The sequence below is a fragment of the Erythrobacter sp. NAP1 genome (genome assembly GCF_000152865.1).
Lineage (GTDB): Bacteria > Pseudomonadota > Alphaproteobacteria > Sphingomonadales > Sphingomonadaceae > Erythrobacter.
This window is the reverse complement of sequence record NZ_CH672390.1, coordinates 1,738,646-1,852,082: the sequence shown is the minus strand read 5'-3', so window position 1 is coordinate 1,852,082 and position 113,437 is coordinate 1,738,646. Positions and strand designations below refer to the sequence as shown.

The window sequence follows — 113,437 nt, the reverse complement described above, 5'->3', positions numbered from 1 at the left end:
GTCTTCGAATGTGCTGATCGCGTCGCTGCTTTCGAGCGTGAGCGACACTTCATCAAGCCCGCCGAGAAGGCAGTGCTTGCGAAATGGATCGATCTCGAAGGTGAAGCGGTCCTGAAACGGTGTCGTGACGGTCTGGTTTTCAAGGTCAACGGTGATCTCATGGCCATCCCTTGCCACTTCCATCAGCCGGTCGATCACTTCCTGCGGCAGGACGACGGGCAGGATGCCGTTCTTCACCGCATTGCCTGAGAAGATGTCCGAATAGCTCGGTGCGATCACCGCGCGAATGCCGAGGTCGAGGATTGCCCATGCGGCGTGTTCCCGGCTCGATCCGCAGCCGAAATTGTCGCCCGCGATCAGGATTGGTGCACCTTTGTAGGCAGGGTCATCGAAGACATTGTCTTCGCTTGCGCGAATGCTCTCAAAAGCGCCTTCGCCAAGCCCTTCGCGGCTGATCGTCTTCAGCCACTTTGCCGGGATGATTATGTCGGTGTCGACATTCTTTGCGCCGAAGGGAATGGCGCGGCCTTCGACCTGAGAGATGGGATCCACTTGCCCGTCCCTTTAGTCGGTTTCGGGCGGCTCGCCCGAGGGGATTGTCTTGGAAGGCTCTACGGGCTTCTTCGCCTTCGAGCGCTTTCCTGCATAGAGGAGAGCTGCGGCGATAGCTGCAGAACCGATGGCACCGGCAGCGGCGATAGCGGCTTTGGAAGTCTTGGTCATTGGTGTCTCATGCTGAGGGGTGAGGGGAAAGGCAAGGGGCAGTTGAGTAGGTAGGCAGTTCTGTCGTCAGGCGATCAGCACGTCTTGTCCGATCACGCCTCGTTCGCGCCGCTCGCTTGGCTCTGATACTCCATCCCAGCCCAGGCCGTCCATGAAGCGGGCTTCGATACCTGCTAACTCGGCTGGGTGGAACAGTCGCATATTCGCGCCCATCCGGTCCACTTGCGAGGCCTCGCTGGCAATCCAGTGGGTCGTCGCGCCGCAATGGCTGCATGAATGAAGCTCGACTATCGGATTGTCGATGTCTTCGCGTTGAAAGCAGACCGTCTCGCCTGTCACACGAAGCGCTCCGCGTGAGAAGTAGCTCCACGCCGCTCCGCTTTTCCGGCACAGGCTGCAGTCGCAAAATGTGATCGAGGTTGGGCGCTCGGGCAACGCTACCTCCACCCTGCCGCATAAGCAGGTCGCCTTCATTCGGTCAGTTCCCTCACGTCCGTAAGCTTGCCGGCGACGGCGGCCGCAGCGGCCATTGCAGGCGAAACGAGGTGCGTGCGAGCGCCGGGGCCCTGGCGGCCTACGAAGTTGCGATTGCTGGTCGAGGCGCAGCGCTCGCCTGCGGGCACCTTGTCGGGGTTCATGCCGAGGCAGGCCGAGCAGCCCGGCTCGCGCCATTCGAAACCTGCATCGGTGAAGATACGATCGAGCCCTTCCTCCTCCGCCTGGCGCTTCACAAGGCCCGATCCGGGCACGACGATCGCCCAGCGCACGTTGTCGGCCTTCTTGCGGCCCTTCAGAACCTTTGCCGCGTCGCGCAGGTCTTCGATGCGGCTATTGGTGCAGCTGCCGATGAAGACGTTTTCGATCGCGATCTCCGTCATCGGCGTGCCGGGGGTGAGGCCCATGTAATCGAGGCTCTTGGCCGCCGCGGCTTGCTTGGATGGATCAGCGAAGCTGTCAGGTGATGGGACTGTGCCAGTGATTGGGAGCACGTCTTCAGGGCTTGTGCCCCATGTGACGGTTGGCGCGACATCGGCGGCGTCGATCGTAACCGATTTGTCGAACTGGGCGCCCTCGTCGGTGCGAAGCGTGTTCCAGTATGCGACCGCATGATCCCAGGCGGCGCCCTTGGGCGACATCGGGCGACCCTTGAGGTAGCGGAACACGGTTTCATCGGGCGCGATCAATCCGGCGCGCGCGCCCGCTTCGATGCTCATGTTGCACACGGTCAGACGCTGTTCGACGCTCATCTCTTCAAAGACACGGCCACGATATTCGATCACGTGGCCTGTGCCACCGGCTGCACCGATCACGCCGATGATGTGCAGGATCAGGTCCTTGGCGGTCACACCGGGGCCCAGTTCGCCGTCGACACGCACCTCCATCGACTTGGAGCGCTGGAGCAGCAGCGTTTGCGTCGCGAGCACATGCTCGACCTCGCTCGTCCCGATCCCGAAGGCCAACGCGCCGAGGCCGCCATGGCTCGCCGTGTGCGAATCGCCGCATACGATCGTGGTGCCGGGGAGCGAGAAGCCCTGTTCCGGGCCGACGACGTGGACGATCCCCTGCTCGGCATCGGCATCGCCGATATAACGGATGCCGAAATCGGGAGCGTTGCGTTCAAGCGCTGCGAGTTGCGCTGCGCTCTGCGGGTCCTCGATTGGCACCTTGCTGCCTGCCGCATCGCGCCGCGCCGTCGTCGGCAGATTGTGATCGGGCACAGCAAGGGTGAGTTCGGGCCGACGAACTGAGCGCCCTGCAAGCCGCAGTGCCTCGAAAGCTTGCGGGCTGGTTACTTCGTGCACGAGATGGCGGTCGATATAGATGATCGCGGTCCCGTCATCGCGGGTCTCGACCACATGGTCGTCCCAGATCTTGTCGTAGAGAGTGCGCGGTTTGCTGGCCATTGGAAGGGGTCTTTCAGGTCTTTCGAGCCATGCGTTAGCGTCGGGCTGAGGCTTGAAGCAAGCCGCACTCTGCTTTCGATGCGATTTCGGTGCAGTTTGTCATGGCAATGCAGGGCTTCTTACGCTAACTGACATTCATGTCAGCAATGCCCTTCCGCTTCCCCATCACTGTCACCCCCGAAGACATCGACTTCATGGGGCACGTCAACAATGCGCGTTACCTCAACTGGGTGCAGGATGCGGTGCTGGCGCATTGGCGCGGTCTTGCGCCGGCAGAGGAGGTCGCGTCCAAGGCGTGGGTCGCCCTCAAGCACGAGATTACCTATCGCAAGCCCGCTTTCCTCGAAGACGATGTGATCGCGCAAACCGTGCTCGAACGATTCAACGGGGCGCGCGCATTTTACCACACCGTCATCCGCCGCGGCGAGGATGTGCTGGCCGAAGTGCAATCGAGCTGGTGCTGCATTGATGCCGAAACGCTGCGTCCCGCGCGCATCGGAGAGCATCTGCGCGAGTTCTTCTTCCCGGAAGACTGAGCGTCTACAAGCGATTGTACAGGCAGCCATGCGTCCCCTATACGCAACCCGATGGCCGCCCCTAGCGTATCTACCAACATGAGCGAGCAACGCTTCACCTTGCCTTATCGCAGCGCGCAGGGGCTGATCGGCCTTGCCCTTGCCGCGCTGATCGCTGGCGGGTGGCTGGGTATCCATGCCTACGCGATGTTCGTGTTTGAGCTTTCATGGTCGAACCTGCCCTTCGCGATCCTCATGGCGGCGGTGCAGTGCTGGCTTTCCGTTGGCGTCTTCATCGTCTGCCACGATGCGATGCATGGCAGCCTGCTGCCGGGCAAGGGGAGAGTGAACGCTGCGATCGCGACGGTGCTTCTGTTCCTCTATGCGGGCTTTGCCTGGCGCACCTTGCGCGACGCGCATCATACGCATCACCGGCTCGCCGGGCACAAGGGTGATCCCGATTTCGACGAGGACAACCCGTCGAGTTTCGCGCGCTGGTACTGGACCTTCTTCAAGCGCTATTTCGGTTGGCAGTCGCTGATCTTCGTGCACACCGTGGTCGGCATCTACTGGCTGGTGCTGGGCATCCCGATGGTGCAGATCGTGCTGCTTTACGGAGCGCCTGCGCTGCTTTCCTCGCTCCAGCTGTTCTACTTCGGCACCTACCGCCCCCATCATCACGCCGATGCCAAGCCGTTTGCCGACAAGCACAATGCGCGCACCGATGGCTTTTCGACGCTCACGAGCCTTTTGACCTGCTTTCATTTCGGCTATCATCTCGAGCATCACCACCGGCCCGACGTGCCATGGTGGGCGCTGCCCGCCGCGCGCCGCGCGAGGGTGGTTGAACAGTCGTATGAAGCAGGAACCGTGAGGAAGGAGATCGCAGCATGAGTTGGCCCGCAGCCATCGCCGTCACGCTTGGCGCGCTGATCTTCATGGAGTTCTTTGCGTGGTATGCGCACAAGTACATCATGCACGGCTGGGGCTGGGGCTGGCACCGCGACCATCACGAGCCGCACGACAACAAGCTTGAAAAGAACGACCTGTTCGCGGTCGTCTTCGGCACGATCAACGCAGGCATGTACATCTTCGGCGCGCTCTATTGGGACGCGCTGTGGTGGGCGGCCTTGGGCGTCAACCTCTACGGCGTGATCTACGCGCTCGTTCATGATGGCCTCGTCCATCAGCGTTTTGGTCGGTACGTGCCCAAGAACGCCTATGCCAAGCGGCTGGTGCAGGCTCACCGTCTTCACCACGCCACCATCGGCAAGGAGGGCGGGGTGAGCTTCGGCTTCGTGCTCGCGCGCGATCCGGCCAAGCTCAAGGCCGAGCTTAAGCGCCAGTCGCAAAGCGGCGAGGCTATCGTCCGCGAGAGTGCCGGGGCCTGATCGGCCTGACCGGCGCGGATGGGCGGCAACCACAACCTCTCCGGCGAGTGGGACGGCACCTTCGCTTATCCCGATGTCCCCGAAGCGGGGCCTGTCACGCCCTTCCTTGCTCGCCTCAGCGAAGCGGGCGGCGTGCTGAGCGGCAGCGTGATCGAACCGCACGAGTTCGCCGAAGGCACTGCTGAGGCGACGATCAGCGGCACCCGCATCGGCAAGGCGGTCCACTTCGCAAAGACCTATCACGGCGCTGGCTGGGAGTACCGCCAGACCGTGCTCTATTACGGCACGCTCAACGATGACGGGACGCGCATTGCGGGCGAGTGGCGCATCGACCACTGGCGCGGACCCTTCGAGATGACCCGCGATCCCCCTCCGGCTGTCGAAGTCAGCGTCAGCGAGGAAGCCGAGGCGGGCGTTTAGATCTGACCTGCTGGCCCGTGTTGGAACGCGCAAAGGGGTGTTTGGGAAAAACGCAGCTACCTTGTTGAGCTTCGCAAATGTGCGCAAATTCAATGGTTTGAATGAGGCGTTCGCGCCATTTCCCATGTAGGATGTGTGACCTTTCGATTTGCCTCGGCATCATGCCAAAGTTGATCGAAGATAAAGGTCATCCCTCGTGTAGGAAAATACTGAAGCGCAATCCGGTGTCGGCCCCTTCACCGAGTGGGCCGAGCGCCTATTCTGCGCGCGTCACGATCCAGCCGCCGATGATCACCAGCACCGCAACCGACGCCCAGACCCACGGTTGGCCAAGCGTAAAGCCCGTGAATGCGACCCCGGCGCTCATGGCTGCTACAGAAGCGACCTTGGCCTTGCGCGAGATCGCCCGGCGTTCGCGCCAGTCGCGGATTTGCGGCCCCCAGCGCGGATCGGCGAGAATGCGTCGCTCCCATTCCGGATTGCTGCGCGCAAAGCAGAACGCGGCCAGCAGCAGGAACGGCACAGTCGGCATAAGCGGCAGAACCGCTCCAATCGCGCCAAGCGCAACGCAAATGATCCCGGAGACGAGGTAAAGCCAGCGCACCGGATCAGCCGCCCGGTCCGCTTTGACGCAAATCCATTCCCAGCACCGGCAACATACGTCCGGATACCGAGCCCGATGGCTCCTCCCCGACCGGCTCAAATCCAATGCTGCGGTAAAACGGGACGGCATCAGGATCGGCAGTCACGACCATTCTGGCTGCCCCTTTGCGCTCTGCGGCATCGCGTGCCCAGGCGAAGAGCGCCTTGCCGAGACCTGTTCCGATCAGGCGCGGTTCCACGAAGAGTTTCTCAAGCTCGCTCTGAGCTCCGTCGATCCGAAGTTGCGCAAGCCCGATGATGGCGGTTCCATCCTCTAGGACGACGACCTCGCTCGTCGAAAGATCATTGCAGGTCAGCGTCAGTTCCGCCCGGCATGCCTCGATGAAAGCAGCGTCGTATCCCCAATGCGCCTTTGACCGCAGGCAAAGCGCGCTCGCTTGCTCCAGCTCCTCCGCATGCAGCGGGCGGAGCAGGGGGTCAGGCATCGGCCAGACGCGCCGCATGCTCCTTGACGAGCGCGATCATGTTGGGGACGCCCTGTGTCCGATTGGATGACAGCTGGTTCTTGAGATCGAAGGGATCGAGCGCGGCGGTCACATCCATCTCGGCCACTTCGCGCGCGGGCTTGTCCTGCACGGCGGCGATGACGAGCGCGACGATGCCCTTGGTGATTGCTGCATTGCTGTCTGCAAGGAAGTGGAGGGCGCCATCGCCTGCCGTCTCGGTGGGATAGACCCACACCGCGGCCGAACAACCGCGCACGAGGGTCGCATCGGTTTTCAGCGCGTCGGGCATGTCCTCAAGTTCACGCCCCAGCTCGATCAGCAGGCGGTAGCGTTCATCGCCTTCGAGGAATTCGTATTCTTCCTGGATATCGTCAAGACTTCGCATGGGGGCGCATTTAGGATGCGCGGCTGCGAAGCGAAAGGGGCGCAGACGGGTAAGCCGCGAATTAGCGCCTTTAAAGCTCAACTCCGCTGGCAATCGCTTCGAGCTTCTTGATCCGCTCTTTCATGTCGGCAAGCTCGATCCGGGCTGCACCGACGCTGGCGCCGCCTTCGATTTCGGCTGCGGGATCGGGGCGGGCGGTGCCGCGTTCGATCTCCTCGCGCTTCAGTTGAAGCCAGCCCTGCCACGCTCGCAAGAGCGCAAAGGCGACCACGGTAATGCCAACAAGGCAGGTTGCGGCGATAACGAGTACGGGGTCCATCATCATTGGCTCTGCTCCTCCTTGGACGGGAGTGGGGTTGAAGCTACCGATCCCTCGCCAGGGCTTCTGAGAGCTTCGATTTCAGCGGCGATGCGCGCACGTTCGCGGGCATCCATCGTGTTGTTGTCGGTTGCGATGCGTTCGAGCACGTGAAGGCGCTCGCGCAATTGTTCCATTTCGCGCCGGGTCTCTTCGATCTCGGCGCGGCTTGGGCGATCGTCCTCGTCATGGGCGCGCGGCGTCCACGTTTCGTTGCCTTCGGCATCGGTCGTGATGCCGTGGCGCGCCTTGGCCATCTGGACGATCCCCCAGACGACGATGGCGATAACAGCGACGATGGCCCAAGAACTCATTACTGGTTTCCTCCAAGCTTCGGTTTGGCAGCCGGTTCACGCAGCGCCTCGATTTCTTCGGCAAGGTCGATCGAGCGGTCGGTCGCGATGCGTTCAAGCACGCGGACGCGTTCTTCGAGGTTCATTCCTTCGGACCTGTCGATGACCTTGCGGTTCTTGCTCGTCCGGCGCCAGCGCATGGCGAAGTAGACCGCTGCGCCCGTGACACCGGCCACGACTGCCGACATCTGCATGGCATCGAACATCAAGGCGGTGTCAGGGCCAAACATCAGCCGTTCTCCAACTGGCGGCGCGATTTCACATCGTCGCGCAGGGCTTCGATCTCATCCGACAGCAGCGAACCGCGATCGGTTGCGAGGCGTTCGAGCACCTTGAGGCGGTCTTCGATCATCTCGGTGCGTTCGGCGATCTGGCTCACCGTTTCGCTGGACTTCGATCCGATCAGCGAATGTTCGCGTGCCCATTTCTTGTGGGCGTAGACCTTGGCAACGATCGCGTTGATGCTGATGCCGGTGATCGCGACCACGACAGTGATGAAACTGAAGATGAGGACGAGATCCATATCCATTATGCGTTCCCTTCATCCTTGCGGTCTTCGAGGCGGCGATCCTTCAATTGGTCGATCTCGCTCGACAGGTGATAGCCGCTGTCGGTGACGATGCGTTCCACGTTTGCGAGCCGGTCCTTGACCGAGCCCAGTTCCGCGCGAAGCTCTGCGTTTTCCTGGGTGAGCAGGGTCACGCGCTGCTTGGCTTCGTGGTCGGTTTTCGGGTGGAGAGCCTGTCCCCACGAACCGTCGAGCGGGTAGCCGTTCTGGATGCGCAGCTTGGTCGTGTAGATCCAGCCGAGCACGCCTGCTCCTCCCACGGCGAGAGCGCCGCCGATGATCCACGGTAGGTTCGGAATGATGACTGCAGCAGCGTCGGGGCTCATTGCTGTTTTTCCTTCTGGCCAAAGTTCAGGGGAGTGCCGCTGTCACTGCCGGCAGGTTTGTCGCGCAGCGCCTCGATCTCTTCGGAGAGCGTATAGCCGCGGTCGGTGACGATCTTTTCGAGCACGATCATGCGGTCCTGCATGGCGTCGAGCTTGTTGTTGAGCTCGCGGTTTTCCGCCTTGAGCTTCTCATTCTCGCCGCTCGTGTCGCGCTTGGAGGTCTTGCCGCCCCACTCGTCTTCGAGGTCGTAGCCGTGCTTGGCGCGGATCCAGTTGTTGATCAGCCATCCGCCCATGCTGACAGCGATGATGGCGATGACGAAAGAGGGGCCGCCCCAATCCATTATGCGGTTTCCTTGTTGCTGATGTTGAGGGGGACACCGGCGTCGCTGTCCTCGACCGAGCGCGTGTCACGCAGTGCCTCGATCTGGGTCGCGATGTCGTAGCCGCGGTCGGTGACGATGCGTTCGAGCACCTGGACCCGGTCTTCGAGCTTCTGGACCTGCGCGGCGTATTGCGCGGCTTTCTCAGCCGTCGCGTCGGCGGTCGCGTCCATCTTGAGCTCTGCCATCTTTTGCTGATGCTTTGCCCAGATCGCGATGACCGGGATCGATACCCCAATGATCGGAATGAGAAGTGCGAGTTGACCCGGATCCATGACTTAATTGCCCCTTCGTGTGTTGATGCGCCTCAGCGCAGTTTTTCAATCTCGTCGGCCGTTCTGCGGGCCGGGTCGACGGCGATCTGTTCGAGCACCGCGATCCGGTCCTGCATCAGGCTGACGGTTTCCTTCAGCTCGATGTTCTCGTGTGTGAGGGCCGCTGACCTGCTCTGATTGCCAGACTTGATCCGCGCCATTTCGCGGCGGTGGCTCAGGAACATGCTGGTCAGTCCCAACACACCGGAGAACGCCAGGATCACGAGCATTGCGTTCAGGAATACTTCGCCGATTGGCATGACCCTATCTCCCCTCCGAACGCTGGATCAGCGCAGTTGTTCGATCTCGGCCGTCAGGCGCGGGTTGTTGCTGACATAGTAGGTTTCAACGTCAGCAAGCCGGCGGTCGATGTCCCGGAAGCGGGAGCGGATTTCGCGCGCCGTGCGCTTCGGGCTCTGGCGGACACGCTGCCAGTACTGCTGTTCCTGGTTGTCGCGGTACAGGTGCGGCGGCTTCTTCTGGAGGAGCGCGCCAGCAATGAAGTAGGCGATCAGCGGCCAGCCGAGCGTGACGGTGAGAACCACCATGCCAAGGCGCAGCCAGAAGGCGTCGATCCCGGTGTAGTCCGCAATGCCGGAGCACACTCCCATCAGCTTTGCATTGTGCTTGTCTCGGTAAAGCGAGGTGCGGGGGCTATTCATTGGCTGGCTCCTTTCTTTTCGGCCATCAGCTGTTCGAGTTCGCGCAGCTGCTGGTTGTCGGTTTCCTGGTCGGCCTGAAGGCGCTTGACCGGGTTGAATGATGGGTCATCGGAAGCGACCAGACGCTCCACCGTATCCATGCGCTCGTCGAGGCGCTTGGCGAGGTTGTAGAGCTCTTCGAGCAGCACCTCGTCGTCAGTGGTGATCGTGGCTGCCGTCTTCCACTTGGTCACATAGTGGAGGATCAGCCACGGCAGGCCGATGAAAAGCATCGGGATGATGATAAATTCGGGGTCCACGGTTCAATTCCCTGTCGTGTTTCTAATCGTTGTTCAGTCGTCTTTTTCAGGCTTGCCGAGCGCTTTTTTCATCTCTGCAAGCTCGTCGTCGATCGCATCGGCACCTTCGAGCGCGGCGATCTCGTCAGAGAGCGACGGCGGCTGGTCCTGACCGATCTGGATCGCGTCGGCGCGCCCTTCGGCATAGTCGACGCGGCGTTCAAGCTGGTCGAAGCGGGCAAGCGCCTCGTCCGTGCGTTCGGTGCTCATCAGCGTGCGCAGTTTCACGCGGTTCTCCGCGCTTTCGAGACGCGCCGCGATGGCGGTCTGGCGGCTGCGAGCTTCGCGCAGGCGATGCTGCAGCTTCTGAATGTCGTCTTCGTAAGCGCGCAGCGCGTCGTCGAGTACGGCGATCTCGGCGCGCAGCTGGTCTGCCATACCGGTCGCTTTCTTCTTCTCGACGAGAGCAGCGCGCGCCAGGTCTTCTCGGTCCTTCGAAAGCGCGAGCTGCGCTTTCTCGCCCCAGTCTGCCTGGAGCTTGTCGAGCTTGACGACGTGACGGTGCATTTCTTTCTGGTCTGCAATCGTGCGCGCCGCGCTTGCCCGGACTTCCACCAGCGTTTCTTCCATCTCGAGGATGATCATGCGGATCATCTTCTGCGGGTCGTCCGCCTTGTCGAGCATGTCGTTGAAGTTCGCGGCAATGATGTCACGAGTGCGGCTGAAAATGCCCATAAAGGCTACTCCATCTAGGAACGGGTTAGTGCTCTGGCGCGAGTCGTCGTCACGATCGCCTGAGCCATGAGTTTGCGTCGGGGTGGGGCTGCGACGCAAGGCCTCGATTTCTTCGTCGAGACGCGAGAGCTTTGAGGGGTGGGCCGAAGCGCTGCCGTTGGAGCGAACGCGCATCGGGGTAAGCGCGTCGCTGAGATCGGCATTCGCGACTGGAGACTTGCGCTCCGGCCCGAAAGGATCACCACCTGGAATATCGTCTCGCTTGCTCACAATCAGCCTCAAGCGAGCTCGACCAGCATGGTGCTGTTGCCGCTGGGCTGTGCAATGTGAGCATCTTCCAGACCCAGGTTCATCTGGCTGGTCAGAGCGATCATCGCGACCATTGCAGCGACGCTGGCGAGCGAGGCGTGGCCAAGCTTGCTGCGGAAGAATGAGGCGTTGTACATTGTGGGTCTCCAAGAACGTGTCTGCGTTTGCCCCCATGTCTGCAACCAGCGTGCCAAACTTGGAAACCGGCGGAAATCCTTGGCTTTTTGATGACTCCAGCATGAATGGCATGGTCCCTATTGCCAAACATTAGGATTTTTCACTATAGGTTGGTGCAAGGAGGGATCATGGAGCGCGAAAACCAGTTTATCGGCCAGTCCGGCGCCTTTCTCGACGCGGTCGAGCGCGCCTCGCGTGCTGCGCCCATGAGCCGACCCGTGCTCGTTATCGGCGAACGCGGCACCGGCAAGGAATTGATCGCCGAACGTCTCCACCGTCTTTCGACCCGTTGGGACGAACCGCTCGTCACCATGAACTGCGCGGCGCTTCCCGAAAGCCTGATCGAGGCCGAATTGTTCGGTCACGAGGCGGGCGCTTTTACGGGCGCTACCAAAGCGCGCGCGGGAAGGTTTGAGGAAGCCGATAAGGGCACTCTGTTTCTCGACGAACTGGGCACCTTGTCGATGGGCGCGCAAGAACGCCTTCTCAGGGCCGTCGAATATGGCGAAGTGACCCGCATCGGTTCCTCGCGCCCGGTCCGCGTCGATGTGCGCATTGTCGCTGCAACCAATGACGACCTGCCCAATCTTGCCGAAACCGGGGAGTTTCGTGCCGACCTGCTTGACCGACTGAGTTTCGAAGTCATCACGCTTCCTCCCCTGCGCGTGCGCGAAGGGGATGTGGGCGTTCTGGCCGAGTATTTTGCACGGCGAATGGCTGCCGAACTCGACTGGCATGGTTGGCCCGGCTTTGCGCCGCACGTGATGAACCAGCTCGAAGAATATGGCTGGCCCGGAAATGTGCGCGAATTGCGCAATGTGGTCGAACGTTCAGTCTATCGCTGGGATGATCCCGACACGCCGATCGCGCATGTTCAGTTCGACCCGTTTGACAGCCCCTGGAAACCGGCAACGCCGAGCCACCGCCGCTCCAATGCTCCAGTTCCCGCTGCGCCGTCTTCCGCGCCCGCCGCCAACGACTTTGCGACGCAGGCTCCGTGTTTCGACGAGATCGAGGATCTGCGCGCTGCGGTCGATGCGCATGAGCGAGCCATCGTCGAACATGCCCTTGGCAAGCATCGCTGGAACCAGCGCCAGACCGCAAAGGCGCTTGGCCTCAGCTATGACCAGCTGCGCCACTGCATCAAGAAGCATGCCCTGATGGAAGAGGCCGACTGACCTGTTTCGCGTAAACATGCGCCAATCGGCACGTCTCTAGGGCAACCAATCCTTAAGCGCGGGCCTCTACGTCTGCTTTGTGATGCGAAAAAGCACCCTCCTGCAAAGTGTGTCGTCCGGGATTCGTTCCTATGGTCAGAGCATCATCCTGACCGCAATCTTCGCGACTGCGGTCTGGAATCTGGGCCCGATGTTGCTTCACGACCTGATGGATCCAGAGATGCGGGAGATCGTCGAGTTGCGCGAAGAGGCGGGAGAACGCGCCATCGCTGGCTACGAGGCGGCTTCCCAGCGCAGCGAGCACGCGTCTCAGCTGGCCGATGAAGGCTGGGGCGACGAGGTTGCCGATGATGCGTGGGGCGATGATGCCCGACAGCAACCTCCGGCTAATGGCCTAAGGGAAACACCCTAGGTAGGCTTCAAGAACGGCTTTGCCATAAGGCCTTAGCAATGCTTGGCCATGAACCGGCCATCTGCTCTTTTACGTAAAGCCTATGCTCCTGACGATCCGATCCAGGTTGGCAGGCGCGGCGCTCCGCGACTGCGACTGGCGATCCCTGCAAAACTTGTCTCGCGCTACGACACGCGCCGGTGCATTCTGGTGGATCTTTCCCTCACCGGGGCGAAGGTCAGTCTCCAAGATCCGCTCGCCAAGGGAGAAGACGCTCTGCTGCAAGTTGGCACGCTCGAGCCGTTTGGCGAGGTGGTGCGATGCCAAAAGGGAGTCCATGGCGGGACAGTCGGTCTTTCATTCGATCCTCCTCTCAGAGAGGCCGATGTGCTGGGCGTGCGCGCCTTTGCTGAACGGTACGAAGAAGACGAGGTGCGCGCACTCAGAGCAGAGGTGAGGCGCTGGGTCACAGGAGTTTGATAAACCCACGCGGCAAAAAACATTATGCGTGTGGCGCGGGGCTTGCCAAAGCCGGATCGGACGCCTAACTGATCACCAATCCCGACATCGTCGAAACTTTGAAGGGGCTGGCGCCGCAAGGGGCCGGCACCAACGGCCCATGCCATTTCGATGATGTCACAATTGAAGAGTAACACGCCGCCGCATGACCGACATTGCACGTCTTACAGACCTGATCGAACCTGAAGCCGAGGCTTTGGGTTTCGAACTGGTGCGCGTGAAGATGATGCCTTCGGAAGCGGGCGATGGCGGCGAGGCATTGCAGATCATGGCGGAAGACCCCGCCACCGGTCAGCTGGTGATCGAACAATGCGCCGAGCTCTCGCGCCGCGTCTCCGACATGATCGACGCGCGCGAGGAAGCAGGCGAAGTTCTGATCGAAGGCGCGTATCACCTCGAAGTGTCGTCGCCCGGCATCGACCGCCCGCTAACCCGTGAAAAGGACTTCGCGAACTGGGCCGGTCACGAAGCGCGGATCGTCATGACCAAGGGCTTCGATGGGCAGCGCGTCTATAAAGGCGAGCTTGGCGGCGTCGAAAATGGTATGGTGACCATCACTGATGCCAAGGCGGGTGAGGCAAAACTCCCGCAAGACCAGATTCACAGCGCAAAGCTTGAGCTTACCGACAAGCTTATCGCTGCAACCAAACCCATCGACACCACTGGTGCCGAAGACATTGTAGAAGACCAAGAAGAAAAGGCAGACGACTGATGGCCAGTGCCATTTCCGCCAACAAGGCAGAACTGCTCGCGATTGCAAACTCCGTTGCTAGCGAGAAGATGATCGACAAGACCATCGTCATCGAGGCGATGGAAGAAGCGATCCAGAAATCGGCTCGCAACCGCTACGGCGCCGAGAACGACATTCGCGCAAAGCTCGATCCCAACACCGGTGACCTGACACTGTGGCGCGTGGTCGAGGTGGTCGAAGAGGTCGAGGACTACTTCAAGCAGGTCGACCTCAAGCAGGCTCAGAAGCTTCAGGACGGCGCGAGCGTCGGCGACTTTATCGTCGATCCGCTGCCCCCGGTCGACCTTGGCCGTATCGACGCGCAATCGGCAAAGCAGGTGATCTTCCAGAAGGTCCGCGATGCAGAGCGTGAGCGCCAGTTCGAAGAGTTCAAGGACCGCGCAGGCGAAATCATCACCGGCGTGATCAAGTCGGTCGAGTTCGGTCATGTGATCGTGAACCTTGGCCGCGCAGAAGGCGTCATCCGCCGCGACCAGCAAATCCCGCGTGAAGCCGCCCGTGTCGGTGAGCGTGTCCGCGCTCTCATCACCAAGGTGGAGCGTAACAATCGCGGGCCCCAGATCTTCCTGTCGCGCGCCGCGCCTGATTTCATGCGCAAGCTGTTCGCTCAGGAAGTACCGGAAATTTACGACGGCATCATCGAGATCAAGGCCGCTGCCCGCGATCCGGGTTCGCGCGCCAAGATCGGCGTCATCAGCCACGATTCCAGCATCGACCCGGTCGGCGCTTGCGTCGGTATGAAGGGTAGCCGCGTTCAGGCTGTCGTTCAGGAGCTTCAGGGCGAAAAGATCGACATCATTCCGTGGTCGGAAGACACCGCGACCTTCGTCGTGAACGCGCTTCAGCCGGCAACGGTTGCCCGCGTGGTCCTCGACGAAGAAGATGGCCGCATCGAAGTGGTCGTCCCGGATGACCAGCTGTCGCTCGCCATCGGTCGCCGCGGCCAGAACGTGCGTCTCGCCAGTCAGCTGACCGGTCACCAGATCGACATCATGACCGAGGAAGAAGCTTCGGAGAAGCGCTCCAAGGAATTCGCAGAACGCTCCAAGATGTTCGAGGAAGAGCTCGACGTCGACGAAACGCTTTCGCAGCTGCTCGTGGCCGAAGGCTTCGCGATGCTGGAAGAGGTCGCCTACGTCGAAATGGCCGAACTCGCGGCAATCGAAGGCTTTGACGAAGAGCTCGCCGAAGAGCTTCAGAGCCGCGCGATCGAAGCGCTCGAACGTCAGGAAGAAGCGCATCGCACCGCCCGCCGTGAACTTGGCGTTGAAGATGCGATTGCCGAACTGCCCCACCTCAACGAAGCGATGCTTGTCACGCTCGGCAAGGCGGGTCTCAAAACGCTCGACGATGTGGCCGATCTTGCCACCGACGAACTGATCGCGAAGAAGCGCGAAGCACCGCGCCGTCGGAACAACACCGACGGTCCGCCGATGCGTCGCCCGCAGCGCGAGCAGGACAAGGGCGGTGTGCTTGGTGAGTATGGGCTCACCGAAGAGCAGGGCAACGAGATCATCATGGCTGCCCGCGCACACTGGTTTGAAGACGAGGAGCCAGCTAGCGCTCCCGCTGAGGAGGCCGCCGATGCGGACTCCACCCAATGAGCGCGTAAACCCCGACATCGCTGAAGAAACAGCTCCCGGAAACGCTTCCGGGAGCGAACGGCGCTGCGTCCTTTCTGGCGAGGTGCATCCTCGCGAGGAATTGATCCGGCTTGCCGTTGCGCCTGATGGATCCGTCCATCCCGACCCTGCGGGTAAGGCCCCGGGCCGCGGGGCGTGGATCACGCCTGATCGCGCTGCGCTTGAAAGCGCGATGGCGGATGGCCATCTCAAGCGGGCGCTGATGCGCGCATTCAAGGGTGGACCAGCCAATGACGATGGAAAGCGCGTAACCCTTTCCTACAGCGACGATTTGCCGCACAGGATCGAGTCCGCGCTGATCAAGGTCCTTGCCGACAGGCTGGGTCTTGAACTGCGCGGTGGAAACATCGTGCTTGGGTCTGCGAAGATCGAAGAACATGCCCGCACGGGCCGCATCGCGCTGTTGCTGCACGCCAGCGACAGCAGCGAGGACGGGCGCAAGAAGCTCGACCAGGCATGGCGCGTGGGGATGGAAAAGCAGGGATCGGGTGAGCGCGGGACAGTCTTGCCACTGGACCGCGATGCTCTGTCTGTGGCATTGGGCCGCGAAAATGTCGTCCATCTGGGCGTTTCGGGCCCGCGCGGTGTCCGGTCGAAAGGACCGAGCGCGGCAGACCGGGTAGGGCAGGCGGCCATGCGCCTGTCTCGTTTTATGGGGAGCGACCCTCCCGATTAGCGGCCCTTGATGATGCAGATATGCGCGCCGGGATCTGCCCAGCGCGGCGACAGAAGAATTTTTGAAGGACGAACGAGCTAGAATGAGCGACGAAGAAAAAAAACCTGCACGTAAACCGCTGGGCCTGAAAAGGGCGGTCGATGCTGGCGAGGTCAAGCAGACCTTCAGCCATGGCCGTACCAACAAGGTGGCGGTGGAAGTGAAGCGCCGCCGCAAGCTCGTGAAACCGGGCGAAGCGCCTGCGCCTGAGCCGACACCTGCACCGGAGCCGGCGCCAGAACCTGCGCCCGAACCGGTCGCCAAGAAAGAGCCGCCCAAGAAGGCCGCTCCCAAGAAGCCTGCACCGGCTGCGGAAACCCCGCAGGAGCGTGTCGCTCGCCTTCAGCGCGAAGCCGAGGAAGACCGCCTGAAGCTCGCCGAAGAAGCGCGCAAGCGTGACGAGCAGAAGGCAAAGCAGGCTGCCGAGGAAGAAAAGAAGCGCCAGGAAGACAACAAGAAGGCCGAGGAAGAAGCCGAAAAGCGCGCCAAGGAAGAAGCTGAAGCCGCCAAGCAGGCCGAAGCCGAACCTGAGGCTGCACCGGCCAAGGAAGAAGCGCCTGCCGCCAAGGGCAGCCCGACGCCTGCTGCGCGCAAGTTCACGCCTGTCGCCCGGCCCGAGCCCAAGCGCCCGGCCAAGAAGAAGGAAGACAAGCGCGCCGCCAAGGACACCGGCGGCGGCGGCAAGGACAAGCGCCGCTCTGGCAAGCTGACCGTCACCAAGGCTCTGAACGAGGACGAAGGCCGCCGTGCACGCAGCCTCGCCGCATTGAAGCGTGCGCGCGAGAAAGAGCGCCGCATGCAAGGCGGCGGCTCCTCCAAGCCGCGTGAAAAGCAGGTCCGCGACGTGATCGTGCCTGAAGCCATCACGGTTGGCGAACTTGCCAAGCGTATGGGTGAGAAGGGCGCCGACCTCGTGAAGGAGCTGTTCAACCTCGACATGATGGTCACGGTCAACCAGACCATCGACCAGGACACCGCAGAGCTGCTGGTCGAACAGTTCGGCCACAACATCGAGAAGGTCTCTGAAGCTGACGTCGATATCGACACCGAAGAGGACGTCGATCCGGAAGAAACGCTCAAAGCCCGTCCTCCGGTCGTCACGATCATGGGCCATGTCGATCACGGCAAGACTTCGCTGCTCGACGCTCTGCGCGGCACCGATGTGACCAAGGGCGAGGCCGGTGGCATCACCCAGCATATCGGCAGCTACCAGATCACGACGAAGGACAAGCAGAAGATCACCTTCCTCGACACGCCGGGCCACGCCGCGTTCACCGAGATGCGCCAGCGCGGCGCTAACGTGACCGATATCGTGGTGCTGGTTGTCGCGGCGGATGACGGCATCATGCCGCAGACGATCGAGGCGATTAATCACACCAAGGCAGCCGGTGTCCCGATGATCGTTGCGATCAACAAGATGGACAAGCCCGAGGCCGATCCCAACAACATCCGCAGCCGCCTGCTCGAGCACGAAGTGATCGTCGAGGCGATGTCGGGTGACGTGCAGGACGTGGAAATCTCCGCCAAGGAGAAGACCGGCCTTGATGAACTGCTCGAGAAGATCGCGCTTCAGGCCGAACTGCTCGAACTCAAGGCGCGTCCGGATCGCGATGCCGATGCAACCGTGATCGAGGCACAGCTCGACAAGGGCCGTGGTCCTGTCGCAACGGTGCTGATCACGCGCGGCACTCTCAAGCGCGGCGACACTTTCGTCGTCGGCACCGAGAGCGGCCGTGTGCGCGCAATCGTCAACGACCAGGGCAAGCAGATCAAGGAAGCTGGTCCGTCGATGCCGGTCGAGGTCCTCGGCCTTGGCGGCGTGCCTTCGGCTGGTGACCAGTTGACCGTTGTCGAGAACGAACAGCGTGCCCGCGAAGTTGCTGAATATCGTCAGGAAAAGGCGACCGAGAAGCGCACCGCGCTTGCTCCGACCAGCTTCGACACGATGTTCAACAACCTTCAGTCGAACGTCATCGAATGGCCTGTGCTGGTGAAAGCCGACGTGCAGGGTTCGGTCGAGGCGATCGTCAACGCGCTGCACAACATCTCGACCGACGACATCAAGGCACGCGTGCTGCATGCAGGCGTTGGCGCCATCACCGAAAGCGACGTGACGCTCGCGGCGGCTTCGAACGCGCCGATCATCGGCTTCGGCGTTCGCCCGAACGCAAAGGCTCGCGAGCTGGTGAAGCGCGACGGTGTGCGCATGATGTATTACGATGTGATCTATCACCTCACCGAAGACGTCGCGAAGGAAATGGCCGGCGAGCTTGGTCCCGAGCGGATCGAAACCGTGGTGGGCCGTGCTGCGGTCAAGCAGGTCTTCAAGTCCGGCAAGAAGGACAAGGCAGCAGGTCTGCTGGTCGAGGAAGGCGTCATCCGCAAGGGTCTGTTCGCCCGTCTCACCCGCGAGGATGTCATCGTTTCGGCGACCACCATCGCCTCGCTGCGGCGCTTCAAGGACGACGTCGACGAAGTGCGCGCTGGCCTCGAATGCGGTGTGGTTCTGGAAGACACGAACGACATCCAGCCGGGCGACCAGCTCGAGGTGTTCGAAGTCGAAGAGCGCGAACGGACACTGGAAGTCGGGTAACGACGGCCCGGCTGCGTCATGGATTGGCGACACCAGATCGAGGAGGGGGCCGAAGGGTCCCCTCACTCCAACCTTCTCGGCTCGCGGTTCGTTTCCTTCGACGAGGAGACAGCGACCGCGACCATGCATTTCACCGTCAAACGCGAGATGACCACCTGGCGCGGCGGCGTTCAGGGCGGTCTTGTTGCGGGCTATCTCGACGATGTGATGGGCTATGCCTATGTCGCGGCGACCGGCGGCGAGATGGCGCCGCTCAATCTCGACATTTCGATGAGCCTCATCCGGCTGATCCCTGATGGCGCGACCATCATCGGCAAGGGCCGGGTGGTCAAGGCCGGGCGGCGCGTCGTCTTCCTCGAAGGCGAACTCCTGGGCGAGGACGGGACAGTCTACGCCCGCTCCACCTCTACCGCGATCCCGACGCCGCGCCCGTCTCCGACCGAAACGGGCATGGGCTGATGGCAGCCAGCGGGCAACGCTATCTGGCGCTTCTTGGAAGCATCAATATTGGCGGCAACCGCATCAAGATGGCTGACCTTAGGACGGCTTTGGAGGATGCTGGGTTCAAGGATGTCGCGACAGTCGCCGCCAGTGGCAACGTGATCCTGACAGACGAGCGCGATCCCGCCATGCTCGAAGTGCAGCTGGAAAGCCTCGTTCAGGATCGCTTCGGCTTCAAGTCCTGCGCGATGGTGCGAACCGTCGATGAAGTGCGCTACGCAATCGAGGAAAACCCGTTTCACGGGACCGGCCCAGAACATGGCTCGGACAAGATGGTGCACTCGATCTTCCTCAGCGAGCAGCCCGAGCAAAATGCGGTCGACGCGCTGATTGCCGATCATGCCAGCAAAGGAAGCGAGCGGCTTGCTCTCGGCGACCGGGTGCTGTTTCTCGATTACATCTACGGCGTTGGCGTGTCGGATCTGTCGAACAAGGTGCTCGAGCGCCGCCTCAAGTGCAAAGGCACCGCGCGCAACATGAACTCGCTGAAGAACATCCTATCGAAGATGGGCTGAGCGCAAGCGCGCTCTGCTTACGCAAACAAAAACGGGCGGGCGATGGCATTCCATCACCCGCCCGCTTAACGCCCGTCCGAGCGTTATCTCTTAGTTCGGCGAACCCACAGCCGGAGCAGCGGTATTGACCTTGCCAGCCTTGGCGGCAGGCACGCGGTTTTCATTCGCATTGCGATCGTTGTCGGCGCGGCGTTCGGTCATGCGAGCTTCGGCGCGCTTGTCGTCGGCCTTTTCAAGGTTCTGTTCGTGGCGCTCAAAGGTACCGGGGGTGGCAATGCGCTGTGCTGAAGCCATCGTGGGGGCGACGAGTGCAGCAGCAACGAGTATCGAAGTCAGCTTTTTCACGGGGACATCCTCATCTGGTTTCATTAGTAACTAGGGGACTTTGTATCTATGCAATTGCGACTTAATGTCAAGTAAAGCCGCTGAGCCCATTTGCTGATGAATTGGCAAATCGGTCGCGAGACTGTACGGCGGCGCGCAAACGAAGGTTACAACCATGGCCAAACGACAAGATTTCACCGCAGAACAGCAATCAGTCCGCGTCCTCAAAGTGGGCGAGCGGGTGCGTCACATCCTGTCCGAACTGCTCGCGCGGCAGGAAGTGCATGACGAGGTGGTAAGCGCCTCGAACATCGCGGTCACCGAAGTGCGCATGACGCCAGATCTGCGCCACGCGACTGCTTATGTGAAACCGCTTCTGGCCGCTGGCCCCAAGATCAGCGATGCCGATGTGGTCCACGCGCTGCGGCAGAATACCGCGTTTCTCCAGCGCGAGGTTGCAAAGCGGCTCGGGCTCAAATTCGCGCCCAAGCTCAAGTTCCGCAGCGATGAAAGCTTTGCTGAGGCGGACCGGATCGAAGCGCTGTTGCGCGATCCGAAGGTGGCGCGTGATCTCGACGAAACGGGTGAGGAAGACGCCGAATAGGCGCTTACATCCCGCGCGGCACCATCCGCGCATCCAGCTTGATATCGACCTTGTTGCCAACGATCAGCTGGTAACTGCGCATCCCGTATTCGCGCCGGTCGATCTCCATGTCTCCGGTGAAGCGAACTGCTTGGCTGCTCGCAATGCTGGGGTCGCTGGCGAAGGTTACTTCGAGCGTTTCGGTGTTGGTGACGCCGCGAGCGGTCAGCTCTCCGGTCACTTTGCCTTTTGTCGGTGAGGTGAGATTGAGCGACGTGCCGACGAAACGGATTGTCGGATAACGCTCGACCCAGAAGAACTTTTCTCCGCGTAGCCTGCGCAGTGTGGTTTCGTCAGGCGCCTCAAGCGCGCGCGCGTCGAAGGTTACGTCGATGACCGCACGCTCGGGCGCGCCGGGCACGATGCGGACATTGCCCGACATCTGCGGGAAGCGGGCGGTCTTGCTCGAAAGGCCGAAGAAGGGAACGCGCGCCGACACCTGGCTTGCCGTTGCATCGAGGCGATAATTGAGGGTCGATTGCGCCGCCGCTGTCGTCGGGCCCGACTGCGCGACGATTGCCGTCGGCGCGGCCAAAGCCATTGCGCTGGCGAGGATCAGGCGAAGGACGGTCATGGCATTGCTCTCCTTACACCTTACTACGCCCGAGGGCCGTGTTAGGTTTCACCCTTCACCCGGCGCCTGGGCCTGTCTGGCGCGTATCTCAGCCCGTCGGCAGGACGTAGCCAACCGGCGCGTCCGGACCGAGCGGGATACCGAGATAGAACCATAGCACGATCAGCAGCGTGCCCGAAACGAGCAGCCAGATCGAATAGGGCAGCATCATCGCGGTAAGGCTGCCGAGACCGAAGCTTGGCTGCCAACGCTGCGCAAAGACGAGGATCAGCGGAAAGTACACCATCAGCGGCGTGATGATGTTGGTCGCGCTGTCGCCGACACGGTACGCTGCGGTCGCGCCTTCCGGGCTGATGCCGAGGAGCATGAGCATCGGCACGAGGATCGGCGCAAGCAGCGCCCACTTGGCGCTCGCCGAGCCCACGAACAGGTTCAGAAGGCCCGCGAACAGAACCATCAGGCCCAGAACCAGCGGCAGGGGCAGTCCGGTCGACTGGATCGCAGCTGCGCCGTGGACTGCCGAAATCAGGCCAAGGTTCGACCAGCCGAACATCGCAACGAAGTGAGCGGCTGCAAAAGCGAGGACGAGGTAGTAGCCCATGTCCTTCATCGATTCCGACATCATGCCGACGAGGTCGCGGTGATCCTTGATCGTGCCAGTCGCGCGGCCATAGGCCCAGCCGGTTGCGAGAAAGAGAACGAAGAACGCCGCCACCAGCGACTGGTAGAACGGGCGAAGCACCGAGTGGATTGAGCAGTCCGCTGCCGGGATGCCGTCGCAAGCGGCTTCGTTCATCAGCGGCGTGCCGGGCGCAAAGACCATCACTGCCCACAGTGCGACGACAGCAAGCGCAGCGAGACCCGCTGCGCGCAGGCCCTTGCTCACGGTGGACGGATCACCCTGGCTGAGCTCCTCTTCCTCGCTTGCACCGGCCTGAGCGCCGCCCTTCCACGGGCCGAGTTTTGGCTCGATAATCTTGTCGGTGACATACCAGATGATGGGGAGGAAGATCAGCGTCATCGCGCTGATGAAGTACCAGTTGCCTGCAAGGTTGGCGGTCCAGCTGGGGTCAAGCGCGCTTGCGCCAACGGCCTCTTCAGTGATGCCGAACAAGAGCGCATCGAGCTGACCCGGCGATACGTTGGCCGAGAAGCCGCCTGAAACGCCCGCAAATGCTGCCGCGATACCCGCCATCGGATGGCGACCGGCTGCGGCAAACAGGATCCCTGCAAGCGGGATCAGCACCACGTAGCCAGCGTCAGCCGCGTGGTTGCCGATCATCGCGACCAGCGCGACGACGGGGGTGAGGAGCTTCTTGGGAGCGCTCTTGACCGCGCTCGCCATGCCGGCGGCGAAGAAGCCCGACCGCTCGGCAACCCCTGCGCCGAGCATCACCACCAGCACATATCCTAGCGGGTGGAAGTGTGTGAAAGTCTTGGGCATTTCGACCCAGAGTTTCTGGATGTTCTCGGCGGAAAGCAGGCTGACGGCTGCGATCACCTGCGGCTGTCCGGTTGCCTCGTCAATCGTGGTCGGATGGAGCGCCGAAACGCCAAGTGCCGCGCTCAGCATCGAGATCGCAACCAGCGCGATGATCAGGTAGAAAAACAGGAATACCGGGTCCGGCAGCTTGTTTCCGTTTCGCTCGATCCAGCCGAGAAAGCCGGTCATGTGCTGCTCGTTATTGGTCGCTAGTGCGGCCGATGCCATATTCGTGATCCCCGTAAGTCAATTCCAGTAGTTCGCGTGAGGGCTAGCATCGCGCAGCGTGGCTGTCACAGGGATTAATCAACAGCCTTGCGCGGGGGACATTCTGGTGCGCTTCGAGCACGCTCGCTAGGCTTGGCGGTGATGGCAAAGCTCTATTTCTACTATTCCAGCATGAATGCCGGAAAATCGACCACGCTGCTTCAGGCCGACTTCAACTATCGCGAGCGCGGGATGCGAACGATGCTGTGGACTGCGGCGCTGGACACACGCAGCGAAGGCATGGTGCGCAGCCGGATCGGGCTTGAGGCAGGCGCGCATCTTTACACTCCTCAGACCGACCTGCTCGCTGCGATCAGCGCGGCGCACGAGGACACTCCGCTCGACTGCGTGTTGCTCGACGAGGCGCAATTCCTCACCGAAGAACAAGTCTGGCAACTTGCCGCCCTGGCCGACGAAAAGGGCATTCCTGTGCTGTGCTATGGCATTCGTACGGACTTCCTGGGCAAACTGTTTCCCGGCTCCGCCGCGCTGCTTGGCATCGCCGATGCGCTCGTCGAGCTGAAAGCGGTGTGCCATTGCGGGCGAAAGGCGAGCATGAACCTGCGCGTCATGGAGGACGGCACCCCTGTAAGCGAAGGCGCCCAGACCGAGATCGGCGGAAACGACCGCTATCTCGCCTTGTGCCGCAAGCATTTCAGCAAGGCGCTCAAGACCGGCGTGGTCGGCGCAGACTAGCGAAGCTTCGTGCGCCGCACCATATGAGGGGCATGTACGACAACCTTGTCTTCGCAGCGATGGTCATTCCTTGCATCGTCATTGCGATTGTCTTCCACGAAGTTGCGCACGGCTACGCAGCCAAGGCGCTGGGCGATCCTACCGCCAGCGAGCGCGGGCGGCTAACGCTCAATCCGATCAAGCATGTCGATCCCATCGGCACACTGCTTGTGCCGGGCGGGTTGTTGCTCTTGGGCGGCCCGCCGTTCGGCTGGGCGAAGCCGGTGCCAGTCAACCAGCGGCGGCTCGATAACCCGCGCTTCGGCATGATGGCGGTCGCCGCCGCAGGGCCGGGGATCAACTTCGTGCTCGCGACCTTGAGTGCGTTTCTGCTCGCGAGTTTCGGACAGGGTGTGGGGCTGGTCGAAGGGCCGGGCGGACTGGTCTTTGTGGCGGACGCGGTTGGCGAAGCGCTGACAGCGGAAACCGCGCTGCTCTATTTCGTGCTGATCAACCTGTTCCTGGGCCTCTTCAACCTGTTGCCGATCCCACCGTTCGACGGTTCGCACATCGTTGGCGGGCTCTTGCCAGATCGTCTGCGTCGCCACTGGATGCGATTGCAGAACGTGGGCGTCCTGCTGATCGTCGGAGTGATCGCCTACAGCTGGATTTTCGGTCCAGGGTGGCTTGAGCTCACGATCCTGCCGTTGGTCGATGCGGCCTTCGTCTTCCTGTTCGGCCTGTTCGGATACAACCCCGGCTTTTTCTAGGCCGCGCTGGCTGCGTCGATAAAGCGTGCATGAGGGTGACGCTTGAGCAGTTCGGCCATCCAGACGCCGCGCTCGCTTGCGGGGACGCAGGCGACGATGCATCCGCCAAAGCCGCCACCGGTCAAGCGCGCGCCAATTGCACCGAGGCCTTGAGCAGTCTCCACCAGTGTGTCGATCTCGGGCAGCGACATCTCGAAAAGGTCGCGCATCGAGACATGGCTTTCACTCATCAGATGCCCGAGCCGAGCGACATCGCCATCGCGCAGTGCCTTGGCCGCCGCGAGCGTGCGCTGGTGCTCGGTCACGCAATGAAGCGCGCGGCGCTTGGGCACTTCGTCGATATTAGCGCTCTCGACTTCTGCTTGATCGAGCAGGCATAGGTCTTCGGTGCCGAAATGACGCTTGGCCGCATCGCATTCGGCCTTTCGGGCGCCGTAGCGTCCGTCCGTCAGCTTACGGGTCAGACCGGAGTGCACGACCACCATCTCATGCCCCGCTGGCAGCGGCAGGATTTCCCAGTCCAGTGACTTTGTGTCGAGCGCCATCGCGCTTCCGGGTGAGGCCAGGGCGACTGCCATCTGGTCCATGATGCCGCACGGTACGCCCATATACTCGTTCTCGACCCGCCGCGCTGCGATGGCGAGGTCTACATCGCTCAGGTCGCTCCCAGCCGCTTCCCGCGCAGCCTTGAGGATCGCGACGATCAGAGCCGCGCTGGAGGACAAACCCGATCCTTCGGGAACGCTTGAGGTCACGTCGAGCGCCGCGCCCCCGGTTAAGAGGCCGAGCGCGTTCGCCTCGCGCAATGCTCCGACGCATGGGTCCGACCACTCGCCCACCGCATCGTCGGAAAGCTCACGCATGGCGGGCGCGTCGTAGTTGAGCGAGCTCACCGCCACCGAGCTGTCGCTTCGCGGGGCCAACGTCACCTCGATCCCGACCGACAAGGCAGCGGGCAGTACCCAGCCGCCATTATAGTCGGTGTGCTCGCCGATCAGGTTGACGCGGCCCGGCGCACGTGCGGTGAATGTGGCGCTCACGATCTAGCCTGCTCGCGCAGGGCCTTGACCGCGCTTTCGGGCATCACGTCGACGGTGAAGGTGCCCGTGTGCTGTTCGACAGAGGCAAGATACTTGATCCGCCCTGGCGTGCGCAGCAGCGGATAGAATTGCACGGTGAAGTGGTAGTTCGCAGCCCCGTTGCTGCGGTCCGGATTCGGCGCGGCGTGGAATGCCATCATGGTCGCCGCCGGTCCTTCGAACAAGGCGTCATAGCGCCGGGTCAATTCGCCAAGCCAATATGACAGCGCGCCAAGCTCTTCATCGGTGCAATCCCATGGCCCTGCGCGGCGTGTCTGAGGGGCGATCCAGGTCTCGTAGGGAAAGCGTGCGAAACGCGGCACGAAGGCCGCCATGCCGCCCTCGATGCCAAGGCCATAATCGGGCATTGCCGCTTCGATCTCGGCAGCAAGGTTATAGCCACTTGCAAAGGCGTCGACCGCGCGGGCCTGAACTTCGGGTATGCGATTGAAGCCGTAGATTTGCCCGTGCGGGTGGTGAAGCGTGACGCCCACCTCGTCGCCGCGGTTTTCAAACGGCAGGACGTAATCGCAGCCATTGGCGAAGTGCGTGTCGTATCGATCAAGCAATGCGCCGATGAGCACCTGCCTCCGGTCCGATCCAATCGTGTGCAGGCTGCCTTCCGCCTCGGGCGCATAGACGACCACGTCGCATGCGCCCAGCGCAGGCTCGGTCTCGACCCCATCGATGACGGCCGCTTCACTCGCGCCGGAATGATAGGCGGCAAACTTGTTCTCGAACACGGCGCATTCGAAGTCCGCGAAGGGGATTTCGGTTTCGGGACCGCCGGGGAGGGTGGGGGCTAACGGGTCCTCAGCTGCCGATGGCTTGAAGGTGCGGTTCTGGCGATGCGCGGCGTAGACATTCCATTCCTGCCGCATGGGATGGCGGCGAAGTTCGCCGCCTTGCGCGATGTCTTCGTAGCTCTCCGACACGATCGGAAGGGTGTGCGGCGTGCGGCCATAAAGGTGCAGCATGCGCCCATCGGCCTTGCGGTGATCGCGCCGATGGATCGGCCCGCCAAGTGCGCGTTTGAGGGCTACATTGCCGCTCACGCAGGCACCTTGCGGGAATCGAACCAGCGCGCGACTTTTGCCTGCGCGGCGTCGTCGATGTGAAGGTAGAGTTTCGAGCGGCGCTTGAGCACATCTTCGGCGGTTGCAGCGAATTCGTGCTCGACCAGATATTCAAGCTCGCTCGCATAAAGATCGCCGCCAAGGTGCTCGCCAAGGTCGTTGATCCCCTGCGCATCGCCCAAGAGGTCGATCATGCGCGTTCCATAAGCTCGCGCGAGGCGCAGAACCGTCTTCTCATCAAGCCACGGGAAGAGCGCCGCTTGATCTCCCACGAACCGGTCGAAATAGATCGGGTCGATCTCGCCGCCCGGCAGGACTGCGTCCGCAGTCCAAGATCCGCCATCTATCCCAATTCTTTCAAGCGCATGTTCGGCAAGCTTGCGATAGGTTGTCAACTTACCTCCGAAGATCGAGAGTAGCTTTGGCCCGTCCTCCTCGAGCTCGAATTGGTAATCGCGCGTGACGGTGGAATTCGACGCGGCCTTGTCCTCGTAAAGCGGGCGCACCCCGGCATAGCTGGCGACGGCTTCGTCGGGCGAGACGTCGGTGCGAAGATACTCGTTGGCGGCCTTGCAAATGTAGTCGGCCTCGTCAGCGCTGATGTCGATGTCCGACGGGTCGCCGGTGAACAGCACGTCAGTGGTCCCGACGAGCGTAAAGTCGCGCTCATAGGGAATCGCGAAGATGATTCGGTCGTCCTTGTTCTGGAAGATGTAACAATGCTCGCCATCGTACAGCTTCGGGAAGATCAGGTGGCTGCCCTTTACAAGACGCAGATTGGCATGGGTTTCGCCCGGAATGGCGCGGCCAAGCACTGTGTCGACCCAGGGGCCGGCGGCGTTGACGACCATCTTTGCAGTGAGTGTTTCCTCGCCGCTTTCGCTGCGCAACGTCGCAGTCCATTGGGTATCGCCGCGTGTCAGCCCGATGCATTCGGTGCGGGTGCGGATCGACGCGCCGCGTTCCTTCGCGTCCATGCAATTGAGTACGACGAGGCGAGAGTCTTCGACCCAGCAGTCGGAATATTCGAAGCCATGCGTCAGGCGTTCTTCGAGGACGTCCGCGTGCGGTGATTGACGCAGATCGACATTGCGCGTGGGCGGGAGGAGTTTGCGACCGCCCAAATTGTCATAAAGAAACAGACCAAGGCGCAGCATCCACTTGGGCCGCAGCCCCTTGTCATGCGGCAACACGAAGCGCAGCGGCCAGATGATATGCGGTGCCATCTTGAGCAGCCGCTCGCGCTCGATCAGGCTCTCGCGCACGAGCCTGAATTCGTAATGCTCGAGATAGCGTAGACCCCCATGCACCAGCTTGGTCGAGGCGCTTGAAGTATGCTGCGCGAGGTCGTCCTTTTCGACGAGGCATACCTTCAGCCCGCGCCCGGCCGCATCGCGCGCGATGCCTGCGCCATTAATGCCGCCGCCGACCACCAGAAGATCGAAATCTGTTTCCATAAGAGGCGCCTACTCGCAGGACTTGAGGTGATAGATGAGGCAGGTGTCAGGACGGGTCAGCGGCGGCTGGATACCATAGCTGGTGAGCGCCGCGCCGGATACCACAGTTCCCTCTCCCTGAAGCTTTGCCGCGTCAATGATTGATGGCGATGAGATCGAGGGATTGTGCGGCGGCCAGACAAGCTTGATGCGGTAGCTCTTCGCTGGATCTAGGCCGGGAAAGATAATGCGCGCAGGCAAGGGCGCGGTTTCGAGGTCCAGCACGGTGAAAGCGAACAATGCCTCGGTCGCATCCTTGGCTACGCAGCCGACGAGGTTCGAATTGGGCCCGCTTTCGCCGCGCCAGAAGCGGCCCAAATGGATCAGGTTGCGATGCTGCTTGTGAAGCGCAATTCCCGCTTTCAGCACGTTGAGGTCGCGCTCGATCTCGCGCCTCAGGTCGAGTTCCATGCCCATGTGACCGAAGATCGCGCTGGCGACCCGGAAGGCCATCGAGAACCGGCGCCCGGTGATGTGACAGGTCTTGGGCCCGACATGGTTACCTAGCACGCGAAGCGGGAGGAAATGTGACGCGCCGCGCATGATCGAATGGCGATGATGGGCATCGTTGTTGTCCGACGTCCAGACGCGGTCGGTGTGGCGCAAAATGCCGAAATCCGCGCGAGCGCCGCCCGACGAACAGCTTTCGATTTCCAGACCCGGATGCGCCGTGCGAAGCCTCTCGATCAAGGCGTAAACGGCCCGCGTCTGCCGGTGCATGACCGCGCGTCCGCCGCTTGCCGGGTGCTGCGCGTCGCGGTTCATGTCCCATTTGATGTAGGCGATGTCGTATTCCTCAACGAGTGCGTTGATGCATTCGAAAAGATATTCGGTAACAGCCGGATTGGTGAGGTCGAGCGTCAACTGGTTGCGCGATGCGATTGGCTCAACGCTATCGACCCCTAGTACCCAGTCGGGATGCGCGCGGTAGAGCTCGCTTTCGGGGTTGACCATTTCCGGTTCGAACCAAAGACCAAACTCCATCCCGAGGTCGCGCACGCGATCAGCGATCGGGTGAAGACCGTTCGGATAGACGTCTTTCGAGACCCACCAATCGCCAAGGCCCGCTGCGTCATTGCGGCGCGAGCCGAACCAGCCATCGTCGAGTACGAAGCGTTCTGCGCCAACGTCGGCGGCTCGCTCAGCGAGTTCGAGGAGCGTCGCTTCATTGTGGTTGAAATAGACCGCTTCCCACGTGTTGTAGTGGACCGGGCGCGGCTTCGCGAAGGCCCGTTTGTCTAATAGCTTTTCTTGCAGGTGATCGTGAAAGGCGTGGCTGACGCCGTTCAGGCCATCCATCGACCACGCGGCGAGCATGTCCGGCGTGCGGTAACTCTCGCCCTCGGCCAACCTCATTTCGCCGGGGAAGAACATCTCTCCCAACTGCACGAAACCGCGCCCGTCGCTGTGGCGGTCGATGCGCTGGCGGTGGTTGCCGCTCCAAGCGAGGTGGAAACCGAGCGCGAGGCCGCTTGTCTCGCCGGTTCGCGCGGCCGCGAGGATGCCGCCGGGGTAAACGTCGTGGCTGGTTCGCCCGGCCTTGTTCTCGCGCACGATGCTGCCTTGGAAGGCTGGGACTTCCTCGACCTGAAACTCGTTTGCCCAGCGGCCTGTGAAGCTGAGGTAGCGGGACAGGCGTTGGTCGATTGGGAGGCAAAGAGCCGAGCACCACTCGAGCTCGAAGGGCTCGCTGGCATTGTTTGTGATCTCGGTGCTTGTCGTCAATAGGCCGGTAATGGTGTCGAGGGCGAAGCTGTGGATGCTCGAAAGGCTGCTATTTGCATGCTCACATCGGATGGAGAGCGAGGCTGGACCGTGCGTCTCCACGGACACGACCCTCAAATCGACAGCCCAGTCCTTGCCGCCGCGATGCCCGATCAACCCCGCCGGACCTGAAATGCCTGTCCCGATCGTGTGAAGTAGCGACCCGCGCTGGTGCACTGCCGGGCCTCCCGGCGCGTGCTGGCGGGTTGCGAGCAAGGCGAGTTCAGCAGCGGAAGCTCCGACGATATCGGGCCCAGCATAGACAATATGGGCCCGCTCGCCGACCGCAGCCTCGAACGCGATCAGCGTCCCGCCCGCGCGAAGTTCGAACCATCCAGCATTGTCATCAACAGGCCTGCTCATCGAGGATCGCCATGCGGCACCGACTGTTATAGGACAACCCAAATCCGCGACGAAGAGGCGGAATTGGGGAGAGAACAGTCGACATGAGCACCACCCAGGTCGCGGTATTTCTGGTCATCACCGCGCTGATCGCGCTCGCAACCTATCTGCATTGCCGCGGCAAGCGCGGCGCAGGGCCGCAGGATGAGCGCGACTACTTCCTCGCGAACGGGGGCCTTGCCTGGTATTTCGTGGCAGGCTCGATCACGCTTACCAACCTGTCGACCGACCAGCTTGTCGGCATGAACGGCAACCAGATGGCGCTGCTCGCATGGTGGGAATTTGCAGCGGTCGCGGGGCTGTTCATCCTCGCTTATGTCTTCCTGCCTGTCTACTACAAGAACAACTGCACGACGACAACCGAGCTTTTGCAGAAGAAGTACGGCGACAAACACATTCGCGCACTCATCAGCGTGCTGTTCCTGTTCGGCAATCTGTTCATCTTTCTGCCTGCGATCCTCTATGGCGGCTCGCTATTCCTGCTCTCGCTGGCGGGGCTGCCGACCGATCTCGGCACGATCATGGTGAGCGCTGTCGTACTTGCCGCTGTTGGAGCCGCCTACGCGATCTTTGGCGGGCTGCGCGCTGTGGCCGTATCGGACACCTATTCCGGCGTGCTGGTTCTGGGCCTTGCGCTGCTGGTCGTGTTCCTCGCCTTGCAAGCCATCGACTTCGACCTGACCGGCATTCCGGCAGAGCGCCTGACGCTGGTGGGTGACAATGACAGCCCGATCCCTTGGCACACACTGCTCACCGGCATGATCTTCATCCAGACCTTCTATTGGTCGACCAATCAGACGATCACCCAGCGCGCCATGGCCGCTCCCAACATCCGCGAGGCGCAAAAAGGTGTCGTGGTTGCAGCCGGCATACGCCTGCTCATCGTGCCGATCATCGTGGTGGTGCCCGGAATCGTCTCCTACAAGCTGTTCGGCGATGTCGGCGACGTCGCTTATGGGCGGATCGTGGGTGAGGTACTGCCGATTTGGCTTTCCGGAGCCTTTGCCGCGGCCATTGCCGCTGCGATCCTCACCAGTTTCAACTCGATCCTGAACGCGAGTGCCGCGCTGTATGTTTGCGACTTGCACGAGGCGTATATCGGCGACGTCACGCGGGTCGGAAAGCTTGGCGCGGCGGTGTCGATTGTGATGAGCGTTCTTGCGCTGGCCCTCGTGCCGTTCTTTGCGAGCCAGGAAAGCCTGATCAACACGGTGCAGCAGCTTTACGGCCTGCTCTCCATGCCGATCCTATCCGCTTTTGTCGTGTGCCTCATGTTCAAAAACGTGAAGGCGGGCGCGGCGATGATCGGGGTGGTGACGGGCGTCGCGTTCTATGGCTTCTGGAGCATGGTGTGGGAGCCTGCGCACTACATCCACGGCATGTTTGCTACGCTGATCTTGTCCATCGCGACAGCTTTGGTGGTCAACAAGCTGGTGTTCGACGCGACGCCGCAATTTTCGCTGGGCGGTGAGGACACCGAGGAGGCCAGCGACAGCCTTGCGACGAGCACCGCTTGAGGCTTGTCATCTGATCGCCTAGCGGGGGCGCGATGAGCGACACGAAGCCTGCACCCCACGGATGGATCATTCTCGACAAGCCGCGCGAGCTTGGCTCGACGCAGGCCGTGGGGGCTGTGAAGCGCAATTTGCGCGAAGGCGGCTATGCTAAAACCAAGGTAGGGCACGGAGGCACGCTCGACCCGCTGGCTGAAGGCGTGCTCCCGATTGCGCTGGGTGAAGCGACCAAGCTTGCTGGCCGCATGCTCGATGCGAGCAAGATCTACGACTTCACCGTAAAGTTCGGGGTGGAGACGGACACGCTAGATACCGAAGGCGAGGTGATTGAGCGCAGTGATGTACGGCCAGGCCTGCCGCAGATCGAAGCCGTGCTGCCGCAGTTCACCGGACCGATCGAGCAGGTTCCGCCCGCCTATTCCGCGCTGAAGGTCGACGGCAAGCGTGCCTACGATCTTGCACGGGCAGGGGAGGAAGTGAGCCTCAAGACCCGCGTTGTGACGATCCATTCGCTCACCATTGCCGATGGCCCGCATGATCGCGACGAAATCACTCTCACCGCGCATGTTTCCAAGGGCACATACATCCGCAGCCTTGCACGCGATATCGCACGCGCTCTTGGAACCTGCGGGCACGTTACCTATCTACGTCGCACCAAGGCCGGGCCGTTCCTTCAGGAACAGGCGATTTCGCTGGACAAACTCAACGAAGTCTCTAATGGCGCTGCCCTTGAAGACCTCCTCCTGCCGTTAGAGGCAGGGCTGGACGACATCCCGGCCCTCAACCTCACCCAGACAGACGCGCAGGCGGTCCGACAAGGCCGGGTCCTGTCTGGAATGCCCCAATCATCCGGGCTCTATTGTGCGATGCTGGACAGTGTGCCGGTGGCGCTGATGGAAATTTCGGATGGCACCGCAAAAGTGGTGAGGGGGTTCAACCTTCCCGATGTCGCTGAGTAGAAAGAGAAATACATGTCGGTAGCACCCGAACGTAAAGCTGAAATCATCAAGGACAACGCACAGGCCAAGGGCGACACCGGTTCGCCGGAAGTCCAGGTCGCGATCCTTACCGAGCGCATCAAGAACCTGACCGAGCACTTCAAGTCCAACCACAAGGACAACCACTCGCGTCGCGGTCTGCTCATGATGGTCAACAAGCGCCGCAACCTGCTCGCATACCTCAAGAAGAAGGATGTCGAGCGCTACAACGCCCTGATCCAGAAGCTGGGTCTGCGTAAGTAAGAGTTTCGGGAAGGCGGCTCTCACGGGTCGCCTTTCTCGCATCTGGGGAGGGATCAACGGCGACGATTCACGTCAGACCGCTCTTCCTGTAAAAAGGGGCAGCGATCACAATTCGGTGATCCAGCCTTGGGGCATTCGCAAACCAAGCCCCACACCGGACCGGGACGGTACACCCGGCACAAGTAGGCCCCGCGCATGCAATGTGGCTGTGCGGGTTCAGAAGGAAAATCCATGTTCGACACGAAAACCGTATCGCTGGAGTGGGGCGGAAAGACCCTCACTCTGGAAACCGGCCGTATTGCCCGTCAGGCTGACGGCGCGGTCCTCGCCACCTATGGCGAAACTGTTGTTCTTTGCGCGGTCACCGCAGCCAAGAGCGTCAAGGAAGGTCAGGACTTCTTTCCGCTGACCGTCCACTACCAAGAAAAATTCTCCGCTGCCGGCCGTATTCCCGGCGGCTTTTTCAAGCGCGAAGGCCGCGCGACGGAAAAAGAGACGCTTACCTCGCGTCTGATCGACCGTCCGTGCCGCCCGCTTTTCCCCGAAGGTTTCTACAACGAAATCAACGTCATTGCTCAGGTCCTGTCCTATGACGGCGAAACCGAGCCCGACATTGTCGCGATGATCGCGGCGTCGGCTGCTCTGACCATTTCGGGCGTTCCCTTCATGGGCCCGATCGGCGCAGCACGCGTCGGCTTCACCAATGATGGCGAATATGTCCTGAACCCGACCGTCGCTGATGCGCTCGGTGAAGATGGCCGCCTCGACCTCGTTGTCGCTGCAACGCAGGACGCGGTGATGATGGTCGAATCCGAAGCGAAGGAACTGACCGAGGAAGAAATGCTCGGCGCAGTGATGTTCGCACACGAAGAAAGCCGCAAGGTCATCGGCGCGATCATTGAGCTTGCCGAACAGGCTGCCAAGGCTCCGTGGGAGCTCGATCCGGTTGAAGACAAGTCGGCCAAAATGGACAAGCTTCGCGCAGCCATCGGTTCAGACCTCGAAGCCGCTTACAAGATCACCGACAAGTCGGCCCGTCAGGATGCTGTCAACGCAGCACGCGAAAAGGCGCGCGAAGCATTTGCTGACCTCGCCGAAAGCGATCCGGCAGAATATCTCGGCACGCTCAAGCTCGTTAAGAAGCTTGAGAGCGAAATCGTTCGCGGCTCGATCCTCAAGGACGGCACGCGTATCGACGGTCGTAAGCTTGATCAGGTTCGCCCGATCGAAGCTATGGTCGGCCTGCTGCCGCGCACGCACGGTTCGGCGCTGTTCACCCGCGGTGAAACGCAGGCGATCTGCACCACCACGCTCGGCACCAAGGACGCCGAGCAGATGATCGATGGTCTGGAAGGCCTGAGCTACAGCAACTTTATGCTGCACTATAACTTCCCGCCTTATTCGGTCGGCGAAGTGGGTCGCTTCGGCTTCACCAGCCGCCGCGAAACCGGCCACGGCAAGCTCGCATTCCGCGCGCTGCGTCCGGTTCTGCCCGATGCTGAGGAATTCCCGTACACGATCCGCGTCCTGTCCGACATCACCGAGTCGAACGGTTCGTCCTCGATGGCGACCGTCTGTGGCGGCGCGCTGTCGATGATGGATGCAGGCGTTCCGCTTGCGCGCCCGGTTTCGGGTATCGCGATGGGCCTGATCCTTGAAGGCGAGGACTTCGCGGTTCTCTCCGACATCCTGGGTGACGAAGATCACCTTGGCGACATGGACTTCAAGGTTGCCGGTTCGGAAGAGGGCATCACCAGCCTTCAGATGGACATCAAGGTTGCCGGCATCACGCAGGAAATCATGACTCAGGCGCTCGAGCAGGCGAAAGCTGGCCGCGCGCACATCCTGGGTGAAATGGCCAAGGCTCTCACCGGCGCCCGCACCGAGGTTTCCAAGCACGCACCGCGTATCGAGACGATGCAGATCGACAAGTCGAAGATCCGTGACGTCATCGGCACGGGCGGCAAGGTGATCCGCGAAATCGTCGCTGAAACCGGCGCCAAGGTCGACATCGACGACGAGGGCACGATCAAGATCAGCTCGTCCAACGCCGATGAAATCGAAGCCGCGAAGAAGTGGATCGAAGGCATCGTCGAGGAAGCCGAAGTCGGCAAGATCTACAATGGCAAGGTCGTCAACATCGTCGACTTCGGTGCGTTCGTGAACTTCATGGGCGGCAAGGACGGCCTCGTTCACGTCAGCGAAATGAAGAACGAGCGCGTTGAGAAGCCGACCGATGTTGTCTCCGAAGGCCAGGAAGTGAAGGTCAAGGTCCTCGAGATCGACAATCGCGGCAAGGTCCGCCTGTCGATGCGCGTCGTTGACCAGGAAACCGGCGAAGAGCTCGAAGACACCCGCCCGCCGCGCGAACCGCGCGGTGATCGCGGTGGCAAGGGCGGCCGTGGCGGCGATCGCCGCGGTGGCCGTGGCGGTCGCGGCCCGCGCCGTGATGGCGGCGGCAATCGCGACGGGGGCGGAAATGACGGCCCCGCAGCGATGCCGGACTTCCTGAAGGACTAAGTCTTTCGGGCAAACCGAACACGAGATGGCCCGCCGGAAGCGATTTCGGCGGGCCTTCCTTTTGGGTAAGAGATATCAATGCTAAAACGCGAACTCATCGACACGGCCGAAATCGAAGACGGCGAGACTCTCGAACTTTTCAGCCACGGGCGCGATTTCATGATCGTGCTGGGGCGCAACGAGCTCATGAGCACGCGTATGCGGTTCTCTGAAGAGCAACTTGCCGAGATGACGCTCGACCGCCTCGACAATGATTCTCCGCGCGTCCTGATCGGCGGCTACGGCATGGGCTTTACCTACCGCGCCGCGCGTGAGCGGCTGGGCGAGGGGGCGGAGATCGTGGTTGGCGAGATCTCGCACAAGATCGTCGAATGGGCGGAAGGCCCGATGAAGGACCTCACCGGCGAGACCCTCTCCGACCCGCGCCTCGATCTCAAGATCTGCGATGTCGCGGCTCTCATCGACGATGCCAATGACGGGACATGCGAAAAATTCGACGCCATCATGCTCGATGTCGACAACGGTCCCGACGGGTTGGTGCGGGCTGACAACAATCGCATCTATTCGAGAACCGGTCTCGGCAAGGCGCGCGATGCGCTGAAGCCCGGAGGGATCGTTTCAGTCTGGTCGGCAGCGCCCGATCCTGCCTTTCGCCGCCGGCTGAAGGAGGCTGGCTTTGCGGTTGAGGAGAAAGGCGTGCGCTCCCGCCCGAACAACAAGGGCGCGCACCACACCATTTGGTTTGGGCGCAAGGTACGCTGAGCCTGCGCGGATTTTCGTGCGAAATGAAAATGGCCCACACTCCCCCCGAAGTGTGGGCCAAGTCGGCGGTAGGGGACAGCCCTCCGCTCGGGTCGCTCCCAGAACCCCATTGCTAAAGCCGTGTCTAAGCCCTCTCTCACGATCGGTCTGTGATGGTCGTCACAAATTAACCATTTTTGGGACAGCTGAGATCAAAGTCCTTTGCAATCAGTGGTTTTGAGACCAAGGCTTGTAAGAGAGCACGCACGAAAGCTCGCGTGAGCTCGTCAGATTCGCATGGTGGGAAAGCGTGATGGAATCATTGAAGGAGATGATGGCCAATCTGGCCCCCGACAGCCTCCTGATGGCGCTAGAGCCCGAACAGATCGAAGCGCTGCTCAAGAACGCCACTCGCAAGGATCTGAAGCCCGACGACGTTGTTATCAATCAGGGCGACGAGAACGGCGACTATGCGGTTTACGTCCTGTCAGGCGGGCTCAAGATCAGCTTTGTGAGCGCGAGCGGTCGCGAGATCATTCTCAGCTATTGCTCGCCGGGTGAAGTGATCGGCGAGATCGCTCTGCTCGACAGCGAACCGCGGACCGCGACTGCAACCGCTGTCGTGGAATCGAGCGTTCTGCTGTTGCCTTCGAAGCAATTCCTTGAGGCCGTATCCTCGAACCCAACATCAGTGGCTCGGATCATGCGCGAGCTTGCGCAGCGGGTGCGGCAACAAAACCTCATCATCGAAAGCGACCGTACTTTCTCGATGGGGCCGCGACTTGCCCGAGCGCTGGTTCGCCTCATCGACAAGGACCGGAACGACGGCGGCTTGCTCTACAATCCGAGCCAGAGCGACCTTGGTGCATTTGCAGGTCTTGCGCGCGAGAATGTCAGTCGCTTGCTGTCCGAATGGGAAAGCCAGGGGATCATCGCGCGCGACGGGCGCACTTTGAGCGTGCGCGATATCGAATATCTACGTTCGCTGGCCGAGTTTGGCGAAAAGGTCTGAGCTGCGATCAGAAATCGTAGATCAGCGTTATCCGGCTCAGAGTGTCGGTCTTGACCGCGCCTGCTGGCGGATCGGTGTCATGCTCCACCGTGTAAGACAGGCGCACTTTTACATTGTCCATCAGCGCCGCTTGAAGCCCGGTGTCCGAGATCAAAGTGCTGCTACCGGATTGGATGAAAGCGCTTGCGTCCTGAGTAAGCGAGATGCTCTCAGCCAGCTGCCAGTCGAAGTCGAGACTGCCGAGGCCTGCAAGATTGCTGGTGCTTCCGCCGCCTACGAATTCGGTGCGGCGATAAGCCGGGCCTGCCTGCACGGACAGCGTCATATCGTCTTCGTCGATGACCTCGTAACCGAGACCGCCTGAAAGCGAGTAGCGTCCTGAGAAGCCCTGGAACCGGTCACGCTCATACTGCGCCAGCGCAAACGCAAACAAGCGGTCGCTGAGCTTCAGGTTGGGCTCGTAGGCGGCAAGAAATTGTTCGCGCGTTGTGACGCCATTATTGCGCTGATAATCAGCCCTGGCGCGCAGCTTGTGGCGCCAATTGATGCCTTCGCGCGTCAGGCCGAGCGATGCGGTGATGCCGGTGTTCGACGCATTGCCGGTCGAGTTGAAAGCGCCCAATTCACCGCGCCCACTCCAGTTCTCGAACAGTCCGGCGCTGCGGATTTCCTGCTTTTCAAGCGCTGCAGCTTCGGCCTCGGCAGCGGCGAGGTTGGTTTCGAAGCTTGCCAGGATTGTGTCGAGCTCGACCGCGTCATCGGGATTGGTAGTGCGAGCGAGCTCGATGACGGTGCGCACTTTCTCTTCGTCGCCGGTGGCGATGGCCGCATCGATCATTGCGCGCACAGGTTCAGGCAATTGAGCCTGTGCTGTGTAGGCCGGGGCACTCAGCGCGAGAGCAAAGGCCGCGATCCGGACGTTCGTGAACTTCATTCGCCTCATCCCTGCTGCGCCCGCACGCGGCCCATGAAATCCATTTTGCCGATCTTAACGCCAAGGTGACGCGCGATGGCGTAAGCGGCGCTGCAATGGAAATAGAAGTTGGGTTGGGCAAAACTAAGCAAGAAATCCTCAGCCGTGAAAGCAAGCCGCGTGTCCTTGAACTCGAAGCGCATGTCGCGCCCGATCCAGCTTTCCATCTCGTCTTCGTCAAGGCCTTTCAGAAGCGCCTTCGCACCGGCAAGCTTCTCGCGCAGCGCGTCAAACGTGGCGGGCGGAGGATTGAGGTCAGGCGTCGCCAACCCTTCGCGCACAGCTGAAATGGCGCCTGCCGTATGCTCGGCGACGCTTTTGATCTGATATGTGAAGGGCAGCATGTCATCGATCAGCTGCGCGCTCAGGATCGCCGAATGGTCGCATTCGCGCTCAGCACACCAGCCCTCGGTCTTGTCGAGAAGATGCGATGCGGTGCCAAGCATCTGGAGTGCGCTCGGGACAAAAGCTGCGTGAAGAGTGAGCGGCATGGGCTGTTCCTTCCTGAAAACAGAAAGGCCCGGCGGCGCTTGGTGCGCTGCCGGGCCTTACGTGACTGTGATTGTTAGCGGACCCGCGGGCCGCCAAACGGAAGCGGCGGCGGGGGACGGCGCGCACCGCGAGGCAGCTGTGCCTGATAAGCGCGGCCGCAATGTTCGACGCAATAGGGGAAGCCGGGGTTCACCGCTTCGCCGCAAAAATGGAAATCAGGCTCACCCGGATGGCCCATCGGCCAGCGGCAGACCTTGTCCGACAGGTCAAGCAGGCTGGTCTTGTCCGCGATCTCGGGGCTCGGCTTGGCGGGCACAAGGCGACGCGGCGGTGCGGGCGGGATCGGTGCCTGCTGGTCGCCGGGGCCCTGTCGCAGAAAGCCGCCGGGGCCGACCGAGACGATCTTCGGCAGGTTTGGCGTGGGATTGGGGATGGCTTGCGAATTTGTGGACTTGGGATCTGCTGCCTTCGCGCTGGAGGCTTCGCTCTCGACTTCGGCTGCCGGAGCGTCGGCCTTGGGCTCGGGCTTTGCGGCGGGCTTCGCCGCCGGTTTGCTCGCCGCCTTCTTTGGCGCAGGTTTGGGAGCCGCTTTTTTGGCCGCAGCCTTCTTCTTTTCGTTCGCCTTCACCGGTGACGGGCGCGATTTCAGGCCAAGGCGGTGTGCCTTGCCGATCACTGCATTACGGCTGACGCCGCCCAATTCTTCTGCAATCTGGCTGGCGGTCGATCCGCCTTCCCACATTTTCTTGAGCGTTGCGATGCGCTCGTCAGTCCAACTCATAAAACATCCGTTCCTGTCGTGCCCGACCTTGTCGTCGAGGCCTAGATAGGTTGCTTGTCACATCTTGCCAGAGGCCGTAGGCGACCTTTCCCATGACAGACGAGCTTTCAGCAAACCCCAATCGTCCGCGAAACTTCCCGGAGCGCGGTGTCCCGGTGATAACCGGCATCAACCGCGTGGGTCTTTTCGCGCTCTATATGAAGGAGGTGCGCCGGTTTCTCAAGGTCCAGACGCAGACGATCTGGGCGCCAGCGGTCACGACGCTGCTGTTTTTGATAATCTTCACCGTCGCGCTGGGCCGTGGAGGCCGCGAGGTGCTGGGTGTGGAGTTTGCAAGCTTTGTCGCACCGGGCCTGATCGTGATGGGCATGATGCAGAACGCATTTGCTAATTCGTCCTTCTCACTGCTCTCGGGCAAGATCCAAGGGACGATTATCGACCTACTGATGCCGCCGCTTTCTCCCGGAGAGCTGATGGGCGGGATCGTGGCGGCTGCTGTCACGCGGGCGATCGCTGTGGGCTGCACGGTTGCGCTCGCGATGGCGCTTTGGCCGGGCGTTTCTCTGGCCGTGACACACATTTGGGCGGTGATCTGGTTTGGGCTGATGGGAGCTGTGATGCTGGCGCTGCTTGGTCTTGCGACCTCGATCTGGGCCGAGAAGTTTGACCATAACGCCGCGATCACCAATTTCGTGATTGCTCCGCTCTCGCTGCTGTCGGGCACGTTCTACGTCATCGACAACCTCGCACCCGCCTTCCAGGCTGTGAGCCGTGCGAACCCGTTCTTCTACGTGATCTCGGGCTTCCGCTATGGCTTCCTCGGGCAAAGCGATATCGGAGATGCGAGCGCCGTCGCGATGGCCGCCATCGGCATCGCGGTCTTTAATCTCGTTATCGCTTTCGCGGTTTATGCCGTCCTGCGCACCGGCTGGAAGCTTAAGAGCTAGCCCGGCGATGGCCCAGCCAGCCGCGGGGCGTCAATGCGTGAGGCTGCGCCGCATCCGATAGCGCCCGTCCTTGAACTGCTCGAACAGCTGGGGGACGGTAGGATGGTCGATCGGCCCACCGCTGGGGTCAGCGACGAGATTGCCCTGGCTCACATAGGCGACATAGCTCGACTCCTCGTTCTCGGCGAGGAGGTGGTAGAATGGCTGGTCGCGGGGAGGGCGAATTTCTTCGGGGATCGATTCGTACCATTCCTCGCTGTTGGCGAAGACAGGGTCGATATCGAAAACAACGCCGCGAAAATCGAACAGGCGGTGGCGAACAAGTTCGCCAATACCAAACCGGCTGCGTGAAGAGCGCGGAGCGTTGATGGTCCGTCCCGCTTGGCTGGAAAAGAAGTGAGCGCGTTCCATAACTTGCAGAATATGGTCCTTCGCACGTGCAAAACAAGTTTCCTGCTAAGGTTGCGAGCAAGATATGCCCGCATTTTGACGCCCCAATGCCGCGATCAGGGGTTGGCAAGCGCATGAGCCTGCGCTAACGGGCGCGCTCCTTGTCGTCGGCAGGACCAAGCCGACGCGCCTTTCCTTCGCGAGAATTCAGCGAAGCGGCAGCGCAGACAGGGCGTTGACAGCACTCAAGCAGCAAAGCGAGAGCGCGAACAACACGCGGAGAGGTGCCGGAGTGGTCGAACGGGGCGGTCTCGAAAACCGTTGTGCTCTCACGAGTACCGAGGGTTCGAATCCCTCCCTCTCCGCCATTTCTCTCGATGAATGATCGCGAGTTTCCGATCCCTACGTAATTTGCAGCAGCGCGTCACGAGCAGCTGTGCGTGTCGCTATTCTCAAATGTGCCTCAATTACGACGCAAGCAGAGAACGTATTGACGCATTGATCGAGACGAGAGCACCAGCCGATCTTCTTGGAAGCGAAACGTTGGTTAGTTTGAGTTAGAAGTTTTCGCGTATAATAAACAGATCATTAGATCGTAAGTTTGCTTAAAGAGCCGGTTCAGAGTTCTTTAGGACTATTCACGCGAAGTCAAAATAAGTCATAATCATTGCGATCTAACAATAAGTTACGCTGGCTCGAAGCCGCCTAATATGCTATGAGCATTACTTAGCTACGGGTGCATTGGAGGGGGAAATGGCCGTTGCCCTCGCGCTGAGGAATGCGTTGTATCGCACTGCATTATCCGACAGCTTGTCGCGGTTGGGTCATACGGTCGCAGATGTCGCTCCCTCGGTAGACCGGCTCGAGCTTTGCCCGTTCAACGAAGAGAATGAACCGCTGGTGGTGCTGACCGAAGCACCATCGACTTTGCGACCTCTGGCGCGCGCGCTTAAACCCTTGCGCGATGAAGCAGGGCAACTGCGGTGCGTGATGCTCGAAGAAAAGTTCGACCTGTTTCGCCTGGCGGATTGCTTCTCGATCGGTTGCCATGGTTTCCTCCTGACCTCGATCCCGATCAAAGCGTTGAGCTGCGCCCTCAACTTCGTCGCCTCGGGTCACCGGGTTTATCCTGACAATCTGGGCGAAGCCCTGAACGGTTGGCGGCGCGACAATCTCGAGCATACCCGATCCAATCCCAAACTGACCGACCGCGAACGCCACGTCGGGACCGAAGTGGCGCAGGGGCATCCGAACAAGGTGATCGCAAGGGATCTCAACCTGTCCGAAGCAAGCGTGAAGCTCTCGATCCAGGCGCTGCAGCGCAAGCTTGGCGTGAGGAACCGCACTCAGGTTGCGGTTGCACTGGTGGTAAGAGGGCTTGTGCCAACGCCGTGCGTGCGGGACCTTTGATCACCGCTCTCAGGTCAGCGCCTTTGCCAGATCGAGGGCATCGGTCAGCTTTGCGACGAGCCTGTCGACATTGCCACCCGCGTCGGGCGCTGAAGGCTCCGAACCTAGGTTGAGCTTCGACCAGTCGGGAATGCCTCTGCCCCAAAGCTGTGCATCACCCAGTGGCCTGCAGGCCTCAAACAACGCGTCGCGAATGGCGGACGAGCGGGCATCGTTGCGGGCCATGTCCCGTAGCTCGGCGTTGTGTTGTAAGATCCTTGCAGTGAAACCCGCGACGTGCGGACTGGCCATCGACGTACCGCTGAGCTCGGCAAAGGGCACGGGATGATCCGAAGGATATGTCGAGATGACGCCCACTCCCGGGGCCGCGACATCGATTTCGGGTCCGCGGCAGGAGAAGCGCGCGATGAAATAGACGTCGTCAGGGTCGGTATCGTCGGTCACGGCGGCGCTGTTCGTGCTGTTCTCGGGGAAGCGGTCGGCGCGGCCGAGCGCGGCAACCGCGATGACATTGTCGAAGGCCGCGGGGTAGTTCACCTTACCGCCCGAATTGCCTGCGGCGGCGATCATCACGACCCCGCTTTCAAAGCATCGGTCTATCTCGTCGTTTAGCAGTTGCGAGGGGCTGGCCATGCCAAGGCTCATATTGACGACGTCGATCTCGTTCTCGCGACAGTACCGAAGGGCTTTGATGAGCTTTGAAATCTTGGCCTGCGGAAACACGCGCAAGCCGTGAAGCTCGGCTTTGGGCGCAACGCCCTGAACGCCGAACGCGTTCGCAGCCTGTCCGGCGGCGGTCCCGGCGACGTGTGTCCCGTGGCCTGAACTGTCGAGGTTGAACGTGTCATCATCAGGATCATCGCCGATCGCGAAGGCCTTGCCGCGCGTAGCATGAGCGAGGTCGGGGTGATCGTTGTCGATCCCGCTGTCGATGATGGCCAGCCGTACAAGCGGCGGGTCTTCGGGATGGTTCGTAACGTTGAGATCCTGCATGCCCCAGGGAGTGCCCTGCTCTTCGGGAAAGCCCGGCAGGCCTCCAGTCCCTTCGGCAAGCGAAAGCAGCGTTATAACGTTGGTCGCTGCGGCGCCGGTGCCGCTGACAAGGTCTGGGCGTGCGATTGTGCGTGACCAGAAACCGGCTGCTGGCTTGATGGTGAGTGAATTGAGGCTTTCCAGCGTCTCGCCAAGCATATTGAGTTCCGCAACGCCGTTATTGCCGGTAAGCGCCTGGTCGAACCACATCTCTCCGCCGAGGCTTACGCGCGCTTTCGGGATCGCCTTGCCATCCGCGTCTACGACCTTGATCCGGATGCGCAGGCTGTCGGCATCGAGCGGGACCATCGTGGTGAGCCCATGCATCCGCAGCAAGCCGCCCGTGTCCAGCATCTCGATATCTTCGTCGAGCTCAACGAGAAGATTGGCATGGCGGTTGCGCAGATTGTCCGCTGCCGCCTCTGTCAGCTTGGCCGTTACGATGGTCGAATCCGGCGCGCCTTCTTCGGCGAGGGCAAGTTCATCCCCTTCGGGCGGCGCGATCACCGACATGATTTCCATCTCGTCTCCCTCATCGGCTTCGGCTGCCGGGGTGACCGAGATGACCTGCTCGATCGCTTCCTTGATCTGCGCTTCGCTCATCGGTTGTCCGTCGAGCGGCATCGTCTTCTTGTTGCTCACCAGATAGACTGGGTTGCGCGGCTTGATGGTGTTGGCCACGTCGCTTCTCCTCGTTCTCGCCTTCAACCTTCACATATTTGTACGGGGGCAAACGGCGGGTCGGCGGCATGGCGCTCCCAGACCGTTTGATTCCTCGCGAGCTCCTCAACTCGGTCGCGGGGCCAGTTCTGCGAGTGTCTCCAGCGCCGCATCGATCTGTTTGACGAGCCGCGCGACAAGCGCCGCGCGTCGTTCGCGTTCGGCGCCGCCGGCGGTCTCTCGGTACCAGGCGTCGAGAAACTCGACCTGCTCATCGATGTTCGCGGTGGTAATCGACTGATCTTCAGGCATCGCGGTAGCCCTTCTTCGACAGGTTTGGTTTGGGGAGGGCCACTGGCCGGCACCGCGAGGCGCCGCCAGTGAGATCCCCCGATCGAACTAGAGCTTCGATCTAATGCACCTGTAAGCGGCCCAGGCTCGGCGAAGCGCAGTGGCGTATTTGCCGCGCTTGAACGCAATCACGGCAGCCGTGACCTTCGGCACACAGCTTGCGAGCTTGCGATACTTCTTCACAAGCCGGATGAGCTTGCGGATCAGTTTCTTGACCTTGTTGCGGAGAAACCGTCCGACAAAGAGCGCATCGGCTTCGTTTTCGGCCATGGCGCTCAGCGACATTACGTCGCCGTCACCGGCATCGGCGCCGAACACTTCGAGTTCCGTGCCGCTAAGTTCCGCTTCCAGTTCGCCCAATTCTCCGGAACTCGCACCGGCGGAATCTTCGTCGGACATTTCAAAGTCACCGAAGTCGGCGGCGAGTTCGCCCAGTTCTGCTTCGAGTTCGCGCAATTCCTGCGCTGTGAATTCGTCGGACATACCTTTGACTCCCATATTTACGTAGCCGCAGGGCGTCTGCGACATGAAACATGGTCCGAATTTCTCAGGGAAGTTTAAGAGTTCGTCCGAATAATCACTGACAGCGTTTGTCTTGAGATTTGCGAAGATTGAGAATTGGATTGGATAGACTGCGTATGTCGCGTCACTTGATCGCCAAACGCACTATTCTTTGATCTGAACTCTAGAATTGGTAGCCAAACGATTAGAGAAATGGTGAAACGAAGAGCCACCGCGCCCGTTTGGCTACAGACAATTGGACAAACGGCTTAACTGGCCCTGGTCCTGGAAGGGTTAGAGGTAAAGGGGTTTGACCTCTTCCTCAGCTATCCGAACCGCGACAACCTGCCAGTCCGCACTCAAGCGATTGTCGACTAAGTGATCCAGACTTTCCGGCGTCATCGGTCTGTTGAGCAGGTCGATTGCTCCGGTGCTGACTTGGCAGGCGCCAGAAAAGCATTGCCAAAGAGGTCCGCGAACCTAATGCTTGTGCCTGCACGCAATCGCCGCTCCACGATGCGCGATGCGAAAAACGGGTGGGCATGTTGACTAATACCGAGCTGAAAACTGATCCATGACCCTTCGCTTGCAAGGGGTTTCCAAATCAGTCGATGGCGAAGCCCACATCCACGCTCTCGATCTGGAATTGCACAAGGGGACAATGAACGTCCTTCTTGGGCCGACGCTTGCTGGCAAGACCACGCTGATGCGGCTGATGGCGGGGCTGGACGAGCCGGACACCGGCCAGATATTCTGGAACGGTGAGGACGTAACGGGAAAGCGGGTGCAAAAGCGCGACGTCGCGATGGTTTACCAGCAATTCGTCAACTACCCGTCGATGACGGTTCGCGAAAACATTGCCTCTCCGCTCAAGCTGCGTGGTGTCTCGGCGCAGGATATTGAGCGAAAGGTCGGCGAGATGGCCGATCTGCTTCAGCTGACACCGCTGCTCGATCGCAAGCCAAGCGAGATATCCGGAGGGCAGCAGCAGAGATGCGCAATCGCGCGCGCCCTCGTGAAAGATGTCGGCCTTGTGCTCATGGACGAGCCACTTGCCAATCTCGATTACAAGCTGCGCGAGGAGCTTCGCATAGAGATCCCGCGTCTGTTCGCCGCATCGGGAAGCATCTTTGTGTATGCCACGACCGAGCCGGAAGAAGCGCTGCTACTTGGCGGGAACACTGCGACCTTGTGGCAGGGTAGGGTGACACAGTTCGGCCCCTCAACACAGGTTTATAGGCAGCCCGTGGATATGGTCACGGCAAGCGTCTACTCCGACCCTCCGATGAACTTCCTGCCCGTCAGGATAAATGATGGTGCGATCCACTTTCCGAGTGGGCAAGCGCCTGTGTCGAGCGATGCCGCATTGCGCCTTCCCAACGGCAACTACAAAGCTGGCTTCAGGGCGCACAATCTAGATGTTGGCGAAGGCGGCGAGGACAAGATCGCGTTCGACGCGACGGTGAGCGTCACAGAGCTCACTGGGTCAGAAACCTATATTCACATCGACGCGGCCGGCGAAACATGGGTCGGTCTCCTCAGGGGACCGCGCAGCTTTCGGTCGGGCGAGAAGCTGCGCGTCTGTATCGATCCCTCAGATCTGCTGTATTTCGATGAAGAAGGTAGGCTCGCACACCCTCTGCCTCAGTTGGTGGAGGCGTAAGGATGGCGGCGATCACCCTCGACAAGATTGCGCACAGCTACCGCCCTGACCCGATGGAAGAAGAGGATTTTGCTCTCAAGGAGCTGAATCACCAGTGGGAGGATGGCCGCGCCTACGCGCTGTTGGGCCCCAGCGGGTGCGGCAAGACGACCTTGCTCAACATCATGTCGGGACTGCTTGAACCGAGCCGCGGACGCATTCTGTTCGACGGTGAGGACGTGACGCATGCCTCGACGGCGCAGCGCAACATCGCGCAGGTGTTCCAGTTTCCGGTGGTCTACGACACGATGACGGTGCGCGAGAACCTTGCCTTTCCGCTGCGCAATCGCGGCATGGAAGCGGGCTACATCGCGGAGCGCGTCGCGAAGGTTGCGCAGATGATCGGGCTGGAGGATCACCTGCGAAAGAAAGCGCGCGGCCTCACTGCAGACCTCAAGCAGAAAATATCGCTCGGACGCGGTGTCGTCCGCGATGACGTGAATGCAATCCTGTTCGACGAGCCGCTGACGGTCATCGATCCGCATTTGAAGTGGGAACTTCGCACCCAGCTCAAGTCGCTGCACGATGAGTTTGGGCACACGATGGTTTATGTCACTCATGACCAGACAGAGGCGCTAACATTTGCGGATGAAGTCGTGGTCATGCATGAAGGGCGGGTCCTGCAGATCGGCACGCCTCAGGCGCTTTTCGAAGAACCAGCCCATACATTTGTCGGCTATTTCATCGGTTCGCCGGGGATGAATTTCCTGCCCGTGGAGATCGAGGGAGCGCAGGCCCACGCGCAGGGCGAGACGATCAGTCTCGGCTCGAACTATGGCCGTCCCGGAGGTCGCGCAGCACTAGGCATCAGGCCGGAGTTCCTGACTCTCACCAAAGGCGAGGGGCTGCCCGTCACCGTAAACCGCCTTCAGGACGTGGGTCGCCAGAAGTTCATCAATGCAAGTGTGTTTGGCACCGAGATAAACATTGTTGCCGACGCAGGATTCGAAATTGAAGCGGGCATGGACAAAGTCACCTTCGATCCGCGAGCGGCGAGCATCTTCTGCGACGAATGGCGCATCGAAGGCACTCCGATCACGTCCGAAAATGCGGAGGGATCGTGATGGAAAAGACCACAAATCAGCGCGCATGGTTTCTGGTTCTGCCGGTGCTCGTGCTGGTCGCCTTCTCCTCGATCATTCCGATGATGACGGTGGTCAATTATTCGTTCCAGGACAGCTTCGGCGGAAACGAGTTCTTCTGGGTGGGCCTTGAATGGTACCGCGAGCTTTTGCGTTCTGAACGGCTGTGGGACGCACTCGGCCGGCAATTGCTCTTCTCCTCGATCATTTTGGCGATCGAGATACCGCTTGGCATCTTGGTCGCGCTCTGCATGCCGAAAAAGGGATGGCTTGCATCCCTTTGCCTTGTCCTGATGGCCTTGCCGCTGCTCATTCCGTACAACGTTGTCGGCACGATTTGGCAGGTCTTTGCCCGCAGCGACATCGGACTTATGGGGCGCTTCGTCACCGATCTCGGCATTCCATACAATTACGCGCAAGATGCATTCGATGCGTGGGTGACGGTGATCGTGATGGACGTTTGGCACTGGACGTCGCTGGTCGCGCTGCTTGCCTATGCGGGGCTGCGCTCGATCCCGCAGGCTTACTATCAAGCGGCCGAGATTGACCAGGCGAGCCGGTGGAGCGTCTTTCGCTACATCGAATTGCCCAAGATGCGCGGCGTGCTCATCATTGCGGTGCTGCTGCGCTTCATGGACAGCTTCATGATCTACACCGAACCCTTTGTCCTGACCGGAGGAGGGCCGGGCAACGCGACGACCTTCCTGTCGATCGACCTTGTGAAGATGGCGCTTGGCCAATTCGACCTGGGGCCCGCGGCCGCTTTCTCGTTGATGTACTTCCTGCTGATCCTGCTGATTTCTTATGTGTTTTACACGGTCATGATCAGCGCGGACAAAGACGAGGTGGCACGATGAAAGGTTCGAGCTTTCGGCCCTCCGCGCTGGTGCTGGTTGCCTATCTGCTGTTCTTGCTGGTGCCGATCTACTGGCTCGTCATCATGAGCTTTAAACCGAACTCTGAGATTCTCGGCGCATTTACTCTTTGGCCAGAGAATTTCACGCTCGATAATTACCGGACGATCCTGACCGATGCGTCCTGGTACATGGGCTATGTAAACAGCTTCATCTACGTGACGCTCAACACCGCGATTTCGCTAAGCGTCGCGCTGCCGGCCGCTTACGCTTTCAGCCGTTATCGCTTCATGGGCGACAATCACCTGTTCTTCTGGTTGCTGACGAACCGTATGGCGCCGCCTGCGGTGTTCGCGCTGCCATTTTTCCAACTGTATTCGAGCGTGAACCTGTTCGATACGCATATCGCGGTCGCACTGGCGCATTGCCTTTTCAACGTGCCGCTTGCGGTGTGGATCCTCGAAGGCTTCATGCGCGGCGTTCCTCGCGAAATCGACGAGACGGCATTCATCGACGGCTACAGCTTCCCCCGTTTCTTCACGCGCATCTTCATACCCATGATTGCCCCTGGGATCGGGGTCGCGGCGTTCTTCTGTTTCATGTTCAGCTGGGTAGAACTGCTTCTGAGCCGCACCCTGACAAGTGTCGATGCAAAGCCGATAACCGCGACAATGACGCGCACAGTTTCAGCATCAGGGCTCGACTGGGGCGTGCTCGCAGCGGCGGGCGTTTTGACGATCATACCGGGAGCGATCGTGATCTATTTCGTGCGCGGATACATCGCCAAGGGTTTCGCCCTTGGCAGGGTTTGAGATGCGAGGAGCCTGATCATGGACTGGATGGCATGGACGTGGCCCACAGCGCTGTTCTTTGCAGCGATTGCGCTGACATTGGCCGTCATGGCGATCTTGCAGGTTCGCTACCCGACCACGCCGAGGACTGGCATTCTGGGTATCGAGACCGCCAGGGGTGATCGGTTGTTCATTAGCTTGTTGGGTAGCGCATTCATCAACCTTGCCTGGATCGGGCTTTTGGACTTGCCGCAATATTGGGCACTTATCTTATCTGCCCTATTTGCATTCTGCGTTTTCCGCTGGGTATGATGCAGGCGAGAGAGACATCGGGACGGGACAGATAACCTAATGAGAATTGCAATTGTTTTGGGCGTTAGCCTCGCGCTGGCGGCGTGTTCGGATGCTGCCGACAGCGATTTCGTGGTGCTGAGCGAGGCGGAGCGGCAGCAAGCGGCGAGCGACTTCCTCGACAATGAAATTGGCGAGATGTCCGCACTTTCTCGAGAGGAGCAGCAGGCCGAGCTCGACTGGTTCATGGACGCGGCAACGCCGTATCAGGGGATGTCGATCTCGGTCGTGTCGGAAACGATCGCGACCCACGAATACGAAGCCAAGGTTCTCGCCCCGGCATTTTCTGCGATGACCGGCATCGACGTCACTCACGACCTGATCGGTGAGGGCGATGTGGTCGAAAAGCTGCAGACGCAGATGCAGTCGGATGAGAACATCTACGACGCCTACGTCAATGATTCCGACCTGATCGGAACTCACTGGCGTTATCAGCAGGTACGCAATCTCACCGACTGGATGTCTGGCGAGGGCAGCGACGTCACCAGTCCAACGCTCGATCTGCCCGATTTCATCGGGACCGACTTCACCACTGGCCCCGACGGCAAATTGTACCAGCTGCCCGATCAGCAGTTCGCGAACCTTTATTGGTTCCGCTACGACTGGTTCACCGACCCGGAGATCAAGGCGGATTTCAAGGCAGCCTACGGTTACGACCTCGGTGTTCCGGTCAACTGGTCGGCCTATGAGGACATCGCCGAGTTCTTCACCGGCCGCGAAATCGACGGTCAGACGGTCTATGGCAGCATGGACTACGGCAAAAAGGACCCGTCGCTCGGCTGGCGCTTCACCGATGCCTGGATGTCGATGGCTGGTATGGGCTCGGTCGGCGAACCCAATGGCCTGCCGGTCGATGAATGGGGCATTCGCGTAAACGAGAATTCGCAGCCGGTCGGCTCCTGTGTCGTTCGCGGCGGGGCGACCAATTCGCCTGCGGCGGTCTATGCACTCGCCAAGTACTCAAAGTGGCTCAACGAATATTCGCCGCCGTCCGCGGCTGGGATGACCTTCTCCGAAGCTGGCCCTGTGCCCGCCCAGGGTGCAATTGCGCAGCAGATTTTCTGGTACACCACATTCACCGCCAACATGGTAGGCGAAGAGGCATCGGCAGTCCTCTACGACGACGGCACTCCGCGATGGCGCATGGCTCCGAGCCCGCATGGCGCGTATTGGGAAGAAGGGATGAAGGTCGGTTATCAGGACGCAGGTTCGTGGACCCTGATGAAATCGACACCTGTCGACCGCGCCAAAGCGGCATGGCTCTATGCCCAGTTCGTCACGTCGAAGACTGTCGATGTGAAGAAGGCGCATGTCGGCCTCACCTTCATTCGCGAAAGCACGATCCAGCACGAAAGCTTCACCGAGCGCGCTCCCAAGCTTGGCGGTCTGGTCGAGTTCTACCGTTCGCCTGCGCGCACCCGCTGGTCGCCCACCGGAACCAATGTTCCGGACTATCCGCGCCTCGCGCAGCTATGGTGGCAGAATATCGGCGACGCATCCTCAGGCACCAAGAGCCCGCAGGCCGCGCTTGACGCGCTTTGCGAACAGCAGGAGCGCGTACTCGCGCGTCTAGAACGCGCCGGGCTTCAGGGCGATCTCGGACCCAAGCTCAACGAAGTTCGAAGTGCCGATTACTGGCTCAACCAGCCAGGGTCTCCGAAGGCAAAGCTTGCCAATGAAGACCCCGCTCCGATCACGATCGAATACGACGAATTAATCCAGACCTGGCAGTAGGACGCGCTTTACAGGCCCAGGTCGCTTAGTCCCGGATGATCATCGGGGCGGCGGCCGAGTGGCCAGTGGAACAGGCGCTCTTCTTCGCGAATTGGCTTCTCGTTGATGCTTGCGTGGCGCTCTTCCATCAGGCCATTAGCGTCGAACTGCCAGTTCTCGTTGCCATAGGCGCGAAACCAGTTTCCGCTGTCGTCGCGGTACTCATACGCATAGCGCACGGCGATACGGTTTCCGTCGTGAGCCCAGAGTTCCTTGATGAGCCGGTAGTCCAGTTCGCGGGACCATTTGCGGGTGAGGAAGGTTTCAATCTCCTCGCGTCCCTGCGGAAACTCGGCGCGGTTTCGCCAACGCGAATCCGGCGTATAGGCAAGCGCGACCTTGGCCGGGTCACGGCCATTCCAGCCATCTTCGGCAAGCCTCACTTTTTCTCGCGCAGTTTCGTCAGAGAATGGGGGCAGCGGGGGACGGGACATGTTCAGTTCTCCATTTCCGGGGAGTGGTCAAAGGCGAACGCGCAATCGCGGCATTCGGCTTTTCGTTCTGAGAGATTGACCTCTGCGAGGCGCCTCTGGCCGTCAGCCGGGTGGTCGATGATCGCGCTTTCGACACAGGCAATCATCCCGAGCGCGACGAACAGGGCGACCAGATATCGGCGCATCTCGCGCAGTTCGGGGTCGTCTTGAGTTTTCCGAGTTGCTTCGTCGAAAGCCACCGGGGGAACGAATCCGCCAGCAAGTTCTTCAGCTGCCGGCATGGGAATGAGGGACCAGTTCATAGCTCGATCTCCAGCTTGTCGACATCGCGATGAGGGACCGCAGAGCAAGTGAGCACTTCGCCCTCGGCTACCTCTACGCTGGGCTTGTTGGTGTATGCGACCTTGCCCTTGAGCAGCTTGACCGCGCACATTCCGCAAGTGCCTCGGCGGCAGCTGAACGGTGCTTCGATGCCGCGCGCTTCGGCGAGTTCAAGCAGGGTTCCGCCTTGAGGTTCCCAACGCGCTTCCTTGTTTGATCCGGCAAAGATCACCGGTACGCTCTCGGTTGCCGCGGGTACTACCTCGGTGACGGCCACGCCCTCATCGGGGCGACGAATGAGCGAGGATGGACCAAATGCCTCGGCGTGAATTCGGGCATCCGAGACGTTCATGTCGCGAAGGCCGTCATACACTCCCTGCATAAAGCCCGGCGGGCCGCACATGTAGAAATCGTAGTCACCGAAAGGCAGGAACCGGCCAAGATCGGCGGCTCTGAAGCGACCGTGCCAACTGTAATCCTCGCCTTGTTTCTCATCGTCGCCGGGAGCGTCATGCACCGCGATGAATTTGACCGCGCCTGCAGCTTCGCGAACGAGTTCTCCGATCTCATCGTGAAAGGCGCGCAGGTCGCGGCTCTTGGCGGCGTGGACCAGCCATGTCGGGCGGGTCCCTCGCGTGCGTTTACCCTCGAATACTATCTGGCGCAGCATCGAGAGCATCGGCGTGATACCCACGCCGGCGGCAACCAGTACGGCAGGACGTTTCTCATCGCCCTCAATGAAAAAGTCTCCACCGGGACCGCGCGCTTCAATGACATCGCCTTCCTTCAATGAATGGAGGTGCTCAGAAAAGAGCCCCTGCCGCTTCACGCTCAGACGGTAGGTTCCATCCGAAGGCGCGGACGAGAGTGTGTACGTCCGGGTGACCGGCGTGGCCGAACCGGGTATGTCTGCGCGAACCGGCAGATGTTGTCCCGCCTTGAAAGTCGAGATTCCGCCACCGTCCATGGGAACCAGGGTGAAGGAAGAAATCTCTGCGGTCTCGCGCGTGATTGTCTCGATGCGAAATTCGCGCCATGTCTTCGCAGCCTTCTGCGCCTCAATCCTCGCAGCGGTCTCTTCCCATGATCCTGTCATGAGCGAGTTGGGCGAAAAGGCATCACCGGCACGCAGTTTCCAGCGGATCGGCAGTGCAGCCCGGCGACGTACGATGCGACGCGGAGTGAAATGCCAAATACGCTCGGCGCCCTGGAAATTGGCTATTTCCGGACCGTCGAACACGATTTGCGTGTCACCTGTGATTTGGAGGACGTCGCCTGTTTCAAAGTCGGCAAAGATCAGTCCAGCGCGTGGATTGACGGTAAAATTGCCAAGCGTGTTGAAGTGAAGGTTTCCAGCAAAATCGGGGATCGTCATCCGGCCTTCACCATCAACCCTCACGAAGCCCGGTTTTCCCCCGCGGTGCGAGACGTCGACCTGACGTTCCTCTTTGAGGTCGACGTAGGAAGCCACGAAGAAAGTGTCGGCGGCTGCGATCATGGTGCGGGCTTCATCGTCGAGAGAGGAAAGCTCCTCTACCTCGATCGGGAAATCGGCCTGCGGGTCACGGACAAATTCAAAATCACGCAGTTGGATGTATTGCGGGCAGTTCCCGAAAGAGTGACCGACGCTCACTGCAAAACCGCTAGCGGTGGTCGAGTGGACCAGTCCATTCATCCGGTTGCGTCGGCGGGTCGAAAGCTCAATCCCGAGCATTCCGATTGCCTTGCCGTCCTTCAGCCCGGCAGCAGCGGGGTCACTGCTGTCCGGTGCAAAATCGATGGTGAGTTCGCGCGGATCCGGAGAACGCATGAAACCCGGCTCGCCTGTGACCATCGAAGCCCAGACATCGCCGCTTTCATCAACAGAGCCGATCATCATGAAGGGGATCGAGTTGTAAAAATTGCGGTGCTGCTCGGGCATGTAGTCCCGGACCACCTGCGAACCATTCTTCGCCATACGCTCCGCAACACCGAGCCGCTCCTGCACGGCGACTTCGCCGGAATGCCAAGGGAACGATTGTTGTGCCGTTGCATGCGCCATTTTTCGTACTCCGGTCGGGTGAGAGGAAGGGGTGCAGCCGGGGCGGGTGGGGGAGAGGAGAGGACGGGTTCCCGCCCCGGCTGCGAGGGTGATCATGCGGCTTTGCGCAGGCCGATTTCAGTGGTCTGGAAGGGTGCGAAGCCCTCGAGCTTTTCAATCCGATCAAGCCAGGCGTTGACGCGGTTGTAGCTCGACAGATCTACGTTCCCTTCGGGAGCGTTGACGATGTAGCTGTAGAGCGCGACGTCAGCGATCGTCGGCTGGGCGCTGCCAGTAATCCAGTTGCGGCCTTCCAGCTCGCTATCGATCAGCTTGAGAATGGCATGAGCCTTTGCGATCGTCTTTTCCGGATCGAAATCGGCGCCGAAGACGGTAATCAGGCGAGCAGCACCTGGCCCAGCTGCGAGTTCCCCCGCGGCGACCGAAAGCCAGCGCTGGACGCGGGCTGCAGCAGCGGGTGCTTCAGGAAGCCAGTCACTGCGGCCGAACTTCTTTGCGACATAGACAAGAATGGCGTTGGAGTCTGAGATCACGGTGTCACCGTCGACCAGCACAGGAACTTGGCCAAAGGAGTTGAGCGCCAGATACGGGGCCGACTTGTGCTCGCCATTGGCAAGATCGACATCGACGATCTCGGCCTCGACGTTAAGAAGCGACAGAAAGAGCCGGGCGCGGTGAGCGTGGCCAGAGAGCGGGAAGTGGTAGAGTTTCATTACATTCGCCTTTCGAAATGTCGTCCTGGGGAGGAGTTGACTGTGGGTCGGTGCGTCCGACGGATTTCGATCTAGGCAATTGCGCTTGACGTTAGAATGCGGCAAATATTCAAGTCAGTATTTCGAATTATGAAATAATGTGCGTCGGAGCGGCACCATCGATAAAGTTCACGCCATGAAGGTCTTTCTCGAGGTGGCGCGCAGGCAAAGCTTTGCCGCTGCCGGAAGGGAAATGAACGCCAGCCCTGCGACCGTCACGCGGACCGTGGCTGCGCTTGAGGAAATGATCGGTGCTGACTTGTTCGTGCGAACCACGCGTACGGTGCGCCTGACCGAAGCGGGCGAAAGATATGCTCCGGAATGTGAACGCATTCTCGCCGAGATTGACGCTGCAGACGCGCTAGCTGCCGGTGTCCAGGCGCAACCGGTCGGTTTGCTTGCGATCACCGCTCCTGTCCTTTTTGGGCGATTGTATATTGCTCCGATCGTGACGGAGTTTTGCGACCTCTATCCTGATGTGAGTGTGCAACTCGTTTTGCTCGACCGTGTGACCAACATGGTCGACGAAGGCTTCGATATCGCATTGCGCATCGGTCACTTGCGAGATTCTTCGCTTAAAGCCGCACAAGTGGGGCATGTCAGACGGGTGGTAACCGGATCGGCCGCTTATCTCAGGCGCAACGGCGTGCCGCAGTCTCCGCAAGACCTAAAGTCACACAAGATTGTTGCCGTCTCGAGCGGGTTCTCAGGCGTCGACTGGCGCTTTGGCAAGGACGAGAAAGCCGTCGTCAGGGTGCACCCACAGATCCTTTGCAACAACAATGCAGCGGCCATTGGAATGGCGGCGGATGGGTGGGGCCTGACGCGCGTCCTGTCATATCAGGTCGGACCTGAAGTAAACGCCGGTCGACTGCGGCTGGTGCTGGAGGATTATGAAGAGGCCTCGCTTCCCGTTCATATCGTCCACGGAGGGACACGCAACACGGCTGCAAAGGTCAGGGCATTCGTCGACTTCGCGGTCGAGCGACTGCGAGCCAACCCCATTTTTGCGGCTGCCGATTAAGCCCTGAAGTGCCGCCGTTATTCGTGGCGCAGAGCGTCGATTGGGTCGAGCTGTGATGCTCGGCGTGCGGGATAGTAGCCAAAGACGATCCCCATTCCTGAAGCGAACAGGAAGCTGAAGATGTTGATCATCGGATCGAACACGAAGGGCACGTCAATGACGCCTGCCAGCGACACAGAGGCGAAGAAGGCGAGCAAAAGACCGACCAATCCGCCAAACGCACAAAGTACCACCGCTTCGGTCAGGAATTGTAACCGGACTTCTCGTGCTAGCGCACCAATGGCTAGCCTGATCCCGATCTCCCTAGTTCGCTCTGTGACCGAAACCAGCATGATGTTCATGATGCCGATACCTCCGACCAAGAGGCTGATTGAAGCGATGACGGCAACCATCGCCGTCAGCGCGCCTGTAACGGAGCTAAGTGCGTCATTCACTTGCGCTGTGTCGATGATGTTGAAGTCGTTGGGCGCGTCGCCTTGCAGCACGCGACGTTCGCGCAGCAGGTCGATCAGCGAATCCTGAATTACAGTGGCCGAGTAGGCCGCGTTATATTTCAGGACGAAATAGTCGATATTGTCGCTGCCTCGGAACCGTCGCTGAACTGTTTTCAGCGGCATGAACACCGTGTCATCGTCGTCCGCCCCGCCGCCGCCCTGGCCGCGTTCCTCGAGCACCCCGATGACGGTGCAGGGCACATCGCCGAGCCTCATTTCCTCGCCAATCGGGCTCACGTCAGGAAGGAAAATAGCCTCGCGAACCTTAGGGCCAAGCAGGCAGACGTTTTGCCCGGAAGCTTCCTCGTCGCTGGTGAAGGGACGTCCTTCGACCACTTCGATCGCCTGAGCCTCGAGGAAGTTCGTATCCGCACCCGTGACGCGCGTGTCCCAGTCCTGTCCGTTGTAGAATGCGGTCGCGCTTGCCCCGACATTGGCGGCGGCAACTTCGACACCTGCAATCTGCTGCTCAACCGCTTCGACGTCGTCGAGATCGAACTGGCGAACCGGACCATTGTCCACGCGTACCGGGAAGACGATGAAATTTGACGAGCCGAGCGAGGAGATTTCGTCTTGGACCGATGCGGTCACGCCGTTGCCGAGCGTGACCATCGTCACAACCGCTGCAACGCCGATGATGATGCCGAGGGTCGTTAAGATCGAGCGCATGAGGTGACGCCTGATCTCGCGAAGGGCCAGAAGGAAGGTTGCACCGAGCATCAGGCATCTCCTCCCTGAGCTTCAAGGCTGCGAGTGCCCCGTTCAGTGCGTTCCACCAGACCGTCACGGAAGTGAATGACTGTCTTTGCGAAGGCGGCCATTTCCTCTTCATGCGTCACCATGATCACGGTGATGCCGCCCGCGTTGAGCTCGCGCATCAGCTCCATGATCTCGATCGAGCGTTCTGTATCGAGATTGCCGGTCGGTTCGTCGGCGAGCAGCACGTCGGGATCGGAAACAAGCGCCCGCGCAATCGCGACACGCTGTTGCTGGCCGCCCGAAAGCTCCGCCGGCGTGTGCGTTGCCCATGGTGCAAGACCAACTTGATCAAGCGCATGCATGGCAGCATCGCGGCGGACAGACTTTTTTTCGCCGCGATAGAGCAGGGGAAGCTCGACATTCTCCAGCGCGGTCGTGCGCGAGAGCAGATTGAAGCCCTGAAACACGAAGCCAAGATACTTGCGCCTGAGCAGGCTGCGCTGATCGCGGTCCATCTTCTGCACTTCGACGCCGCGAAAACGGAAGATTCCTTCAGTCGGAACATCGAGGCAACCGAGGATGTTCATTGTCGTCGACTTGCCCGAACCCGACGGGCCCATGATCGCGACGAACTGGCCACGATCAATGGTGAGGTCCACTCCCTTGAGCGCCTTGAACGCGGCAGGCCCGTTGCCGAAGACTTTGGTAATGCCTTCGAGTTCAATGAGCGGCACTTCGCTCATCCGGCTTGTGCCTCCACTCCGGTGACTACTTTCGTACCCGCCTCAAGTTCATCCGACTGCACGGCGGTCGTCCGACCGTCGCTTCGCCCGGTGATGACTTCGACTGCCTTGAGAGTGCCGTCATCCTGAAGCACTTGGACAGTCTGCCTGCTGCCCACACCAATGGTCGCTTGCTGGTCTTCGCGCTCAAGCCCGACGCTGACATTGAGCACACCGCCGCCTTCGTCCTCGTTTTGTTGACCGGGGCGAAAGCGCAGTGCGGCGTTGGGCACGAGTTTGACGCTCCCGGTCGTGTCAGTTGCGATCGTTGCGGTTGCGGTCATGCCGGGTCGCAAGAGGCCTTCAGGGTTCTGCACGCTGAGCCGCGCCTCGTAGTTGACAACCGAGGCCCCCGCCGCCGCAGCAGCGCCGCCCGCCTGTTCGTTGACCGTGTTGCCTGAAGCAAGGTCCACCCGGTCCAGCGTCGCAGGGAACCGCCGGCCCGGATAAGCGTCCACTGTAAAGGTTGCATCCTGACCCGCTGCTACCTGGCCGACATCCGCCTCGTCGATGGATACGCGAAGCTGCATCGCGGCAAGGTCCTCGGCGATCACGAACAGGGTCACCGTGTTGAACGCGGCAACGACGGTTTGTCCAACCTCGATCTGACGAGCGAGCACCACGCCCGTCACCGGCGCGCGGATCACGGCGCGAGATCGAGTTGTAAGGTTCGCCCTGAGCGTCGCCTCGGCGGCCTGAATGTTGGCGCGTGCTGACGATACAGCCGCTTCGTCGCGGGCCGCGGCTGCTTCTGCTTGATCGAGCTCGATAAGGGAAGGCACGCGGCCTCCCGAAAGCTCGCGCACTTCGCGGAAGCGAACGAGCTGCGCATTGGTTGCTTCGAGCGAGGCCTGTGCCTGGACGAGGCTTGCACGCGCTGCGTTAAGATTAGCGCGGGACTGCGCGATCTGCTGGTCGATGATCTCGGTATTGATGATCGCAATGACCTGGCCGCGCGTTACGCGGTCGTTGACGTCGACGAGCACCTGATCGACAGGGCCGGTCACTTCTGAACCAACCGTCACCTGGTTCGTCGGACGCAGATTTCCGGTCGCCGTGACGGTGAGTTCGAGAGAGCCTTCGGTCACTTCCTCGGTGATGTAGGTAACCTCCCCATCGCCGCCCGAACACCGCGATATCGCAAAGATCAGGATCAGGATGATCAAGGCCGGAAGCCAGTACTTCATCCAGCGCCGCCAGCGCGGGCGTTCCTTCACGCCAAGGAATTCATCGACGTTCGTACCGTCATCCGTCTGGGGCGTGTCCGCCGTCTCGCTCATTGCCCGTTATCCCTGTCTTGCGAATTCTGTTCGGGTGGCGATCGCCACCCGCCGCCCATTGCCCGCGCCAATTGCACAAAAGCAATCGCCCGCGCAGCTTCGGCTGAAATTTGAGAAGTTTCGGCGCTGAGCAGCGCGCTCTCTACATTAAGCAGCACCTGAAAATCGATCAGCCCTGCCTGATACTGGCTTCGTCCGAGAATGGCTGCATTGCGAGCGCCGTCGCTCGCTTCGACCAGCGCAATCACGCGTTCATTGCTGGTATCAAGGTCAACCGATGCTGTTTCGACGTCTTCAAGCGCGGTTAGGATCGACTGGCGCCACGCTGCGAGCGATCCGTCAGCTATCGCTCGCGAAGCATCGACCCTCGCTCGGGCCGCTCCGCCATCGAAAAGAAGTTGCGATAAGCTGGCGAAGACGTTGCCGGTAATGACATCGAACAGATCGTCTATTCCGAATGAGGAAGTGCCAACCGTGCCGGTGAGGCGAGCGATCGGGTAGAGTTGTGTCCTCGCGATACCGATCCTTTCAAAGTCGCCGACGAGCCGCGCTTCGGCAGCGCTGACATCCGGTCGCATTCGAAGGATGTCGGCCGGCGCGTTGACGGCGTTCGCGAGCGGAGGTGAGGGGACTTCACGCGGATCTGCAAGCAAGCGGGCGTAGACCTCGCCAGGCGGATCTCCGATGAGCGTCGAAATGGCGTTGGCTGCGGCAACCAGATCACCTTCGAGCAGCGGTATGGTAGCGGCCGTTTGCGCGCGTTGTGTTCGCGCCTGTTCAACGTCGAGGCTCGACACAAGCCCGGCTTGATTGCGCCACCTTGCGATCTGCAGGTTGTCGTCCTGGTTGGCGAGCGACTGACGGGCAAACTCAAGCTGAGCGGCGACAGAACGCGCTGTGATGGTCTGGATCGCGACTGTTGCAACCACGATCCGTTCCAGATCGGCTGCGTTAAAGCCTGCTGCGGCAAGATCGGCGCGCGAAGCATCGATGGAAGAACTGATCCTGCCAAACAGGTCGAGCTCCCATGCAAGATCGGCACTGAGCGAGAATTGAAATTCGTCCCGGGAGAAATCGCCGAAGTCTCTTCCGACACCACCGCCTGCAGATGCCGAGGGCAAGCGCGCTGCCCGTGCCTCTCGCAGCCCAGCCTCAGCTGCACGCAGCTGGGCGAGGGACTGAGCGATGTCGTAGTTTTGAGTGCGGGCCTGAGTGACAAATTCGTCGATCAGCGGATCGTTCAAAAGCGCCCAGTATTCGCCCAGCTCGATCGCTTGGCCTTCTTGCGAGGCAAACGTCCAGCGTTCGGGCAAAGGAATGGTTTCCTGCAGCGTTGGTGGCTGGGCCGTGCCGGGAAGCGAGCAGCCCTGCAAAAGCGCCAACGCAAGGATTGCGGGCGCCGCAGCGACAGCTGCGAACCTTCTTTCCCGAGTTTTCTGCATTCGACCCCCTGATGCAGTGTTGCGACGCGGCTAACGATCACGCTTTTCAAGCATTTGGCAAGCCTTGAACATCGACGCTTGCCGAGAATGTGCACACGTTCATCGACGAACGGCGATTTCTGTCTGAACCACTACGGGCAGTCAGTCCTCCGCGTTGCGTTTCGAAGCGCCAATTCCGCGTTCCAGGATGGATCGAGCAGCCATCGCAACGCTCTCGCTGCTTTTCTCGTCGGACCAGACTGCAAAGCGCAAGCCGAGGAAGACATTCATACCCATCAGCGCCCAAGCATGCGCTTCTTCGATGTCCTCGCGCATCTCTCCCATCGCCGCACCTTCGCGCAGACGCGACAGAATTCGTTGTGCGGTCCCTTCGTAGTGAGCGCGATAAGCTTGCGGGTCGACGAACTCGGATTCGTCGATGATCCGGTAGATTTCCTTGTGCTCGCGCGCGAAGTCGAGAAAACTTGAGAGCGCAGCTTGCTCGATGTCGAACGCGTTGAACTGACCCCCGGCCTTGAGCTCGTCGACAGATTTACCAGCCGACACTTTCACCTGGCTGCTCAGGTGCTGGACAAGCGCCTGAAACAGCGCCTCCTTGCTGTCGAAGTATGTGTAGAACGAGCCAAGCGCGACACCTGCACGGCGAGTAATCGAACTTACCGATGCTTCGTGGAATCCCTTTTCGCCAAATTCCTCTGCCGATGCGTCGAGCAACTTGCGCAGAGTCTTGCGGCCGCGTTCCGTCCGCGGCGTCTTGGCGCCCGGTGCGTCGCTCAATTCGGTTGGTGTGTCGACCATACTTCCCCTCTGTTTGCGTGGATTAGGGGTAAGCGAGTGCATTCGCAAGAGAAGAACTTGAAAGGTGGTTCAACTTTCAGTAATGACCATCGCGAGAGGATTCTTGGGAGGAAAATTCAATGACCATTCGTTCGGTTATCACTCGCGCTGCACTTTTGTCCGGGAGCGCCGGCATCGCGCTCATTGCAGCTCCTGCGACAGCACAGACAACAAGCGCGGATGACGATGCAGGCGAAAGTGTCGGACAGGCTGGCAGCAATCAGATCGTCGTGACCGCCCGCCGGCGCGAAGAGCGTCTGCTGGACGTTCCGCTTTCAGTGACTGCGCTATCTGGCGAGCAACTTGAGCAACGCGGCATCCAGGAGCTGACGCAGGTTGCGCAGGAAATCCCCAATATCACGCTCGAGGTGAGCCGCGGGACAAACACCACGCTCACCGCTTTCATCCGCGGCGTGGGTCAGCAGGACCCGGTCGCAGGCTTTGAGGCAGGCGTCGGTCTTTACATCGATGACGTGTACCTCAACCGCCCTCAAGCGGCAGTGCTCGACGTTTACGATGTGGAGCGGATTGAAGTCCTGCGCGGACCCCAGGGAACTTTGTATGGCCGCAACACAATCGGCGGCGCGATCAAGTATGTGACCGCCAGTCTTCCTGACGAGACCAGCGTCACCGTGCGCGGCACTTACGGTTCTTATGATCAAGCCGATCTGATCGTCTCTGCCTCGACGCCCATCACTCCGAACCTCAAGATCGGGGCAAGCGGTGCTCGGCTTTCGCGCGGCGGGTTCGGCGACAACCTCACGCTCGGGACTGAGAATTACAACAAGGACATCTGGGCAGCGCGCGGAACTATCGAGTTCGACAATGGCCCGGTCTTTGTTCGCCTTTCCGGCGACTACGTGAAGGACAACAGCGAGGCACGCCAGGGCAGTCGCTTGATCCCCGGCCTGTTTTCAGGAGCGCCCGTGCTCGACGATGTGTTCGACACAAGGGCAGGGCTGAATGTCGTTGACCAGGAAGTTGAGGCCTATGGCGGCGCGCTCAACATCGCGATTGAGCTGTCTAACACAATCACCTTGAAGTCGATTACCGGCTATCGCGAGGACAGCTCGACGACCCCTATCGACTTTGACAGCTTGCCTGCGGCTGACCTTGATGTCCCGGCGATCTACGAGAACGACCAGTTCAGTCAGGAACTGCAGCTTCTTTATGAAGGCGATCGTCTGTCGGGAGTTTTCGGTGCCTATTACCTGAATGCGAGCGCTTTTACCGCGTTCGATGTGGCGCTTTTCACGACCGGGGACCTGATCGGTCTGCCGGGCCTCAACGCTCAGACACTGGGTGATGTGGACACCGAAACATTCAGCTTCTTCGGCGATTTCACCTATGACCTGACCGACACGATCAGCGTTTCGGTGGGTGGCCGCTACACCAACGACAAGCGCACAAGCCGTGTGTTGCGCACGACCTTTATCGGTGGGTTCTCGGACCTGTTCATCCCTAACAGCCCAGCAGTCGCGATTGCGACTACGAGCGATTTTCAGGGCAGCGAAACCTTCGAGGACTTCAACCCGCGCGCCTCGATCAGCTGGCAGCCGACGCCTGATCACAATATCTACTTCACCTATTCGCAAGGGTTCAAAGGCGGCGGCTTCGATCCGCGCGGACAGACGACCGCTGCGCCTGACCTTGATGGCGATGGCGACATCGATTTCGATGACCAGTTTGAATTCCTGCGTTTCGCACCCGAAACCGTCGACAGTTACGAGCTAGGCTGGAAGGCCTCGCTGCTCGACAACCGTCTGAATGTGAGCCTTGCTGCATTCATCGGCGACTATAACGATGTCCAGATTCCGGGCTCGGTCGGTCTCGACACGAATGGCGACGGCATCAACGATAGCTTTATCGGCATCACGTCGAACGCAGCAAGCGCGGACGTCAACGGTTTCGAGTTCGAAGGCAACGCGCTTGTGGGTGAAGACTTCGCCGGCGACGGCAGCCGCTTCAGCGTCAACTGGTCGCTTGGCTATCTCGATGCCAGCTTCAACACTTTCATTGATGCTTTCGGCAATGACGTGGCTGATCAGCGGGTTTTCCAGAACACGCCTGACGTGACTGCGCATATGGGTTTCGTGCTCGGCATTCCGGCAGCGGAAGGGATGATCGATTTCCTCGGCAGCGCGTCGCTACGCTCGGATGCCAGCCAGTTCGAAACGCCCAACCCGTTCCTCGATCAGGATGGCTTCGTGCTGGTTGATGCGAGTATCGTATACACCGACGATTCCGATCGCTTCTCGATCGGCGTACACGGCAAGAACCTGCTCGATAAGGAATATATCGTCGCAGGCTACAACTTCGTCGCAGGCGGCACGCCTCCGGGCACTCCGTTCGTACCGACGCTCGGCCTCGAAGGCACGTTGACCGGCTTCTATGGCGATCCGCGGCGGGTCTTTGTCACCGGAGAAATCCGCTTCTGATCGGGCGAAGTCGGTGAAGCCGATGACCCGATACGAAGACATCGAGTATTCCAGCGCGGATGGCCGCTTGAGGCTGTTTGCGCGGGATTACCAGGCCTGTCAGGCAAGCGATGCAGCGCCGCTCCTGATGATGCATGGTCTCACTCGCAACAGCGCTGATTTCGAGTCGCTCATCAAAGACCTTGATTGGCAGGGGCGAATGATCGTCCCTGACCAACGGGGGAGGGGGCGCTCGCAATATGATGAGGACCCCGCCAACTACCGTCCCGATATCTATGTCGAGGACATGTGGCGGCTGCTCGATAATCTCGGCATCGAACGCGTTGTTTGCATCGGAACATCCATGGGCGGCCTCATGTCGATGATGATGGGGGCGCAAAGACCCTCTGCGGTTACGAGCATCGTGCTCAACGACATCGGACCGTCCGTCAGTGAGGAAGGCCTCGATCGCATCCGCTCTTACGTTGGTCCGTCCGATCCGATGGAAGGCTGGGATGAAGCCGCAAGGCGCTGCAAACAGATCAACCAGGGTGCGCTCGACGGATTCGATCATGCGGACTGGGTCGCTTTCGCTCGGCGGACATGCGAGGAATTGAACGATGGCTCGGTCCGTTTCGCTTACGATCCGGGTATCGCGGAGGGCATGGCTGTTGAGGACACGAACGCCGTCCCACCGGATCTTTGGCAGATGTGGGAGGCGCTGCGAGACAAACCGGTCCTTACGATCCGCGGTGCGAAGAGTGACATCCTGACTGCGGAGACAGTGGCAGAGATGGGCCTGCGCCATCCCGATAACTTTTGTTCGGTCGAGATTGCGGGACGCGGCCATGCGCCCTTGCTTGATGAGCCGGAAGCTGTATCGGCCATCGCCTGCTTCCTTGACGAGACTTGCAAATGACCGACGTCGCAACGGCCAGGGCCGATCCGCATCGCAACACGGTGCTGTTCATGCTCCTGGTGGTTTACATCTTCAATTTCGTAGACCGCCAGATACTGTCGATCCTCGCGACCCCGATACAAGCGGACTTAGAGTTGAGCGATGGCGAGATGGGCTTGTTGGGCGGCCTTGCTTTCGCGCTCCTGTATTCGACGATGGCAGTACCGCTCGCAGCGCTGGCAGACCGGACGAGCCGGTCGTGGGTCATCACGGTTTCGCTCGCCGCATGGAGTGGCTTTACAGCGCTATGCGGGCTCGCGCAGAATTTCTGGCACATCTTTCTTGCACGTCTCGGGGTGGGAATTGGCGAAGCCGGCGGGGTTGCGCCATCCTATGCGTTGATTGGCGACTATTTCCCGAGCGAGAGGCGAGCGACTGCGCTCTCAGTCTATTCGCTCGGCATACCCATCGGCTCCGGGCTTGGCGTCCTGATGGGCGGCTATATCGCGGCCACGGTCGATTGGCGCACGGCGTTTTTCGTTGTTGGTCTCGCGGGCGTCCTCATCGCCCCACTCTTCAAATTCTTGGTGCGTGATAAGACGAAGAACGTGGAAGTGCCCGATGCGGCAGGCGAAATGCCCCAGCAGCCTACGCTCAGGGAGACGGCTGGCATCCTCGCGAAGAAGCCGTCCTTCTGGCTCCTTTCATTCGGTGCAGCGTCTTCTTCGATGCTCGGCTATGGCATCGCTTTCTGGCTGCCGAGCCTTTTGATCCGCAGTTTCGGTTTCGATCTCGTGCAAACCTCGCAATTCTATGGAGCCTTGCTGCTGATCGGCGGCGTAGCGGGCGTGCTTGCCGGGGGTATGCTGGCGGACAGGCTCGGCGGGCGTGATCGTGCATACTATGCCTGGTTGCCAGCGATTGCCTTCATTCTTGGCGCACCTCTTTTTGGCGCCGGAATTTTGAGCAGCGAAGCGCAGCTTGCTTTCTTCCTGTTCCTTCTGCCGCAAGCCCTATCCTATGTCTGGCTGGGTCCGGTCCTTTCGGCGATCCAGCATCTGGTCGTTCCGTCAGCGCGTTCGACCGCTTCGGCCCTGTTCCTGCTGATCAACAACCTCATTGGCCTTGGCGGCGGTATCTACGCGCTGGGCGCCTTGTCGGACTTCCTTGCGCCGACTTATGGAGACGAGGCTTTGCGCTTTTCGATGCTCTATGCGCTTGGTCTCTATGGTGTCGCAGGGGTCCTGATGGCGTTCGCGGGTCCAGCGCTTCGCCGCGACTGGGTGGCCGAGTAACAGCGCAAAGCTGCGTTTCATGGCCAAATTCGGCCACCTCCGATCCTGATCCTAAGCCGTTAAGCCACCGCCTAACAGCCTTTGTCATGGTCATGACAAGGACTGTGTGTGGCTCGCATGGCTCCCCGGTTCCATTGACGCTTGGCAGTCAATCAATGGGGAGTTTCAACGATGAAAAATGCAGTTTCGGGCCTCGCAGTCGCAGCGGTCATGACGGCTTTCGCCATGCCGGCGCCAGCGATGGCCGACGATGAAGAGTTGCAGCTGGTGACTTGTGAAGAGAGCCTCGGCACGATCGCGGTGGTCGATGGCGATACACAGGGTTGGGCCGATTTCAGCCTTGGTTCGCCGCGCGAACTCATCAACACGCTCGCTGTCGAATCCGGATGCTTCACTCCGCACAGCGCCGCGTCGGGCGTCCCGGCAGACTTCCTGATGAACGTTGTGGCTGGCACCACCGAGGAGGTCGACCAGTCGATTGAACTGGCCAAAACCGCTGCTGTCGAAGGGCTGGTGCGTTCGGGCGCAGCAGCTTCGGTCATGTCGCGTGTTCCGGGTGCAGGCGCAATGCTTGGCATGTTCGGCGGCCTTGGCGGGCGCAGCCAGCGCCTCGCCGCCGGGATCAAGCTTCTCTCTCCCGCAACAGGTCAGACTATTGTCACCGGATCGGGCGAAGTGCGCCGCACCTCGCTCAGCTTCCGCCGCAACTCGACGTGGGGCACGCGTGCGGACGAAATCGGTTATCGCAGCAGCGGCAAGGGCAAGAAACTGGTCGAAGCCTTCGTCATCGCTTTCAATCAGGTGGTGGCACAGGATGCGACTATCACCTCAATCCCAAAAATGAGCGCAGCCGCAGCCGAAGAGCCGACGGTGGCAACAGTGGCAGTGGCAACCTCCATGATGGCGATGCCGATGGATGATGCCGAAGTCGTGCGTGGCCTCATGGAAGGCACGACTCTTTCGCCGACCGGCAAGCGCGAAGGCCTGTTTATCGAGGTCGAGGACAATTTCGGCACCAAGGGCTGGGTCTCGGTCGAAGCGCTCAACTAAAGAGGCAAGGGGGAAGGCGGGAGGGCGCATCAGCGTTTCTTCCGCCTTTTGCGTCAAACGCTTGCAGGGGCAACACAGGCATGGCAGCTTTTGATCCTCAGGGGCATGCGCTGGCGGGCGCGAACAGCCAGGGTGGGGGAATGGACAGGACGCCGCTTCGGATACTTTATGTAGAGGACGATGCGCGCTCGGCTGCCGCGGTAAGCGAGCTTGCCGAACAGAGCGGCGATGTGATCGTCTGGGAAGAGCAGGGCAGCGGAGCCCTGCTTCGTGCAGGCATGGAAGCGTTCGACGTCATCATCCTCGACCGCATGCTCGACGATATCGACGGTCTGACCATCACTAAAAGGCTGCGCGAAAGTGGGATCGGAACGCCGATCCTGATCCTGTCGGCTCTGGGCAGAAGTGCGGACCGGACCGACGGGCTCGATGCGGGTGCGGACGATTACATGGCAAAGCCGTTTGAGCCCGAAGAATTGATGGCGCGTCTGCGCGCCCTGCATCGCCGATCCCAGGGGCGCGAGCACAGCGCGGTCATCATCTACGGTGCCTTCGAGTGCCACCTCAAGGCACGAACCGCTTTTCGCGATAACCGCCATCTTGCTCTCAGCCCGAAAGAGTTCGAGCTGTTCCGCTATTTCATGGAGAATGCCGGAGAGACCGTCACGCGCGAGATGCTGTTGCGCGACGTTTGGAAAATGGACTTCGATCCGCAGACCAATGTGGTCGATGTCAACATCGGGCGGTTGAGGCGCAAGCTTGAAGAAGGCTTCGATGCGCCCGCGCTCGAAACGATCTGGGGATCGGGATACCGCATCCTCGACGGGAGGTAGGCATCGAGGCGCGCCGCTCAATATTCTCGCGCCTTGTTCTGGCCGCGATAGGTCTCTCTCTGGCGCTTGTGCTGGCGCTCTGGTTCGTCACCCACCAGACAGTGCTATCGACCTTGAACGAGGGCGCTGAAAGCGAGGTTGATGTCGATATTGCCGGGTTGGTCGACATCTATGCGACGAGCGGTCAGGGCGAGCTCGAACGCCGGATCGCCGACCGGATCGCGCTGACGCCATCGGAGGGCAGCACGCCGCATTATCTCCTCGCTGACAACGCGGGGAACGTCATCGCAGGCGATATTGCAAGCTGGCCGGGTTTGGATGCTCGGGTTTCTGAAGCTGGCGTGATTGCGATCGGAGATCAGTCCGAGGCGTTTGCGCGAGCGGTTCAGCTTGGCCCCGATCTGCGGCTGCTCGTGGCGCGGCGAATTGATGGCAATGATGCGGTGCTTCGCAATGTTACGCTCGCCTTTGCATTCGCAGGTACCTTCTTTGTGGTGCTCGTCGCACTCCTTGGAAGGCTCGCCGCGCTCAAACTCCAGCGACGCATTGGCCAAATCAACTCCGCCTTTCGTGACCCCGAAGCCGAAAGCGAATTGGAGCAGCGGATCGAGGGCGATGAGATCGACGAGCTTGCGAGCCATTCGGCAAAGGCATTGCGGCGTCAGCGAAACCTTATGGAAGCATACAAGGAAACCTCCGAACAGCTTGCACACGAGATGCGCACGCCCCTCTCACATCTCGACAACCGCCTCCTGAAGGCGCTGCAATCCGGGCCTGAGGCGAAGGTTGGTGAACGGCTGGTTGAAGCACGGGCGGAGATCAAGCGGCTCGTGCAAACGCTGGAGTCGCTGCTCGACATTGCGTCCAGCAAGACGCGCCGCGGAGATGCAGCTGGCCTCGAACCTGTCGACCTCAGTGCGCTGATCTCGCGCATTTGCGACCTTTATTCAGGCAGTGCGGAAGAGACAGGACATGAGCTGGTCTGCGACGTAGAGCCGGGCGTGGTGATCGATGGTGAGGAGCACCAACTTGGTCGTCTTTTGACCAACCTGCTCGATAATGCGTTGAAATATGTGCCCGCCGGTGGCCGCATCGAGGTGATCCTCTTTCAAGGGCCAGAGCTGGTCATTCGAGATGACGGCCCGGGCATCGCGCCATCCGACCGTCTGCGGATATTCGAGCGTTTCTATCGCGGGAGGGCGAGCATGAACGAAACGCACGGAAGCGGCCTGGGATTGGCGCTCGCGCAGGCGATTGCCGAGCGGCATGGGCTAAGCCTGACGCTCGATTATACTGACAGGGGAGCCAGTTTTCGCCTTAGCTGAGGCCATTCTTCGGCGTCGTATCCATACAAGAGGTTAGCTTGAGGAAGCAGTAATCAATTCATGGGGCTTGGGGAGAACGGACATGGCAAGATCATTGTTAATCCTCGCGATTTTCGCGGCAGCAGCCTGTGTTCCTGCTCAACGTGCGTCAGGAAATGCTGCGGCCCAGGCAAACGGACCAGATGCCGTCGAACCACGAGCCACCAGGATCGCCCGTTCGCTTGCTGAGGCCGAAGCCGCTTACACCAGCGGGGAACAGGCGAAACTTGCTTCGCTCGTCGGATCGCTGCGAGCAAGCGGGCTCGCCAAGCACGCGGAAGCCGAGGACGACGCACTTGCCACATGGTCGGATGCAACCGGCGCTGAAGCGGCCCCTTATCGAGGGCGTTTGCTCGGCCCGGCCTATGTTCGTGGCGAGCTTGCCGCAGGAGAAGTCTGGCGCAGCGCCCAGACCTTCAAATCGGGCGTGCCAAGTACTCTCGCGGTCTCTCACGAAGGATCGGGCCCGGTGCGGATGAAAGTGCGCGATCAAAGCGCTCGCGCCATCTGCGACCCGGGAAGAGTTAACAAGCCAGCCTGCCGGTTCACGCCGATGTACACCCAGCGCTACGAGATTGAGCTCGTGAACGAAGGAACGGGCCGTGCCGTCTATTTCCTCGTTTTTGACTAAGGGCTTTTTTGCAGCGACGAGCTTGCTGCTGGCTAGCCCGGCAGCCGCGCAATATTTCGACGTCTACGGTGAGGCAAACCGCACTTTGCCAGCGGCGCAAGCGGCATTTGATGCGATGCCTGAAAATGCGAGCATGCAGCTTCGCGCCGAGCGGGTGTCCGGCCTCATCATGGGCCTGATCGGGAAGGCCAAATATAAGGAAGCCTACGAGCTTTTTCTCGCAAACCAGTCGCTGGCGCTTCATCCCGATGCCCGGATGGCTGCGATTGGTCATGGCCTGGTTGCCTTCACCAAGGACGAGGCTCTGGCTGCGCAGTACATCGAGACTCTGGAGCAATTCGCCCAAACGGAAAGTTGCGCGCCATGCTATGCGCGGACCTTCGCAGCGCACCACCTCGCTCGCTATTTCTTCAACGTTGAAGACGATCTTGCGAAATCGATCCGATGGCACAAGCGGGCGCTGGATTTGTCGCGCGAGGATCTGGCGCCTCGTGATCCCGCGCGCGTGAACTTCGCCTATCAATATGCTGCCTATCTCCGCAATCAGGATCTCGAAGCGGCGGAACTCGCTACTCGCGAGACCGAGGCGCTCGCTCTGGAATTGCTTCCGCGCGACGATCACCTTGGTTGGCTTTACGTGTTTCTCAACAATGCGCTCGTGGCGCTCGACAAGGGGCGAATTGGCGAGGCGGCCGAGTTGTTTTCCAAGATCGCCGATATCGGGGTGAAGGAGTGGGGACCAAGTGATCCGCAACTCCTCGGCATATATCAGAACACCGCGATCTTGCTGTCACGTGTGGGGCGGACCGAACAGGCGGTAGAGGTGGCTCTTACAGCTGAGGCCAACCAGGCTTACTCCGACGAGCGCGAACTGGGATATCACCATTCTCTGATTGCTCGGCTTTTGTTCGAAGATGCGCGCGGAGAAGAAGCGATATCCTATTATCGCCGGGCCTTGGACACCTACAATGCAGCCTCGGATGATGAAACGACCGTGGCCCGAACTCGATTGGACCTCGCCAATGCGCTTAGCGTGGCCGGTGAGCACGACGAGGCGATATCCTTGTCGCAGCGCGCGCTTGAGACTTACAAAAAGCTGGACGCCATCAATCCGGATCGCCGCACGCGGCAGTCCACCGCCGCGCTAATCCATGCCCGGGCAGGCCATATCGCGGATGCTGGTGCCATCATGGGGGAGGTACTCGGCGCAAACGAGGAAGCCCTGCTCGATATCTACAGCCGAGATCAGGAGCGTGCGGCGATTGCGTCCGATGGCAAGACGATCTTCCGGGATTCGACGCTTGTAGCACTGCTAAGTGCGGACGTTGAACGCGCTTGGCGTAGCGCGCAGCTTGCAGTGATGAGCGATCTTCAGGCTAGCGCTGTTGCCTTGACCTATCCCGGCGACCCGGACGGTTTCACTGCGGCTTTGGAAAATGTTCGAACAACGCGTGCGGCCGAGGTCGCCGCGCGAGAAAGCCTCGCAGCTGGTGAAGGTTCAGCCAACGCGCTTGCCGACGCAAGCGACGTACGAAAAGCGGCAGAACTGGCGCTTGAGACGCGGTATCCCGATCACGCTGATTTCCTGAGGCCACGGCCACTTTCCATACAGCAAGCGCAAGCGATCTTGAGTGACGACGAGGCATATCTTGTACCGCTGGTATTCTCCGATCGCGTGGTAACGATTGCAATCACGTCCGACGGGTTTGTCTGGGGCGAGTCTACCAGCGAACTCTATTCGACACGCGAGCTGGTCGAACGCTTGCGTGCATCTCTGGACGCAGGGCTCGGCGGGGATAGGACCTTCGATGCCGATGCGGCTCACGAACTGTATCGGCGCATATTCACCGATGAGATCGTTGCCGGGCTCGATGGAAAGGCGAAGCTCATCTTTCCAGCAGGCGGTTCATTCGCCGCGATCCCACCTTCCGTTTTGGTCAGCCGTCCCCCTGAAGAAAGCGCCGCGCCCGCATATCTCATCCGCGAATACGCGATCGCGATCACTCCGGGGCTTGGTCTGCGCAAAAGGGATTTCACGTCTTCGGCAATGGCATTTGCCGGAATAGGCGCGCCGACCCTTGCTGCGGCGCCAGCGGACCGCTCCGGACTGCGCGGCGCGGTGGTCGATGTGAACAGCATTCTCGCGTTGCCTTCACTGCCTGGCGCCATGTCCGAGCTTGAAGCCTTGCGCGACGCGTTCGCCGATAGTCAGCCGCTCATCATGACAGGTGATGCGGCGACCGAAGCTGCCGTCCGCTCCGCTTCTCTTGAACAGTATGAGGTTCTTGCCTTTGCCACTCATGGCTTGGTCAGTGGTCAGATTTCTGGCCTCTCAGAGCCAGCACTTGTGATGACACCTGAACCAGGAACCGCTTCTGCTGAGAATGACGGATTGCTCACCGCGAGCGAGATCGCGCAGCTCAGGCTTGCGGCGCAATGGGTAATCCTGTCGGCATGCAACACGGCGGCTGGAGAAGGACGCCATTCGCCGACGTACAGTGGGCTGGCTCGCGCGTTTCAGCTTGCAGGAGCGCGGTCTCTCCTGCTGTCGCACTGGCCTGTGCGCGATGACGCGGCTTCGCGGCTGAGTATCAAAACACTCACCGCATCACGAGCGGGGATGTCGCGCAGCGAAGCTCTGCGTCAGGCGCAATTGAGCCTGATCAACGATGCTAATGTGCCCGGGGGAAGTTCGCCGTCGGTGTGGGCGCCATTCGTCCTGATCGAGTAGCCGCAACGCGCAGATCAACCGATCTTGAGGCTGAGCACATTGTGGTTGCCGCGCCTTGCGTAGACCATGTCCTGCGCCCAGGCGCGGACGATCGCAATGCCGATGCCGCCTCCAGTCTGCGGGTGAGGGCTAGTGAATGCGGGCGCTTTGGCGAGATTGAACGAAGCTCCGTCATCTTCGACCTCGAGCACGACCGCATCGCCAGATCGGGAAAGGGACATCCACAAGGAAACATCGCAGTCCCCACCGCCATGTCGAAGAGCGTTGGAAACAAGCTCTTCTACGATGATCGAGACCTTGACCACGGTACGCTCACAAAGTCCGGTCTGGTTCATGAACTCGCGTGCAAACTCAATCGCATCCAGGATCGAGGGACGCGGATCGTGACCTGCGGCCACAAAAGCAGAAAAGCGTCTCCTTTGATCCATAATTGTATGCTAACACAGACTCCGATGGAGGGAAGATATGCAAAAAATTTGGCTCTTGGTTGCTGCCCTGCTTGCCATGGTAGCGCAACCTGCGTTTGCGAATGAGATCGGGCGCGTCAAGAATGTGACCTCTGAAGGGGTCAACATCATTCGGGCTGGTGACCGGATACAAGCCACATCGGGCCTTCAGTTATTCGAAGGCGATATTGTGGAAACTACCCGCAGCGGACGCGTTGGAATTACCTTCATCGATGACACTCGTATCGCAGTCGCTCCAGGCAGTCGCATGATTATCTCGCGATACAGTTTTGATCGTGCCCGCCGCACTGGCGCTTCTGAAATGAACGTTGAGCGCGGCAAGGTCGGGGTTGATTCCGGTCAGCTCTCGTCGACCGGGAACATGCGTTTTCGGGCAGGCTCTTCGACCCTTGGAGTAGCAGGTACCCACTTCATCATAGAGGTCGATGCCTGATGCGACTTATACTAGCGCTGGGGGGCGCGCTGGTTCTTGCCGGATGTGCAACCTCCAAAGAACGTGTAACGCTGCTGGATCCGGCTGAAACGCCGGGGAGCGCAAACAGCGAAATGGGATCGGTGGTGGTGATCCATGGAGATGGAGAAACAACACCAATCACCATGGCCAACCAGCAGGCGCAACTGCGCGGCGATCGGCCTCCGACCGTTAGGCAATTGAGCGCTCGAAGTGACGTTCACTCGGATGTCATGGCAGGGCTGCCATTGCCCGTTGCGGCGCAGAGCTTCACTTTTGCTCGAAACACTGAGGCCCTAGATTCGGAAGAGCTGGGAAAACTTCAGACGTTTCTTCAAGCCTATCTGGTGAGCTATTGCGTTTACTATCGCGGCCTATCAGCATCTGAATGCGAGGACCCTGACCTACCGCCAGCTGAAGCCGACCTTCCGGAATTCCGCGTGATTATCGAAGGTTTTACCGATTCTGCGGGTTTACCCGAAACACCCGACGATGTTCTTGAGCAGAGGAATCAGGATCTGTCACAAGACCGCGCAAACGGCGTGAGAGATCAGGTTCTGGCTTTGGTGCAACAGGCAGGAATTCCGATCACAGCTGCTCAGATCTCTGCACGTGGTAATGGTCAGTATGCAGCATTGCGCAAACACAATGGTCGGCGTGTAGATGATTCGGAGTTTCGGGTTGTCTCAGTGACCGTTCGGTGAAGCTTCTAGGCGAGTGATCTTCGCGTCACTCGCCCAGATATCGAAGCGCGAAGATGGTGAGATCATCGGCGGGATCGGCATCGCCTTCAAACTGGGCGATCCTGTCCGCTAGGTATTGCACCCGCGCACCCGCGCTCGCGCCTTGCTGTTCCTCGAGCGCCTTGATCACGCCGTCAAAACCGAACTGTGCCTTTTGCAAGTTCTCGGCATCGGTAGCGCCATCACTGATAAGGACCAAGGTATCGCCTTGCTCCAGTTGCACGCTTTCAATCTGATAGGGAAACCCGTCAAAACTTCGAAGCCTTGGCCCGCCTCTGAGGTTGACCATCTCGACTTTGCCTTCTGCGTAGACACGTAACGGATTTTCATGCCCGGCATTGACCATTTCGACCTTTCCGCTGGCGCAATCGATAACACCTGCAAGGAGGGTCAGGTCCATTGCATCGTCTTCTTCGCGAGACAGTTCGTCATTGAGAGCAATAACGGCATCGTCCAATCGAGCGCCGTGCGAGAGAAACTTGCTCTTCGCCGCAGTCTTGGAAAAGGCCATGAACAACGCAGCGCCCAAGCCCTTGCCGCTGACATCGCCGACGAGAAAAAGAAGGCGATCGTCCTCCAACTCGAACGCGTCATAGAAGTCGCCGCCGACCGATTTTGCAGGCCTTAGTTTCGCGCCGATCTCTGTCCGTCTTCCGAGGTCTGCGAGCCTTTCGGGGCTCGGAACCATGCGCAATTGCAGGTCGCGGGCATTCTCGTTTTCCTTCTTTTGCTCGGCCTCTCTGATCCTCTGCGCGACCAGTTCCTGAAGCGCGATGGCGTAGCGGGCGAGGAGCAGACCCAACGCCGCAAAGATGGCCACAATGAGCGGCCGCGCGGGATCGAAAAGCAGGTTTGCCTGCGCGTAGGCAAGATAGGATCCGACAGGCAAGGCCAGGCCGATTGCAGCCGCCGGAGCGAGAAGCCAATTGTTGAACGTCAGGCTGGCACCGAGAAGCAGCGCGACCAATCCAATCGCAACAGCCACCTCAAGTGCTTTCGAGGATGATGGGTAGGCCAGCCATTCGCCCTTCAATATCGCGTCGACGGCCTGAGCCTGAACGACGGGTCCTGGAATTTCTGAACCATGAGGGGTGGCCACGATGTCGTATGTGCCGGTTGCCGCGAGACCCAATATGACGACCTTTCCGCGCAGCCTTTCGTCTGGCTCTTCAGAATTCATGATCTGGACTGCGGGGATGACCCTAGACTCGTACTTTTCGTCGTAAGGGGACATCTTGAACAACAGGCTGCCGCTCTCATCGGACGGGATCGCCCGATTTCCCATTTTGAGTGTCCGACCGTCCCACCGCACAGGTTCGCCGCCCGCCTTGATCCGAGCGAGTTCGACCGCAAAGCCGTTTCCGATGTTGCCTCCAGCTCTCACTGCTAATGGCACCCGGCGCAGAATGCCGTCGTCGTCAGGCGGACCGTTGACGAATGCTTGAGAAAACGCGGACGTATCAAACTTGCTGATGCTTGCGAGAACTTCTGGTCGGGACAAGGTGCCCGGCGGCGGTTCGCCTTCAACCGCGCTTGTGTTGAATGTCATTTCCTGCGCCGGAACACCCAGTGGAGAACCTTCCGGTTCGGCCACGCGCGCAAGGACGCTTGGCGATTGAGGTGACGCGATAATATCACTCAAAAAATCGTCGAAATTTGGCAGAGACGTGATTTGGCTTTTGAGCGATGAGTCGATTTCAGTATCGAGGTAATTCTCGACAAAAGCGTCTGGCCTGTTGGGGTCCTCTTTCAAGAAGTAGATGTCGATCCCAATAGCAGAAGGCTGCGCTTGGGTCATTTTGAACAGGAGCTTGGCAACGTTGAAACGTGTCCACGGCCATTGACCGTAAGCGGCAATCGAATTGTCATCGATCATTACAACGACAACTTGATCGTCCATCAGTTCGCGCGCATCCGCCCTTTGCCAGGCGTCGAACACAAGCCGGCGTTCAAAATCCTGGCCGATCCATGTGATGAGCGAGCCGATGAGCGCGCCTATCATCACCGCCACTACCGCTAGGCGGCGGGCGCTGCTTTGCGGATTGCCGGATTTAGAGTTCGACACAGAGTCCGTCGTAAGAGCACAGAACTTCGAGTTCGGTGTCGTTGCGGGTCAGTTCTTCGTAGCGAATGGTCTCGGAATGCATGCGCTGAATATCAGCATCGCTGTATGTCGGCTCATGATGGAAGAGCGCCAGTCTCTTCGCGCGCGCTTCGTGACAAAGATCGACCGCTACGATGTTCGAGGAATGGCCCCAGTCCTCTTTCATGGAGACACTGTCGGCGAGCGAGTACATCGTATCGGCGATGACCAAGTCCGCATCGGCCATGAAGTCGGCCATGGCGGATTCGTCTTCCATCTTGTCGATCTTGTACTCGGCATCGGTGGAATAGATCGCAACACGCCCATCTGCGCTCTTGAAGCGATAGCCATAGCTTGCATGCGAATGTTCCTGCCGGATCATTGCCACGGTCAGCTCGCCGATCTGGTATTCGCGTTCGGTCTCAAGCGTGCGGAACTCGATATCCGCCTTCAGCCAGTCGAAGGGAACCGGAAAGGAAATCTCTTCCTGTTGACGACGCAGTGCCTCTTCGGCGTCGGCATGGCCAGCATGGATAATGACCTTCGCCCCATCGACAAAGGCAGGGACGAAGAAAGGGAACCCCATGATGTGGTCCCAGTGAAGGTGTGACAGAAAGAAATGCCATTCTTTTGGGCGGTTGCCGTCGGATAGTCGCCGCAAGGTATCGAGACCGAATTCTCGCAGTCCTGAACCCATGTCGCAAACTACGAAGGCACCGTTGCCGGCATCAACTTCCACGCAGCTTGTCGCACCGCCATAGCTTTGGCCAACAGCGAATTCGAGCTCGTCACGAGCGAATTCAATCGCGGCTTCTTTATCCTCGAAGCTCTTGCCATTTGCTTTGAGGAGTGCGTCGGCGACCTTGTCAGTTATCGTGGAGGCGTGAGGAGCAACCGGCAGCGACCCGCGCGTCCCCCAAAACCGGATATGCATAAATTCCCCCCCTTATGCATTTTAGTGTCCGATTGCGTCCTCGATCGTGTCAGCAACTCGGAAAACCATGTCGTAGCGACTTATCGCGAGAATTTCTCGCATGGTTTCGTTCGGTCTGGCAAGCACGATTGTCGTGTCAGTTTCCTGACCAGCACGCTGGGCAAGGGTCAGGGCGCGAAGGCCGCGCGACGACATATAGTCGATACCTGCAAGGTCGATAACGGCGTTGGCTGGCGCCGCCTTCACGTGTTCGATCAGGTTGGTTTTGAAGTTGTCCGCGGTCGATTCGTCGACCCGTCCTGAAGGTGCGATAATAAGCGCACTACCGCGTTCTTCGGTTTTCCAGTCGAGTTCTGCGCCTGTCATACGAGTTGCATAGCGTGGCTTAACCGGATTGCCAAATGCCGCACGCCTGCGCGTGTGGCTTGCATCATACGCACCTAGGACTGGCGATATTGCGGCGATGTTCTGCACGATTTTTCTGCCTTGTTTTGCGACCTGGATTGGGGGGCCTCGCCACCCAATCAGCAGAAAGTAAATTTTCTCCTATTGCAGGGCTATTCCGTGCGCTTCGAAGGGCGCACGCCGCGGCGCACCAGCGCTTGTGTCCGCTTATCCTTGTGAAAACGCGACAACTTCACATCTGCACCCACCTATCACTTCTCATACCCTTGTTTTCAGGACGGAACGCGGTATCACTAAGGGAACAAACGGGTCGCCCAACTGCGATGCCTGATGAAAGACAAAAGTCGTTTCAGGCCTATTTCGCGAGTTCGTCGAAGCGCAATATCTGCTTCGAGGCGCTTTCGAGCGCTGAATGGGGGCAAAGATGGGGGCACGTTTGTCAACACTTGATCAATTGTCGAATTGCGTTCGGTTTTCATCGGATGCTGGTCCTGAGTCTTTGAATGACGCGGTGAAAAGCGGGCTAAGGCGCGGAACGATTGCCGGCTCGATTTCGTCATTTGCAATCGCCGCAATGGCGCTCGCTCCGTTCGAGGCTGCATCGGCTCAAACGGCGCCAGGTGCGCAACTGCCTCCGGTCACGACCCCTCCAGCACGAAACCAATTGACGCCTCCAGAGCTTCGCCGTGAAGATCGAAGCGTCACGCTGACGATCGACGGTGATTTAGAACGCTCACCCTGTGTGCTCGATCGCGAGGAATATTCCGAGATTACGCTAACGCTCTCAGGCGTTCAGTTTTCTGGCCTAGAGAAAGTTCCCGGCCTCTCGCTTCAAGATGCCTATGACGGCTATCTTGGCCGTGAACTCCCGCTTGCGGTTTTGTGCGATATCCGCGCACAGGCCAATTCGATCCTTCGCTCACAGGGTTACCTGGCTACCGTCGAGATTCCGGAACAGAATCTCAGCGACGGTGTCGCCGATTTCGGAGTGGTGTTCGGCAGGCTGACAGGCGTTCGCGTCCGCGGCGATGCGGGGCCATCCGAAGGGCTTGTCGCCGCATATCTCGAAAAACTTACGGACGAGCCTGTCTTCAACACCCAGGAGGCGGAGCGATATCTATTGCTTGCTGACGACCTCCCCGGCGTCGCGGTGCGACTCTCGCTGCGCCCTGCTGCGGGCGGAGCGCCTGGGGACCTGTTGGGTGAAATCGCTGTCGTGCGCCAGCGCGGGGTCATCGATCTGAACGTTCAGAATTTCGGCTCGAAGGCCATCGGGCGCTTTGGTGGCCTCGTCCGCGGCGAGGTTTATGACATCACCGGGCTGGGTGATCGAACGTCGGTTGCTGCCTATTCAACGCTAGAGTTTACCGAGCAACAAACGTACCAGTTCGGTCACGATTTTGCCGTGGGCGGAGAAGGTCTGCGGCTCGGAATGAATCTCACCTACAGTGTGACCAATCCTGATGTCGGCCTTCCGAACTTTGACGTTGATTCAGAGACTTTCCTCGCTGGCATTTTCGCGACCTATCCACTCCAGCGTTCGCGCCGGTCGAGCATCTTTGCTGCGGGCGGTTTCGATCTCGTCAACCAGGAAGTCGACGTCAACAACTTTGCCTTGTCGACCGATCGCGTGCGCACGTTGTTCGCCAGGATTTCTGGTGAACGCACCGATGAGCGCAGCGTGCGGCGGATCGATGGCTACTCGCCGTTTGAGCCGCGCTGGCGTTATCGCTGGGGCTTCGAAGTGCGCAAGGGACTCGACGTTTTCGAGACTAGCCCCGATTGCAGAGCGAACCCGCTCGCTTGCACCACCGGTGGCTCAATTCCGCCAAGCAGGATCGAGGCTGATCCCGAGCCGCTGCTGTTCCGGTATGACGGAGCACTGGAGTTTCGTCCTGACCCCATGGTGACCTTCTCGTTGGAGACGTTTGCACAGTATTCCGACGATCCGCTTCCAGCATTCGAAGAGTTCGCAGCAGGCAGCTTCTCGATTGGTCGTGGATACGATCCGGGCGCCGTCCTTGGCGACAGCGGCGTCGCGGCTTCGTTTGAGGTCAGCTACGGCACGCTCGCACCCGCCGGGCCGGAAGAGGTCGCTTACCAGCCATACGTTTTCACTGACGTTGCCTATGCCTGGAACGAAGATCCCAGCCGCAGGCCGCTCAATCCCGATCGCCTCTGGTCAGCTGGCGGCGGCGTGCGTGCTGCATGGGGCTCCAAGATCCAGGCTGACGCATTTGTCGCGGTCCCGCTCGAACGCCCGGACCTCGCGATACAACGCGGCGACGTCCGCTTCATGTTCAGCGTAACCGCCCGACTTTTCCCGTGGAGATACTAAGATGGCTCATCTGAACCATAACCGCTCGAAACTTCTGATCGGCTGCGGCTCCGCTGCAATGGCCATGGGAATGTTGGCGGCGCCGAACCAGGCAAGCGCTCAGGCGATCCAGGCGACAGAGACGATCGTCTCAGGTGATGTCGGGCGCGTGTTCACCGCAACCGGCAGCGAGGTTATCATCCTCGGCACGCCGACTGCGGTGATCGACTGGACTCCTGATCAGGACAACGCTGGAAACGCGCTCGACTTCCTGCCTAACGGCAACGATGTAACCTTCCAGAATGACGGCGATCAACTGCTTGGCGAGTTTGCGGTCCTGAACCGGATTCTGCCGTCCACCAATGGCAACATTGCGGTGATTGACGGCACCGTCATTTCGCAGATTATCGATGGGCAGGGGCTCCCTATCGGTCCTGGCGGCACCGTCGCGTTTTATTCGCCCACAGGTCTCCTGATCGGCGACAATGCCCTTTTCGACGTCGGGAATCTGATTCTGACGACGCTCGACATCGACCTCGCTAGCTTTGACAATTTCGCGCTGAACGGCGGGCAGTTGCAGATGGGTGGCACGCCGACGACCGCCAGAGTCCAGATTAATCCCGGTGCTATAATCACCGCGAGCGCAGAGAATTCCTTCTTTGCTGTTACCGCCGCAGAAATCCAGATGTTCGGCACCTCGGATATCAACGGCAGCCAGGCCTATGTGGCTGGTGAGGCGGTCAACATCACCGTCTCGAACGGCCTGTTCGACATCCAGATTCCGACCGGCACGACTGTCGGAAACGCGATCGTCTTCGATGGTGACGTCGGAGGTCCGTCGAGCACAGGCGTTACCGGCGACAACCACCTGATCTACGCTGTAGCCGCAGCGCAAACCGATCCTATTTCGCTTCTATTCAGCGGAAATCTGGGTTTCCAGCCGGCTGCAAGCGCAGGGATTGTGAATGGTGAGATCATCCTGTCGGCGAACTATGATGTGAGCGGACGGTCTGCCGCTGGTGGTAATGTCAGTGGCAATATCACTCAGCTGTTCGAGAACCGTGCCACTTCTAGCGATGTTGCTGGCAGTGTTTTTCTGACTGACTTTACCGCCAGTAGCAGCATCCTCGCCGTGGCAAATGAAGAGGTGCAGGTCACGGCCTTCAATGGCCCAAGTTCCATCGACGGCAATCTGTTCATGCTTGGCGCCAATTTTTCCGAACTGACAGCCAGCAACGGACAGGACTTCACCATCACCGGTGACGTTCTTGTTACGGCTGATGATCTGGCGCTCGAAGGCGCAGCATTCCAAGATACCTCTTTCATCGATGCGCAAGCCGGCAGTGCCTTCATCGATGCCTTTGGCGGGGGTACCCTTTCAATCGGAGGCAACGTCGAAGTCAGTGCGAGTGCATTTGCTGGGTTTGATGTTGAGTTCCAGCAAGCGGGTTCCGCTACGGGTGGTGACGCCACAGTTGCGTCCACCGACGGAAACTTGTTCATCGCTGGCGAGCTCGATGTCGTCGCTACAGGCGGTATCCTCCCGATCTTTAACGATATTCTTTCCGCAGGCACGCTGACAGGCGGAACCGCTCAGATCTTTGCGACCGGAAATGGGCAGGTTACTATCGATGGTCTCGCCTTCTTAGGCGCGGGCACCTTCTTCACTGCGGACGGCTCACTGACCGACACCTCGACAGGGTCGGACGGCGTCGGCGGTTTGGCTATTCTTCAGTCGCTCGATACGAGTACGATCAATCTGAATGGCGGCGCCCAACTCAGCACTTTCGCGAGCGCAGGTGACTCCAACATCTCCGGACCCGGAGCAAGCGCAACCGCCGGAAGCTCACTCGTATTCATCGGTTCGACTGGGTCGATAAACATCGATGGTGACCTCACGCTGGACGCTAGCGCGCTCGGCGGCTTCAATCAGGCCGGTCAAGGGGGTGAGGCGCGTGGTGGTGGAGCGAACGTCTTCTTCGACCAAGGCGGCACACTGGACATTAGCGGCGACTTCCTTGGCGTCGCGCGCGCCACTGGTGGCTCAGGGGACAGCGGCGGCGACGCTTTCGGCGGCTTCGCGGGCTTACGGGTTGACGTCGGCACGATCACTGTCGGTGGAAACGCAGAGGCCATTGCGATCGGTTCCGGCGGAAGTGCGGTCAATTCGGGCGGCGACGGTGGTCGTGGAGAGGGCGGCAATGCGTTTTTGCAAGCAAGCGGTACGCTCACAGGCACTGCAAGCCTTACTATCTCAGGTAATGCGACCGTCAGCGCCGATGGCGAGGGTGGCAACGGTGGCGACGCGACGTCCGATTCTCCGGCTGGCAACGGCGGAATTGGTCTAGGCGGACAGTTTCTGACGCCCAATCAGGCAAACCCGCAAGCCGTACCTAACAATGGCGCTTTCATCCTTGCAGGTGGTGATAACGGATCAATCTCTGTGGGCGGCATCTCAATTGCACAAGCTGCCGGCACCGGCGGCAATGGAGGCGCTGGAGCTACCTCGCAGGCGGGCGGTCGTGGCGGTGACGCTTTTGGCGGCCTTGCGCAGGTTGGTCTCGCATTCCTGCTCGGCGACGGATCGATCGGCATTGGTTCAGCCAGTTTCGGCGCAATTGAGGTCGACGCCACGGCATTCGGCGGAAACGGCGGCGCGGCAGGACCCAGCTCAACTGCAGGTGACGGCGGAACTGGCCAAGGCGGTGATGCCGTATTCAGCGCGCGCGCAGACACGGCGATCGCAGGCGACGTTTTGCTTCTTTCCGACGCTGATGGCGGCTTTGGCAACATTGGTGGTGATGGCCTGGGAGGCAATTCGGTGCTGTCTGTCAGCGCTGGCGGTTCGGCCACGATTGCTTCGCTGAATGCGATTTCCGACGCTCGCGGGGGCACGGGCACGCTTGCCTCAGGCCTTGGAAGCGGTGGCGGTGCTGCGATAGATGTTTTCGATGTCGGAGAGCTGACCATCAATGGCGACGTTTTGCTCCAAGGCTTCGGGTTCGGCGGAAGCAGCACCACTGGCGAAGGCGGATCGGGCAACGGTGGGGATGCCAATATTCGCGTCGATGGGGAGGGACTCGTCGACGAAGGCAACCTGCTGACCATCAACGGCAATGTCAGGCTGGATTCGACCGGCTTTTCCGGCTCGGGCCTCTCGAGCACGCTGGGGGCCGAAGCCGAAGGCGGCGACTCTCGCATTGAGATCCAGGGCCTCAGCACCGTCTTCATCGACGGTGACATCAACATGCAGGCCGATGGTAATGGCGGCAACAATATCGGGACCGGCAAAGGCGGCACCGGCATTGCAGGCGAATCTGTTACGCTTCTTGAGAACGGTGCGGTTTTCGAGCTTACCGGTGACTATGACACGCTCGCCTTTGCCATGGGCGGTGTCGGCTTCGACGGCGGCGATGCGTTCGCTGGCATGGCCGCATTCATCGTCGAAGGCGGTGCCGAGGCGACTGTCGGTGGCAATCTCTTCGTCAATTCGGACGCACGCGGTGGTGCGGCTATCGGAGCGGGCGGACGAGGGGGCGATGGCCAAGCTGGCCAGGCAAATATCGCAGCGATCGGCACGGAGACGCTTGCTGCGCGCCTGACGATTGGCGGCGAAGCCGGCGCATTCTCGAACGGCTTTGGCGGTGTCGGCGGCAATGGCGATGGCGACACGATCGCGGCCGGTCGCGGCGGTGACGGCTTTGGCGGGAACTTCGACTTCGTTCTGGCTGGCGATGACAACGAGGTCAGCTTTGCCCGCATTGCGGCTGGAAGCGACAATGGTTTCATCACCGTCTCCGGGGCTTCCACGATTGCCGCCGATGGTACTGGCGGTGCTGGAGGCAATGGTGGTCCTGATCAAGCGGGTGGTACCGGCGGTGACGGTCTTGGCGGCGATGCCAACGTCGGCACGGTCTCCTTCCTCGATGCCTCGCCGCTGGTTGGCAACGGTTCGATCCAACTCGGCACGGTTGCTGTAATTTCGAACGGAATTGGCGGCACAGGCGGATTTGGCGGCTCTACGACTGACGCCCGAGGCAATGGCGGCAATGGCACGGGCAATCGCGCACTCGCGTCTACGCGAGGTGGCAGCTTTACCGCTACTGATGTCTTCGCATCAGGCAACGGAACCGGAGGCGAAGGCGGTGTCGGAGGCACCGGCACCGGCGGAGAGCGCGTTGGCGTCTTCACCAACACCACGGATGGCGGCACGATCAATATCGATAGCTTGACTGCCTTTGCTATCGGTCAGGGCGGTTTTGGCTTCAACGGCGATGGCGGCGCCGGGATCGGTGGCCAGAGCTTTATGGGCTTCCAGGGTGGCACTACGAGAGTCACCGGCGATGTTTCAGTGGATTCGACAGGCTTCGGCGGCTCTTCGGCCAACGGAAATGGCGGGGACGGCACTGGCGGGGTCGCTGACCTTGCCGTGTTCACAGCTAGCGCGGGTACTGGTGACATTGCTGGGAATGCGCGAGTTGTTGCTGACGGCTTCGGCGGCGACGGCGGTGTTGATTTCACAGGCGGTGTCGGAACCGGCGGGAGATCTTTCGTACAGGCTCAAGCAGGTGGCACCATCTCGATCGGAAGCCTTCTGGTCGCTGCAAACGGCACTGGTGGGTCTGGCGATGCCACCGCTGGCGGTGCGGGTGTTGGCGGTCTTGCCGAGCTGATCAGCACCGATTCTGGCAGCCAAGTTACTGTTCTCAATGCAAATGAAAACATGGGTGGTAGCTCGGCTAGCTCGATCCTCGGAGCAAATGGCCAAGGCGGCATTGCAACCGGAGGAACAGGCATAGGCGGTACCGGATCGGGCGGTGAATCAATCCTGTCTGCAGTAAACGGGGGTTCGATTAGCCTCTCCTCCGATCCCGCCGCGCCATTTGGCAATGCAATTACGGCACGAGGCTTCGGAGGCGAAGCAAGGGTTGATGGTGGCACGGGTGGTGCCGGTTTCGGCGGCCTCGGCCTCGTCGAAGTCGACGGTGGCACCGTCGATGCAGGGCGGGTATTCCTATCGGTCTTCAGCATCGGGGGGCAGTTGTTCGACAACGGCTTTGACGTGTCGGGGGGAGATGCGACCGGAGGCGTTCGCGATGTAACTGTAACCAATGGCGGCGAACTCACCATAGAATTGTTCGCCGGGACGAGCGGCGGCCAAGGTGGCGCCGGGTCCGGTTCAGGGACCGGCGGTAACGGCTCAGGTGGGAGCGCCTCGCTCTTGGTTGAGAACTCGACGCTCAATCTGGTCGGTCGCAATATCGTGCCGGTTCAGAATGCTGGTGGGACAGGCTCAATTGGCGGTGATGCGACGGGAGGCGAGGCTTCCGTCAATGTCACGGACAGCGTCATCAACTTTGTTGCTAACGCTGATGGCATTGCCGAACTCCTCATCTCAGGCCCCACGACTGGCGGTGCCGGAATTGAGGCAGGAGGAAATGCCACAGGTGCAAATGTAACCGTAGCAATCTCAGGCACCGATATCACGGGTGGCGGTGCGATTCTCGTGAATGCGGATGCAGTCGGCGGATCGGCATCTGATGCAATGATCGGTCAAGGCGGATCAGCCACGGGCGGCACTATCACGGTCGACATCAGTGGTTCTGACTTGCAGTTGGCGACCCAACCGGACACGACCGGCTTTAACTTCGACCCATCCGGTCAGCAGACGCCAATAACCATCCCTGGTACGCTCAATTCCTTCTCGGCAAACGCCATCGGTGGGACGGGCGTGTTTGGCGGTGATGCAACCGGAGGAAACGTAGACCTCACTCTCACCGGGTCGACTGTTTCGATCGCTGGCAGCATGACTCAGGCAGGGCTTCTATCACTAAGCGCCACCGCCACCGGAGGAGCCGGTAATCCCGGCAACGCTAGCAGCGGGACGATCGATCTTAGTCTTGTCGATTCGATCCTGAATGTCGCTGGCCTGATGTTCTCTGCCAACGGAATCGGGGGTGACAGCGGTGATGACGACAACGACCCCACCGCTGACGGCGGTTCGGGCGAGGGCGGTCAGATCGACATCAGCATTGACGGTTCGACGGTGAACCTCACCGGCTCCAGTTCGATCACCGCCGATGGACTTGGCGGCCGCGGTCTTGTCGAAGGTGGCGACGGCGAAGGCGGACGCGTTGATCTCGACATCGTGAATTCTGATGTCGACTTTGGCGCCTCGCTCACGATCAGTGCGGATGGTACTGGCGGTCTTGGAGGAGGCACGGTTGGCTTCTCCAGCGGGGGCAGCGCCAACCTGTTCGTCAGCGGATCGCAAGTGTCAGGCGGAGCACTTTCGCTTTCGGCGAACTCAACCGGCACTGTGCCGATCGATCCCGTGACTGGCGAACCAGTGCTCGACACCGAAGGCGGCGACGTCGGCGGGGGCGATGTTCGCGCAACATTCATTGGTGAGACCAACGCTCAGCTGAGCAGTCTCAATCTCAGCGCTGCCGGCACGACATCGCCGGGCGACGATGCGAATGGCGGTTTCGCTACACTGCAGGTCGGAAGCCAGGAAGTGCCCGGCGCTTCGATCGTCAATGTCGGCAATGTCGATATCGACGTGAACGCGACCGGCGGTTCGATCGATGGCAGCGGAGAGCCAGCCAATGAGGTTGGGCAGTTCACGGTGCGGGTCCTCAATGGCCGACTGGTCACTCAAAACCTTCGCGGAACTGCGCTAGGCGATGCGTTGCCCGGCGAACAGGGCCCGTCGGCACTGATCGCGACTGGCGGCGATATCCAGGTCTCGAATGACCTGTTCATCGATGTGTTCGACAATTTTGAGGTGAGGACCGCCAACAACAGCATCATCGGCGGGCCGAGCGTCTCTTCGCCGAGCGCCGATATCGATATCTTCACCGACGGCACGCTGCGCTTCTTCGGCGATAACGATGATTTCATCAGCTTCGGCGGCGCAACGGTCCTGCTGTCCTCAAACGATATCGAGATCAACGAAGGCTCACGCATTGGCGGGAACAGCTTCAACCTGGTGTCGACGAATGAGGACGCGACTGCGCTTCTTGGTGAGCTTCCGTCGCCTGATCCCTCGGCCACGTTTGGCTACACTTTGAGCCAGGCCGAGGCCGCGCGGATCGATGCGGGAACAGCTTCGTTCACTGCGCCGATAGTCACCGGACAAAGTGGTTCGCTTCCCGACATTTTGATCGGCGACATCACGGTGTTCGGCTCGCTTGAGGAAGGTGTGTCGAGCCTATCGATCTCGACCCCTGGCGCAATCCGCGTCGCCGGGCAGGTCCGAATGATCAGCGCAGCAGCAACCGATCAATTGCGCATCAACGCTGGCGAAACCCTTGAGGTGATCATTCCAACCGGTGGCATAAGCATCACCGGCCCTGATGAAAGCCTGGCCGGATCGCTGAGCTTGTCGTCGCAGACAATTGTCGCTGCAGTCGCCGACCTTGCTGCCCAGATCGCGGAGGACCCTCAATTTGCAGGGCTTGCTGACGCTCTGAACAGCAATGACGGTACGCTTGATGCGGATGGATACATCCGGGCCAATTCGGTTGCGGTTGTCGCCGGTGAGAACATCCTCATCCAGAATACCGGCACCAACGAAGTGCCGGGCGGTATTCTTGTTGGCGATGGTGGTCTGATTATCGGACAACTGACCTCGACGATCACACTGAGCGGGCAGGAGGTGTTCACCTTCTCGGGCACTTTGAGCACTCCTGACGAGGTTCTGTTCTTCGAGTTCACAGTCGCGGATTCGTCGAACGTGACCCTGCGCACCTTCAGCTATGCTGGCGGCACCGCAGGTGATGGAACAGAAGTACCAGCAGGCGGCTTTGACCCGATCCTTGCACTGTTCGGCCCCAACGGCGACCTCATCGGCCAGAACGATGACGGCGACGGGGTACCGGCCGATCCGGTCACCGGCTCGCGTTTCGACACGCTGCTCGAACTGACGGTTCCGCCGGGCGACTACACCGCATCGGTATCGGTCTTCCCGAACTTTGCGGGCGATAACATCAACGATCCGTTCCAAGGCACGGGCGAGACTGACTTTGGCGATCGCACACCGTTCTTCTTTTTTGAAGTACGGGGGGCCGACAGCGTTTCTGGTCCGGGCACCGGCGATCCAATCAACGTCTTTGCTTATGGCAGCCGTGTCACCAGCGATGGCGGACGGATTACCGGCAATGCCTTCTTTGACGAGGTGAACTTCGGCGATCCTCAGACGCTGGCATCGCGCTTTGCCGAGGCGGCGATGTTCAACAATTGCAGCATCCTCAATGGCTGTGATGTTGGTGAAACACCGACGCCGCCACCTCCTCCGCCTCCGCCTCCGCCTCCGCCAATCGAGGAAGCGCCTCCGGTCAACAATCCGGCGGTTGTAGCAGCGCCAATCCAGGCGGCTCAGCCAGTGGTTGTGACTGAGCAGGAAAGCAATGACGAGTTCGGCATCGACTTCCCTGGCTTGTTGGAATCCGAAGAGCTTGAAGAGGAATCAGACATCGAAGATCCGGTCGCATCGGGCGGCGACAGCTCGCTTTACGGTCAGGGTGCTAGTGGCAATGTCCAAGTGGAAGGCAATCCAAATGACTAACAAGCCATTGAAATCACTCCTTTCGATTTGCAGCGCAGTAGCTGTGGGGGCAGCCGCTCTTTGGGCGGTCCCCGGCACCACTCAGACCGCCCAACAGCGTTCGATCAGCCTGCGCGACACCTTTCCCGTAGGCTCGAATGGTTTGTGCGAAGCGCAGATTCAGGCGCCAGAAGCCGGGGCGGGATTGTTCGACCGCAAATACAACGTTCTTTGCCGCGATGCTGCGGCATCGATCGGAACGCTTTGGGTTGTGCGTGGACGGTTGGCCGACGAGGCGGCGACCCGTTTCATCGGACCCGGAGCGAATTGCGTCGAGCGCGAAGCAGCCGAGATGCCGACAGGGCTTACGGATGGCAAACGACTGATCTGTAGCCGCGAGGGCAGCATCATCCGTACCGAACTTCTGGTCGGAGAAGTTGGCAATCGCACTTATGCCGCAACTGGCCTATCGGCCTACGGTACGGCGCTTGAGCTCGGCGTGGCGTCGCTCGCCACCGACCAGATCGTTCCAGGCACGGTCGATATTCCGCTCACACAGACAACGGATTCGCTCGCCTTCATTCGTCAGCAGGCGGAATCCATCACCGCAGATCAGGCGCTTGTCGAAGCCTATCGCCGCGCCAATGCGGGCGAGTTTGCCGAAGCGGCGGAGTTCTTCTCTGCTTCCGCTGAAGTCCTCAGCGGGAACGGCGAAGCCGAGGCGCGACTGAACGAAGGACTGCTCCAATCCAACCTTGGCAATTTTGCCGAGGCTAAGCGCCGGTTTGACCAGACCCGGCCGATTGCGACGACCAGCCCTGTGCTGGCTCGGTTGCTGCGAAATTACGAGGCCATCGACGCGCTCAACCAGGGTGAACCTGGCCGCGCTATCGAAATTCTCAACCGACCTCTCGAAACCGAATTCAGCGATACGAATGCTCTGCGTAGCTTGCAGATCGGGCCAGCAATGGCACGCCGTCTCGCGGCTGAGAGCGAGAGCGTTGGTGGGGCCACATTGTCGCAATCGTTGACCCCGCTTGAGCGTGCTCAATTGCTTGATGGCCAGGCAGACTACCTGCGGGCGACCGGATTGCGCCTTGTCGGCAACAACGCCGCAGCGACCAACAACCTTAACCGTGCCAACACAACGCTTGCTGAAGTGCGCGATGGACGCATTGCGTCGATCGTCTGGCTTCGTGCACAGGTTCTTGGCGAACTGGCCGAACTTGCAGAAGCGTCTGGGCGAGGCGGCGATGCCGAGCTGCTGCATCAGCAGGGCATCTCGTTGCTTTCCTTCGCTTATCCCGATTCTCCCGCGCTCTACAGCGCGCAGGCCCAGCTTGCGGGTTTCTATTCGCGCAACGGTCGTGAAAGCGAAGCCATCGATCTCTATCGCGAAATCGTTTCGGAGGCAGAGGGGCGTCCCGCTCCATCGCTGCGCAGTTATATGTCCAACTACTTCGGACTTCTGCTGGCCGACGGAGCAAGTGCCTCGGCGGCTGATGACATGTTCTCTGCAAGCCAGCTGCTTCTTCGTCCGGGCCTCGCCCAGACACAGGCCGTGCTCGCGCGCGAACTGTCGGGTGGCAGCGACGAGGCATCGCTTCTGTTCCGCCGCAGCGTGAACCTTGGCCGATCGATCCAGCGCCTTAGGGCATCGATTGTCGAGATCGAAGGTGAGGCTCAGGTCAACCCGCAGGCAGCAGGAGTTCTGGCCGAGCGCGAGACCCGCCTTGAGTCGCTACTCGAACAGCAAGCCGAGGTGCTCCAGAAGCTCGCCGAATATCCTCGTTTCCGGGCGGTTTCGAGCGGAGCGATCAACCTTGCGGGTATGCAGGAAATTCTGCGGGACGATGAGGCTTATGTCAAAATGATCGCGCTCGATGAAGAGGCGTTCATGATCTACATCACTCCGGCAGAGGCTCTAGCTTACCGGATTGATGCGACACCGGCCGAGCTTGACGATATTGTGCTAAGGCTGCGTGAGAGTATTGCGATTGCCGAAGGGGGGCAGGTTCTGACCTTGCCGTTTGAACTTGAGACATCGCGCGATCTGTACAAGCGCCTGTTTTCTCCAGTCGCCGATCGCTTGCCCAGCAAAAAACACATCGTATTTGAACCCGATGGCGCCATGCTCAAGCTGCCGATCAACCTGCTCGTCACGGATGATGAAAGCGTTGAACGCTACAATGAGCAGCTTGCCGGACCCGAAGGCGACGAATTCGACTTCCGCGGAGTGGCTTGGCTGGGACGCAATTCCCAGATCTCCACCGCAGTTGCTCCAACCGCATTCCGTGACGTTCGCGCTGCTCCAAGCAGCACCGCAAGCAAGGCGTATCTCGGTCTTGGTGAGAACACGCCGATCAGTGATACGCCCACAGTTTCAACGGGCACGCGATCGGCCCTTGCCGGCGGGGACAATTGTCTGTGGTCAGAAGCCATCTGGTCGAACCCGATTTCATCGGAAGAGTTGTACGATGCTGCCAACCGGTTTGGCGGCGAAGATGCCGCGCGAGCCGATGTGCTGACAAAGGATGTCTTCACCGACACCCGCATCAAGAGCCGCGAGGACCTCGCAGACTATCGTATCCTGCACTTTGCAACGCACGGCCTTGTGACAGCGCCTCAGCCCGAATGTCCACCGCGCCCTGCGCTGCTTACTTCATTCGGAGATGACAACTCTGATGGGCTTTTGACGTTTGCCGAGATTTTCGGCCTCCGCATTGACGCCGATCTTGTGATCCTCTCCGCTTGCGATACCGCCGGCAGCGCAACGGTGGGCGCGACGCTTGAGGCTGGGATTACCTCGGGCGGTGACTTTGCACTCGATGGCTTGGTCCGCGCCTTTGTTGGGGCAGGCGGTCGTACCGTTCTCGCCAGCCACTGGCCGGTGCCCGATGATTTTGATGCGACCAAGCGGCTCATCTCGGGCCTCTTCGAAGGCAACGGCACCGAAACTGCAGAGGCGCTACGTCGCTCGCAGCTGGGGCTAATGGACGATCTCGAAACGTCGCACCCCTTCTATTGGTCGGCCTTTGCGGTCGTTGGCGACGGCTCGGTCCAGGTCACTCGCTAAACGCTTTGGTAAGCGGCACTGATTAGTGGGAATACGCATGGCGCCGGGCTTGCGCGCGCCATGCAATCCGGCTTTGTTGCGCCGTGATATTAGGGGCGGGCAATGACCGAAGAATCCGACACGACGAACAAGCGCGGCGGCTTTATCGCCAAAGGCTGGCGCAGCGTGCGCGAGGCCGGCACTGTTCAACTTGTCTCGACCGTGCTGTTGGTGCTGCTTGCGTTATTCATCGCGCGCTACAGCTGGGTTTTGCCTGGTGGGGAAGAGCCCACTCCAATCACCAACGATGCCGAGCGAGCGCTCTACGACACGCGCGCCTACCTGTCAGCGGACCTCGTTGAGCAGGACGAACGCATCATTCTGGTCGTTTTCAACGATCAGGCGCTGATCAATCTTGAGAAGCGATCCCCCTTGCCGCGCGGTGCAATCGCCGAGGCATTGCGCAACCTTGACGGCATGGGCGCAAAGGCAATCGGGATCGATATTCTGTTCGACCAACCTCAGGCCGAGGACATCGACCTTATCGAAACGCTACGCGGCATGGAAACGCCTACTTCAGTCGCCTACGCTACCGTCGCCACCAACGAGGCTGACATCGCTTTCGAGCAACAGCTGTTTCTCGATGATTTCATGGCAGCAATCGAGGAAGGCGGGACGAACGCAAGACGCGCGAGCATCCGGCTAGACGATGAATTTGGTGCGACCCGCGTCTGGCCCGATATCGTACCGACACTTCCTCCGCTTCTGGGGCGTGCCATGCTCGAAGATGCAGGTGGCCCTTATGAGGCGTTTGAAGGGTATGAAGGTGCGATCGAATATCGCCGTCCACTGCGCGCCGACTTTGAAGGAGGTGAGGGCGAGGTGGCGGCGGATTCGGTTGTCGAAGAGCCATTGTTCCAGTCGCTCTCGATCGAACTGTTCCTCGACATGGATCCGGCAGTCGCCGAGTTCGTGGCTCAACAGATTGAGGGCAAGTATGTCCTGATCGGCGGCGACATTCTTGATTACGACCGCGTGGTGACCTCGCTCTATGCCTGGACCGGTTTCGAGCCTGCCGGATTGTCGGTGCATGGTGAGCTGATCGCTCAGATGCTCGATGGCAAGCGCTTGGCACAAGTCCCCGTCTGGGCGCTGTGGGTGATGGCTATCCTCGTCGTATCCACCGCTGTCCTGACAGCGCTGCTGGAATGGCCTGCGAAGAAACTTGTGCCGCTCCTTTTCGGCCTCGCAGCGTTATTCATAGGCATTCCGTTCGTGTTGCATTTTCAGAATATCGACACCTATGGCCTTCCCGCGGTGGGTTGGCTGGTCGCCTGGATCGTGGCGTTTACGGCTGTGACCGCGGCCGCCAGGTCAGCTGGGGCCGCCCAACGCAGTTTTGCGCAGGGTGCGCTCGGGAAATACATTCCAAAGGATATCGCTCAGCAGATCATCGATGAGCCAGAGCTACTCTCGCTCGGCGGTGAGAAGCGCGAGATTTTCGTCCTGTTCAGCGACCTTGAGGGCTTCACCAAGATGAGCCACGCCATTCAGCCGGAGATGGTCGCGAAATTGCTCAACCGCTATCTCGAGATGCTCAGCAACGTGGTGCTTCAGCACGGCGGTGTGATCGACAAATATGTTGGCGACGCGGTTGTTGCATTCTGGGGCGCGCCTATCGCGAGACCCGATGACGCGCAGCGCGCTCTCGAAGCCGGATATGCGATGTGGAAAGCGGGCGAGGATTTCCGAGCCGAAGTCGCCGCGATGGATCCAAATCTTCCAAAAATCGGCAAGACCCGGGTCGGGTTGCATTTCGGTGAGGCGGTTGTCGGAAACTTCGGCGGAGACATGCGCATTCAATACACCGCGCTTGGCGACTCGATGAACACCGCCGCTCGACTTGAGGCGGCGAACAAGCCTCTGAATTCCAACGTTTCAGCGAGCCGAGAGTTCATCGAGAAATCCAATCCGGATTGGTGGGTCCCGATGGGCCGTATCGTCCTGCGAGGCCGTGCGCAGCCGGTCGATATCTATCACCCGAAGCCCGGGTTCCCGGAAGAGGACCGCCGAAAGCTTGAAGAAGCCGTTCAGGTTTCAGACACTGATCCTGAATTAGCAGCTAAACTTGTTGACGAAGTGCTTGCTGGCCATCCTGACGATTTGGCGCTACAAAACTACAGCAATCGCATTCGAAATTTGAATGATGGGGGAGCATATGTTCTCGGATAAATTTAAGGCCCGCCTTGCGGGTCTCGCGCTTGCGGGCGCGGTACTCTCGGTTCCCGGCGTTGCAAGCGCCGGCGTGGTGGTGAAATCTTCTGGTCCTTCAGCCGGCAGCTACCCGGTGGGGCGCCAGGTCGCTGACAGCGCCACAATTACTTTGCGTGCAGGCGACAAGATCACCGTGCTTACCGATGATGGCACGAAGGTCATGCAGGGACCGGGCACGTTCCGCGTGGGCGAGGGGGCAACCCGCCAGCGAGCGCGCTTTTCAAACCTCACACGCCGTAACGCATCGTCGCGGTCACGCACCGGGGCCGTGCGGAGCGCCGGCGAGGGCAAGCCACGTCGTCCCAACCTGTGGCTTGTCGACGTGACGTCTGAGGGCACGACCTGCCTCTACGATTTTGAGCGCGTGCGTCTGTGGCGCCCGACCGCAGGAGATGCGGCGACCTACACCGTTACCAACGCCACCAGTGCAAATTCGCTCGATGTGACCTTCGCGGGAACCGAAGCCATTCGCGCACTTGATCCGGCAGGGCTTACTCTGTCCAGCGGCGCTTCTTTCACAATCAGCGGTCCGACATCGCCGATGATGGAGGGCGGAGACGCAATGGCGGAAGATCCGGCAGCTGGTCAGCAAGCGGCGTCGACAATCAATGTGTCTTTCGCTCTCATGCCGCAGGACGCGCGCACCGGAATTCAGGTTGCTCAGGCGCTTGCCGAGCGTGGCTGCACCACTCAGCTTGCGCTGCTGGGTGATGTGGCCGAGGCCGAAGCCTCGCGCTAACCAACAGCGGGACGAAGCCTTAATGGGCCCGTCACGATGGAAGGGCTGCGTCCAAGCGCGGCCCTTTCGCGTATTTGGAGTCATGAATGACAAGCCTGTGAAAGTCTGGTTCGACGGCGACTGCCCGCTTTGTCGGCGTGAGATTGCATTTATGCGCAGGCTCGACCGCAAGGACGCCATCCATTTCGTCGATGTTGCTGGCGAAGGTGACCCGTCCTGCCCTGTCGACCAAAGTGAATTGCTTGCGCGATTTCATGCCGAGGAAGATGGAGCGATCGTGAGCGGTGCCGCCGCTTTTGCCGCAATGTGGCGTGCAATCCCTGTTCTGCGACCGCTCGGATTGGTCGCCCGCAACCGGACGGTGCTAGGTATGCTTGAAAGGCTATACAAAGCATTCCTTAAGGTCCGGCCGCGCCTGCAAAAGCTCGCCAGCTGACAGCCGCACGAAAACACTTGCCGCTGCCCACCTGATCGTCTCTCCTGTGCCCAAACAGAATGCGCATGGGAGAGGACGACGCGATGAGCAATTCCGGGCACAATTTCGGCGGAATGCAGAACGAGATCTACAACGCCGGATTACAGGGTATCCTGCCTGATTATCCGGTCGATTTCGCAACATTGGAAGCGCGCGCGCACGAGGCGCTTGGCCCCATGCTCACCAACTATGTTGCCGGGGGATGCGGGGACGAGCATACGCAGGATACCAATGCGAGTGCGTTTCACCATTGGGGCATGGTCCCGCGCATGATGGTCGACTGCACCGAGCGCGACTTGTCGATCAACCTTTTCGGAATGGACCTTCCGACTCCGCTTTTCATGGCTCCGATCGGCCTCAATGGAGAGGCGACGCAGGACCGGCATGGCGACATGGCCGCGGCCCGCGCTTCGGCGATGACGGGCGTTCCCTTTTGCGTCTCGACACTTTCGAATGACCCGATGGAGGACGTCTTCCCGGCATGCGGCGACACCCCTGCGATGTTCCAGCTTTACACTCCGCGCAATCGCGAACTGGCGACGAGCCTAATCCAGCGCGCTGAGAAGTCCGGCGCGAAGGCGATCGTGGTAACGCTCGACACGTGGCTCACCGGTTGGCGACCGCGCGATCTCAATGCCTCCAACTTCCCGCAACTGCGCGGGAAGGTGCTGCACAATTACTTTTCCGATCCGGTCTTCCGCTCGATGTTGGACAAGCCGCCGGAGGAGGATCCGAGGGCAGCGATCATGCTGTTCGCGGGGATTTTCGGACAGGTCCTGACATGGGAGGACATGGAGTTCTTCAAATCGGTGACCGACCTACCGATCGTGCTGAAAGGCATCTGTCATCCGGACGATGCCAAGCGCGGCATCGATCATGGGGCCGATGCGATTTACTGCTCCAACCATGGCGGCCGGCAGGCCAATGGCGGGATTTCGACGATCGATCTGCTGCCCGATGTTGTTGCGGCTTCGGGCGATCTGCCGGTGCTTTTCGACAGCGGAATTCGCTCTGGCACCGATGCGATCAAGGCTATCGCACTTGGCGCGACCGCTGTTGGGGTTGGGCGTCCGTATACTTATGGCTTGGCGATCGGCGGCGACAAAGGCGCTGCCTGGGTCCTTCGTTCGATCCTTGCCGAGGCGGACCTGTTGATGGCGGTGAATGGCTACCCAACTCTCGAAGCGGTCCGGGAAGCCGGGGCCCGGCGCACAGGTTAGTCACCGTTGGTCGCAAATGCCACACTCGCAAGTTATTGCAGCTGCGATAGAATTCAGAGCACTTGACGGGCGAGGCGAAGGAATCTCCGAATCGGTCAAATTCGGACTGAGTTTTCCACAGAACCGTGTTACCTTACGGAAAGACAACAACGCGACTCGGGGACCGCGATACATGGAACGACCGACAATCATCTCGTCGGGCCCAGATACTTTGGGCCGGACCGTCTGCTTCGGAGACGAGCTATCTCGCCGCGCACGTTACGGACGCATTCGTCCTATGCCGCGACGTAGAGGTTGGATGTCGGTTTTCTCACGCCTCGTGGGTCGACGCTAAGCTACCCGCAGCAACAGTACCACGCACGCCGCAAACGCGATTACGGCGCCGATTTGGCGACTGTGACCAACTTGGTTTCCGTATAGCCCAGATAGCCTTCGACGCCGCTTTCCGAACCAAAGCCGCTATCGCCGATTCCGCCGAATGGCGTCTCTGGTGAGCCAACCGCGAAGTGATTGATTGCGACCATGCCAGCGCGCAACGACTTGCCGAGATAATGGCTCTCGTCGAGGCTGGCGGTGAAAGCGTAAGCCGCAAGTCCATAACGCAGCGAGTTCGCAATCCGCACCGCTTCTTCGATGTCATCGTAAGGAACGATACCGGCAACGGGACCGAAAGGCTCCTCGGTCATCAGACGGCTCTCGGGTGATGGAGAGGCGATGATGGTCGGCTCGAAGAAGTGTCCGGGACGATCCAAAGCCGTACCGCCACTGACGATTTCTCCCTGATCGCCGCCCATCGATCCCATCAAATCCTGCATGGCCGCGACGCGTCCTGCATGGGCGAGCGGGCCCATCTCGACACTGTCATCCTGGCTAGCATCGCCAATCTTGAGCTTCTGCGAGCGAGCGGAGAACTCGGCTACAAACTTGTCGTAGATGCCGCGCGCCACGAGGAAGCGCGTGGGCGAAACGCAAACCTGCCCGGCATTGCGGAACTTGGTCGCTGCGCAAGCGGCAACCGTGCGGTCGAAGTCCGCGCTCTCACCGATTACAACAGGCGCATGGCCACCGAGCTCGGGGGTGAAGCGCTTCATCCCCTGGGCTGCCAGTGCGCCCAACTGCTTGCCGACTGCGGTGGAACCGGTGAAGCTTACCTTTCGGGTGATGGGCGAGGCTATCAGGTGTTCGCTGATCATCGCCGGGTCGCCGCAGACGAGGTTGAGCACGCCCTCGGGAAGGCCTGCATCCATGAAGCACTCGGTCAGCATCTGCGCGCAAGCAGGGGTCGTTTCAGCAGGCTTGAGAATCGCGGAACACCCTGCGGCGAGCGCGCCTGCGATCTTCTTGGCAGGCAGGTTGATTGGGAAGTTCCACGGCGTAAGCAGCACTGCCGGGCCGACCGGCTCCTGCGTCACGCGCTGTTCGAGCAAGTTGTGCGAGCGCACCGGCACTAGGCGGCCGCCTTGGCGCTTGGCCTCTTCTCCAAGGAAGTCGATGAGGTCTGCAGCCCCGGTGGTTTCACCCAGGGCCTGAGCATGGGGCTTGCCCATCTCGAGCGTCATGACACGTGCGATACCCTCGGCCCGCTCGCGTAGAAGTTCGGCGGCGCGGCGGATGACGCGAAAGCGCTCGATTGCAGGGGTGTTGCTCCACAGTTGAAACCCAGCATCGGCCGCTGCGAGCGCGGCATCAAGTTGCGCCTTCGAAGCCTTCGGAGCGCTGCCGATCCGCTCTTCGTTTGCAGGGTTCACGATCGGCATTTCGCCATCACCGCCCTCGGCGACCCAGTTTCCGGCGATCAGCATCTTCACTTGAGGGTAGGCGGTCATGCGGTGTCTCCTGCTTGTCTCTTGCGCATCAATGTGGCGAGCAATTGAGTTCGTTTCAATTGAAACATTGTTGCGTCGGCGCTAGGGGGACGCAAGCCCTGAGTCGAGAGGAGAAAGCCATGCTCGTCGGCGTCCCGAAAGAGATCAAGAACCACGAATATCGCGTCGGCCTCACGCCTGAATCCGCGCGCGAGTACATCGCCGCGGGTCACCGCGTCATGCTTGAAAGCGGCGCTGGCACCGGGATCAGCAAGACCGATGACGATTACCGTGCGATTGGCGCCGAGATCGTTGACACCGCCGAAGAGGTATTCGCGAGCGCCGAGATGATCGTGAAGGTCAAGGAGCCGCAGCCGAACGAGTGGGTGCAGCTGCGCGAAGGGCAAATCCTTTTTACCTATCTCCACCTCGCCCCTGACCCCGAGCAGGCAAAGGGCCTGATGGAAAGCGGCGTTTCGGCTGTCGCCTACGAGACCGTCACCGACCGTGACGGAGGCCTCCCGCTGCTTGCTCCGATGAGCGAAGTGGCAGGTCGTCTCTCGATCGAAGCAAGCGCTCATTCGAGCCACGCCAATAATGGCGGTCGCGGCATCCTGATGGGCGGGGTGCCCGGCGTGCTTCCGGCGAAGGTCGTCGTGATCGGCGGCGGCGTTGTCGGAACGCAGGCTGCGCGCATGGCGGTTGGCCTTGGCGCAAACGTCGAGATCCTCGACCGGTCGCTCCCGCGTATTCGCGAGCTTGACGACATGTTTCAGGGCCGTGCCACCACGCGCTATTCGAACGCAGGCACAATCGAAGACGCGATTACCGAAGCCGACGTGGTGGTTGGTGCAGTGCTCATCCCGGGTGCGAGCGCTCCCAAGCTGGTGACGCGCGACATGCTCGGCCTGATGAAGCACCGCGCGGTGCTGGTCGATGTTGCGATTGACCAGGGCGGCTGTTTCGAAACGTCCAAGCCGACGACGCACGATGCGCCGACTTATATGGTCGACGACATCATCCACTATTGCGTTGCCAACATGCCTGGCGCTGTCCCGCATACGTCGAGCTATGCGCTCAACAATGCGACGCTGCCTTTCGGCCTTGCGCTCGCCAACAAGGGTGTTGTGAAGGCTTGCGAGGACGATCCGCATCTGCGCCTCGGCCTCAACGTTCACGAGGGCAAGATCGTGAACGAAGCGGTGGCGGAGAGCCTCGGCTTCTGATCTCTAGCGATTGCGCATTACGCAGGAGTGGGAGGCGATCTCGCTCCTGTGTTGCATGAAAACGAACAGCTATTGTGTGCGTTTCTCGGGTAATTCCGGGGCGTGATCTCTATATCTCAGCTGCCGATGGCGACCTGATCAGGGCGCTCGACATGAGGGTCGAGTAGAAGGGATCAGGCCACTTGAGAGTTTCCCATGCAACAGTTCGATACCCGTCCTCTTGTCCGTCAGGTCAACTACGACGCTGACGTCACCTCGCATGTCGCGCCGCAGTCGAAGAGCGACCATGTCGCCTTCGCTTTCGTGAAGCTGCTGCGCTTCTTCGCCGACACCTTCTTCGCCAGGCGCTATGGCCACCGCGCCGTGGTGCTCGAGACCGTCGCTGCCGTGCCCGGAATGGTCGGCGGCCTGCTTCAGCACCTTCGCGCGCTTCGCCGAATGCGCGATGACGAGGGCTGGATCCGCACTCTTCTCGACGAGGCCGAGAATGAGCGCATGCACCTCATGACCTTCATCGAAATCGCCAAGCCCAATGCGTTTGAGCGGTTCCTGATCCTCTCGGTCCAGCTGGTGTTCTACAACTTCTATTTCTTCCTCTACCTGCTCGCCCCGCGCACCGCGCACCGGGTGGTTGGTTACTTCGAGGAGGAGGCCGTGATCAGCTACACCGCGTACCTCAAGGAGGTCGAATCAGGTCGCCATGAGAACGTGCCTGCGCCGCAGATCGCGATCGACTATTGGCAGCTTCACAGCGATGCGCGCCTGAGCGATGTCATCATCGCCGTGCGCGCTGACGAGGCGGAGCACCGCGACGTCAACCACTGCTTCGTCGACCGCATAGACGAGCGCCGCGATGGCACGCGTGCCAAGCGGCGCAAGCTGGGCGAGGCTTAAGCCTGCACCACGGCCTGTTCGATCGAGCCGAAGATTGAGTGGTTCTCGCCATCGCGCATTTCGATCTTCACCGTGTCGCCAGGAGCCATGAAGCGGGTGCTCGGCTCGCCGTCGCGGATTGTTTCGATCATGCGGATCTCGGCGATGCACGAATAGCCAAGGCCGCCATCGGCGACCGGCTTGCCCGGACCGCCGTCGGCGCCCTTGTTACTGATCGTGCCCGATCCGATGATCGAGCCTGCGCATAGCGATCGGGTCTTGGCCGCGTGTGCGACCAACTGGGCCATGTTGAAGGTCGCGTCCTTACCTACCTCGGCGCGGCCGAACGGCTCGCCATTGTAGTCGACCATCAGCGGCAGGTGGATGAGACTGTCCTTCCACGCATCGCCAAGCTCGTCGGGCGTAACCGCGACCGGTGAGAAGGCACTCGCAGGCTTGGACTGGAAGAACCCGAAGCCCTTGGCAAGCTCGCCGGGGATCAGGCCGCGCAGGCTCACGTCGTTCACCAGCATGATGAGCTTGATATGGCCTGCCGCATCTTCGGAGCTCACGCCCATCGGCACGTCGTCTACGACGACGGCGACTTCGCCCTCCATGTCGCAGCCCCATTTGGTATCGCCCAGCGGGATGTCGGCGCGCGGGGGCAGGAAGCCGTCGCTGCCGCCCTGATACATCAGCGGATCGTGATAGAAGCTCTCCGGCACTTCGGCATCGCGCGCCTTTCGCACCAGTTCCACGTGGTTGATGTAGGCCGATCCGTCTGCCCACTGATAGGCGCGCGGAAGCGGCGAGTGGGCCTGCCTCTCATGGAAGCGCTCGCACGGCACGGCCTCGTGTTCGACATCGCGCGCCAGCACCTCGAGTTCCGGCGCAACCCGCGCCCAGTTGTCGAGCGCTGCCTGCATAGTCGGAGCGATGTAGCCTGCGGCACAGCAGCGAGTGAGGTCCTTGGATACGACGACCAGTTTGCCGTCGCGTGTTCCGTCATTAAGCGTTGCGAGTTTCATGTCAGGCCTTCTCGGGATTGTCTGGTTGGTTGTCCGGGTGAGCGCGCTGGAAGGCGGGCAGGGCAAGGCATGCCGCTTCGATCCGCGCGATATGTGGGTGAGCGTCGATGTCGTAGGCGAAACGCCGCGCGTTGTAGCATTGCGGCAGCAGTACCACTTCGAACAGGCCGGGCGCTTCCATCACGAAGTCGCCCGCATCAAGCTGCGCCAGCCGCTGCTCCACCGGCGTCAGTCGCACGCCGCACCAGTGGCGATACCACTCGTCGATCTCGTTTTGCGAATGGCCAAGCTCGTTCTTCATATACTTGAGCGTCGAGAGGTTGAGCGGTGCATGCAACTCGGTCGCGATGGCGTAGGCGAGCTCGCGCACGGTGTAGCGATCCTCCAGTCCCTCTGGCAGCAGCGGGTTTGCCGGATAGGCTTCGTCCAGCCATTCGAGCATGGCCATCGACTGCGCCCGGTCGCGGCCATCGGCTTCCAGCATGGGCACGGTCGCAAAGGGGTTGCGGCTGGTGAAGGTCTCTTCCTTCTGTGCCATCTTGAGCAGGTTGACCGGCGCGCTCTCGTAATCAAGACCCTTGAGCTCAAGCGCGATCCGCAACCGGTAGCTCGTCGAGCTTCGGTAGTAGCCAAACAGCCTCATGAGGCAGCTCCTGCACCAAGAAGTGGACCGCATGTTACACGGTCCAGGGCAAAAACTGCGCCAGCGTTTTCAGGCACTTGGCAGGTTACTTGCGAACGTATCGCAAAAGGGCCGGTGCGCGTTTTCACCCGACCTGCATAGCGATTACAAGCCATGTAGGACAGCGTTCCGTTTTGCTCTCCGGAGTGCACCAACGCAGCGATCAAAACGCCGCGATGCCGGTGATGCCGCGGCCAAGAATCAGCGCGTGGACATCGTGCGTGCCCTCGTAGGTGTTGACCGTCTCGAGGTTCACTGCGTGGCGGATGACCTGATATTCCTCGCTGATACCGTTGCCGCCATGCATGTCGCGCGCGGTGCGAGCGATGTCGAGCGCCTTGCCGACATTGTTGCGCTTAACGATCGAGATCATGTCGGGGCTGAAACGGTTTTCATCCATCAGGCGACCGACGCGCAAAGATGCCTGCAGGCCAAGTGCGATGTCGGTCAGCATGTCGGCGAGCTTCTTTTGATACAGCTGAGTGCCGGCAAGCGGGCGACCGAATTGCCTGCGGTCGAGGCCATACTGCCGTGCGGCGTGCATGCAGAATTCTGCTGCTCCCATCGCCCCCCAGCTGATGCCGTAGCGCGCACGGTTGAGGCAGCCGAACGGACCTTTCAGACCCTGAACATTGGGAAGCAGCGCATCGGCTGGCAGCTTCACCTCATCCATCATGATCATGCCGGTGGGCGAGGCGCGAAGCGAAATCTTGCCTTCGATCTTGGGCGCGGAAAGCCCTTTCATGCCCTTTTCAAGGATGAAGCCGCGGATCGCTCCATCATGCGCTTCGGACTTGGCCCAGACGACAAAGACGTCTGCAAACGGCGCATTTGAGATCCAGGTCTTCGAACCCGAGATCACGAAGCCGTCGCCGTCCATCTTGGCGTAGGTTTTCATGCCAGCCGGGTCGGAACCTGCATCGGGTTCGGTGAGGCCGAAGCAGCCGATAAGCTCGCCGCTCGCAAGGCCGGGCAGGTACTTCTCACGCTGTTCCTGCGAGCCATAGGCGTAGATCGGGTGCATCACGAGGCTGGATTGAACGCTTGCCATTGAGCGATAGCCGCTGTCTACGCGCTCGATCTCGCGCGCGATCAGGCCGTAGGAAACATAGCCGGCGCCGGCACCCCCGAGTTCTTCAGGGATGGTCGCGCCAAGCAGGCCAGCCTGGCCCATAAGCGGGAAGAGTTCAGGTGCGCTTGCCTCGTTGCGGAACGCTTCGATCACGCGCGGCTGAAGCTCGCTCTGTGCAAAACCGCGTGCGGCGTCGCGGATCATCCGCTCGTCTTCGGTCAGCTGGCTTTCGAGATCGAACGGGTCTTCCCAGTTGAACGGGACTATCCCGGCGCTTGCGAGTTCGGGGGAAGGGGGGGCGTGCATCTGGTTGCTCCTGAAACTTGTTGCCCGTCTCTCGCAGGACTCGTGGCGGCCTGCAAGGGGCGGGACAATCGCTTCGGGAGCTTACGCTTCGCTTGGACGAAATTCCAGCGCTTCGCTGATTGTGCTCAGCATCGCGGAGGGCGGGCAAGGCTTGGCGAGCGGGAAGGAGTTCGGGAATTGCTCGGCGACATCGTTAACGCGGCGGCTGCCCGTGTAAAACACGACCGGCACGTCTTCTTCCATCAGGGTCCGGGCGAGCTCGAGCGCGTTGCCATCCTGCAATTCGATGTCGAAAATTGCGAGGTCGGGTTTTTCTTTCTGATAGGCAAGCATGGCCGATGAGACACCGGCATGCGGTCCATCGACCTCGAACCCCGCTTCTTCAACGGTGTCGATCAGATCGAAAGCGACGATCATTTCGTCTTCGGCAACGAGAATTTTCTGAGCCACGAATCAGTCCTCTGTTAGCGTCCTGATCCCTCGGTAAGTTGCATAACACAATTTTTGCGCGAACCCCAACACGCACGCTCAGAAAGTTGCCATAGAACGGCGTTTAGCCTTTGTTTCTACCGCGTTTGGCCGAACTTAGAGGTGAAACCGCTCTCGTCCTTGGCGCTCAGGAGCTTGGCTTGTTCGACCCACTGATCGCGAGTGATGCGGCCAGAAAAACGGCCCAGTCCTGCATCGATTCGCGCAATGTCTTCGTCGCTCCAAGCCGCGATCTGGTCGAAACGGGTGATGCCCTGTTCAGCAAGGATGGTGCGCAGCTTGGGGCCAAGGCCTTTGATGCGGGTGAGATCGTCTGCCTCGGCTTCAGCTTCGGGGGCAGGGGTAGGGGCGGGAGCCGGGGTCGGGATGGCATCTGCGGGCTGCTCTGCTTCCCAGTGATCGGGGCGCGGTGGCACGGGATCGCCAACGGTCGGGGCGACCGAAACGCCAGCCTCGGCGTCCGCGGTTTCACCAGCCGCTGCGATTTTATCGGAATTTGCGTTCGCGCTGGTCTGCCCGAAGTCCTGTTTGACCGCCGTCGGCGCATCGATCAGCGCGTGGTTGCGCGCCGCACGTTCAGCGCCTTCGTCGAGCACGTCCTTGCCGCTCTTGCCATCATCGACAATCGTCGTCTTCCGGTTGGCTCGCAGCCATAGCCAGATCGCGAGCGCCACGAAGACGACCGCAATCGCGATCATGATGGCAGCCTGGGTGTATTGTGGCGACATGCAAAGCTCCTCGAAAAAGGCGAATTCGGAAAGGGTTGGCAGCCCCTTAGCAGCGCGAGCGGGTTAGCCCAAGACGGTTGGCCCGGCGCCAGACGCGAAAACGGCCGGAGCCACACTCGCCAGGTGGCTCCAGCCGTGCGCCTGACGCCGCGCTATCCCTAACCGTGTAGCGCGGCGCCTTGGGGTCCGGTGTATTCAGCCGCCCCCGCGAGCGGCGCCTGCAATGGCATTGAGTTCAAGGAACTCCTGCCGGATGAAGTTGCTCTGCCGTCCGGCAAGCGCTTCGATGTCATCGTGGTCGAAGCCCATCATAAGGTCGTCTCCGCGAAGGATCTGCCCATAGGCGGCGACCGCTGCGGCGAAGGCGAAGTCGCCCGAGGGTGCACCTGCTTCGAGAAACGCATCGCTCATCACGACCGTGTCGATCAGGCGCGAGGTGTCGCCATCGGGAAGCTTGAAGCGCAATTTGACGTGCGCTGCCTCTGCCATGCGGCGGGTGGCTTCGGCATCGACTGCATCCTCATAGCGGCGCGGCTTGATCCAGCCATCGCTGCCAGTTGGGACTACCTCATAGATCGCGGTGACCTGGTGGCCGGCACCAATATCGCCCGCATCGACCGCGTCATTGTCGAAGTCCTGCTCGCGCAGCACGCGGTTTTCGTAGCCGACAAGGCGGTACTGGCTGATGACGGCTGGGTTGAATTCGACCTGGATCTTCACGTCCTTGGCGATGGTGAAGAGCGTCGAGCTCATTTCGTCGCTCAGCACCTTTTTCGCTTCGAGAGCGCTGTCGATGTAGGCGTAATTGCCGTTACCCTTGTTGGCGATCTGCTCCATCATCGCTTCGTTGAAGTTGCCCGTGCCAAACCCGAGCGTGGTCAAGGTTATCCCGCGGTCTCGGTTCTTCTCGACCATCTCGACGAGCGCATCGCGGTCCGACACGCCGACATTGAAGTCGCCGTCGGTGGCAAGGATCACGCGGTTGACACCGCCTTCGATGAAGTTGTCCTCGGCGATGTTGTAAGCGAGCTGGATGCCTGCTCCCCCGGCGGTCGACCCGCCTGCAGAAAGCGACATGAGCGCTGCGCGGATTTTCGCCGTGTCGTTGGTGGGTTCGAGCACCAGGCCAGCGGCTCCAGCATAGACCACGATCGAGACACGGTCCTGCTCGCCCAGTTCACCTGCAAGGCCGGAGAGCGCGGTCTGGACAAGCGGCAGCTTGTCAGGGCTGCCCATCGAACCCGAGACATCCATCAGGAATACGAGGTTCGCAGGTGGGCGCTCGTCACGCTCGATATCGTAGCCGCGAAGGCCGATCCGCATGAGGTAGGTGTCCTCGTTCCACGGCGTCTTCGCGACATCGATGTTGGTGGTGAAAGGCACGTCGCGCGTCGTTGGCCGTGCGTAATCGTAGCGGAAATAGTTGATCATCTCCTCGGTCCGCACAGCATCGCGCGGTGGAGTGACCCCTTGCCGCAGGAAACGGCGGGTGTTGGCGTACGCGCCGGTGTCGACATCGACGCTGAAGGTGGAGACCGGCTCGGCGCTCACCAGCTTGACCGGCGAGACCTCTTCGCCGTCATAGCGTTCGCGGCCCGGATCGACCGGCACAACCACTGGCGGGATCGAGTAGCCTCGCGGTGCGGAGGCCACTTCGGCTGAGACCGCGCCGGTTCTGCTCCTGCTTGGTGCACCGGCCCGGCGCGAAGCGGTGACGACCACCGTGTTGTCAGCCAAGGCCTGCGACGGCGGAGGCGGTGGTGGTGGAGGGGGCGGTGGCGGAGGCGGAGGTGCCTTCGTTCCCGACGTCGGCGCTGGCGACCCGGTTACGACGATCTGCTCACTTGGCTGCGCGCAGCTTGCAACGAAAAGGCCGAGCGCTGCTGCACCGACCAGCTTGAGGTGGAAATGCTTAAAAGGACCCATTGCTTACTCCCCTCGACTTACCCGTTCGAAAGGTCAGCCTCGGGGCGTGAATAACGACTGAACGTGCTGTCAGGACGATGAAATGTTTTGGCGCAACTGGCTGAAAACCAACGTTTTAACGCCGATCAGAGCGGCTTGCCCGTGCTTTCGGCGGCTTCCAGAATTTCCTCGGGCAACTTGGCATTCTTGCGGAACAAGACCTTGTCCGATTCCTCGAAACCGCGCTTCCAGATGACCCACATATAGACCACGAGAATCAACGGCCCACCGATTGCAAGCTCGACCCATTCGGGAGTGAATTCGGTGAACAGAAAACCGACGAGAACGGCGGGCGCTGCGGCATAAACAAGCGCGGCGCGATAGTTCGATACCGGGGCCTTGAGCAGCGTCTTGAGCACCAGCGCTTTTACAAGGCTCGACGTGCCGAGCGCGAAGAACAGGGCGAGCGCCGCGCCAGCGGCTTGGAAGCCTTCGCCCCAACCCATTTCCTGCGCCAGCCAAATGAACCCGATAGTAAGCGCGGCCTGCAAGGTGATGACCCCGACGGAGATCAGCAGGTTCCTCTTCCTCGCGATGTAGACCAGAACGCTCTCGGAAACGACTGCCATTGATGCGACCACTTCTGCGGCAAGCAGAATGGCGAGCGCGCCAGTACCGCCGACGATGGCCGGACCGCCGAGGCCCATGACTGCCTCGCCCGGAATTGCGAGCATGAGCGCGATCCCGAATTGCAGCGCGATAATCCAGAAGCCGACTTGCCGCACCTGCGCGGCGATTGCGTCCATGTTGCCGATCTTCAGGTTCTTGGTGATGACCGGCGAGAGGATCGGCTCGAAGCTTGATTTGAGCTTCTGCGGCAGGCTCACGACTTCCTTGGCAAACCAGTAGATGCCGACGGTTGCTGCCGAAGTCGCCTGACCAAGCAGGAACACGTCGAGCAGTCGCGTGCCGCGCTCGATCACGTCAGCCCCGATGAGTGGCAGGGCGCGCGCGGTCATCTTGGCAAGGTAACGCGGGCGAGGGCGCCAGCCCTTGGGCCAGCCATAGGTGCGGAAAAACGACCATGCGGCGGTGACAAGCGCGGCATAGATCGAGGCGAGGAAGGCAAGCGCGATGCCTCCGCTTGCAAGAGCGGGGACGAAGAAAAGTCCCGCAACGAGGATCGACTTGGTCCAAGGCTCAACCACCGCGCGGGCGCGCACCGTGGTGGCGATGTCATAGCGATAGGCTTGCGCGGCGAGCAGGATCTCGGTCAGCGCGAAGGCCGGGATCGCGGCGATCATCCACATGTCGAACTCGCTGTTCGTCCCGCTTGGGAAGATGATCACCGGGAAAGTGATGAGCAGCGCGCAGGCGACGAGGCTGAACAGGAGCGAGGTCAGCATCCCGTCGAAAACGAGATTGGTGGGCGAACCTTCGTGGTCTTCAGCACCCTCGGTCAGGCGTTGTGCAAGGCCGCGCTTTTCACCTAGCGCGCAGATGAGCGCGAAGATCTCGATGACTACGAAGGCCGCAGCGAATCGCCCCATCTCGTCGACGCCGTAAAGCCGGAATCCGACAAACAGAAATGGAATGCCGCCGAGCAGGCGCAGGACAAAGCCGAGCGTGTTGGTGCGCCCGCCCTTGGCAAGCGTTTCCATATCGTCATTGCCGCCAGAGGCGGGCTGCGGCTGGGCCGCAGGTTTGTCGGTGGGCGTGCTCACTCGACGTCGCCTTGGTCGGACGGCGTCTCGGCGCGCAAGGGACGTGAGAGCAATTCGGCAACGACTGCTTCGGGCGCGGAGCCATCGAGGATCGCGTTGACCGCGATGACGATCGGCATGGCGATGTCGCGCTCCTTGGCGAGGCTCGCGAGCACAGGCGCAGTGTGTGCGCCTTCGGCGACCGTTGTGCGGTCAGCCATCAGGTCGGCGGCTTTCTCGCCTTCGCCCAGCGCCTTGCCGAGCGAGAAATTGCGGCTGGAGGTCGAAGAACAGGTTAGTACCAGATCGCCTAGGCCGCATAGGCCAGCGAGCGTCTCCGCCTGCGCGCCCATCGTCTCGCCAAAACGCAGCATTTCGGCATATCCGCGCGCGATCAGAGCAGCACGCGCGTTCTGGCCGAGTTTCAGGCCTTCGACCACGCCGCAGGCTATGGCGAGTACGTTCTTGATCGACCCGCCGATTTCCGCGCCGGTGACGTCGTCGGAATAATAGGGCCGGAACGCTGGCCGTGCGATGGCGGGCGAGAGCCGCTCCCATTGCTCGCGTCCGCCTTCGCAGGCGAGCGTAACGGCGGTTGGGAGGCCAGAGGCGACTTCATGGGCGAAGGTGGGACCGGAAAGAACAGCGATCTCGCTCCCCGGCGCGGCCTCGCGGGCGACATCGTTCATCAGGCGTCCGGTGCCCGCTTCAATTCCCTTGGAGCAAAGGACTAGATCGCGCGGCGATTTGTCGAGGACGGAAAGCACCTTGCCCAAGAGTTGCGCCGGGGTGACGACCAGAGCGATCTCGATCTCGGCAAAGTCCGCAAGGTCGCCGGTGGCGCGAATTGTCTTGGCAAGCTGCGCGCTCGGCAGATATTGCGGGTTGCGGCGATCAGAGTTGATCGCGTCCACGACTTCGCTCTCGTAAGCCCAAAGCAGGACCTCGCGACCGTCGCTTGCGAGCATTTGGGCAAGGGCTGTTCCCCATGCGCCTGCACCGATCACTCCGATGGATGTGCTCATGCTTTCACCCCCGCACCGCGCACCTTGTCAGCCTCCTGATCAAGCGGCCAGCGTGGGCGCGCCTTTAGGTCGAGAGGGTCGCCAGCAAATTCGGGATCCTGCGCAAGCCGCTCGCACCCGGCCCATGCGATCATCGCTGCATTGTCGGTGCACAGTTTGAGCGGCGGCGCGACGAAGCGCATGTCATGGCGCGAGGCGAGGTTTTCGAGCGCAATGCGAACCGCCTGGTTCGCTGCGACGCCGCCCGCCACGACAAGCGCGGGGTAGGGACCTGATGAACCAAGAGCCTTTTCGAGCCGGTCGATCAGGCAATCAATCGCCGCCTGCTGGAAAGAGGCAGCGATATCGGCTGCGTTGTGCCTACCGCTTTCATGAGCGCGCAGCACGGCGCTCTTGAGACCGGCAAAGGAGAAGTGCGGTTCCTTCGACCCCTTCATGGGGCGAGGCAGGGGAACAGCCTTGGCGTCGCCCTCGAGCGCCAAACGCTCCACCGCGGGCCCGCCGGGATAGCCAAGGCCAAGGATCTTGGCCGTCTTGTCGAATGCCTCGCCCAGCGCATCGTCGATTGTCGTTGCGAGGCGGCGATATTCGCCGACGCCCTCGACGCCGAGGATCTGACAATGTCCGCCTGATACGAGCAGCAAGAGATAAGGATAGCCCAGCGCCTCGTCCGCGAGCCGGGGCGACAGTGCGTGCCCTTCGAGGTGGTTCACCGCGATCAGCGGTTTGCCCGACGCCATCGCCAGCGCCTTTGCACTGACGAGGCCCACCATGACGCCGCCGATCAGGCCCGGGCCGGCGGTCGCCGCAATTGCGTCCACGTCGTCCAAGGCCAGTCCAGCGTCCGCCATCACACCTTCGAGCATCGGAGCAAGCCTTTCGGCATGAGCTCGCGCCGCGATTTCGGGCACGACTCCGCCATAGGGCGCGTGCTCGGCCTCCTGACTCGCGATGCGTTCGGCGAGGATGCGGCGGTCGGACGTGACCAGCGCCACTGCCGTTTCGTCGCAGCTCGACTCGATTCCGAGGACAATGTTGTGCGTCGATCCCATTGCGCTTCCATCTAGTCTCTCGCGTGGCTAGAGCAAGCGTGACGGGAGACACTTTGGTGACAGAAACGACCAGGGGCGCGGGTGAATTGCGTCCAAAACTCAGGCTAGGAACACGAAATTCACCGCTCGCGATGGCGCAGGCGTTCGAAACGCGCGAGCGGCTTTGCAAGGCGCATGGCTGGGCCGAAGGCGAGGTCGAACTGGTCCCCGTAGTGGCAAGCGGCGACAAGGTGCTCGACCGCCCGCTGGCCGAGATTGGCGGCAAGGCGCTGTGGACCAAGGAACTCGATGCGTGGCTTGCCGAGGGCAAGATCGACGTGGCGGTTCATTCGGCAAAGGACGTCGAGACGATCCGTCCCGATGCATTCCGCTTCGCCGCTTTTCTGCCGCGCGCTGACCGCCGCGATGCGTTGGTGGGAGCGGCCAGCATCGCCGATATTCCCCGTGGCGCGACCGTTGGAACAAGCGCACCGCGCCGCGCCTCGCAGCTCCTGAACCTTCGGCCCGACTGCAAGGTCGTGACATTCCGCGGCAATGTCGCGACACGGCTCGGCAAGCTTGAAGCGGGCGAGGCGGACGTGACTTTTCTTGCGGCGGCTGGGCTTGAACGGCTCGGGCAAAGCGAAGTCGGCGCACCACTTGAAACGGGCGACTGGATTCCGGCAGCAGCGCAAGGGGTGATCGCTCTCGAATGCCGTGCAGACGATGACGAAGCTGGCGAATTGCTTGCCGCAATCGACCACGCAGCGACCCGCGCCGAGCTTGAGGCGGAACGCGCATTGCTCGCCAAGCTTGGCGGAACCTGCCATTCGCCGGTGGCTGTCCTTTGCAGCGGCGATGCGGGCGAACTGACGATGCGCGCCGCCTTGTTTAGCCCGGATGGCTCCGAGCGGGTCGATGGCGAAGCGAGCTTCAGTGCCGGCGATCATGCTCCCGTTCACGCGCTCGCCGCAGACCTGCTCCACCGCGCCACCCCCGCCATCGCCGAGCATTTCGGCGGCGAAGGGTAAGCGCACTCCATGTCCGGTTTCGTTCTTGCCGTGCGGCCCGAACCGGGGCTTGCCGCGACAATGGAGGCAGGCAAGCAGCTGGGCCTGAACATGATAGGATACCCGCTGTTCGAGGTGCGGGCGCGCAAATGGGAATGCCCTGAGCCGGGAAGTTTCGATGCCATCCTCATCGGCAGCGCCAACGCGATCCGGCACGGGGGCGATGCGCTCAGTTCCATCACGAACAAGCCCGTCCACGCAGTAGGGCAGACCACCGCCGACGCGGCGCGGGACGCTGGATTCGAGATTGCGAATGTCGGCACAGGCGGTCTTCAGAACGTTCTCGATGCTGTCACCAAGCCAACCCGCTTCCTGCGAATCGCGGGTGAGAAACACGTTCCGCTCACGTCTTCCGATGGCGTCGAGATCGTGACCCGCATCGCTTATGAGAGCGTGCCGCTCGAATTGCCCGAACCCTTGCGCGCGCTCGACCAGCTTGGCCTGACGGTGCTGCTTCACTCCGCCGTCGCAGCCGAACGCTTCGATAGCGAAACCCGGCGCCTTGCACTTCAACGCTCGCGCATAAAGCTTGCCGTTCTCGGCCCGCGCATCGCCGAAGCTGCCGGAACCGGCTGGCAATCTATCCACGTCTCGCCCGCGCCCAATGACACCGCATTGTTGGAATTGGTCCGCGAGACGTGCATATAGGCAGGCGGATCGTCCCGGTACGGAGAAAACTCCGGCCTCTTGGGTCATTATAGACGGATATTCGATGGCATCGAAATATGGCAGCCGCAGAAAGCCCGCCTCTACCGGGCGGTTTGCGCTGGCTGCGTTTGCTTCATTCCTCGTCGGCGGAGCGCTGGTGGGGTATGTGGTTTGGTACAATCTGACACCAGAAGAGCAGCCGATTGCGGCTGCCGAAGTCCCGCCGGAGCTTCCCGGTGCGACACCGATTGCGGGCGACCCGTCGCCCACGCCGACAACGCCTGCGAGCCCTTCGCCAAGCCCACTCGCTGACGCAGTCGCAGCACTGGAAGAGGGTGATACCGAAGGCGCAGCGGAGGCCGTTCGCAACGTTGCCGAGCAGCAGGGCGGCCTCGACCAGCGGCTTGCCGCCGCCGAACAGCGGCTCGCGCGGCTTGATCTTCAGGCTCAGGCGGCTGCGGGTAACGCGGCGCGCGCCGAAGGACTTTTGATCGCCTTTGCCACCCGCCGCGCGGTCGAGCGTGGGGCGGAACTTGGCTATCTTGCTGACCAGCTTCGCCTGCGTTTCTCAGATCAATGGCCCAATGCGGTCAACACGATCATCACCTTTGCGCGCAACCCGATCCGATACGACAATTTGACCGCGCGTCTCGATGGCCTTGGCCCGCAACTGGTCGAGCGCGATGAGGGCATCAGCTGGGAACGTATGCAGCGCGAAATGAGCCAGCTTTTCGTGATCCGCCGCGAGAGCACACCGTCGTCACAGCCGGAACGCCGGCTGGACCGTGCTCGCATCGCGCTCGAACAAGGGCGCTACCAGAACGCAATCGACGAGATACGCGGCATGCCGGGCGCCGAGCAGGCCGAAAGCTGGATTGCCGATGCCGAGCGTTTTCGTGACGCGATGCAGGCTTTGGAAGTGATTGAGACCGCAGCAGTCCTTGACCAAAGCGGTCTTCGCGACGGTGCAGGCAATGTCGTGCGCCAACCAAGCCCGGTCGATCAGACGGGCGAAGAGTAGGCTTTCCTAGGCCTTCAGCAATTCGGGCAAGTCGCCCGAGACGCCTCGCGCCTCGTCCATAAAGAAGGTCTTGAGCACGGGCGTGCGCTGAACCGCTGCCATTCCGATCCGGCGCACAGCGCTAGCCGTTTTGCCGGGCACGCCGAACAGCCGCGTGAGGCCGTCCGTTGCGAGCGCGACCATGAAGCTGTCGAGCCCGCGCCATGTCTCATAGCGCTTCAAAAGCTGCGGATCGCCCGGATCGAGCCCAATGCGCGCGCCGTCGGCGAGCACTTCGACCAGAGCGCCAACATCGCGAAGGCCAAGGTTAAGGCCCTGTCCCGCAATCGGATGGATGCCGTGCGCGGCATCTCCAATCAGCGCGAGCCGTTCGTCAGTGATCTTGGCGGTGTGGTGAAAGCC

General features: G+C 60.6%; 110 protein-coding genes and 1 tRNA gene (2 of these 111 cut by a window edge). 54 read left to right on the top strand and 57 right to left on the bottom strand.

From position 1 onward, the window contains the following. From leuD to leuC, 4 genes are all read right to left on the bottom strand, one after another. Window positions 1-552 carry the 5' portion of a 3-isopropylmalate dehydratase small subunit gene (gene leuD, locus NAP1_RS08905; RefSeq protein ID WP_007164947.1) on the bottom strand. 48 nt of this gene lie to the left of the window's left edge, so only the first 552 of its 600 coding nucleotides appear in the window; its start codon is at window positions 550-552; its stop codon lies beyond the left edge, outside the window. A 12-nt stretch (window positions 553-564) separates the two neighbouring features. After that, the gene (locus tag NAP1_RS08900; RefSeq protein ID WP_007164946.1) at window positions 565-723 is read right to left on the bottom strand and encodes a hypothetical protein; all 159 of its coding nucleotides are present in this window, start codon (window positions 721-723) and stop codon (window positions 565-567) included. 66 nt (window positions 724-789) lie between these two features. Continuing rightward, the gene (locus NAP1_RS08895; protein ID WP_040464367.1) at window positions 790-1,197 is read right to left on the bottom strand and encodes a GFA family protein; all 408 of its coding nucleotides are present in this window, start codon (window positions 1,195-1,197) and stop codon (window positions 790-792) included. Then, on the bottom strand, window positions 1,194-2,627 hold the full coding sequence (leuC, locus tag NAP1_RS08890) for a 3-isopropylmalate dehydratase large subunit (protein ID WP_007164944.1): 1,434 nt from the start codon (window positions 2,625-2,627) through the stop codon (window positions 1,194-1,196). Before leuC ends, NAP1_RS08895 begins: the two co-directional genes overlap by 4 nt. A gap of 137 nt (window positions 2,628-2,764) precedes the next feature. Between leuC and NAP1_RS08885 the strand changes: the two genes are divergently transcribed. From NAP1_RS08885 to NAP1_RS08870, 4 genes are all read left to right on the top strand, one after another. After that, the gene (locus NAP1_RS08885; protein ID WP_007164943.1) at window positions 2,765-3,163 is read left to right on the top strand and encodes a thioesterase family protein; all 399 of its coding nucleotides are present in this window, start codon (window positions 2,765-2,767) and stop codon (window positions 3,161-3,163) included. Between the two features lie 78 nt (window positions 3,164-3,241). After that, complete coding sequence (locus tag NAP1_RS08880) at window positions 3,242-4,036, top strand: fatty acid desaturase (protein ID WP_007164942.1); 795 nt, start codon at window positions 3,242-3,244, stop codon at window positions 4,034-4,036. Then, window positions 4,033-4,533 carry a sterol desaturase family protein gene (locus tag NAP1_RS08875; protein ID WP_007164941.1) on the top strand — a complete coding sequence of 167 codons (501 nt, stop codon included), beginning with the start codon at window positions 4,033-4,035 and terminating at the stop codon, window positions 4,531-4,533. The genes NAP1_RS08880 and NAP1_RS08875 overlap by 4 nt, the downstream gene beginning before the upstream one ends. A gap of 18 nt (window positions 4,534-4,551) precedes the next feature. Continuing rightward, window positions 4,552-4,953: a hypothetical protein gene (locus tag NAP1_RS08870; protein ID WP_007164940.1), complete on the top strand. Its 402-nt coding sequence runs from the start codon at window positions 4,552-4,554 to the stop codon at window positions 4,951-4,953. 256 nt (window positions 4,954-5,209) lie between these two features. Here the strand turns inward: NAP1_RS08870 and NAP1_RS08865 are convergent, their stop codons facing one another. From NAP1_RS08865 to NAP1_RS16475, 15 genes are all read right to left on the bottom strand, one after another. Next, window positions 5,210-5,557, bottom strand: coding sequence for a YbaN family protein (locus NAP1_RS08865; RefSeq protein WP_007164939.1), 348 nt, complete (start codon window positions 5,555-5,557; stop codon window positions 5,210-5,212). Window positions 5,558-5,561: 4 nt separating this feature from the next. Then, complete coding sequence (locus NAP1_RS16660) at window positions 5,562-6,041, bottom strand: GNAT family N-acetyltransferase (protein WP_040464864.1); 480 nt, start codon at window positions 6,039-6,041, stop codon at window positions 5,562-5,564. Further along, window positions 6,034-6,447, bottom strand: a complete 414-nt coding sequence (locus NAP1_RS08855; protein ID WP_007164937.1) for a SufE family protein — start codon at window positions 6,445-6,447, stop codon at window positions 6,034-6,036. Before NAP1_RS08855 ends, NAP1_RS16660 begins: the two co-directional genes overlap by 8 nt. A 70-nt stretch (window positions 6,448-6,517) precedes the next feature. Further along, a complete protein-coding gene (locus tag NAP1_RS08850; RefSeq protein ID WP_040464863.1) occupies window positions 6,518-6,769 on the bottom strand; it encodes a hypothetical protein in 252 nt (83 codons plus the stop codon). Then, window positions 6,769-7,119 (bottom strand): hypothetical protein, encoded by a 351-nt coding sequence (locus NAP1_RS08845; protein ID WP_007164935.1) that lies wholly within the window; start codon window positions 7,117-7,119, stop codon window positions 6,769-6,771. Before NAP1_RS08845 ends, NAP1_RS08850 begins: the two co-directional genes overlap by 1 nt. Further along, window positions 7,119-7,388: a hypothetical protein gene (locus NAP1_RS08840; RefSeq protein WP_007164934.1), complete on the bottom strand. Its 270-nt coding sequence runs from the start codon at window positions 7,386-7,388 to the stop codon at window positions 7,119-7,121. The genes NAP1_RS08845 and NAP1_RS08840 overlap by 1 nt, the downstream gene beginning before the upstream one ends. Next, window positions 7,388-7,687, bottom strand: coding sequence for a hypothetical protein (locus NAP1_RS08835; RefSeq protein ID WP_007164933.1), 300 nt, complete (start codon window positions 7,685-7,687; stop codon window positions 7,388-7,390). Before NAP1_RS08835 ends, NAP1_RS08840 begins: the two co-directional genes overlap by 1 nt. Then, window positions 7,687-8,052 (bottom strand): hypothetical protein, encoded by a 366-nt coding sequence (locus tag NAP1_RS08830; protein WP_007164932.1) that lies wholly within the window; start codon window positions 8,050-8,052, stop codon window positions 7,687-7,689. Before NAP1_RS08830 ends, NAP1_RS08835 begins: the two co-directional genes overlap by 1 nt. Continuing rightward, window positions 8,049-8,396, bottom strand: a complete 348-nt coding sequence (locus tag NAP1_RS08825) for a hypothetical protein (RefSeq protein WP_007164931.1) — start codon at window positions 8,394-8,396, stop codon at window positions 8,049-8,051. The genes NAP1_RS08830 and NAP1_RS08825 overlap by 4 nt, the downstream gene beginning before the upstream one ends. Next, window positions 8,396-8,710, bottom strand: coding sequence for a hypothetical protein (locus NAP1_RS08820; protein ID WP_007164930.1), 315 nt, complete (start codon window positions 8,708-8,710; stop codon window positions 8,396-8,398). The genes NAP1_RS08825 and NAP1_RS08820 overlap by 1 nt, the downstream gene beginning before the upstream one ends. Window positions 8,711-8,742: 32 nt before the next feature. Further along, complete coding sequence (locus tag NAP1_RS08815) at window positions 8,743-9,009, bottom strand: hypothetical protein (protein WP_007164929.1); 267 nt, start codon at window positions 9,007-9,009, stop codon at window positions 8,743-8,745. Window positions 9,010-9,036: 27 nt separating this feature from the next. Continuing rightward, window positions 9,037-9,411 carry an envelope stress response membrane protein PspC gene (pspC, locus tag NAP1_RS08810; protein ID WP_007164928.1) on the bottom strand — a complete coding sequence of 125 codons (375 nt, stop codon included), beginning with the start codon at window positions 9,409-9,411 and terminating at the stop codon, window positions 9,037-9,039. Next, window positions 9,408-9,710 (bottom strand): envelope stress response membrane protein PspB, encoded by a 303-nt coding sequence (gene pspB, locus NAP1_RS08805; RefSeq protein ID WP_007164927.1) that lies wholly within the window; start codon window positions 9,708-9,710, stop codon window positions 9,408-9,410. Before pspB ends, pspC begins: the two co-directional genes overlap by 4 nt. Window positions 9,711-9,743: 33 nt before the next feature. After that, entirely contained in the window at window positions 9,744-10,598 is an 855-nt protein-coding gene (gene pspA / locus NAP1_RS08800) for a phage shock protein PspA (protein ID WP_050750469.1), read from the bottom strand. Window positions 10,599-10,702: 104 nt separating this feature from the next. Beyond that, complete coding sequence (locus NAP1_RS16475; RefSeq protein WP_007164925.1) at window positions 10,703-10,870, bottom strand: hypothetical protein; 168 nt, start codon at window positions 10,868-10,870, stop codon at window positions 10,703-10,705. A gap of 168 nt (window positions 10,871-11,038) precedes the next feature. Here NAP1_RS16475 and pspF point away from each other — a divergent pair, with 168 nt between their 5' ends. From pspF to NAP1_RS08755, 9 genes are all read left to right on the top strand, one after another. Further along, complete coding sequence (gene pspF, locus NAP1_RS08795) at window positions 11,039-12,088, top strand: phage shock protein operon transcriptional activator (protein ID WP_007164924.1); 1,050 nt, start codon at window positions 11,039-11,041, stop codon at window positions 12,086-12,088. A 109-nt stretch (window positions 12,089-12,197) separates the two neighbouring features. Continuing rightward, window positions 12,198-12,500 carry a hypothetical protein gene (locus NAP1_RS08790; RefSeq protein WP_156777232.1) on the top strand — a complete coding sequence of 101 codons (303 nt, stop codon included), beginning with the start codon at window positions 12,198-12,200 and terminating at the stop codon, window positions 12,498-12,500. Between the two features lie 48 nt (window positions 12,501-12,548). Next, window positions 12,549-12,959, top strand: coding sequence for a PilZ domain-containing protein (locus tag NAP1_RS15925; RefSeq protein WP_007164922.1), 411 nt, complete (start codon window positions 12,549-12,551; stop codon window positions 12,957-12,959). A 184-nt stretch (window positions 12,960-13,143) separates the two neighbouring features. After that, complete coding sequence (rimP, locus tag NAP1_RS08780) at window positions 13,144-13,710, top strand: ribosome maturation protein RimP (protein WP_007164921.1); 567 nt, start codon at window positions 13,144-13,146, stop codon at window positions 13,708-13,710. Continuing rightward, window positions 13,710-15,353 (top strand): transcription termination factor NusA, encoded by a 1,644-nt coding sequence (nusA, locus tag NAP1_RS08775; RefSeq protein ID WP_007164920.1) that lies wholly within the window; start codon window positions 13,710-13,712, stop codon window positions 15,351-15,353. The genes rimP and nusA overlap by 1 nt, the downstream gene beginning before the upstream one ends. Next, entirely contained in the window at window positions 15,334-16,068 is a 735-nt protein-coding gene (locus NAP1_RS08770) for a DUF448 domain-containing protein (RefSeq protein ID WP_007164919.1), read from the top strand. The genes nusA and NAP1_RS08770 overlap by 20 nt, the downstream gene beginning before the upstream one ends. An 82-nt stretch (window positions 16,069-16,150) precedes the next feature. Further along, the gene (gene infB / locus NAP1_RS08765) at window positions 16,151-18,700 is read left to right on the top strand and encodes a translation initiation factor IF-2 (protein WP_007164918.1); all 2,550 of its coding nucleotides are present in this window, start codon (window positions 16,151-16,153) and stop codon (window positions 18,698-18,700) included. Between the two features lie 18 nt (window positions 18,701-18,718). Next, window positions 18,719-19,159 carry a PaaI family thioesterase gene (locus NAP1_RS08760; protein WP_007164917.1) on the top strand — a complete coding sequence of 147 codons (441 nt, stop codon included), beginning with the start codon at window positions 18,719-18,721 and terminating at the stop codon, window positions 19,157-19,159. Beyond that, the gene (locus tag NAP1_RS08755; RefSeq protein WP_007164916.1) at window positions 19,159-19,716 is read left to right on the top strand and encodes a DUF1697 domain-containing protein; all 558 of its coding nucleotides are present in this window, start codon (window positions 19,159-19,161) and stop codon (window positions 19,714-19,716) included. The genes NAP1_RS08760 and NAP1_RS08755 overlap by 1 nt, the downstream gene beginning before the upstream one ends. A 90-nt stretch (window positions 19,717-19,806) precedes the next feature. Here the strand turns inward: NAP1_RS08755 and NAP1_RS08750 are convergent, their stop codons facing one another. Next, entirely contained in the window at window positions 19,807-20,061 is a 255-nt protein-coding gene (locus NAP1_RS08750; RefSeq protein ID WP_156777231.1) for a hypothetical protein, read from the bottom strand. 154 nt (window positions 20,062-20,215) lie between these two features. Here NAP1_RS08750 and rbfA point away from each other — a divergent pair, with 154 nt between their 5' ends. After that, window positions 20,216-20,644 (top strand): 30S ribosome-binding factor RbfA, encoded by a 429-nt coding sequence (rbfA, locus tag NAP1_RS08745; protein ID WP_007164914.1) that lies wholly within the window; start codon window positions 20,216-20,218, stop codon window positions 20,642-20,644. A gap of 4 nt (window positions 20,645-20,648) precedes the next feature. Here rbfA and NAP1_RS08740 read toward each other — a convergent pair whose 3' ends face one another. Both NAP1_RS08740 and NAP1_RS08735 read right to left on the bottom strand, forming a co-directional pair. Continuing rightward, complete coding sequence (locus NAP1_RS08740; RefSeq protein ID WP_007164913.1) at window positions 20,649-21,257, bottom strand: YceI family protein; 609 nt, start codon at window positions 21,255-21,257, stop codon at window positions 20,649-20,651. Between the two features lie 88 nt (window positions 21,258-21,345). Further along, the gene (locus NAP1_RS08735) at window positions 21,346-22,968 is read right to left on the bottom strand and encodes an AbgT family transporter (protein ID WP_007164912.1); all 1,623 of its coding nucleotides are present in this window, start codon (window positions 22,966-22,968) and stop codon (window positions 21,346-21,348) included. A 141-nt stretch (window positions 22,969-23,109) separates the two neighbouring features. On the opposite strand from NAP1_RS08735, the gene NAP1_RS08730 reads away from it, so the two are divergent. Together NAP1_RS08730 and NAP1_RS08725 are read left to right on the top strand one after the other, a co-directional pair. After that, window positions 23,110-23,703, top strand: a complete 594-nt coding sequence (locus NAP1_RS08730; protein ID WP_007164911.1) for a thymidine kinase — start codon at window positions 23,110-23,112, stop codon at window positions 23,701-23,703. A 32-nt stretch (window positions 23,704-23,735) separates the two neighbouring features. Next, entirely contained in the window at window positions 23,736-24,452 is a 717-nt protein-coding gene (locus NAP1_RS08725) for a site-2 protease family protein (RefSeq protein WP_007164910.1), read from the top strand. Here the strand turns inward: NAP1_RS08725 and galK are convergent. The 4 genes from galK to NAP1_RS08705 are packed head-to-tail and all read right to left on the bottom strand — an operon-like array spanning window position 24,449 to window position 30,230. Then, window positions 24,449-25,492, bottom strand: coding sequence for a galactokinase (gene galK / locus NAP1_RS08720; RefSeq protein ID WP_007164909.1), 1,044 nt, complete (start codon window positions 25,490-25,492; stop codon window positions 24,449-24,451). The two genes, NAP1_RS08725 and galK, sit on opposite strands and share 4 nt — an antisense overlap. Continuing rightward, window positions 25,489-26,586, bottom strand: a complete 1,098-nt coding sequence (locus tag NAP1_RS08715) for a galactose-1-phosphate uridylyltransferase (RefSeq protein ID WP_007164908.1) — start codon at window positions 26,584-26,586, stop codon at window positions 25,489-25,491. Before NAP1_RS08715 ends, galK begins: the two co-directional genes overlap by 4 nt. Further along, window positions 26,583-28,064, bottom strand: coding sequence for a glycerol-3-phosphate dehydrogenase (gene glpD / locus NAP1_RS08710; RefSeq protein ID WP_007164907.1), 1,482 nt, complete (start codon window positions 28,062-28,064; stop codon window positions 26,583-26,585). Before glpD ends, NAP1_RS08715 begins: the two co-directional genes overlap by 4 nt. 9 nt (window positions 28,065-28,073) lie before the next feature. Beyond that, complete coding sequence (locus tag NAP1_RS08705; RefSeq protein ID WP_007164906.1) at window positions 28,074-30,230, bottom strand: alpha-galactosidase; 2,157 nt, start codon at window positions 30,228-30,230, stop codon at window positions 28,074-28,076. A gap of 83 nt (window positions 30,231-30,313) precedes the next feature. On the opposite strand from NAP1_RS08705, the gene NAP1_RS08700 reads away from it, so the two are divergent. From NAP1_RS08700 to NAP1_RS08675, 6 genes are all read left to right on the top strand, one after another. Beyond that, window positions 30,314-31,786, top strand: a complete 1,473-nt coding sequence (locus NAP1_RS08700) for an SLC5 family protein (RefSeq protein WP_007164905.1) — start codon at window positions 30,314-30,316, stop codon at window positions 31,784-31,786. A gap of 32 nt (window positions 31,787-31,818) precedes the next feature. Further along, entirely contained in the window at window positions 31,819-32,742 is a 924-nt protein-coding gene (gene truB / locus NAP1_RS08695; RefSeq protein ID WP_007164904.1) for a tRNA pseudouridine(55) synthase TruB, read from the top strand. A gap of 12 nt (window positions 32,743-32,754) precedes the next feature. Next, a complete protein-coding gene (gene rpsO, locus NAP1_RS08690; protein WP_007164903.1) occupies window positions 32,755-33,024 on the top strand; it encodes a 30S ribosomal protein S15 in 270 nt (89 codons plus the stop codon). A 231-nt stretch (window positions 33,025-33,255) separates the two neighbouring features. Further along, window positions 33,256-35,544: a polyribonucleotide nucleotidyltransferase gene (gene pnp, locus NAP1_RS08685; RefSeq protein WP_007164902.1), complete on the top strand. Its 2,289-nt coding sequence runs from the start codon at window positions 33,256-33,258 to the stop codon at window positions 35,542-35,544. Between the two features lie 78 nt (window positions 35,545-35,622). After that, complete coding sequence (locus tag NAP1_RS08680) at window positions 35,623-36,306, top strand: MnmC family methyltransferase (protein WP_007164901.1); 684 nt, start codon at window positions 35,623-35,625, stop codon at window positions 36,304-36,306. Between the two features lie 292 nt (window positions 36,307-36,598). Beyond that, window positions 36,599-37,297 carry a Crp/Fnr family transcriptional regulator gene (locus NAP1_RS08675; protein WP_007164900.1) on the top strand — a complete coding sequence of 233 codons (699 nt, stop codon included), beginning with the start codon at window positions 36,599-36,601 and terminating at the stop codon, window positions 37,295-37,297. A gap of 7 nt (window positions 37,298-37,304) precedes the next feature. Here NAP1_RS08675 and NAP1_RS08670 read toward each other — a convergent pair whose 3' ends face one another. The 3 genes from NAP1_RS08670 to NAP1_RS08660 form a co-directional block, all read right to left on the bottom strand. Next, window positions 37,305-38,231: a YdiY family protein gene (locus tag NAP1_RS08670; RefSeq protein ID WP_007164899.1), complete on the bottom strand. Its 927-nt coding sequence runs from the start codon at window positions 38,229-38,231 to the stop codon at window positions 37,305-37,307. A gap of 5 nt (window positions 38,232-38,236) precedes the next feature. Further along, window positions 38,237-38,761, bottom strand: a complete 525-nt coding sequence (locus NAP1_RS08665) for a DUF1993 family protein (protein ID WP_007164898.1) — start codon at window positions 38,759-38,761, stop codon at window positions 38,237-38,239. 74 nt (window positions 38,762-38,835) lie between these two features. Then, entirely contained in the window at window positions 38,836-39,543 is a 708-nt protein-coding gene (locus NAP1_RS08660; protein ID WP_007164897.1) for a GcrA family cell cycle regulator, read from the bottom strand. 92 nt (window positions 39,544-39,635) lie between these two features. On the opposite strand from NAP1_RS08660, the gene NAP1_RS08655 reads away from it, so the two are divergent. Beyond that, complete coding sequence (locus tag NAP1_RS08655) at window positions 39,636-40,490, top strand: ABC transporter permease (RefSeq protein ID WP_007164896.1); 855 nt, start codon at window positions 39,636-39,638, stop codon at window positions 40,488-40,490. 30 nt (window positions 40,491-40,520) lie between these two features. Here the strand turns inward: NAP1_RS08655 and hspQ are convergent, their stop codons facing one another. Beyond that, window positions 40,521-40,901 carry a heat shock protein HspQ gene (gene hspQ / locus NAP1_RS08650; RefSeq protein WP_007164895.1) on the bottom strand — a complete coding sequence of 127 codons (381 nt, stop codon included), beginning with the start codon at window positions 40,899-40,901 and terminating at the stop codon, window positions 40,521-40,523. Window positions 40,902-41,158: 257 nt separating this feature from the next. Here hspQ and NAP1_RS08645 point away from each other — a divergent pair. Both NAP1_RS08645 and NAP1_RS15920 read left to right on the top strand, forming a co-directional pair. Continuing rightward, a tRNA-Ser gene (locus NAP1_RS08645) sits at window positions 41,159-41,248 on the top strand. A gap of 385 nt (window positions 41,249-41,633) precedes the next feature. Further along, on the top strand, window positions 41,634-42,290 hold the full coding sequence (locus tag NAP1_RS15920) for a response regulator transcription factor (RefSeq protein WP_007164894.1): 657 nt from the start codon (window positions 41,634-41,636) through the stop codon (window positions 42,288-42,290). Window positions 42,291-42,299: 9 nt separating this feature from the next. On the opposite strand, the gene NAP1_RS08635 is transcribed toward NAP1_RS15920, so the two are convergent. The 3 genes from NAP1_RS08635 to NAP1_RS08625 all read right to left on the bottom strand — a co-directional run bounded on the left by NAP1_RS08635 (window position 42,300) and on the right by NAP1_RS08625 (window position 44,816). Next, a complete protein-coding gene (locus tag NAP1_RS08635) occupies window positions 42,300-44,003 on the bottom strand; it encodes a S8 family peptidase (RefSeq protein WP_007164893.1) in 1,704 nt (567 codons plus the stop codon). 105 nt (window positions 44,004-44,108) lie between these two features. Continuing rightward, window positions 44,109-44,294, bottom strand: a complete 186-nt coding sequence (locus NAP1_RS08630; RefSeq protein ID WP_007164892.1) for a hypothetical protein — start codon at window positions 44,292-44,294, stop codon at window positions 44,109-44,111. A gap of 87 nt (window positions 44,295-44,381) precedes the next feature. Next, window positions 44,382-44,816, bottom strand: coding sequence for a hypothetical protein (locus tag NAP1_RS08625; protein WP_007164891.1), 435 nt, complete (start codon window positions 44,814-44,816; stop codon window positions 44,382-44,384). Between the two features lie 592 nt (window positions 44,817-45,408). Here NAP1_RS08625 and NAP1_RS08620 point away from each other — a divergent pair. From NAP1_RS08620 to NAP1_RS08595, 6 genes are read left to right on the top strand one after another with little or no spacing between them, the layout of a single operon-like run. Beyond that, window positions 45,409-46,497 carry an ABC transporter ATP-binding protein gene (locus NAP1_RS08620; RefSeq protein WP_007164889.1) on the top strand — a complete coding sequence of 363 codons (1,089 nt, stop codon included), beginning with the start codon at window positions 45,409-45,411 and terminating at the stop codon, window positions 46,495-46,497. A 2-nt stretch (window positions 46,498-46,499) separates the two neighbouring features. Beyond that, window positions 46,500-47,600 carry an ABC transporter ATP-binding protein gene (locus tag NAP1_RS08615; protein WP_007164888.1) on the top strand — a complete coding sequence of 367 codons (1,101 nt, stop codon included), beginning with the start codon at window positions 46,500-46,502 and terminating at the stop codon, window positions 47,598-47,600. Further along, window positions 47,600-48,475 carry a carbohydrate ABC transporter permease gene (locus tag NAP1_RS08610; protein ID WP_007164887.1) on the top strand — a complete coding sequence of 292 codons (876 nt, stop codon included), beginning with the start codon at window positions 47,600-47,602 and terminating at the stop codon, window positions 48,473-48,475. Before NAP1_RS08615 ends, NAP1_RS08610 begins: the two co-directional genes overlap by 1 nt. Next, entirely contained in the window at window positions 48,472-49,284 is an 813-nt protein-coding gene (locus tag NAP1_RS08605; RefSeq protein ID WP_007164886.1) for a carbohydrate ABC transporter permease, read from the top strand. The genes NAP1_RS08610 and NAP1_RS08605 overlap by 4 nt, the downstream gene beginning before the upstream one ends. 18 nt (window positions 49,285-49,302) lie before the next feature. After that, a complete protein-coding gene (locus NAP1_RS08600) occupies window positions 49,303-49,575 on the top strand; it encodes a DUF2160 domain-containing protein (protein ID WP_007164885.1) in 273 nt (90 codons plus the stop codon). A 39-nt stretch (window positions 49,576-49,614) separates the two neighbouring features. Then, window positions 49,615-51,348 (top strand): ABC transporter substrate-binding protein, encoded by a 1,734-nt coding sequence (locus tag NAP1_RS08595; protein ID WP_007164884.1) that lies wholly within the window; start codon window positions 49,615-49,617, stop codon window positions 51,346-51,348. 8 nt (window positions 51,349-51,356) lie between these two features. On the opposite strand, the gene NAP1_RS08590 is transcribed toward NAP1_RS08595, so the two are convergent. The 4 genes from NAP1_RS08590 to NAP1_RS08575 form a co-directional block, all read right to left on the bottom strand. Next, the gene (locus tag NAP1_RS08590; protein ID WP_040464364.1) at window positions 51,357-51,821 is read right to left on the bottom strand and encodes a DUF1348 family protein; all 465 of its coding nucleotides are present in this window, start codon (window positions 51,819-51,821) and stop codon (window positions 51,357-51,359) included. Window positions 51,822-51,823: 2 nt separating this feature from the next. Next, window positions 51,824-52,123 carry a hypothetical protein gene (locus NAP1_RS08585; RefSeq protein WP_007164882.1) on the bottom strand — a complete coding sequence of 100 codons (300 nt, stop codon included), beginning with the start codon at window positions 52,121-52,123 and terminating at the stop codon, window positions 51,824-51,826. After that, entirely contained in the window at window positions 52,120-54,183 is a 2,064-nt protein-coding gene (locus NAP1_RS08580; protein WP_007164881.1) for a pyridoxamine 5'-phosphate oxidase family protein, read from the bottom strand. Before NAP1_RS08580 ends, NAP1_RS08585 begins: the two co-directional genes overlap by 4 nt. 92 nt (window positions 54,184-54,275) lie before the next feature. Further along, window positions 54,276-54,896, bottom strand: coding sequence for a glutathione S-transferase family protein (locus NAP1_RS08575; protein ID WP_007164880.1), 621 nt, complete (start codon window positions 54,894-54,896; stop codon window positions 54,276-54,278). A 175-nt stretch (window positions 54,897-55,071) separates the two neighbouring features. On the opposite strand from NAP1_RS08575, the gene NAP1_RS08570 reads away from it, so the two are divergent. Next, window positions 55,072-55,959, top strand: coding sequence for a LysR family transcriptional regulator (locus NAP1_RS08570; protein ID WP_007164879.1), 888 nt, complete (start codon window positions 55,072-55,074; stop codon window positions 55,957-55,959). A gap of 17 nt (window positions 55,960-55,976) precedes the next feature. Here NAP1_RS08570 and NAP1_RS08565 read toward each other — a convergent pair whose 3' ends face one another. The 5 genes from NAP1_RS08565 to NAP1_RS08545 all read right to left on the bottom strand — a co-directional run bounded on the left by NAP1_RS08565 (window position 55,977) and on the right by NAP1_RS08545 (window position 61,454). Beyond that, window positions 55,977-57,173 carry an ABC transporter permease gene (locus NAP1_RS08565; protein ID WP_007164878.1) on the bottom strand — a complete coding sequence of 399 codons (1,197 nt, stop codon included), beginning with the start codon at window positions 57,171-57,173 and terminating at the stop codon, window positions 55,977-55,979. Further along, window positions 57,173-57,895, bottom strand: a complete 723-nt coding sequence (locus NAP1_RS08560) for an ABC transporter ATP-binding protein (protein WP_007164877.1) — start codon at window positions 57,893-57,895, stop codon at window positions 57,173-57,175. Before NAP1_RS08560 ends, NAP1_RS08565 begins: the two co-directional genes overlap by 1 nt. Continuing rightward, complete coding sequence (locus NAP1_RS08555) at window positions 57,892-59,214, bottom strand: efflux RND transporter periplasmic adaptor subunit (protein WP_007164876.1); 1,323 nt, start codon at window positions 59,212-59,214, stop codon at window positions 57,892-57,894. Before NAP1_RS08555 ends, NAP1_RS08560 begins: the two co-directional genes overlap by 4 nt. Next, on the bottom strand, window positions 59,211-60,656 hold the full coding sequence (locus NAP1_RS08550) for an efflux transporter outer membrane subunit (protein WP_007164875.1): 1,446 nt from the start codon (window positions 60,654-60,656) through the stop codon (window positions 59,211-59,213). The genes NAP1_RS08555 and NAP1_RS08550 overlap by 4 nt, the downstream gene beginning before the upstream one ends. A gap of 141 nt (window positions 60,657-60,797) precedes the next feature. Then, window positions 60,798-61,454: a TetR/AcrR family transcriptional regulator gene (locus NAP1_RS08545; protein ID WP_007164874.1), complete on the bottom strand. Its 657-nt coding sequence runs from the start codon at window positions 61,452-61,454 to the stop codon at window positions 60,798-60,800. 119 nt (window positions 61,455-61,573) lie between these two features. On the opposite strand from NAP1_RS08545, the gene NAP1_RS08540 reads away from it, so the two are divergent. The 8 genes from NAP1_RS08540 (at window position 61,574) to NAP1_RS15915 (ending at window position 72,712) form a co-directional block, all read left to right on the top strand. Continuing rightward, the gene (locus NAP1_RS08540; protein WP_007164873.1) at window positions 61,574-63,931 is read left to right on the top strand and encodes a TonB-dependent receptor; all 2,358 of its coding nucleotides are present in this window, start codon (window positions 61,574-61,576) and stop codon (window positions 63,929-63,931) included. Between the two features lie 22 nt (window positions 63,932-63,953). Then, a complete protein-coding gene (locus NAP1_RS08535; RefSeq protein WP_007164872.1) occupies window positions 63,954-64,829 on the top strand; it encodes an alpha/beta fold hydrolase in 876 nt (291 codons plus the stop codon). Then, on the top strand, window positions 64,826-66,103 hold the full coding sequence (locus NAP1_RS08530; RefSeq protein WP_007164871.1) for an MFS transporter: 1,278 nt from the start codon (window positions 64,826-64,828) through the stop codon (window positions 66,101-66,103). The genes NAP1_RS08535 and NAP1_RS08530 overlap by 4 nt, the downstream gene beginning before the upstream one ends. Window positions 66,104-66,274: 171 nt before the next feature. Next, window positions 66,275-67,153, top strand: a complete 879-nt coding sequence (locus NAP1_RS08525) for an SH3 domain-containing protein (protein WP_007164870.1) — start codon at window positions 66,275-66,277, stop codon at window positions 67,151-67,153. A 140-nt stretch (window positions 67,154-67,293) separates the two neighbouring features. After that, entirely contained in the window at window positions 67,294-67,986 is a 693-nt protein-coding gene (locus NAP1_RS08520) for a response regulator transcription factor (RefSeq protein ID WP_040464853.1), read from the top strand. 68 nt (window positions 67,987-68,054) lie between these two features. Next, window positions 68,055-69,311, top strand: a complete 1,257-nt coding sequence (locus tag NAP1_RS08515) for a HAMP domain-containing sensor histidine kinase (RefSeq protein WP_007164868.1) — start codon at window positions 68,055-68,057, stop codon at window positions 69,309-69,311. A gap of 82 nt (window positions 69,312-69,393) precedes the next feature. After that, window positions 69,394-69,981, top strand: coding sequence for a hypothetical protein (locus NAP1_RS08510; RefSeq protein ID WP_007164867.1), 588 nt, complete (start codon window positions 69,394-69,396; stop codon window positions 69,979-69,981). Continuing rightward, window positions 69,953-72,712 (top strand): CHAT domain-containing tetratricopeptide repeat protein, encoded by a 2,760-nt coding sequence (locus NAP1_RS15915; protein ID WP_156777228.1) that lies wholly within the window; start codon window positions 69,953-69,955, stop codon window positions 72,710-72,712. The genes NAP1_RS08510 and NAP1_RS15915 overlap by 29 nt, the downstream gene beginning before the upstream one ends. A 14-nt stretch (window positions 72,713-72,726) precedes the next feature. Here NAP1_RS15915 and NAP1_RS08500 read toward each other — a convergent pair whose 3' ends face one another. Further along, window positions 72,727-73,140, bottom strand: a complete 414-nt coding sequence (locus NAP1_RS08500) for an ATP-binding protein (protein WP_007164865.1) — start codon at window positions 73,138-73,140, stop codon at window positions 72,727-72,729. A 37-nt stretch (window positions 73,141-73,177) separates the two neighbouring features. Here NAP1_RS08500 and NAP1_RS08495 point away from each other — a divergent pair, with 37 nt between their 5' ends. Both NAP1_RS08495 and NAP1_RS08490 read left to right on the top strand, forming a co-directional pair. Beyond that, entirely contained in the window at window positions 73,178-73,612 is a 435-nt protein-coding gene (locus NAP1_RS08495) for a FecR domain-containing protein (protein ID WP_007164864.1), read from the top strand. After that, on the top strand, window positions 73,612-74,334 hold the full coding sequence (locus tag NAP1_RS08490; protein ID WP_007164863.1) for an OmpA family protein: 723 nt from the start codon (window positions 73,612-73,614) through the stop codon (window positions 74,332-74,334). Before NAP1_RS08495 ends, NAP1_RS08490 begins: the two co-directional genes overlap by 1 nt. 25 nt (window positions 74,335-74,359) lie before the next feature. Here the strand turns inward: NAP1_RS08490 and NAP1_RS08485 are convergent, their stop codons facing one another. From NAP1_RS08485 to NAP1_RS08475, 3 genes are read right to left on the bottom strand one after another with little or no spacing between them, the layout of a single operon-like run. Continuing rightward, a complete protein-coding gene (locus tag NAP1_RS08485) occupies window positions 74,360-76,375 on the bottom strand; it encodes a CHASE2 domain-containing protein (RefSeq protein ID WP_007164862.1) in 2,016 nt (671 codons plus the stop codon). A 49-nt stretch (window positions 76,376-76,424) separates the two neighbouring features. Next, window positions 76,425-77,390, bottom strand: a complete 966-nt coding sequence (locus tag NAP1_RS08480) for an MBL fold metallo-hydrolase (RefSeq protein WP_007164861.1) — start codon at window positions 77,388-77,390, stop codon at window positions 76,425-76,427. Between the two features lie 21 nt (window positions 77,391-77,411). Then, window positions 77,412-77,864 carry an STAS domain-containing protein gene (locus tag NAP1_RS08475; RefSeq protein ID WP_241761201.1) on the bottom strand — a complete coding sequence of 151 codons (453 nt, stop codon included), beginning with the start codon at window positions 77,862-77,864 and terminating at the stop codon, window positions 77,412-77,414. Window positions 77,865-78,369: 505 nt separating this feature from the next. On the opposite strand from NAP1_RS08475, the gene NAP1_RS08470 reads away from it, so the two are divergent. The 7 genes from NAP1_RS08470 (at window position 78,370) to NAP1_RS08440 (ending at window position 96,423) form a co-directional block, all read left to right on the top strand. Continuing rightward, a complete protein-coding gene (locus NAP1_RS08470; protein WP_241761200.1) occupies window positions 78,370-80,133 on the top strand; it encodes a ShlB/FhaC/HecB family hemolysin secretion/activation protein in 1,764 nt (587 codons plus the stop codon). A 1-nt stretch (window position 80,134) separates the two neighbouring features. Next, on the top strand, window positions 80,135-88,681 hold the full coding sequence (locus NAP1_RS08465) for a hypothetical protein (RefSeq protein WP_007164858.1): 8,547 nt from the start codon (window positions 80,135-80,137) through the stop codon (window positions 88,679-88,681). Then, window positions 88,674-91,736: a CHAT domain-containing protein gene (locus tag NAP1_RS08460; RefSeq protein ID WP_083776330.1), complete on the top strand. Its 3,063-nt coding sequence runs from the start codon at window positions 88,674-88,676 to the stop codon at window positions 91,734-91,736. The genes NAP1_RS08465 and NAP1_RS08460 overlap by 8 nt, the downstream gene beginning before the upstream one ends. A 102-nt stretch (window positions 91,737-91,838) precedes the next feature. After that, entirely contained in the window at window positions 91,839-93,947 is a 2,109-nt protein-coding gene (locus NAP1_RS08455; RefSeq protein WP_007164856.1) for an adenylate/guanylate cyclase domain-containing protein, read from the top strand. Continuing rightward, window positions 93,934-94,728, top strand: a complete 795-nt coding sequence (locus NAP1_RS08450) for a hypothetical protein (protein ID WP_007164855.1) — start codon at window positions 93,934-93,936, stop codon at window positions 94,726-94,728. The genes NAP1_RS08455 and NAP1_RS08450 overlap by 14 nt, the downstream gene beginning before the upstream one ends. A gap of 82 nt (window positions 94,729-94,810) precedes the next feature. Continuing rightward, window positions 94,811-95,164, top strand: coding sequence for a thiol-disulfide oxidoreductase DCC family protein (locus NAP1_RS08445; protein ID WP_007164854.1), 354 nt, complete (start codon window positions 94,811-94,813; stop codon window positions 95,162-95,164). Window positions 95,165-95,223: 59 nt separating this feature from the next. Next, window positions 95,224-96,423, top strand: coding sequence for an alpha-hydroxy-acid oxidizing protein (locus NAP1_RS08440; protein WP_007164853.1), 1,200 nt, complete (start codon window positions 95,224-95,226; stop codon window positions 96,421-96,423). Window positions 96,424-96,797: 374 nt separating this feature from the next. Here NAP1_RS08440 and NAP1_RS08435 read toward each other — a convergent pair whose 3' ends face one another. Then, complete coding sequence (locus tag NAP1_RS08435) at window positions 96,798-98,249, bottom strand: NAD-dependent succinate-semialdehyde dehydrogenase (RefSeq protein WP_007164852.1); 1,452 nt, start codon at window positions 98,247-98,249, stop codon at window positions 96,798-96,800. Between the two features lie 119 nt (window positions 98,250-98,368). Between NAP1_RS08435 and ald the strand changes: the two genes are divergently transcribed. Together ald and NAP1_RS08425 are read left to right on the top strand one after the other, a co-directional pair. After that, a complete protein-coding gene (ald, locus tag NAP1_RS08430; protein ID WP_007164851.1) occupies window positions 98,369-99,454 on the top strand; it encodes an alanine dehydrogenase in 1,086 nt (361 codons plus the stop codon). Between the two features lie 195 nt (window positions 99,455-99,649). After that, window positions 99,650-100,348: an alternative oxidase gene (locus NAP1_RS08425; protein WP_007164850.1), complete on the top strand. Its 699-nt coding sequence runs from the start codon at window positions 99,650-99,652 to the stop codon at window positions 100,346-100,348. On the opposite strand, the gene NAP1_RS08420 is transcribed toward NAP1_RS08425, so the two are convergent. The 9 genes from NAP1_RS08420 to tsaD form a co-directional block, all read right to left on the bottom strand. After that, window positions 100,345-101,355 carry a fumarylacetoacetate hydrolase family protein gene (locus tag NAP1_RS08420; RefSeq protein ID WP_007164849.1) on the bottom strand — a complete coding sequence of 337 codons (1,011 nt, stop codon included), beginning with the start codon at window positions 101,353-101,355 and terminating at the stop codon, window positions 100,345-100,347. The genes NAP1_RS08425 and NAP1_RS08420 overlap by 4 nt on opposite strands. A gap of 1 nt (window position 101,356) precedes the next feature. Further along, window positions 101,357-101,998 carry a maleylacetoacetate isomerase gene (maiA, locus tag NAP1_RS08415; protein WP_007164848.1) on the bottom strand — a complete coding sequence of 214 codons (642 nt, stop codon included), beginning with the start codon at window positions 101,996-101,998 and terminating at the stop codon, window positions 101,357-101,359. 202 nt (window positions 101,999-102,200) lie between these two features. Continuing rightward, window positions 102,201-103,415 carry an acyl-CoA dehydrogenase gene (locus NAP1_RS08410; RefSeq protein ID WP_007164847.1) on the bottom strand — a complete coding sequence of 405 codons (1,215 nt, stop codon included), beginning with the start codon at window positions 103,413-103,415 and terminating at the stop codon, window positions 102,201-102,203. Window positions 103,416-103,496: 81 nt separating this feature from the next. After that, window positions 103,497-103,865 carry a response regulator gene (locus NAP1_RS08405; RefSeq protein ID WP_007164846.1) on the bottom strand — a complete coding sequence of 123 codons (369 nt, stop codon included), beginning with the start codon at window positions 103,863-103,865 and terminating at the stop codon, window positions 103,497-103,499. Between the two features lie 116 nt (window positions 103,866-103,981). Further along, the gene (locus NAP1_RS08400; protein WP_007164845.1) at window positions 103,982-104,632 is read right to left on the bottom strand and encodes a helix-hairpin-helix domain-containing protein; all 651 of its coding nucleotides are present in this window, start codon (window positions 104,630-104,632) and stop codon (window positions 103,982-103,984) included. Between the two features lie 195 nt (window positions 104,633-104,827). Beyond that, window positions 104,828-106,558, bottom strand: a complete 1,731-nt coding sequence (locus tag NAP1_RS08395; RefSeq protein ID WP_007164844.1) for a VWA domain-containing protein — start codon at window positions 106,556-106,558, stop codon at window positions 104,828-104,830. 125 nt (window positions 106,559-106,683) lie between these two features. Further along, entirely contained in the window at window positions 106,684-108,261 is a 1,578-nt protein-coding gene (locus NAP1_RS08390; RefSeq protein WP_007164843.1) for a lipopolysaccharide biosynthesis protein, read from the bottom strand. Beyond that, complete coding sequence (locus NAP1_RS08385; RefSeq protein WP_007164842.1) at window positions 108,258-109,265, bottom strand: NAD(P)H-dependent glycerol-3-phosphate dehydrogenase; 1,008 nt, start codon at window positions 109,263-109,265, stop codon at window positions 108,258-108,260. Before NAP1_RS08385 ends, NAP1_RS08390 begins: the two co-directional genes overlap by 4 nt. Then, window positions 109,262-110,317: a tRNA (adenosine(37)-N6)-threonylcarbamoyltransferase complex transferase subunit TsaD gene (gene tsaD / locus NAP1_RS08380; protein ID WP_007164841.1), complete on the bottom strand. Its 1,056-nt coding sequence runs from the start codon at window positions 110,315-110,317 to the stop codon at window positions 109,262-109,264. The genes NAP1_RS08385 and tsaD overlap by 4 nt, the downstream gene beginning before the upstream one ends. 86 nt (window positions 110,318-110,403) lie before the next feature. Here tsaD and hemC point away from each other — a divergent pair, with 86 nt between their 5' ends. From hemC to NAP1_RS08365, 3 genes are all read left to right on the top strand, one after another. Then, a complete protein-coding gene (hemC, locus tag NAP1_RS08375) occupies window positions 110,404-111,327 on the top strand; it encodes a hydroxymethylbilane synthase (RefSeq protein WP_256364610.1) in 924 nt (307 codons plus the stop codon). Between the two features lie 9 nt (window positions 111,328-111,336). Beyond that, on the top strand, window positions 111,337-112,014 hold the full coding sequence (locus tag NAP1_RS08370) for a uroporphyrinogen-III synthase (protein WP_007164839.1): 678 nt from the start codon (window positions 111,337-111,339) through the stop codon (window positions 112,012-112,014). Window positions 112,015-112,078: 64 nt separating this feature from the next. Further along, entirely contained in the window at window positions 112,079-113,035 is a 957-nt protein-coding gene (locus NAP1_RS08365) for a hypothetical protein (RefSeq protein ID WP_007164838.1), read from the top strand. A gap of 6 nt (window positions 113,036-113,041) precedes the next feature. On the opposite strand, the gene NAP1_RS08360 is transcribed toward NAP1_RS08365, so the two are convergent. After that, on the bottom strand, window positions 113,042-113,437 hold the end of the coding sequence (locus NAP1_RS08360) for an FAD-dependent monooxygenase (protein WP_007164837.1). The gene runs 834 nt beyond the window's last position; only the last 396 of its 1,230 coding nucleotides appear in the window; the start codon falls outside the window, past its right edge; the stop codon is at window positions 113,042-113,044.

Coding starts and splice junctions, on each gene's coding strand:
- NAP1_RS08900 (WP_007164946.1), bottom strand. CDS start 723: ATGACCAAGACTTCCAAAGCCGCTATCGCCGCTGCCGGTGCCATCGGT.
- NAP1_RS08895 (WP_040464367.1), bottom strand. CDS start 1,197: ATGAAGGCGACCTGCTTATGCGGCAGGGTGGAGGTAGCGTTGCCCGAG.
- leuC (WP_007164944.1), bottom strand. CDS start 2,627: ATGGCCAGCAAACCGCGCACTCTCTACGACAAGATCTGGGACGACCAT.
- NAP1_RS08885 (WP_007164943.1), top strand. CDS start 2,765: ATGTCAGCAATGCCCTTCCGCTTCCCCATCACTGTCACCCCCGAAGAC.
- NAP1_RS08880 (WP_007164942.1), top strand. CDS start 3,242: ATGAGCGAGCAACGCTTCACCTTGCCTTATCGCAGCGCGCAGGGGCTG.
- NAP1_RS08875 (WP_007164941.1), top strand. CDS start 4,033: ATGAGTTGGCCCGCAGCCATCGCCGTCACGCTTGGCGCGCTGATCTTC.
- NAP1_RS08870 (WP_007164940.1), top strand. CDS start 4,552: ATGGGCGGCAACCACAACCTCTCCGGCGAGTGGGACGGCACCTTCGCT.
- NAP1_RS16660 (WP_040464864.1), bottom strand. CDS start 6,041: ATGCCTGACCCCCTGCTCCGCCCGCTGCATGCGGAGGAGCTGGAGCAA.
- NAP1_RS08855 (WP_007164937.1), bottom strand. CDS start 6,447: ATGCGAAGTCTTGACGATATCCAGGAAGAATACGAATTCCTCGAAGGC.
- NAP1_RS08850 (WP_040464863.1), bottom strand. CDS start 6,769: ATGATGGACCCCGTACTCGTTATCGCCGCAACCTGCCTTGTTGGCATT.
- NAP1_RS08845 (WP_007164935.1), bottom strand. CDS start 7,119: ATGAGTTCTTGGGCCATCGTCGCTGTTATCGCCATCGTCGTCTGGGGG.
- NAP1_RS08840 (WP_007164934.1), bottom strand. CDS start 7,388: ATGTTTGGCCCTGACACCGCCTTGATGTTCGATGCCATGCAGATGTCG.
- NAP1_RS08835 (WP_007164933.1), bottom strand. CDS start 7,687: ATGGATATGGATCTCGTCCTCATCTTCAGTTTCATCACTGTCGTGGTC.
- NAP1_RS08830 (WP_007164932.1), bottom strand. CDS start 8,052: ATGAGCCCCGACGCTGCTGCAGTCATCATTCCGAACCTACCGTGGATC.
- NAP1_RS08825 (WP_007164931.1), bottom strand. CDS start 8,396: ATGGATTGGGGCGGCCCCTCTTTCGTCATCGCCATCATCGCTGTCAGC.
- NAP1_RS08820 (WP_007164930.1), bottom strand. CDS start 8,710: ATGGATCCGGGTCAACTCGCACTTCTCATTCCGATCATTGGGGTATCG.
- NAP1_RS08815 (WP_007164929.1), bottom strand. CDS start 9,009: ATGCCAATCGGCGAAGTATTCCTGAACGCAATGCTCGTGATCCTGGCG.
- pspC (WP_007164928.1), bottom strand. CDS start 9,411: ATGAATAGCCCCCGCACCTCGCTTTACCGAGACAAGCACAATGCAAAG.
- pspA (WP_050750469.1), bottom strand. CDS start 10,598: ATGCGCGTTCGCTCCAACGGCAGCGCTTCGGCCCACCCCTCAAAGCTC.
- NAP1_RS16475 (WP_007164925.1), bottom strand. CDS start 10,870: ATGTACAACGCCTCATTCTTCCGCAGCAAGCTTGGCCACGCCTCGCTC.
- pspF (WP_007164924.1), top strand. CDS start 11,039: ATGGAGCGCGAAAACCAGTTTATCGGCCAGTCCGGCGCCTTTCTCGAC.
- NAP1_RS15925 (WP_007164922.1), top strand. CDS start 12,549: ATGAACCGGCCATCTGCTCTTTTACGTAAAGCCTATGCTCCTGACGAT.
- rimP (WP_007164921.1), top strand. CDS start 13,144: ATGACCGACATTGCACGTCTTACAGACCTGATCGAACCTGAAGCCGAG.
- nusA (WP_007164920.1), top strand. CDS start 13,710: ATGGCCAGTGCCATTTCCGCCAACAAGGCAGAACTGCTCGCGATTGCA.
- NAP1_RS08770 (WP_007164919.1), top strand. CDS start 15,334: ATGCGGACTCCACCCAATGAGCGCGTAAACCCCGACATCGCTGAAGAA.
- infB (WP_007164918.1), top strand. CDS start 16,151: ATGAGCGACGAAGAAAAAAAACCTGCACGTAAACCGCTGGGCCTGAAA.
- NAP1_RS08760 (WP_007164917.1), top strand. CDS start 18,719: ATGGATTGGCGACACCAGATCGAGGAGGGGGCCGAAGGGTCCCCTCAC.
- NAP1_RS08755 (WP_007164916.1), top strand. CDS start 19,159: ATGGCAGCCAGCGGGCAACGCTATCTGGCGCTTCTTGGAAGCATCAAT.
- rbfA (WP_007164914.1), top strand. CDS start 20,216: ATGGCCAAACGACAAGATTTCACCGCAGAACAGCAATCAGTCCGCGTC.
- NAP1_RS08740 (WP_007164913.1), bottom strand. CDS start 21,257: ATGACCGTCCTTCGCCTGATCCTCGCCAGCGCAATGGCTTTGGCCGCG.
- NAP1_RS08735 (WP_007164912.1), bottom strand. CDS start 22,968: ATGGCATCGGCCGCACTAGCGACCAATAACGAGCAGCACATGACCGGC.
- NAP1_RS08730 (WP_007164911.1), top strand. CDS start 23,110: ATGGCAAAGCTCTATTTCTACTATTCCAGCATGAATGCCGGAAAATCG.
- NAP1_RS08725 (WP_007164910.1), top strand. CDS start 23,736: ATGTACGACAACCTTGTCTTCGCAGCGATGGTCATTCCTTGCATCGTC.
- glpD (WP_007164907.1), bottom strand. CDS start 28,064: ATGGAAACAGATTTCGATCTTCTGGTGGTCGGCGGCGGCATTAATGGC.
- NAP1_RS08705 (WP_007164906.1), bottom strand. CDS start 30,230: ATGAGCAGGCCTGTTGATGACAATGCTGGATGGTTCGAACTTCGCGCG.
- NAP1_RS08700 (WP_007164905.1), top strand. CDS start 30,314: ATGAGCACCACCCAGGTCGCGGTATTTCTGGTCATCACCGCGCTGATC.
- truB (WP_007164904.1), top strand. CDS start 31,819: ATGAGCGACACGAAGCCTGCACCCCACGGATGGATCATTCTCGACAAG.
- rpsO (WP_007164903.1), top strand. CDS start 32,755: ATGTCGGTAGCACCCGAACGTAAAGCTGAAATCATCAAGGACAACGCA.
- pnp (WP_007164902.1), top strand. CDS start 33,256: ATGTTCGACACGAAAACCGTATCGCTGGAGTGGGGCGGAAAGACCCTC.
- NAP1_RS08680 (WP_007164901.1), top strand. CDS start 35,623: ATGCTAAAACGCGAACTCATCGACACGGCCGAAATCGAAGACGGCGAG.
- NAP1_RS08675 (WP_007164900.1), top strand. CDS start 36,599: ATGGAATCATTGAAGGAGATGATGGCCAATCTGGCCCCCGACAGCCTC.
- NAP1_RS08670 (WP_007164899.1), bottom strand. CDS start 38,231: ATGAAGTTCACGAACGTCCGGATCGCGGCCTTTGCTCTCGCGCTGAGT.
- NAP1_RS08665 (WP_007164898.1), bottom strand. CDS start 38,761: ATGCCGCTCACTCTTCACGCAGCTTTTGTCCCGAGCGCACTCCAGATG.
- NAP1_RS08660 (WP_007164897.1), bottom strand. CDS start 39,543: ATGAGTTGGACTGACGAGCGCATCGCAACGCTCAAGAAAATGTGGGAA.
- NAP1_RS08655 (WP_007164896.1), top strand. CDS start 39,636: ATGACAGACGAGCTTTCAGCAAACCCCAATCGTCCGCGAAACTTCCCG.
- hspQ (WP_007164895.1), bottom strand. CDS start 40,901: ATGGAACGCGCTCACTTCTTTTCCAGCCAAGCGGGACGGACCATCAAC.
- NAP1_RS15920 (WP_007164894.1), top strand. CDS start 41,634: ATGGCCGTTGCCCTCGCGCTGAGGAATGCGTTGTATCGCACTGCATTA.
- NAP1_RS08630 (WP_007164892.1), bottom strand. CDS start 44,294: ATGCCTGAAGATCAGTCGATTACCACCGCGAACATCGATGAGCAGGTC.
- NAP1_RS08625 (WP_007164891.1), bottom strand. CDS start 44,816: ATGTCCGACGAATTCACAGCGCAGGAATTGCGCGAACTCGAAGCAGAA.
- NAP1_RS08620 (WP_007164889.1), top strand. CDS start 45,409: ATGACCCTTCGCTTGCAAGGGGTTTCCAAATCAGTCGATGGCGAAGCC.
- NAP1_RS08615 (WP_007164888.1), top strand. CDS start 46,500: ATGGCGGCGATCACCCTCGACAAGATTGCGCACAGCTACCGCCCTGAC.
- NAP1_RS08610 (WP_007164887.1), top strand. CDS start 47,600: ATGGAAAAGACCACAAATCAGCGCGCATGGTTTCTGGTTCTGCCGGTG.
- NAP1_RS08605 (WP_007164886.1), top strand. CDS start 48,472: ATGAAAGGTTCGAGCTTTCGGCCCTCCGCGCTGGTGCTGGTTGCCTAT.
- NAP1_RS08600 (WP_007164885.1), top strand. CDS start 49,303: ATGGACTGGATGGCATGGACGTGGCCCACAGCGCTGTTCTTTGCAGCG.
- NAP1_RS08595 (WP_007164884.1), top strand. CDS start 49,615: ATGAGAATTGCAATTGTTTTGGGCGTTAGCCTCGCGCTGGCGGCGTGT.
- NAP1_RS08590 (WP_040464364.1), bottom strand. CDS start 51,821: ATGTCCCGTCCCCCGCTGCCCCCATTCTCTGACGAAACTGCGCGAGAA.
- NAP1_RS08585 (WP_007164882.1), bottom strand. CDS start 52,123: ATGAACTGGTCCCTCATTCCCATGCCGGCAGCTGAAGAACTTGCTGGC.
- NAP1_RS08580 (WP_007164881.1), bottom strand. CDS start 54,183: ATGGCGCATGCAACGGCACAACAATCGTTCCCTTGGCATTCCGGCGAA.
- NAP1_RS08575 (WP_007164880.1), bottom strand. CDS start 54,896: ATGAAACTCTACCACTTCCCGCTCTCTGGCCACGCTCACCGCGCCCGG.
- NAP1_RS08570 (WP_007164879.1), top strand. CDS start 55,072: ATGAAGGTCTTTCTCGAGGTGGCGCGCAGGCAAAGCTTTGCCGCTGCC.
- NAP1_RS08565 (WP_007164878.1), bottom strand. CDS start 57,173: ATGCTCGGTGCAACCTTCCTTCTGGCCCTTCGCGAGATCAGGCGTCAC.
- NAP1_RS08560 (WP_007164877.1), bottom strand. CDS start 57,895: ATGAGCGAAGTGCCGCTCATTGAACTCGAAGGCATTACCAAAGTCTTC.
- NAP1_RS08555 (WP_007164876.1), bottom strand. CDS start 59,214: ATGAGCGAGACGGCGGACACGCCCCAGACGGATGACGGTACGAACGTC.
- NAP1_RS08550 (WP_007164875.1), bottom strand. CDS start 60,656: ATGCAGAAAACTCGGGAAAGAAGGTTCGCAGCTGTCGCTGCGGCGCCC.
- NAP1_RS08545 (WP_007164874.1), bottom strand. CDS start 61,454: ATGGTCGACACACCAACCGAATTGAGCGACGCACCGGGCGCCAAGACG.
- NAP1_RS08540 (WP_007164873.1), top strand. CDS start 61,574: ATGACCATTCGTTCGGTTATCACTCGCGCTGCACTTTTGTCCGGGAGC.
- NAP1_RS08535 (WP_007164872.1), top strand. CDS start 63,954: ATGACCCGATACGAAGACATCGAGTATTCCAGCGCGGATGGCCGCTTG.
- NAP1_RS08530 (WP_007164871.1), top strand. CDS start 64,826: ATGACCGACGTCGCAACGGCCAGGGCCGATCCGCATCGCAACACGGTG.
- NAP1_RS08525 (WP_007164870.1), top strand. CDS start 66,275: ATGAAAAATGCAGTTTCGGGCCTCGCAGTCGCAGCGGTCATGACGGCT.
- NAP1_RS08520 (WP_040464853.1), top strand. CDS start 67,294: ATGGACAGGACGCCGCTTCGGATACTTTATGTAGAGGACGATGCGCGC.
- NAP1_RS08510 (WP_007164867.1), top strand. CDS start 69,394: ATGGCAAGATCATTGTTAATCCTCGCGATTTTCGCGGCAGCAGCCTGT.
- NAP1_RS08500 (WP_007164865.1), bottom strand. CDS start 73,140: ATGGATCAAAGGAGACGCTTTTCTGCTTTTGTGGCCGCAGGTCACGAT.
- NAP1_RS08495 (WP_007164864.1), top strand. CDS start 73,178: ATGCAAAAAATTTGGCTCTTGGTTGCTGCCCTGCTTGCCATGGTAGCG.
- NAP1_RS08490 (WP_007164863.1), top strand. CDS start 73,612: ATGCGACTTATACTAGCGCTGGGGGGCGCGCTGGTTCTTGCCGGATGT.
- NAP1_RS08485 (WP_007164862.1), bottom strand. CDS start 76,375: ATGATAGGCGCGCTCATCGGCTCGCTCATCACATGGATCGGCCAGGAT.
- NAP1_RS08480 (WP_007164861.1), bottom strand. CDS start 77,390: ATGCATATCCGGTTTTGGGGGACGCGCGGGTCGCTGCCGGTTGCTCCT.
- NAP1_RS08470 (WP_241761200.1), top strand. CDS start 78,370: ATGGCGCTCGCTCCGTTCGAGGCTGCATCGGCTCAAACGGCGCCAGGT.
- NAP1_RS08465 (WP_007164858.1), top strand. CDS start 80,135: ATGGCTCATCTGAACCATAACCGCTCGAAACTTCTGATCGGCTGCGGC.
- NAP1_RS08460 (WP_083776330.1), top strand. CDS start 88,674: ATGACTAACAAGCCATTGAAATCACTCCTTTCGATTTGCAGCGCAGTA.
- NAP1_RS08455 (WP_007164856.1), top strand. CDS start 91,839: ATGACCGAAGAATCCGACACGACGAACAAGCGCGGCGGCTTTATCGCC.
- NAP1_RS08450 (WP_007164855.1), top strand. CDS start 93,934: ATGTTCTCGGATAAATTTAAGGCCCGCCTTGCGGGTCTCGCGCTTGCG.
- NAP1_RS08445 (WP_007164854.1), top strand. CDS start 94,811: ATGAATGACAAGCCTGTGAAAGTCTGGTTCGACGGCGACTGCCCGCTT.
- NAP1_RS08440 (WP_007164853.1), top strand. CDS start 95,224: ATGCGCATGGGAGAGGACGACGCGATGAGCAATTCCGGGCACAATTTC.
- NAP1_RS08435 (WP_007164852.1), bottom strand. CDS start 98,249: ATGACCGCCTACCCTCAAGTGAAGATGCTGATCGCCGGAAACTGGGTC.
- ald (WP_007164851.1), top strand. CDS start 98,369: ATGCTCGTCGGCGTCCCGAAAGAGATCAAGAACCACGAATATCGCGTC.
- NAP1_RS08425 (WP_007164850.1), top strand. CDS start 99,650: ATGCAACAGTTCGATACCCGTCCTCTTGTCCGTCAGGTCAACTACGAC.
- NAP1_RS08420 (WP_007164849.1), bottom strand. CDS start 101,355: ATGAAACTCGCAACGCTTAATGACGGAACACGCGACGGCAAACTGGTC.
- maiA (WP_007164848.1), bottom strand. CDS start 101,998: ATGAGGCTGTTTGGCTACTACCGAAGCTCGACGAGCTACCGGTTGCGG.
- NAP1_RS08410 (WP_007164847.1), bottom strand. CDS start 103,415: ATGCACGCCCCCCCTTCCCCCGAACTCGCAAGCGCCGGGATAGTCCCG.
- NAP1_RS08400 (WP_007164845.1), bottom strand. CDS start 104,632: ATGTCGCCACAATACACCCAGGCTGCCATCATGATCGCGATTGCGGTC.
- NAP1_RS08395 (WP_007164844.1), bottom strand. CDS start 106,558: ATGGGTCCTTTTAAGCATTTCCACCTCAAGCTGGTCGGTGCAGCAGCG.
- NAP1_RS08385 (WP_007164842.1), bottom strand. CDS start 109,265: ATGAGCACATCCATCGGAGTGATCGGTGCAGGCGCATGGGGAACAGCC.
- tsaD (WP_007164841.1), bottom strand. CDS start 110,317: ATGGGATCGACGCACAACATTGTCCTCGGAATCGAGTCGAGCTGCGAC.
- NAP1_RS08370 (WP_007164839.1), top strand. CDS start 111,337: ATGTCCGGTTTCGTTCTTGCCGTGCGGCCCGAACCGGGGCTTGCCGCG.
- NAP1_RS08365 (WP_007164838.1), top strand. CDS start 112,079: ATGGCATCGAAATATGGCAGCCGCAGAAAGCCCGCCTCTACCGGGCGG.